Source organism: Pelomonas parva (assembly GCF_043555835.1).
GTDB lineage: Bacteria > Pseudomonadota > Gammaproteobacteria > Burkholderiales > Burkholderiaceae_C > Pelomonas > Pelomonas parva.
This window is the reverse complement of sequence record NZ_JBIGHV010000003.1, coordinates 1-112,773: the sequence shown is the minus strand read 5'-3', so window position 1 is coordinate 112,773 and position 112,773 is coordinate 1. Positions and strand designations below refer to the sequence as shown.

The window sequence follows — 112,773 nt, the reverse complement described above, 5'->3', positions numbered from 1 at the left end:
GTTCACCCAGGCCGGCGACTTCCAGTTCGCTTGCCTCATCCCGGGCCATTTCGAAGCCGGCATGGTCGGCAAGGTGACGGTCAGCGCCGACGATGCAGCGGCGCCGCAAAGCGATGGCGAGGTCCGCAAGGTCGACAAGGCCCAGGGCAAGCTGACCTTGCGCCACGGGCCGCTGAAGCAGTTCGACATGCCCGCCATGACGATGGTCTTCAGGGTGGCTGACCCAAAGATGCTGGACGGCCTCAAGGACGGCGACAAGGTCAAGTTCACTGCCGAGAAGGTGAATGGCGCGTTCACTGTCACGGCCATCCAGCCGGCCAGGTAGCGGCACGCTCAATATCATTGCCCCATGCGCAAGTTGCTTGCCGTCCTCGCCGTCCTGCTCGGTTGCCTGGCCTTCGTCGGGCAGGCCGTCGCGAGTGTGTCGGCCGGCTACAGCGACTGCTGTCTTCAAGGTTGCGAGGGCATGGCGCATTGCGCCACGGCAAGTTGCCAGACCTGCGCGGCACCTCAGCCGGCGCCCGCGCCGCAGCGGCCCGCGGCGCCGGCCGCCGAAGGGTTGCAGTGGTGTTCAACGAAGGTTTCTTTCGATGCCGGCTCTCGCCCCGAGCCCTGGACGCCTCCTGACTAGGGCGATGCCTGCCTCACGCATTCATCAACCCTCGAAAGGACATCCATGAAATCCAAGCTCTTCAAGATCGGTGCGGCCGTTGCGCTGCTGAGCGGCTCCGCCGCTGCCTTTGCCACGCAGGCCTGCTGTGGCGACATCGCCTGCTGCATCCAGCAGTGGCTGTGCTGCCTGTAGGTTCTCTGACCTGAGAACGGGGCCGGCGCCATGCGCCGGCCTTTTGCTTAGTGGGGCCGCCGTCTCGTTTGGCATCACAGAGACTCGCCCACTGCGACTTTGGGGCCGACAGGGCACCCCTAGAATTCCGGCCATGGCCATCCCTTGCCGATCCGCCCTGCTTGCCATGTTCAGCACCCCGCTGACCGGCCTGCCGCTGGGCCGTTTCCGCGCTGCGACTCCGCCTTGACGGTGGGCGGCCCGCAGCCTCGCGGGTCCGTTGTTCGCCTCCCCTTTTCTCCCAATCCCTGTTCTGCACCTTCGTGCAGAACATCGCCGTCTGCACCCCATGTCCACTTCTCTGCGCCAACAATGGTTCGGCAATGTCCGGGGCGATCTGCTCTCGGGGCTCGTCGTTGCCCTGGCCCTGATTCCAGAAGCCATCGCCTTTTCCATCATCGCGGGCGTTGACCCCAAGGTCGGCCTGTACGCCTCGTTCAGCATGGCTGTCGTGATCGCCTTCACCGGCGGCCGGCCGGCGATGATTTCCGCCGCGACCGGCGCCATGGCGCTGGTCATGGTCACGCTGGTCAAGGAGCACGGCCTGCAATACCTGCTCGCCGCCACGTTGCTGACGGGCGTGTTCCAGGTGCTGGCCGGCGTCTTCAAGCTGGGCCTGCTGATGCGCTTCGTGTCGCGCTCGGTGGTCACCGGTTTCGTCAATGCGCTGGCCATCCTGATCTTCCTGGCGCAGCTGCCCGAGCTGACGGGCGTGTCCTGGCATGTCTACGCGATGACCGCAGCGGGCCTGGCCATCATCTACGGCCTGCCTTACGTGACCAAGGCCGTGCCGTCGCCGCTGGTGGCCATCGTCGTGCTGACGCCGCTGGCCATCGTCCTGGGGCTGGACATCCGCACCGTCGGCGACATGGGCAAGCTGCCCGACAGCCTGCCCACCTTCCTGCTGCCCGACGTGCCCTGGACCTGGGACACGCTGCGGCTGATCGCGCCCTACTCGCTGACGCTGGCGGTGGTGGGCCTGCTGGAATCGATGATGACGGCGTCCATCGTCGACGACATGACCGACACGCACAGCAACAAGAGCCGCGAGTGCGTCGGCCAGGGCGTGGCCAACCTGGCCACCGGCTTCATCGGCGGCATGGCGGGCTGCGCCATGATTGGCCAGTCGGTCATCAACGTGAAGTCCGGCGGTCGCGGGCGCCTGTCGACCTTCGTCGCCGGGCTGTTCCTGCTGATCCTCGTCGTGTTCCTGGGGCCGTGGGTCAGCATGATTCCGATGGCGGCGCTGGTCGCCGTGATGATCATGGTCAGCATCGGCACCTTCAACTGGCGCTCCGTGCTGGAGCTGCGCACCATGCCCGTCAGCTCCTCCGTCGTGATGCTGGCCACCGTCATCGTGACGGTGGCGACGCATGACCTGGCACAGGGGGTGGGTGTCGGCGTGCTGCTCAGCGGCATCTTCTTCGCGCACAAGGTCAGCCAGCTGATGTCCGTGCAGGAGAGCCTGGCGGACGACGGCGCGACCCGCGTCTACATCGTTACCGGGCAGGTCTTCTTCGCGTCGGCGGAAGCGTTCGAGGACCAGTTCGAGTTCAAGGAAACCTTGCAGCGCGTGCGCATCGACGTGCGTCAGGCGCACTTCTGGGACATCACCTCGGTGGGCGCGCTGGACAAGGTCGTGCTCAAGCTGCGCGAGAGCGGCGCCATCGTCGACCTGGTCGGCTTGAACGAAGCCAGTGCCGTGCTGATCGACCGCTTCGGGCGCCACGACAAGCAGGGCACGTCGCTGCCCGTGGGGCACTGAGCCGCAGAGGGTCAGGGCTTGATGACGGCCTTGGTCTTTGCCTCCGCCTCGGCCTGCTTCAGCATGAACTCCCGGAAGAATTTGCCCTGCCCGGTGGGCGTGTAGTTCCAGTCCGAGATCATCTGCGGCGGCCAGTCGGGGTCGAAGGCCCAGACGGTGAAGGAGATGCCCTTCTTCGCAAAGTAGTCGCTGATCAGCGGCCCGTAGCTGCCGTCGCTGATGACGGGTCGGTGCGCGCCCTTTTCGTCCGCGCGCATCCAGCCGATCTCGGTCGCCATCAGCGGGTACTTCTCCGACAGATAGCCCCACGCCTTTTCCCAGGCCTCGGGGAAGGGCCCGCTGCTCTTCTGCGGGTAGGGGTGGATGGCGTAGGCCACGCCTTCGCGCGCGATCGGGTGCTGCGCCACCTGGGACAGGTCGTAGGCCCAGTTGAAGCCGGCCACCAGCGGGATGACGCCCTTGTCGTGGGCGTAGATGATGGAGATCAGCTCCTCGTTGAAGGCCTTCCACTCCTGCCAGTCCACCTCGCCGAGCTTGCCGCTGTTGATCGTGGGCTCGTTGAACAGCTCGTAAACGGCGATGGTCGGGATGCCGGCGTAGCGGGCCGCGATCTGGCGCCAGAACTCGCGCGTCTCCTGCTTGGACGTCACGTACATCGGGTGAAAGTACAGCTCCTTGGTCGGGTTGCCCATCGAGTGCCAGTCGACGATCAGGTAAAGGTCCAGCTCGTTGGCCCACACCACCGCCTGGTCGATCAGCTTCAGGTAGTTCTCGCTGCCGCGCGAGCGCCAGGCGATCGGGTGCACGGGCAGCCGCACGATGTTGGAGCCGAAGGACTTGGCGGCCTCGAAGTGCGCCTTGCTCCACTTGCCTTGCTTGACCAGCTTGTCGGGGTCCGCAATGTTGACGCCGCGAAAAACGACGGTGCGGCCGCTGTCGTCCACCAGCAGATTCCCCTTCACCTTCACCTCGCTCTGCTTGCGGGTGAGCTGCTTGGCGTCGAAGGGCAACGCATACGGCACGTTCCACCATTCGCCCGCATCGGTCGGGGCCGGCGCTGCGACCTTGGGCTCGTAGGCGCTGGCGAACAAGGGGAGCAGCGCGAGCAGGGCGGCACCAAGCAAGGGGAGTTTCATGGCTTCAGCAGCGGGTGGTGATCAACAAAAAAACCGCGCCACCAAAGGAGATTCGGTGCGGTTCGGGCGCGCAAAGATACCAAAATCGGCGGCTTGGGACTGCGCTGTCCTAAAACACCTCCGGTCCTTCCCATCGCAAAGGTCATCATGCACTTCACACGCATCGCCCATGTCTGCCTGCACGTGACCGACCTGCCGCGCTCGCTGGCCTACTACGGCAAGCTGGGCTTCACCGAGGTCTTCCACTTCACCCGTCAGGGCCGGGACTTCGGGCGCTACCTGCAGATCGCCGACAAGTGCTATCTGGAGCTGTTCGAGGAGCCCGCGCGCGGCCCGGTGGTGAACAACGGCATCGCCCACTTCTGCCTGGAGACGCAGGACCTGGCCGGCCTGATGGCGCACCTCGACGCGCAAGGCGTGGCCTACACGCAGAAGAAGCTGGGCGGCGACTTCACCTGGCAGATCTGGCTGGAGGACCCGGACGGCAACAAGTTCGAGGTCCACCTGTACACGGACAAGAGCATGCAGCTGCAGGGCGGCACGATGGAGGCGGACTGGTGACGACGGGCGAAGCCCCCGCCGTCGCTCATTCCGCCTTGAACAGGTGCAGGTAGGTCCGGCTGACCGGCAGCACCTCGGCGCGGTGCTTGAAGTGCAGGTCGGCCTTCTCGTTCAGGCCCGGCGTCACGTGGCTGACGGCGTGCAGGTTGACGACGACGGCGCGGTGCACCTGCTGGAACTGCGCCGGGTCCAGTTGTTCCAGCAGCGTTTTCAGCGAGGTGCGGATCAGCGCCTCGGCCGGCTTGCCGCCGTCGCCGCGCCAGGCCACCAGCGTGTACTTCTCGTCGGAGCGCAGGTAGTCGATGTCGTCGACCGGGATCAACCGGACCGTGGGCCCGATGGCCGCGCGTATCCAGCGCAAGGGCGCGGCAACGCTGGGCGGCTTGAGACGCTCGGCCAGTTGCGTGAGCAGGGCTTCGGTGGCGACGGCGGGCTGCTCCAGCCGCAGCCGTTCGCGCAGCCGCTGGGCGGTGTCGGCCAGCCGCGCGGCCTGAACGGGCTTGACGAGGTAGTCGAACACGCCGTGCTCGAAGGCCTGCAGCGCGTAGTGGTCGAAGGCGGTGATGAACACCACATGGGCGCGGCGGCCGATGCGGCGCGCGACCTCGATGCCCGACAGGCCCGGCATGTGCACGTCCAGGAAGCACACGGCCGGTCGCAGCGCCTCGAACTGCTCCACGGCCTCGATGCCGTTGCGTGCCTGGGCGACCACCTGCAGCTCGGGCCACTGCTGCGCGAGCAGGCCGCGCAGCACGTCGCGCAGCAGCGGCTCGTCGTCGGCGATCAGGGCGGTGGTCATGTCTGGCATGGGAACTCAACTTCGACCAGCATGCCATGCGGCTGCACCTCGCTCAGGCGCAACTCGGCCTCACCGTCGAAGGCCAGCCGCAGCCGCTCGCGCAGCGTTGACAGCCCCGTGCCCAGGCCCGCGCTGCCGGGTTGCAGGCCCACGCCGGTGTCGCTCACCGCCACCAGGCAGCGGCCGCTCGCCAGGCGCTGCACGCGCACGTCGATGCGGCCGCCTTCCAGGCTGGGGTCGATGCCATGCCTAACGGCGTTCTCTACAGGCGTCAGCAGCGTCATCGGCGGGCAGCGCAGCAGCTCCAGGCCGGGCTCGACCTGCACGCTGAACTGCAGCCGGTCGGGCAGGCGCAGCTGCATCAGCGCCAGGTAGGCGTTCACCATCTCCAGCTCCTGCCCGAGGCGGCTGCGCGGCTCCGACAGCCGGGGCACGGCCGCGCGCAGATAGGCCACCAGGCTGGCCAGCACCGGCGAGGCCTGCGGCGAGCCGGCGTCCACCAGCGCCTGCACATTGGCCAGCGTGTTGAACAGGAAGTGCGGCTCCACCTGCGCCTGCAGCAGCCGCAGCTGCGCGTCCAGCGCCTGGCGCTCCAGCTCGCTGCGCGCCCGCTCGGCCTGCAGCACGCGCTCGTCGCGCTGGCGCAGCAGCGCCGACATCGCCACCCACGACGACACCAGCATGCCCAGCGAGCCCAGCACCAGCAGCGCGTTGATCATGCCGGGCTCCTCCCAGAACGGCGGCCGGCCCGGCGTGATCGTCGACAGGAAGAAGCCCAGCACGACGGCCGGCGTCACCAGCGTCACGGCCACCACCTGCAGCGCCCAGCGCGCCAGCGGCCGGGGCAGGCGGCGCGGCCAGCGCTCCAGCGCGCTGTAGGCCAGCAGCGCCGCGAGTGCCGGCACGTAGACGTGGGTGGCCAGCTTCAGCAGCCGCCAGTTGGAGTTCAGCGCCAGCAGGACCAACACCAGTGACGCGGCGAGCGCCGTCACCCGCAGGCGCTTCAGGCGCAGGACGGTCAGCAGCGGGCGCAGCGCGGTGGGCATGGCCGGCATTGTGGTGAATGGCGCGCGGGCAGCCAGCGGCATGCGACCGGCGACGGCCCGGCGCGCTCGACACACGCCAGCCGGCGACCAGGCGCGCCGCGCCCCGTCCGCGCCGGCCGTGCCCGGTCACGGCGTGTCGTGGCCCGTCGCAAGGCGCTGGCAGCGCGTGCGGGCGGCTCGCACAGTCGGTGCCCATGACACGCCTTCACCTCCTCCTTTCCGCGCTCGCCCTGGCCGCGTTCGCCGCACCGTCGCAGGCGACCGACGCCGAGTTTCAGCAACTGCACCTGGCCCGGCAGCCGGCCGCGCTCGAAGCGCTGGCGCGCGAGCGGCTGGCGCGCGACGCGCTCGACGAGACGGCGCTCTGGTACTGGAGCCGCCAGGCCTTCGGCGAGCCGCGCCAGCGCGCCGGGCTGATGCCGCGGGTGCAGGCCTGCGTGCGGGACCGGCCGCAGTCGGCCCGCTGCCAGCATGCGCTGGGCCTGCTGATCGGCGCCGAGCTGATGGAGGCCGGCACCTTCACGGCCATGCGCCGCGTCGGCGAGGTGCAGGAGCGCTTCGAGCGCGCCGTGGCGCTGGCGCCGGCCGATTACGCGATGCGTCGCGACCTGCAAGGCCTCTACCTCGCGCTGCCGGCACTGATGGGCGGCGGCGCGCGCAAGGCGCGGCTGCAGGCCGAGGCGGTCGCCCGCATCGACGCGCCGCGCGGCCTGTTGCTGCAGGCTGCGCACGCCATCCACGACAAGCAGTTCGACCTCGCCGAGCAGCGCCTGTCCGCCGTGCAGCCCGCGGCCGACCGGCAGCTGACCGCCGACCTGCAGCAGGTGCAGCTGGACCTCGCGCGGGCGCTGCTGGACATCGGCGCCGCCGAGCGCGGGCGCCAGGTCATCGAGCGCCAGCTGCTGCAGGACGCGGGCCAGGCGGAGCTGCATGTCGAGCTGGGCCGTGCGCTGCTGGCGCTTAAGCAACCGGCTGCGGCGGTGGCCGCCCTGGAGCGTGCGCTGCAGCTCAACCCCAGGCTGCGCCTGCACCACGGCCTGGGCGCGGCCCATGAAGCGGCCGGTGACACCGCGCGTGCCGTCGCTGCCTACCGCCTCGCCCTCAACGACCCTGCCGACAAGGGCGCCGCCGATCAGGCCCGCCAACGCTTGAAGGCGCTGCAGCCATGAACCCGCCCAAGGAGAACAAGCCCATGAACCTCACCCCCCGTGAAGCCCCGCCGGTGTCGCTGCTGCGCCTGAACCTGCTGCGCACGCTCTACCTGGTCATCGTCGTGGGCCTGGGCTTCGTCGTCTGGCCCAACCTCGTCGTGCGCATGCGGCCCTACGAGCTGATGGAAGGCGTGGTGGCCTGCATGCTGGCCGCGTTCTCGTTGACCTGCGCGATCGGCGTGCGCTACCCGCTGCTGATGCTGCCGGTGCTGCTGTGGGAGCTGTTCTGGAAGTCGATCTGGCTGGTTGCCATCGTCGTGCCGCTGTGGCTGGCCGGGCGGCTGGACGAGCAGACCGTGGCGATCGCCGTGACCGTGGTGCCGGTGCTGATCTTCCCGTTCATCCTGCCCTGGCGCTACATGGCCGACCGCTACCTGAAGCAGCCGGCGGACCGCTGGCGTTGAATCTCTATCGCACGCGCAGCGGCGCACCGTCGGCTGCTGCCACGACGCCGCCGATCTCGGCCGCCGCGTCGAAGCCATGGCGGCGGAACACCGCGAGCACGTCGTCCACGGCACCCGCATCGCAGGACACCAGCAGCCCGCCGCTGGTCTGCGGGTCGGTCAGCAGCGCGCGGTCGACGGCCGGGAAGCCGTTGGGCAGCGACACCTCCGCGCCATAGCCCGCCCAGTTGCGCCCCGACGCGCCGGTCACCATGCCCTGCTGCGCCAGTTCGCGCACCTCGGGCAGCAGCGGCACGCGCGCCCAATCGATGTCGACCGTGGCCCCGGCGCCGCGCGCCAGCTCCAGCGCATGGCCGGCCAGGCCGAAGCCGGTCACGTCGGTCATCGCATGCACGCCGTCCAGCGCGGCCAGCTCCGGCCCGGGTGTGTTGAGCTGCGTCGTCGTGGCGATCATGCGGGCGTAGCCGTCGGCAGACAGCGCCTCCTTCTTCAGCGCCGCCGACAGGATGCCCACGCCCAGCGGCTTGCCCAGCACCAGCCGGTCGCCGGGCCGCGCATCCGAGTTGCGCTTGACGCGCTTGGGGTGCACGACGCCCAGCGCGACCAGGCCGTAGATGGGCTCGACCGAATCGATGGTGTGGCCGCCCGCGATCGGGATGCCGGCGGCGGCGCAGACCGACTCGCCGCCCGCCAGGATGCGCGCGATCACCTCGACCGGCAGCACGTTGATCGGCATGCCCACCAGCGCCAGCGCCATGATGGGCTTGCCGCCCATCGCGTAGACATCGCTGATGGCGTTGGTCGCGGCGATGCGGCCGAAGTCGAACGGGTCGTCGACGATGGGCATGAAGAAATCGGTCGTCGCGATCACCGCGATGTCGTCGGTCAGCTGGTAGACGGCCGCGTCGTCGGCCGTCTCTATGCCCACCAGCAGCGCGGGCGGCACGGGCAGCTGGCGCGTGTTCTTCAGGATCTCGCTGAGCACGCCGGGCGCGATCTTGCAGCCGCAGCCGCCGCCGTGGGACAGGGACGTTAGGCGGGGAACGGGCGTGGTGATGGGTGTTTGGGTCATGGCAGTGAAGCAATGTGACGGGCCAGCGCGTGGATGCCGGCGTCCGACAGGTCGTCGCAGGCCACGCGCTGCGCATGGGCCAGCCGCTCCAGGTGGCGGCCCTGCGAGCGGGCGTAGAGCGGGTCGTAGTGCTGCGCCATCAGCGCGGCGAACAGCGGCGGCAGCTCGCGGTGCAGCGCCCAGGCTTGCCACTGCGCCAGCACGTCCTTCGGTAGCAGCTCGCGCAGCGTGCCCAGCTTGTCGGCCAGGCCCTGCGGGTCGTCGGCCAGCCAGGCGTAGTCGCGCAGCAGATAGGCCAGCCGCGCCTCGGGCGTGGCGTCGATCTCGATGACCCGGCTCTCGCGCAGCCGCTGCAGCAGCGGCTCGGGCACGGTGAGGCGGCCGATGCGCCGGCTCTCAGCCTCCACCCACACGCGCCGGCCCAGGTCGAAGCGGGCCAGGTCTTGCATCAGCGCCGTCTCGAAGCCCTTCTGCGACGGCTGCGGCCGGCCCGGCATGCCGCCCAGCACCGAGCCGCGGTGGGCGGCCAGGTCCTCCAGGTCCAGCACCTGCTCGCCGTCGGCGGCCAGTGCCTGCAGCACGCGCGTCTTGGCGCTGCCGGTCGGGCCGCATAGCACGCGCAGGTCCAGCTGCGGCGCGATGAGCGCGATCTGCTCGATGACGTGCGCGCGCCAGGCCTTGTAGCCGCCCTTGAGCTGCTGCGCGTCCCAGCCCACCAGCCGCAGCCAGTTGACGAAGCTGCCGCTGCGCATGCCGCCGCGCCAGCAGTAGACGAGCGGGCGCCAGTCCCGGGGCTTGTCGTGGAACAGATCCTCCAGGTGGCGGGCGATGTTGCGCGCGACCATGGCGCCGCCGATCTTGCGCGCCTCGAAGGCCGAGACCTGCACATAGGTGGTGCCGACGATGCGGCGCTCCTCGTCGTCCAGCACCGGGCAGTTGATGGCGCCGGGCAGGTGGTCGAGCGCGTACTCGGCCGGCGAGCGCGCGTCGATGAGGACGGTGAACTCGCCAAGCTCGTTGACGGTGGTGGGTTTGTGGCTCATCGGCCTCGGCGGACGGCTTTGCCGTGCAACAACATGTTCATGGGGCTGACTCCTGGGCGAAAGCGTACCGCCTTCGGGGCGCCGGCCAAGCCGGCACCCGCGGCACTCGCCGGATGAGGCTTCCGCTGACAGCGGCCCGGGCCGCGCAGCCCTAAGGTGGAACCCTGAAAGGACCACCCCATGGACACCACCACTCACCACGATCTGCCTGACCTGTTTGCGCAGCTCGGGCTGCCCAACTCGACGGACGACATCCAGGTCTTCGTGCTGCAGAACCGGCCCCTGCCGCAGACGCTCAACCTGTCGGAGGCGCCGTGCTGGAACGCCAGCCAGGTGGCCTTCATCCGCGAGCAGTGGCACCAGGACGACGGCGACTGGGTCGGCGTCATCGACCAGCTGAACGCGCTGCTGCGCGAGCACCCGGCCACGGAGGAGCTGGCCCAGGCCGAAGGCACCGATGCGTGCGCGGTCGTGGCCACGCCGGCGGCCAGCCTGCGCTTGTGAAACAGCCCTCCTGGGCGTCGCTGCTGGGCCGCAATGCCCAGCTGCTGCAGCGCGCCGCCCAGCCGCTGCGTGACCGCCGCAAGCCGCCGGCCGGCGCGGGCAGCTGGCTGATGGGCTCGGTGCTGACCGAGGCCGGGCCGCGGCGCTACTGGCTGTACCGCCCCGAGGGCGTGCGCTTCGGCGAAAAGCTGCCGTTGATGGTGATGCTGCACGGCTGCCACCAGGACGCCAAGAGCTTTGCCGAGAGCACGCGCATGAATGCGGTCGCGGCGCGCGAGCGCTTTCTGGTGCTGTACCCCGAGCAGCCGCGCCTGGCGAACGCCCAGGGCTGCTGGAACTGGTTCGACACGCAGTCCGGCCGCGCCTTCAGTGAGGCGGCGTGGATCATGCGGGCCGTCGATCAGGTCTGCGTGCTGTACGCGGCCGACCGCGAGCGCATTGCCGTGGCGGGGCTGTCGGCGGGCGCCAGCATGGCGGCGCTGCTGGCCACACGCTATCCGCAGCGCTTCAAGGCCCTGGCCATGCACTCGGGCGTGCCGCCGGGCGCGGCCACTTCAGCCGTCGGCGCCGTGGGCGCCATGCAGGGCCGCCGCGAGCCGCAGGTGGTGCCGGCCGAAGCCTGGCCGCCGCTGATGGTCATCCACGGCGAGGACGACGGTGTCGTGTCGGCCCGCAACGCGAATGCGGCGGCGCAGATGTGGTCACAGGCGGCCGGTGCCCGCGAGGGCGCGCCGCTGGCGCAGCAGCGCGGCAAGCGCTACCCGATGACGGTGACCCACTTCAAGCGCTCGCGCGAGCTGGTGGCCACGCTCGTGCAGGTGGGCGGTCTGGGCCACGCCTGGAGCGGCGGCGCAGCGCAGAAGCGCTTCAGCGACGCCAACGGTCCGGACGCGTCGCGGATGGTGTGGCGGTTTGCGGAAAAGCAGTTCAGCCCTTGAGCTTGAAGGCGAGTTCGGTCACCCACAGGTCCATGTCAGGCTGCTCGGCGGGATCGGTCTCGTAGATCTCGAGCCGGCAGGCGAAATGGTCGCCATCCGCGCGCTCTTCGACGTCGAGCGGCTGCCCGGTCAGCCGAACCCAGCCGATCAGCATCGCGGTCACCGCCTCCAGCTTGTCGGGGTGCCCATGCCAGCGCAACGTGACGAACCTGCCTGCCGGCAGCGTCCCAAACGCCACGTGCTCTGTCGCCACACCGGGCCGCTCGACGGCAATGCCGGCCTCCACATCCAGCGTCTCGGCCATGTTGATGCGGCGGTAGTTGTAGAAGGCCGCGCCGATGGGCTGGATGCCTTGCTCGGCCAGCGTCTTGAAGACGATAGGAAACCCCTCATCGGCCGGCTTGAGCATCTCGTCCATGCGCACCTTGAAGCGCATGAAGGCATAGGCCTGTGCCGGTCGCGCAATGATCTGGGGCAAGGTCAGCATGGCGTTCTCTCCTCAATGGATTCAGTCGATCTGGCCGCCGCCGGTGGCATTGGCGACCGTCGCGGTCATGGCCGAAGCCAGGTCGCTGGCCAGCAGCACGGCCGCATCGGCGACCTGCGCCAGCCCGGCGATGCGGCGCAGCGGCGTTGCCTTGGCGTAGTCCCGGTGCAGGTCCTCGAAGCTGATGCCGCGTTCGTCGGCCTGCGCCTGCCAGACCTCGCGCACGCCTGGGGCATCGGGCGACCCCGGCGAGCGCACCCAGCAGACCCGCACGCCCGAGGGGCCGTGCTCCATGCCCAGCTGGCGCAGGAAGTGCTCGGCCGCCGCGCAAGCGATGCCGAAGCCGCCGGTCGCCGGTGACGGCCAGCGCGCCACGTTCGCGGTGACGCCCACGATGGCGCCGCCGCCGTGCTGGCCCATGTGGCGGGCCATGAGGGTGCCGGTGTGAAACCAGCTGAGCATGGCCAGCCGGACCGGCTCGAACATGGCCTCAAAGCCCATGTCCGCCATGGACGAGCCCTGCGTGTCCGACCAGGACACCCCGTTGAACATAAGCCGCACCGGCTCAGCGGCGGCCACCACGGCATCGAGATGGGCCTGGATAGCCACGGGGTTTGTCGCATCGACGATCGTCACCTCGGCCCGGCCACCAGCCGCCGCAATCTCTGCGGCGACCCGTTCAAGCGCGGCCCGGTTGCGCGCGGCGAGAAAGACGCGTGCCCCTTCCCGTGCATAGGCCTTTGCCACCGCGCCACCCACGGCGCCACTCCCACCGTACACGACGGCTACCTTGTCCTTGAGCAACATCACGCACCTCCTTGCGCATACCCGACGACGAGCGGTGGTCGCGGGTTTCGACACGGGCCGGTCGAAAAATCTCCGCAGGTGCTGACGGCGCCGGCGCACAAGCTGGCGCGCTCGGCTGCTGGGCTTGAGGCTGGTGCCAGAAACGCAAACGGCCTGAGCGTGCGCCAGGCCGTTGCATCGAGATCAATGAAATCAGCTACTCGGAGGGCGGAGCGCCCCTCTCGACCGCATTGTTGGGTCTATGGCTCACTGCGGAATTTCTTGCTTGACGGGTGAAGTTTCAAGCATTTGTGCTGCCTTTGATTTCTGCTCCACAGTGCATGACTTTGATTGCACAGCAGAATAAACATTGCCCTGCGCCATCCCATGCAGTAGCCCGATAAATGCCACCTGCTTTTCGCTAAATCCCTGTCGGCGTGCTTTGGCTGTAAGGCTTAGAAAATGCGTCTGCCAGTCCATGCCGCACCACTCTGCAATACCCGATAACTCCCCAGCGGAAATTACGTGGTTAGCCGCTGCTGTCGATATAGGGAGGGTGGATCGTTCAGCCGCATTGTCGGGCTGAACGGGATTGCCATTACTGAGCCTCGCCTTACCCCAAAAATTGGCGAAAGCTGCCTGGATAAGCTGTTCTCGATGCTCTGGCGGCAGGATGCCAGCAGCCGCAGGGATCGATATGGAGAGGAACAAAAACAGGATGGTGAGTGTGCGCATTGTTGTGGTCCAATGTTTGAGTTAGCCCGCATTCGGCGCATTGGCTGGAATGAATGGCCCGGTAGGTTGGGGTGCTAACCCCAACATCGATTGACCTGTGGAATGTTGGGGTTCGTGAACTTACCCCAACCTACCGAGCTTCACGGGAAAAATGCCTTAAAAGTAGTGGTTGCCAGAGCCAAAGCAATGGCAGCCATAATCACGACAACCTTATTTAAGGTAAATGAATGAGCAGTATTGGCTCTCTGCTCTCTCTCGGATAGAGGAAGGTGAGAGGCGTCGTACCCAACCACTTTTTCAATTTCTTGTGCTGGAAGTTTCTTCGTCCGACTTAGCCAGCCTATGGAATCAAGTACTCCATAGATGGCAAAGCAAGTTAGCACCAGTAACAGCCACTTAGTCATGTGAGAGCTCTACGTGCGAGCTCAGCGGGCGGCGAAGCCGTCCGCTGCAGTGCAAGGTTAGGCGTCAAATCGACTAGCAATCTTGTCAACTGCCAAGAAGAACACGGTACTTGGGTGGCTTCCCGATGCCGCCCCACTCGACAAGTTGCAGCCCTTCAAAGTAGTGGTGATCTTCTTCAGGTACCGTTGCAGCCCAGGAAACATGTAGTTCCCAAAGCACGTCCGCTCCGGTTAGGCGGCCATGCGCGCTTGCTACTACTCTGACTTCGGCCTCCCTATCGCGCCAGTCTCCGTCGGCGACTTCGAACGCGTAGTCGTATTTGAGCCGCACGTCAGCGAACGGCAGAACACGAGCGAGTTCCGATTCCGGATCTTCAGCCTGGATATCTTCGGCGTATGCACGCACTGCCTCAATGAGCGCGGCGGGCGATTCTGGGACAGGCTCGACGAAGGACCACGGCACGCCGAGGAGAAGAACTTGCGGAAAGTCTGGCATTGCGATCCCTGTGGCTGACGCCTAACGTGAAAGTGAGCGGACGCCGAAGGCGGTCCGCTCCAATGACAGGTTAAAGGGCATCAGCGCTCTCCGCCAAGAACTCATGACACCCTGTTTCGTCGAGAAAGATCCGGAAATGGTGAAGCTGCTTGTAGGGTTTCACAGATGCTTGGTCCGCCTCCAGGTGCTCCGCCAATTCACGGCTGTTGCGAACCACTCCAACCTTGAAGTAGTACCCGGAGATCCATTCAGCCGGGCACGCGTACAGCGACGTGAAGCGATGCCAACGAACACAGGCGAACGCGATTTGAACGGGCTCGCGCCCTGCGATACGCACCCTCAGTACGGCCTTCCCTTCGGACATATGAAGCTCGCTGGCCTCGTACTCGCCGGTATCGAAGGACGGCAGCTCAATATGAGACGCTGAATCCAAGTCGTGCCCTTTAACGTGTTATGAATCGTGGATAAGCGTCGCCTATCACGCCCGCCGTCGCCCTAATCGGCTCTGCGATGGCTCAGCAAGTGCTTGGTTCATAAGAACTTTCTCGCAAACCTGTCGGGCGAAACGGGCATTATTTTCCCGGCAAAAGCGGGGCGTGGTTACAAATTCTCGGCGCGAGCGTGGCTTGCTTCGTGGCCGGATGATGCCAGCGCGGGGTTCGCTTGATCTCGGTGAAAACTGCCGTGCGCACGCCCGCCCAATTGGCGCAGTGGCGGGTGTCTGTGCCACTGCTTCCGGTGATCGGCAGTGAATGACAGCACCGCGGCGGTCGCCGCGTGCCAGGCGGTTGGCTCGGCTGACCCGATCCGCTGCACAGTTGTCGCCACCCGACGCTTGGACATTCCGCGCAGCGTGTGTGGCGAGCCTGGACGTGGCTCTCTCTATTTCACCGCGTTGATCTTCTCAATCAGCGCCCGGTGGCTGGGCAGGTCCACCAACGCCCGGTCCGCAAATCGCTGAATCTTCGCGAACAGCTTGGCCGCCTCGGCGCCCTGCGTGAAGTCGGCGCGGCCCGCGCTGAGGTCGGTGTGGAAGCCCATGCCGTACAGGATGTACTGGTAGTTGAAGAACGCGAACGTCTCCGTGTCCAGCACGAAGTCGAAGCGGCCCGGCGGGCGCAGCCGCCATTGCTCCAGCAGGTCGGCCAGCGGCTCGGGGATGGTGGCCGGGTTGGCGTTGTCGCGCCAGAAGGGCTCGTCGCGTTTGCTCAGGCAGTAGTGCAGCTTCAGGAAGTTGATGATGTTCTCGAAGCGCGCCGTCATCAGCTCGTTGAAGCGCCGCGCCGGTGCCTCCATGGCGCCGCTGTGCGGCAGCATCTCGGCAATCATGCCGACGGCCGCCTCGATGAGCACGAGGCCGGTCGATTCCAGCGGCTCCAGGAAGCCGGCGGACAAGCCCACCGCGACGCAGTTCTTCACCCACTGCTTCTCGCGGTAGCCGGGCGCGAACGGGATGCTGCGCATGGCGACATCTTCATCGCCGCAGTAGGCGCGCAGGATCTCGGCCGCGCGCTCGTCGCTGATGTGGCTGCTGGAGTAGACGCAGCCGATGCCGCGCGCGCCGTTCAGGCCGATCTCCCACAGCCAGCCGGCCTCGTGCGCCGTGGCGATGGTGCAGCTCTCCATCGGCGTGTCGGCCGCGTCGAACGGCAGCTTGCAGGCCAGTGCCCGGTCGGCAAACAGCTGGCTGCGGCAGGACTTGAACGGGCTGCCCAGCGCCTTGCCGATCAGCTCGGCGCGGAAGCCCGAGCAGTCGATGTAGAGGTCGGCCTCGAACCTGCCTTGGGCCGTGTTCAGGTGGCGAATAGCGCCGCGCGCGTCCAGCGCCACATCGGTCACCGTGCCTTCGAAATGCCGCACACCCAGCTCCCGGGCGCGGTCGGCCAGCAGGCCCGCGAGCTTGATGGCGTCGAAGTGATAGGCGTAGTTCAGCGGCGCCGCGTAGGCCGCCTCGCCGAGGCGCTTGGGCGCGCGCTGGGCGTCGGTGATGCGTTGTTGCAGCGTCATGGCCTGCGCGAACGGCGGCCGCGTGGCCTCGTCCTGCAGCAGCCAGTAGGGCACGAGGTTGACGTCCTCGGCGTAGAACGGCGCCTCGAACGGGTGGAAGAACTGCTGGTGCTGGCCGTCACGCGGCGTGCGCGCCCAGTCGACGAAGCGGATGCCCTGCTTCATCGTCGCGGTGGTCGCGCGGATGAAGTGCGCTTCGTCTATGCCGAGGAATTGCAGCGTGCTGCGGATGGTGGGGAAGGTGCCCTCGCCGACGCCGACGCTGCTGATGTCGGGCGACTCCAGCACGGTCACTTCCAGGTGCGGGCGCTCGGCCAGGCGCAGCGCCTTGGCGAGGTAGGCGGCGGTCAGCCAGCCGGCGGTGCCGCCGCCGACGATGAGGATGCGTCGCTTGTTCATGCTCTCACGTAGAGGTTCTTCAGCCACTGATGGCCGGTCTGGGTGCCGTGCGCCCAGTCTTCGTCTTCATCGCTGGGCTGCGCCACGTAGCCGGACGGGTTCAGCAGCTTGACGCGGCCGGCGCGGAAGGCGGAGACGCGGTGGGTCACGAAGGTCAGGCCATGCTCCAGCGCCGTCGCGGCCAGCAGGCCGTCGCGTGTGTTGGCATAGGGTAGCTGGGCACGGCGGCGCACGACGGCCGCGTCCACCGACAGCACGCGCCCTTCGAACGCCGTCATGACGCGCTCGTCAATCCATTCCCGCACCACCAGCCCGGCCGCGCGGTCCTTGCGGCCCAGGCGTGCGGCGGCGTTCTCTATCTCCAACAGCGTGAGCGCCGAGATGAACAGCTTCTGACGCGGGATGCCGGAAGCCCAGGCCATCAGCCCGGCGTCGGACTGTGCGGCCTTGGCCTTGCGGAGTTCCAGCACGATGCCGGTGTCGAGCAGGAACATGGTCAGGCCAGAGGTTCGCGGTGATCCCAAGCGCCGTCCGATGCCGCATCGGCGGCGTCGATGGCGATCACCTCGGGCATGGCCAGCAGCTCCAGGATGCTCTCGCCCTCGCCGGTCAGGCGGCGGTAGTCGCCGATGCTCATCAGCACATGCGTGGGCTGGCCGCGGTCGGTGATCAGCACCGGCTCCACCTGGGCGGCGCGCTTGGCAAGGCTGACATCGCGATTGAACTCGCGGCTGGAGAGGAGCTTCATGAGGCGTGGAATGTAGCTACCTGCCTGCACTTGCGCAATCAGTAGGTAGGTACGTAGGTACGACTCTGTTCAACCCAATGGACACCGAAAAGCCCGCTGGCACAGTGCGCTCCAGCTTGTCGCCTAGCCGCGATGTAGCCGGAGACAACGTTGTCGCAGCGCCGGGCCTGTCACCCGGCATGCGCAGAAACCACTAAAAGATCCAACAAGGCATCCCCATGGATTTCGACCTGATTGCCACCCTGGCCGACGTGTTTGCCAAGCATGGCGGCCCGGCCCCTGCGGTCGCTCAGACCTACTCGCCGACGGACTTCAGCATCCGCTTCTTCCTGCAACTGGCCATCATCATGCTGGCCTGTCGCGTCGTCGGCTGGGTCGGCCGCAAGTTCCTGGGCCAGCCGCAGGTCGTCGGCGAAATGATTGCCGGCGTCATCCTTGGCCCGTCGCTGTTCGGCCTGTTCTTCCCCGACGCCCAGGCGGCCATCTTCCCCAAGGAGATGAAGAACGTGCTCTACACCGGCGCCCAGCTGGGTGTGGGCCTGTACATGTTCCTGGTCGGCACGACGCTGCGGCTGGACCACTTCGCCACCAAGGCCAAGAGCGCCATCGGTGTGTCGATCTCCGGCATCGCGGCGCCGTTCGTCATCGCCTTCCTGATCACGCCGCTGCTGCTCACCGTGCCGGGCCTGTTCGCCGAGGGCATCTCGACGACCAATGCGACGCTGTTCATGGGCGCCTGCATCGCGCTGACCGCCTTCCCCATGCTGGCGCGCATCATCAACGAGCAAGGGCTGCAGAACACCTCGCTGGGCACGCTGGCGCTCACGGCCGGCGCCTTTGACGACGCCGTCTCCTGGTGTGTGCTGGCCATGGTGCTGGCGGCCTTCGGCGCCGGCGCGGGCGTGGCCGTGCTGGCCATCGGCGGCGGCCTCATCTGGGCGGCCTTCATCATGCTGTTCGGCAAGAAGCTGCTGGCGCCGCTGGGCCGCATGGTGGAGCGTGACGGCCACATGAGCCACACGGTGCTGGGCCTGACGCTGATCGCCTTCTGCACGTCCGCCTTCGTGATGGACGCGGTCGGCATCCACGCCATCTTCGGCGGCTTCATCATCGGCGCCGTCATGCCGCGCGGGCTGTTTGCCGCCGAGCTGAAGAAGAAGGTCGAGCCGCTGACGGTCATCCTGCTGCTGCCGATGTTCTTCACCTACTCGGGCCTGAACACGCGCCTGGACATGATCAACTCGCTGGACCTGTTCCTGATCGCGCTGGGCGTGCTGGTGGCCTCGGTGCTGGCCAAGTTCGGTGCCTGCTACCTGGCGGCCCGCATGGCGGGTGAGGACAACCGCACGGCGCTGGGCATCGGCGCGCTGATGAACTCGCGCGGCCTGATGGAACTCATCATCATCAACATCGGCCTGCAGAAGGGCATCATCGGCCCGGCGCTGTTCTCGATGCTGGTGCTGATGGCGGTGGTGACCACCATGATGGCCACACCGCTGTTCGAGCTGTTCTACGGCCGCAAGGCGCGTGAGTCGGGCGAACTGGGCGCCGTGCCCAGCAGTGCGGCCGCCGGCAGCCCGGCCTGAGATCACGCGGCCCGGAACCTGCTAGTCAGTGGCCAGGCGGGTGTCGACTGCGGCACCGGCCATCGAGGAGACCCATGAACGAGCTTGCATCCGGCGTGGCGCCTGCGCCCGACGCGGCGCCTGCCGTGCGGCGCACCGAGGCGGTGCCGGCCATCACGGCGGCGCCGGCCTACACGCTGCGTTTCGGTGCCGTCGCCTGCGCGGGCGTGGCCCTCATCATCGGCGTGCTTGCCTTCAGCTCCTTCAACCTGGGCGTGCTGCTGGCGCTGGGCTCGTTCGGCTCCACGGCGGTGATGATGTTCACCTTCCCGGAGCTGCACTTCTCGCAGCCCCGCAGCGTTGTCGGTGGCCACTTCATCTGCACAGCCGTGGGCCTGGCGGCGCTGGCGCTGTTCGGCCCGGCCTGGTGGTCGCTGGCGCTGGCGGCGGGCGTGTCCTGCGCGCTGATGATGCTGACCCGCTGCATGCACCCGCCGGCCGGGTCCAACCCGGTCATCGTCTTCCTGGTTGGGCCCAAGCTCAGCTTCCTGTTCTTCCCGACGCTGTTCGGCGCGCTGACGATGGTGGCCGTCGCGGTGGTCTACCACCGGGCCTGTCGGCGGACGTATCCGGCTTATTGGTACTGAACGAAAAAGGGGCGCCATCGGCGCCCCTTTTGCTTGGCAGATGCCCGATCAGGCCGCAACCACGCGGACCATCTCCAGCACCTTGTTCGAATAGCCCCACTCGTTGTCGTACCAGGACACCAGCTTGACGAAGGTGGAGTCCAGCGCGATGCCGGCGTCGGCGTCGAAGATGGAGGTGCGCGCATCGCCACGGAAGTCGGTCGCGACGACCTTGTCTTCCGTGTAGCCCAGCACGCCCTTCAGCGCACCTTCGCTCTGAGCCTTGAACTCGGCGCAGATCTCGGCGTAGGTGGCTTCGCTCTTCAGCTCGACGGTCAGGTCGACGACCGACACGTCGCTGGTCGGCACCCGGAAGCTCATGCCCGTGAGCAGCTTGTTCAGCTCGGGGATGACCTTGCCGACGGCCTTGGCGGCGCCTGTAGAGCTGGGGATGATGTTCTCCAGGATGCCGCGGCCGCCGCGCCAGTCCTTGTTGCTCGGGCCGTCCACGGTCTTCTGCGTCGCGGTGGCCGCGTGCACGGTGGTCATCAGGCCGCGCTTGATGCCCCACTTGTCGTTCAGCACCTTGGCCAGCGGGGCCAGGCAGTTGGTCGTGCAGGAGGCGTTGGAGATGATGGCTTCGCCGGCGTACTTGGTGTGGTTCACACCGAAGACGAACATCGGCGTCTCGTCCTTGGACGGGGCCGAGAAGATGACCTTCTTGGCGCCCGCAGCCAGGTGCTTCTCGCCGCCGGCCTTGTCCAGGAAGATGCCCGTGGCTTCGACGACGATGTCGGCGCCGACGGCGGCCCATTGCAGCTCGGACGGGTCCTTCACGGCGGTCAGGCGGATCGGCTTGCCATTGACCACCAGCGTGTTGCCGTCCACGGAGACTTCACCGTCGAACTTGCCGTGCACGCTGTCGTACTTGAGCATGTAGGCCAGGTAGTCGGGCTCCAGCAGGTCGTTGATCGCAACGACCTCGATGTCCTTGAAGTTCGCGACAGCGGCACGGAACACCATGCGTCCGATGCGGCCGAAGCCGTTGATGCCGATCTTGATGGTCATGGGAAGAGTCTCCAGAGGAATGAAAAATTCTCGCGCGGGGCGCCGATTCTCAGCGATCCGCAGGGTGGGGTGGTTTCAGACCGATTTCAGCCAGGCCTCAGCCCAGCTTGATCGTCCCGCAAGGCACGTCGATGAACATCTGCGCGCCCAGCAGGCTCTCGAACTGCTCCGGCTTCAGCGCCAGCTCCAGCTCCTCCATCCAGGCGATGAAGCCGCGCCGGTTCGGGTTGGGCGTGCCGGTTTCGGTGACGCCGTTGGCAATGGCCGGTCGGCCCAGCGAGAAGCGCAGCCGGAACGGGCAACCCATGGTGTCCAGCTCGAAGTTGACCGGCCGGGCGTCGGCGTTCCTGACCATGCCGAGGAAGGTGACGATGCCGACGTCCTTGAATGCATAGCCGCGGTTACCTTCCATGTGAACGCTGAAGGTTTGCTGAGTCGTGTATTTCGCACCTGGGTCCAGACAGGGCACGCGGTACTCGGCCACGTGGTACAGGATGTCGCTGCGATAGCGGGCGTTGAGCGTGTTGTAGACGACCGTGACCACGGGCGGCCGATCGGGCGCAGTGAACGCCATGTTGACGACGAGATTGCCGTTCTTGATTTCGCGCTGAGACCCTGGCGGCGGAGGCGCCGGGCCGAGCCACAGCGACTGGGACGGCGTGCGCAGGCAGGCGCCGTACCGCGCATCGGGCGGCTGTGGCAGGTTCAGTGGGGCGGACGGCTGAACGTCGCCGTCGGCGACGGCCTGGAAGCTAACCTCTTGAATCAGCTCGACCGTGCTGCCCGCTTTCAGGCAAGGCAGGCGGAATTGCTGCGCATAGTGTTCCGCCGCCTCCCGCAACTTGTCCGAACCGGCGGAGAACAGAACTTTCACCTCCGGCTCGCGCTTTGCATCGGTGAAGGTCACCTGCACGCGGTAGAGGCCGTTGTGGCGCAGCGTCATCGCGCCATCGGGGTATTTGGGCGCGGTGGGCCGCTCCAGGCAGGCCAGCGTGGCCTCGCCGCTGCGGTCGTCGAGTGCCGTCTGCGCGTGAGCGCCTAAGGCGCACAGAGCGAGGGCCGATGCGGTGAGGATGCTGCGCATGTCGAACTCCCTGTTCTTTGTGACAGGGCCGCTTTGTAGCGCAGGTTTGCGGCTTACTTTTTCTTCAGCACTGCCTTCACGGTCGCCGCCACGTTCTCCGGTGTGAAGCCGAAGTGCTTGAACAGCACACCGGCCGGTGCCGATTCGCCGAAGGTGTCGATGCCGACGACGGCGTCCACGCCGTACTTCCACCAGAAGTCGCTGACGCCCATCTCCACCGCCACGCGCGGCAGGCCCTTGGGCAGCACGTGCTTCTTGTAGTCCTTGTCCTGGCGGTCGAATACGTTGGTCGACGGCATGGAGACCACGCGCACCTTGATGCCGTCTTCGGCCAGCAGCGCCTTGGCGGCCATGGCCAGCTGCACCTCCGAGCCCGTCGCGATGATGACGGCCTTGGCCTTGCCCTTGGGCGGCTCGGCCAGCACGTAGGCGCCCTTGGCGATTTCGTCGACGTTGGTCTTGGGCGAGTAGGTCAGGTTCTGGCGCGACAGGGCCAGCAGGCTGGGGCGCTGCGCGTTGCCGATGGCCATGGTCCAGGCGACGACGGTCTCGGTCGTGTCGGCCGGGCGCCAGACGTCCAGGCCGGGGATCAGGCGCAGCGAGGCGACATGCTCGATGGACTGGTGCGTCGGGCCGTCTTCGCCCAGGCCGATGGAGTCGTGCGTCATCACGTGGATGACGCGCGTCTTCATCAGCGCGGCCATGCGGATGGCGTTGCGGCTGTAGTCGCTGAAGGTCAGGAAGGTGCCGCCATAGGGGATGAAGCCGCCGTGCAGCGCCACGCCGTTCATGATCGCGGCCATGCCGAATTCGCGCACGCCGTAGTTGATGTGACGGCCGTTGTTGGGCGTGCCGTCGGCACCGATGCGCAGGTTGGGCGTGTGGCTGGTGTTGGTCAGGTTGGAGCCGGTCAGGTCGGCGCTGCCGCCCAGCAGTTCGGGCAGGGCGCCGGTGAAGGCTTCCAGCGCCAGCTGGCTGGCCTTGCGGCTGGCGACGGTCTGGCCTTCCGTGTGGGCCTTGATGACGGCGTCCACGGCGACCTGCGCGAAGTTCTCGGGCAGCACGCCGGCCATGCGGCGCTGGAACTCGGCGGCCAGCTCGGGGTGGGCTTCGGCATAGGCGTCGAAGCGCGTGTCCCAGGCGGCTTCCACCTTGGCGCCGCTGTCCTTGGCGTCCCAGGCGGCGTAGACCTCGGCCGGGATGACGAAGGGCTCGTGCGTCCAGCCCAGGGCCTCGCGCGTCAGCTTGATTTCTTCCGCACCGAGCGGCTCGCCGTGGGCCTTGCTGGTGTTGGCGCGGTTGGGCGAGCCCTTGCCGATGTGGGTCTTGGCGATGACCAGCGTCGGCTTGTCGGTGCTCTGCTTGGCCTTGCCGATGGCGGCGTCCAGCGCGTCGACGTCATGGCCGTCCACCGGGCCGACGACGTTCCAGCCATAGGCCTGGAAGCGCTTGGCGGTGTCGTCGGCGAACCAGGGCGCGACCTGGCCGTCGATGCTGATGCCGTTGTCGTCGTAGATGGCGATCAGCTTGTTCAGCTTCCAGGCGCCGGCCAGCGATGCGGCCTCGTGGCTGATGCCTTCCATCAGGCAGCCGTCGCCCAGGAAGGCGTAGGTGTGGTGGTCGACGATCTCGTGGCCTTCGCGATTGAAGTCGCGCGCCAGCAGCTTCTCGGCCAGCGCCAAGCCCACCGCGTTGGTCACGCCCTGGCCCAGCGGGCCGGTGGTCGTCTCGATGCCGGGGGTGATGCCCACTTCCGGGTGGCCCGGCGTCTTGCTGTGCATCTGGCGGAAGTTGCGCAGCTCGTCGATCGGCAGCTCGTAGCCGGTCAGGTGCAGCAGCGCGTAGATCAGCATGGAGCCGTGACCGTTGGACAGCACGAAGCGGTCGCGGTTGGCCCACAGCGGGTTGGCCGGGTTGTGCTGCAGGTGGCGGCCCCACAGCGCCACAGCGATGTCGGCCATGCCCATGGGCGCGCCCGGGTGGCCGGAGTTGGCCGCCTGCACCGCGTCCATCGCGAGTGCGCGGATCGCGTTGGCCATCAGGGTGGGGGAGGCGGTCGATGCAGTCATGGCCGGGGCTTTCTTGGGATGGAGCAAAACGCGGGATTCTACGGAGGGGGCGTGTCACGGCTTGATCCAGCGCAAGGTTCCGGCGTCGCCCTTGCGCGACGCTCGGCGGCATGCCCGCCTTGACCATGCCACTCGCCGTTCGCGTCATCCGCGCCGAGCACGACGCCCTGGCGGCCATGCTGCGTACCGTGCCGCTGCTGCTGGCCGCGCAGCAGCGCGCCTGCACGCCGCCGGACTTCGGTGCGCTGCGGGCCATGCTGTTCTACGTCGACGAATTTCCTGAACGCTTGCATCACAAAAAGGAAAGCGAGCTGCTGTTCCCGAAGCTGCGCGCGCTGGCGCCCGCGTTGCGCGACACGCTGGACGACCTGGAGGTGGACCACGCCCAGGGCGAACGCGCCATCCGCGAGCTGCAGCACAGCCTGCTGGCCTGGGAGCAGATGGGCGAGGCGCGGCGGGAGAAGTTCGAGCAGCAGCTCAAGGTCTATTCGGCGCGCTACCTGCGCCACATGAAGCGCGAGGAGACGGAGATCCTGCCGCGTGCCGTGCAACTGCTGAGCGCCGACGACTGGGCCGATCTGGACGAGGCCTTCGGCAGCCACCAGGACCCGCTCGCGCCGCGCGCGGGGCAGCCGGTGGACGAGGCCTATGCGCCGCTGCGGCAGCGCATCCTGGCGGCGCTGCCGGCGCCGTTCGGGTGGGGGCCGGCGTTGGGGACTTAGGCGGGTTCGGCTTCCGGGGCTTGAATGGCGCGGACGATGAAGCGAAAGCCCACGTCGTCGCGGCGCTCGTCGCGGGTGATGCGGGCGACGGCGGCCGAGCGGGCCTGTACGAAGCTGCTGCGGAAAGAGCCACCGCGCACGGCGTACAGGCCGGTTGCGGCGCCGGGCAGGCCTTCGGGGTTCATCCAAGCTTCGGAGGTCCTCTCGTTTGCGTCCAGCCAGTCGCGGCAGATTTCAGCCACGTTGCCGTGCATCTCGTAAAGACCCCAGGCGTTCGGCGGCAGAGAAGCAACCGGAACGACAGCATCGTTCTCTGCGTTGACGAGCAGCGAATTCGCCTCGTCGCCGAAGGCATAAAGCGTCCGTGTTCCCGCGCGACATGCTGCCTCCCATTCGGCCTCGCTGGGCAGTCGGACCTCGCAGCCGGGCAGGCGTTGCTGCAACTGCGCCAGCCAATGCTCGACCATCTCGGCGCTGACGCCCGTGACGGGCCGCCGGCCGTCGCCGCCGGCCGAGGCGCTGCCCGTCGCCTGGTGCCAGAAGTCCAGCGTGCAGGCTGTGTCCGCGATCCAGAACCCCCGCATCAGGCTGACCGTGCGCAGCTGCCTTTCTTCTGGATGGCCGTTTGGCGAGCCCATTGCCAGCTTGCCCTGGGGCACCCAGCGCAGGCGCTGCTGGAAGCCGCCGACCTGCAGCTTGGCATAGACGCCGTACTGCTCGTCCGAACCGACGGCGATGCCAACGCCCTGCGTCAGGTCTTCCAGCCGCCGCGACGCGCAGGCCCAGCCCCGGGGGATGTGCCATTGCTCCGCGCCGTGGCTCTGCATGCTGTCCAGCCAGAGGCTGTCGTCGCCGATCAGCGGCGGCGCCAGAAAGGTCAGCCCATCGCCCACCCGCACATCGTGGGCCCAGGGTGGGCGCTTCAGCACTTGCAGCACAGGCCGCCCGAATCCCATCAGCAAGTCGTACACCGCCGCCTGCGACAGATGCGGCCGCAGCTCCTGCAGCAGGAACTGCGTCGCGTCGGCCGGCGCTTCGCGGGCGATCCAGTCTTGCAGCTGCGCAGTCAGCCGGCCAGCGCGCAGCAGGTCCCACAAGGTCTTCGGGAAGACCTTGTTGCGCAGCGCCGCGCCCTCGCGGGACAGCGCCACGCGCACCAGCTCCAGCTCGCCGGAGTCCACCGCCTCCGCCAGCGCGCGCTCGTTCTCCAGCCGTGCCGGCTGGGGTGCGTCGGTCGGTGGCGCAGGCTCAACAACTGCCGACGGGACGTCCATCTTCGGCTCGGGCAAGGTGGCTTCGAAGGCGGCCGGCGTGATCGAAGGCGGGGCCACGTCGGTGGCCGGCGGCTCCGGCGCGACTTCGATCTCGGTGAACACCAGCAAGGCCCCGAGTGCCGTGACCGTCAGCTCGGCCTTGGCGTGCAGACCCCCCACCCGCGCCAGCAGCTCCAGCAGGTCGAAGCCCGAGCGGTTGTGCATGACCGCCTCGCACAGGTCGGGCAGGCGCTGCAGCACCAATTGGTGATGCAGCTTCACCGGCGAGTCGACGCCGCGCGTCTGCGCCTGCAGCGCCTGGCGCAGCCCGGCAAGGTCGCGGAACAGCGCGTCGCCACGCCAGGTGGCCAGCGTGAGCAGGTATTGCGCGCCGTGCAGCCGCAGGAAGCGGTACAGCGCCGGCGCAAACAGCTGCAGCGCGCAGACGATGGCCAGCCATTCGCGCCGGTTCGGCGTCCTGGCATCGCCCTCGCCCAGCGACTCGGCCAGCGCCAGCAGCGCGGCCATGCGGTAGAGCTTGCGCGGCACGCCCGGCGTGATGGCGGCCACCAGGACGGCCAGGTCATTGGGTTGGCCGGCCGGGTCGGCAAACCACGCCGGCCATTTGCCCGCCATGAACTCGCGCGCCGCCGCGCCGGTCGGCCTGGGCAGCCGCACCGGCAGGTGCACCAGCTTCTCCAGATATTCCGCGCCGGTGATGGGCGTCATGCCCTCCTTGCCTTGCAAGGAGTAGTCGCGGTAGCGGTGGGCGATGCCGCGTTCGATGACCTCCTCGTCCAGCGCCAGCACGAAGGCGCAGCCTTCCACCTCCAGGAACAGCTTGATCGCCTCCAGCACCTCCACGGCCTTGTCGGGCAGGCAGCGGTCCAGGTCGTCGACGAGGAAGATCAGGTTGACCTGCACGCTGGGTGCGGCCGCGACCTCGCCGGTGAGGAACCATTCCCAACCCGCGCGCAGCCCGTAGACGAAGTCGGTCAGCCCGCTGGCGCCGCGCCTGAGCAATCGCTGGCGATGTGCGCTGAGCGCCGAAGGGTTGCGCCCCGTCACGGCCTTGAGGTTTTCCAGAAAGTCGTAGTACAGGCTCTGCAGCTGGTTGATGGGCGTGTCCAGCCGCCGCGCATTCGCCCGCAGCTTGCGGCGCGAGGCCAGCACTTCCCAGACGCCTGGGTTGGGCTTGCCGTCGGCCGGCTTGAGTTCCGGCAGCTTGACCGCCGCACCATGCGCGGTCAGCGCCGCCTGCAACAGGTCGCGTCCGCCATGCTGGTAGACGACCTGGGCCAGATCACCAAGCAGCAGCAACTGGTCGGACAGCTGCTCATGGCGCTTGATGTCCGTGCCCAGGCTGTCGTCGATCGCCTTGCGCAAACACTGCTGGGCCACGCGCAGCAGCGGCACCAGCAGGTGCTCCTCGCGCTCGTAACGCCAGGCGTTGAAGGGTACGACAACGGTCAGCGCCTGCTCGCCCTCGCCCTTGCTGCGGTCTTGCAATGCGTCCGCCACGGTCTGCAGCAGGCGGCTCTTGCCAGCGCCCCATTCGCCGAACACACCCACCACCAGGGCCGGCTCGGTGCTGCTGCCGGCGCCGGGCTGCAGGCTGGCGACCAGTTCCGCGACGATGCGCTGCGCCAGCGCGGCGTGGCCGAAGGAGAGCGGGGCGGCGGGCATGGGCGGATGCTAGGCCCGCCGCCCAGGCCTCAGGCGGGGAGCTTCCGCTCGATGGTGGATGACAGCCGCCGCAGCCGCCCCGTCTGCGCCCAGGCCTCCAGGCCGCTGCGGGCGTCTTCGCGCAGCTCGTCGGCGCTCGCGGCCGTGGCGTCCAACAGGCCCACCCAGGCATTGCGGCCCACGTCCTTGGCCTCGTACAGCGCCGCGTCGGCCAGGTCGATGGCGGCATGCCAGTCCAGCGCGCCGGGCAGCGCGGTGCACAGCGGGAAGGCGCAGAAGCCCACCGAGCAGCTCAGCGACAGCCGGTAGCCGCCGTCCAGTTCGAAGGGCTGGGCCGCGACGGCCTGGCGGGCGCGCTCGGCCACCTCGGCGGCGCGGCTGCGCGGCGTTCCGCGGGCGACGATGAGGAACTCCTCGCCACCCCAGCGCACCAGGTAGTCTGTGGCGCGGAAGACCTGCTCCAGCCGGCCGCGCATCTGCGTCAGCACGGCGTCGCCGGCCATGTGGCCGTGGGCGTCGTTGATGCGCTTGAAGTGGTCCATGTCGACCAGAAAGAACAGCAGGTCGTGCTCGCTGCCGCCGGGGCTGGGCATGCTGGCGATGGGCTCGTAGTGCCGCTCGGCCAGCGCCACGTCGGCGGGCAGCTGGCGGTCCAGGAAACGGCGGTTGCGCAGGCCGGTCAGCGGGTCGGTGAGGCTGGCTTCCTCCAGCTCGACGGACTTGGCGCTCAGCTCGGCCGTGGCGGCCTCCAGCGCCTGGGTGCGCTCGTGGACATGGGCCTCCAGCACGCGTTGGCGGCGCAGCAGCCAGCGGGTGCGCATGCGCACGATGCCGAACACGGCGGCGACGGCGGCCAGCACGGCCAGCGCCTGCGCCCAGAGCGTCTGCCACCAGGCGGCGCGCACCTCCACGTCGAAGACCAGCTCGTTGGCGCCCCAGGCGCCGTCGCGGTTGCTGCCCTGCACATGCAGCCGGTAGTGGCCGGGCGACAGGTTGGTGTAGGTGGCCGTGCGGTTCATCGCGTTGGCGTCGGTCCAGCCGTGGTCCAGGCCCTGCAGCCGGTAGCGGTAGCGGTTGCGGCCGGGCTGGCTGTAGTCCAGCGACGTGAAGGCGAGGCTGAAGGCGCGCTCGCCCGGCGCCAGCACCAGGGGGCCGGCGGGCAGCGGTCGCTCCTCGCCCTCCACACGCAGCTCGGCGGCCACCAGCGGCGGCTTGTAGGTCCACGGTGCGAAGCGCTCGGGGTCGATGACCAGCAGCCCGCGCGCGCCGCCGAACAGCAGCCGGCCGTCGTCCAGCGGCGCGTAGGCGCGGAACCAGCCCGTGCCCAGGTCCGCGCCGTCGGCTGCCCCCAGCTCACGGCGCTCGCCGTTCCTGGGGTCGTACATGTTGCGCTGCGACCAGATGCGGCCGCGCTTGTCGAACAGCAGGTTGGCACCGAAAGCGCCGCCCACGTCCGACGCCGCGACCGCCTCGAAGCGCGCCTGGCTGCCCCGGCTTTCCACCAGCCGGTGCAGGCCGGTGCCGGTGTCGACCCAGAGCCGCCCGGTCGAATCCACGGCCATGCCCAGCACGGTCTGGCCGGTCAGGCCCTTGGCGTCCACCCATTCGGCCACGGGCTCGGCGTCACCCGGCTGGGTGATGCGGAACAGCCCCGCCGCGCCGCCGGCCCACAGGCTGCCATCGGGCAGGCTGGCGAAGGCGTTGACCTCGCCGGTGCCGCCCACCAGGCCGGCCGTGGCGACCGGGCGCAACTGCGGCTGCTGCGGCGTCCAGTGCAGGATGCCGTCCAGCGTCGCCACCCACAGCCCGCCGTCGGCGCTGGCATGGAAGCGCCGCGGCACGGCGTTGCCGCTGCGCAGCGTTTCCTTCCAGCGGCCCTGGTCGTCGAAGCGCAGCACCTGCGTGTCGACGGCCACCCAGACCGCGCCGTCGCGCGTCTGGCTGAGTGCATTGACGCGCCCGGCCGGCAGGCCCGCGCTGCCCGGCGCGATGTGGCCGACGGGATGGAGCTGGCGGTCGCGCCGCTCGATGCCGCCGGCCAGCGTGCCCAGCCAGACCTCGCCGTTGGTCAGCTGCAGCACGCTGCGCACGTCCAGCGCGGCCGGGCCGATGGCGTCGCGCACCATCGAGAAGCCCGGCAGCGGCGGCACGTGGCGCATCAGGCCGCCGCCGTAGCTGCCGGCCCAGACGGTGCCGGAGGGGTCGCGCAGCAGCGCGCGCACGTCGCTGCGCGGGGCCGTGTCGGGCATGCGCTCGATGAGGGCGCCGTCACTGGCGCGGCGCCGCGACAGGCCCGAGGCATCGCCGAACCACAGCTCGTCCGGGTCCGGCTGGGCCATGGCCATGACGGGCCAGACGCTGGCGCTGGCGTCCGCCTGGGCGCCGGTGCTGAAGGGCAGGGGCTGGCCGGTGGGCGACAGCGCATGCAGGCGGCCCTGGGCCGTGCCGACGATGATGCGGCCGTCCATCGCCTCGGCCAGCAGCGTGACGAGCTGGTCGCCCATGCCGACGTCCAGTGTCTCGATGGGCCCGTCCACGGCCTTGCGTGCGATGCCGCGCCACGTGCCTATCCACAGCGTGCCCTGGCGGTCCACCAGCAGCGTCTGCACGCGCGTGTCGGGCAGGCCGTCCGGCGGGCCGCGGTGGTGGGTGAAGCGCTCGCGCTTGACGTCGAAACGGTCCAGCCCGCCGCTGCCGCCCAGCCACAGCGTGCCGTCCTTCTCCAGCGCCAGCGTGCGCACGGTGTTGGCGGCGGGGGCGGTCTCGTCGGCGGAGTTGCCGTCGCGCGCCCAGCGGGCCCAGCGGCCGGTGGCCAGGTCCAGCCGCACCAGGCCGCTGTTGCCGGCGGCCACCCACAGCCAGCCGCGCGGGTCGGGCAGCAGCGAGCGCACGAACTGCTCGGGCAGCAACTGGCCGTCGGGGCTGCTGAGCGGGTAGCGGCGGAAGGCGTAGCCGTCGAAGCGCACCAGCCCTTCCGGCGAGCCGGCCCACAGCAGGCCGCGCGCATCCAGCGCCAGCGCCGAGACGACGTTGTCACGCACGGCGCCGGCCTCGCCGATGACCTCGAAGCGCGGCACGACCGCGCCCGCCGCGCCGGCCAGCCCCACGGCAAGCAGCAGGGCTGCGCACCCTTTTGTCATCCAGACCCTCATGGGCCGGCATTCTCAGGCACCAAACGGGCTTGGCTGGGCGGGTCTTGCCCTCAGGCGACGTGAATGATTCCCTGCCTCATGTCATGAGGAGTGCTCTAGCTGCAGCCGCCCGGTGGCGGCCCAGTCGGCCAACGGCAGGCGGGCGTGCTGGCGCAGTTCGGCCTCGTCGGCGGCGGTCGCAGCCAGCAGGCCCACCCAGGCGTCGCGGCCCTCCCGCTTGGCCTGGTAGAGCGCGGTGTCGGCCAGGTCCACGGCGGCACGCCAGTCCAGCGCGCGCGGCAGCTCGCGGCACAGCGGGAAGGCGATGAAGCCGACCGAGCAGGTCAGCGACAGCTGCGCGCCGCCGTCCAGCGCAAAGGGCTGGCCGGCGATGCACTGCCGCGCACGCTCGGCCAGCTCGGCGCCACGGTCGCGCGGCGTGTCGCGGGCGACGACGAGGAACTCCTCGCCGCCCCAGCGCACCACGTGGTCGGACGCGCGGAACACCTGCGCCAGCCGGCCGCGCATCTGCATCAGCACGGCGTCGCCGGCCATGTGGCCGTGCTCGTCGTTGATGCGCTTGAAATGGTCCACGTCGAGCAGGAAGAACACCATCTCGCCGCTGGCGTCCAGCGCCGTGGGCTGCGACGGGTGGCCGTACAGCTCGCCGCCTTCGTGGCGGCGCACGGCCAGCGCGACGTCGCCGGGCAGCTGCTGCTCCAGAAAGCGGCGGTTGCGCAGGCCGGTCAGCGGGTCGGTGAGGCTGGCTTCCTCCAGCTCGGCGGACTTGGCGTTCAGCGCCGCCGTGGCCTCGGCCACGCACGCCTCGAGCACGCGCTGCCGCTTCAGCAGCAGCCGTGTGCGCAGGCGGAAGGCCAGCAGCAGCAGGCCCAGCGCGGCCAAGGCGGCCAGCGCCTGCAGCCAGCGCATCTGCCACCAGGCGGGTTGCACCTGCACGTCCAGCCGCAGCTCGCGCGGGCTCCAGTCGCCCTGGCGGTTGCTGCCCTGCACGCGCATCACGTAGCGGCCGGGGGCGAGGTTGGTGTAGGCCGCCCGGCGCGCCGTGGGGCCGGCTTCCAGCCAGTCGGCGTCCAGGCCTTCGAGGCGGTACCGGTAGCGCAGGTTGGCCGGGCGGCTGAAGTCCAGCGTGGCGAAGCCGATGCTGAAGCTGTGCTGGCCCGGCGCCAGCACCAGCGGCTGGCCCTCTGCCGGCACGGGCACGGCGACGCCGGCCAGGCGCAGCTCGGTCGCGACGACCGGCGGCTGGTAGGCCCACGGCACGAAGCGCTCCGGCTGCAGCACCAGCAGGCCGCGCGCGCCGCCGAACAGGAAGCGGCCGTCCTTCAGCCGCGTGTAGGCGCGGAACCAGCCGGTGCCGATGTCCGCCCCGTCGACGCCGGTCAGCTCCAGGCGCTGGCTGTTCTTCGGGTCGAAAAAGCCGCGATGCGTCCAGATGCGGCCCTGCGCGTCGGCCAGCAGGTTGGCGCCGAACACGCCGATGACGTCGTCGCCCGACGCGGCCGGGAAGCCCTCGAAGCGCATGCCCTGCGCGCCTTCGCCGCTCCCCTTGATCAGGCGGTGCAGGCCGGCGCTGGTGTCCACCCACAGCGCGCCCTGGCCGTCCACGCCCAGGCCCACGACGGTGCGGCCGAGCAGGCCGGGCGTGGCCGGCGCATCCGCCACGAGCGGCGCCGTGCCGGGCTGGGCGACGCGCAGCAGACCGGCCGCGCCGCCGGCCCACAGCACGCCGTCGGGCATCTCCAGGATGGCATTGACCTCGCCGCTGCTGCGCTGGCCGCCCACCATGACGGCCTGCAGCTCGGAGGCGCCTCGCTGCAGCCGCCACAACCCGTCGGTGGTGCCCAGCCACAGCGTGCCGTCGCGCGCGGTCAGCATGCGACGCGGCGTCATGCGGCCGGTGTCCAGCGTCTGCCGCCAACGGCCCTGCGCGTCGATGCGCATCAGCTCGGACTCCGCCGCCAGCCACACGCCGTCGGGCGTCTGCGCCATCGCGCCGATGCGACCCAGCACGCCGCGGCGGCCGGGGGCAGTCAGGATCTCGCCGGCGGGCTGCAGCGCCGCGTCCAGCACCTGCACGCCGGCGGCCTGCGTGCCCAGCCAGACGCGGCCGTCGTCCAGCTGCAGCACGCTGCGCACGTCCAGGTCGCCGAAGCGGCGCCAGCGCTCGCCCACGTTCTGCAGCACGGCCAGGCCGGGCAGCGGCGGCACATGGCGCATCAGGCCGGAGCCGTAGCTGCCGGCCCAGATCAGGCCGGCCGGGTCGCGCATCAGCGCGCGCACCTCGCTGCGCGGCACCGGCGCGGGGCTGGCGCCGTCGGGCGGCAGGCGTTCGATCAGCGCGCCGTCGCTGGCTCGGCGGCGCTCGATGCCGGTGCGCCCGCCGAGCCACAGCTCGTCGTCGGCGGCCTGCACCATGGACAACACCGGCCAGACGCCGTCGTCCGCGCCCGCGTGCGCAGCGAAGGGCAAGGCGCGGCCGTCGTCCGGGGACAGCATGCGCAGGTCGCCCAGGCCGGTGCCCACCAGCACGCGGCCGTCGCGCGTCTGGCTCAGCAGCGTGACCTGCGGGTTGGCCAGGCCCAGGTCCACGGTCTCGATGCGGTCGCTGCCGGCGCGCTTGCGTGCCAGGCCTTGCCAGGTGCCTATCCAGAGCGTGCCCTGGCGGTCCAGCAGCAGCGACGCGATGCGGTTGTCCGGCAGGCCGCCCAGGTGGGTGAAGCCCCGACGCTGCGGGTCCAGCCGCGACAGGCCGCCCTGCGTGCCCACCCACAGGGTGCCGTCCGCCTCCAGCGCCAGCGCGCGCACGGCGTTGGAGGCGGGCGCGGTCGCGTCCGGCGCGCCGCCTTCGGCGCGGGCCCAGCGTGTCCATTGGCCGGACGAGGTGTCCAGCCAGGCTAGGCCGCTGTTGCCGGCGGCCACCCAGAGGCCGCCGCGCGGGTCGGCCAGCAGGCTGCGCACGAACTGGTCGATGGCGGCGTCTTCGCGCGCGTCGCGCAGCAGATAGCGGCGAAAGCGATAACCGTCGAAGCGCTGCAACCCGTCGGGCATGCCCACCCACAGGAAACCGCGGGCGTCCATGGCCAGCGCCGACACCGCGCGGTCGCGCAGCGAGTCGACCTCCCCCACCGGCTCAAAGCGCGGGGTGGTGGCGTGCCCGGCGCCGATCAGGCCCAGGGCGATCAGCAGGACGGCACAACCTCTTCTCATCCAGAGCCTCATGGCGGGCATTCTCTGCCACGCCAGGGCCCCGGCCGGAAAGCAAGCGGCTACTGCGCCAGCGGCTTGGCGATGGCGTCGATGCGCTCCACCACGTCGGCCGTCAGCTTGGGCGTGACGGCCAGTGCGGCGAGGTTGTGCTGCAGCTGCGCCAGCTTGCTCGCGCCCAGGATGACGGTGGACACGCGTGGGTTGCGGTTGACCCAGGCGATGGCCAGTTGCGCCGTGTCGCAGCCCAGCTCGGCGGCAATCTCGGCGAGCTTGCCGACGGCATCGTTCTTGGCCTTGTCCTGCAGTTGCTCGCGCATCCAGGCCATGTTGTCCAGCGCGCCGCGGCTGCCCTCTGGGATGCCGCTGCGGTACTTGCCCGTCAACAGGCCCGAGGCCAGCGGGCTCCAGGTCGTCAGGCCCAGGCCGATGTCGTCATAGAGCCGCGCGAACTCCTGCTCGACCTTGCGGCGGTGGAACAGGTGGTACTGCGGCTGCTCCACGACCGGCTTGTGCAGGTGATGGCGCTCGGCGATCTCCCAGGCCGCACGGATGTCGGCCGCGCTCCACTCGCTGGTGCCCCAGTACAGCGCCTTGCCCTGGCGAATGATGTCGCTCATGGCCCAGACGGTTTCCTCGATGGGCGTGTGCGGGTCGGGGCGGTGGCAGTAGATGAGGTCCAGGTGCTCCAACTGGAAGCGCTTCAGCGACGCGTCCACCGCCTGCATCAGGTATTTGCGGTTCAGCGTGTCCTTGCGGTTGGTCGTCACGCCGTCCCGCGCCAGGCCCCAGAAGAACTTGCTGGAGACGATGTAGTCCAGCCGGTTCCAGCCCAGCGCCTTGAAGGCTTGGCCCATGACCACCTCGCTCTCGCCCTGGGCATAGACCTCGGCGTTGTCGAAGAAGTTGATGCCGGCGTCGAAGGCGGCGGCCAGCATCTCGGTGGCGGCTTTCGTGTCGACCTGGTTGTGATACGTGACCCAGGAGCCGAGCGAGAGTTCGGACACCTGGAGGCCGGCACGGCCGAGGCGGCGGTATTGCATGGTGGGTTCCGCAGCAGGAATGAAAAGGGGCCGCAGCATAAGCGCGGCCCCCAAGCCCTGCCGGAGCAGGGGTTGCAGCCGGTCGAGCCGGCTGCCCAGTTGTCTTCAGTCGCGGCGTGCGCGGCGACGGGCGACGCCACCGACGACGGCCAGGCCGGCGGCCAGCAGGGCGATGCTGGCCGGCTCGGGCACCGGAGCGGCGCTCAGGTGCAGGTTGTCCAGCACCAGCGACTGGCCGGCGCTGACCGTCACGCCGAAGCTGTAGATGTCGGCGTTGGCACGGCTGAAGCCGAGGAACATGCCTTCGTTGTAGCTCTCCCAGCTCGTGTCGACCTTGTAGCTGAACGACTCCAGCACCTGGTTGGCGGCGCTGTAGGCGGTCAGCGTCAGCATCGCGTCCTTGGCGCCTTCCAGCGGCTGGCTCAGGTTGAAGTAGGCGCCGACCTGGGCCTGCGGGCCGCTGAGCAGGAACCCGAACAGCACCGGGCCGGTGGACGAGACGAAGTTGCCCGAGCCGGTGGGCGTCAGGTCGGAGCGCGCGCCCCACAGGCCGTTGCCGCCCAGGTCCTGGTTGTTGGCGCCCAGTGTGGAAACCACGTCGGAGACGAAGAAGGCGTTGCCGTTCAGCAGCTCGGGGCTGCCGGCGGCGACCTGCAGGCCGTCATAGGCGTCGAAGTCGACCAGGATCGAAGGCGCGAAGGTGGCAGTCGGCGACACGATGCTGGCGGCGTGGGCGGCGCCCGCGGCGGCCAGGGTGGCCACGAGGGCCAGGCGTGCAAAAGAGGTCTTCATGAAAGTGTTCCTTGAATTGGGATGGGAGCGGCTCAGCTACCGATGACGCCGCCGTCGTCCTTGGTGATGACGACAACCGAGGAGCGCGGGCGGCCGCCCGGCAGTGCAGTGACGCCATCGGACGCGACCGACCACTGGCCTTGCGGCCAGTTTGAGAACTGCGTCGGGTTGGCGGCTACGGCGTCTTCGCCCGGGTGCTGGATGCCGACGAACATGGTCTTGCCGTCCGGCGTCATGGTCACGCCGGTGACCTCGCACTTGTTCGGGCCGGTCAGGAAGCGGCGCATCTCGCCGGTGTTCGGGTCGGCGCAGACCATGCAGTTGGCGCCTAGGTTGATGAAGTCGCCGGAGCCGTCGCCGACCTGGTCGGTCTGCACCCAGAGGCGGCCGAACTGGTCGAACCACAGGCCGTCCGGCGCACCGAAGTCGGCGCTGCCGTTGGGCGTGTCGACGGTGTTGCCCTTGTAGTCGTTCGTGGGCTTGGCGACCTTGCCGGTGGCCGTGTCGCCGTTCTGTGCGAACAGGTCCCAGTTGAAGCTGGTGGCCAGCACCGACTTGGCCGTCTCGCGCCAGCGGATGATGTGGCCGTGGACGTTGTCTTCACGCGGGTTGGCGGCGTCGACACCGGGGCGGGCGCCACCGGCCGAGGCGCTGCCGTCGGCCGGGTTGCCGGACGCCGGCAGCGTGCCGCGGCGGTTGTTGTTGGTCAGCGTGCAATAGACCTCGACCTCGTCGAAGCCGCCGATGCGCGGGCGCGCGCCGGTCCACTCCGGGCGGTCCATCATCGTGGCGCCGACGGCGTCAGCGGCCATGCGGGTCTTGACCAGGATCTTGGCCAGCACTTCGGCGTCGTTGGCGCCTGAGAAGTTCGGGTTGTCGCGCAGCGCCACGCCGTCCGTCCCGACCGCGCCAGGCAGCAGCGGCAGCCACTGGCCCGACAGGTTGCTGTCGAAGCGGGCGACGTACAGCGTGCCGCTGTCCAGCAGGTTGCGGTTGGCGGCCTTGTTCGCCGCGTTGAACTTGCCGGCGCAGACGAACTTGTAGATGTATTCGTTGCGCTCGTCGTCGCCCATGTAGAAGGCGACGTTGTTGTTCTTGTCGACGACGTACTGCGCGCCTTCGTGCTTGAAGCGGCCCAGGGCGGTGCGCTTGACGGGCACCGACTTCGGGTCGTACGGGTCCACTTCCACGACCCACCCGAACAGGTGCGGCTCGTTGGGGTTGGTGGTCAGGTCGAAGCGCGGGTCGGTGGTGTGCCAGCGGTAGCCGAAGCCGGCGGCGGCCAGGCCATAGCGGCGGTTCAGCTTGCCGATCTCGGTCCCGGCTGAGGTGTCGACGGCGCCGGTGCCACCGAAGTTGCCGTTCCAGTTCTCTTCGCAGGTCAGGTAGGTACCCCAGGGCGTGATGCCGTGGGCGCAGTTGTTGATGGTGCCGTAGCAGACCGTGCCGTCGGTCATGTTGCCGGTCGGGGTGGTGGCCGAGTCGGTGATGACGAATTCCTTGGCCTTCATCAGCGCATGGCCGGCGGCTGGGCCGGAGATGCGCACCGGCGTGTTGGCGGTGATGCGACGGCCATAGGGCGAGGTCTTGGCGACGCGCCACTTGCCGCCCACGCGGCGGGCTTCGACGACGGACATGCCGTGCGCGGCCTGCGACTTGCGGGTCTTGGCCAGCGTGTAGCCGTTGCCGACCTGGCCGTCCGGGAACAGGATCTCTTCGTGCGTGTACTCGTTGTTGATGGCGAGCAGGCCGCGGTCCGACGAGGGCTTGCCGTCAGCGCCGCTGAACGGGAAGAAGTGCATGCCGTCGTTGTGCGCACCGAACTGCTTGAGCTGGTCGGCGGCGGTCTCGCTGGCGTTGCCGCTGAAGGGCTGACCGCCCGGCATGATGGCGTCGCCCCAGGCCACGAACAGGTTGGCCGTGTAGCCGGCCGGCACGGTCACGCGGTCCAGCACGGCGTTGGCCGCGCCGCCATGCACGGCGACATTGCGGGCGCGGGTCTCGGCCGGGATGCTGTCGAAGCCGATGCCGGGGAAGCCCAGGCCGGCCGGCACGGGGGCGGCCTGCACAGTGCCAACCAGGCCGGCCAGGCTCAGGCCACCGGCCGAGGCCAGCGCCACGGAACCGATGGAGCCTTGCACGAAGCGGCGGCGCGAGCTGTCGACCTGGTCGATCACGTCGCGGATGCTGACGTTGCCGGACGGGTTCAGCGACACGTCATTGGTGGGATGCGACTTGCCTTTCATGGCGTCTCCAGTAAAGAGTTGAGCGAGCGGGGACTCGCGGCAACGACGGCCGCGAATTAACAGAATTTGCGCGGCCGGGGTTGTGCGCTCATGTCGGCCCCCCTGCCGAACGGACTACGCCAGGCTCCCGATGCGAGGGGCCGGGCGGTCCCGCCTGCTGTGGGCTTGCGTCCGTTGGGTGGCTGCCGCCCAGGCAGGTATCGTTGCGCCCAGTTGTTCCCTGAGACCTGCCCCATGAACCTCGCCGTCATCGGCGCCGGCCCGGCCGGCCTGGCGCTGGCCCTGCTGGCCGCCGAGCGCCTGCCCCGGGCCAACCTGCATCTGTTCGACACCCGCCCGCTGGACCGCGACGCCAGCGGCGACGCGCGCACGCTGGCGCTCAACCTCGGCAGCATCCGGCTGCTGGAGCGCCTGCACGCCTGGCGGCCCGAGGTGGCCCAGGCCATCCAGACCGTACACGTCAGCCAGGCGCCGCCGTCTCCGATTGCGGGTCCTGCCGGCGAAGTGCGCATCCGCGCGGCCGACCTGGGCGTGCCCCAGCTCGGCGCCGTGCTGCCCTATGGCGCGCTGGTAGCGCCGCTGCAGCAGCGCTGGCTGGACCTCGCCTCACGCCAGCCGCAGCGCCTGTTCACGCGCTTCGGCACCGCCGTGCATGCCATTCGCTCGGAGGCTGACGGCGTGGAGCTGGACAGCGGCGAGTCCCACCTGGCCGAGCGCTTCGACCTGGCCGTCGTCGCCGAGGGCGGCGTGTTCGCGGAGCAGGACCGCAAGTCCATCCGCAGCGACTATCACCAGAACGCCTGGGTCGGCACCGTGCGCCTGGCCGCGCCGGGGCTGCAAGGCCTGGCCATCGAGCGCTTCACGCGCAACGGCCCGCTGGCCCTGCTGCCGCTGCCCGACGACGCGCAAGGCCCGCGCGCGGCGCTGGTGTGGTGCCTGCCTCAGGCCGAGGACGACATCGCCACGCTGGACGACGCCCAGCGCCTGGTCGTCATCCAGCAGCAGCTGCCCGCCGCCGCCGGCCGGCTCACCGGCATCTCGGCGTTGAAGTGCTTTCCGCTGGGCCTGAACGCCGAGACCCGCCTGCTGCACGGCCGCACGCTGCGCATCGGCAACGCGGCGCAGACGCTGCACCCGGTGGCCGGCCAGGGGCTGAACCTGGGCCTGCGCGACGGCCAGGCCTTGGTCGATGCGCTGCGCGAGGCGGCCGAGACGGCGGTCGACCTGGACACCGTGCTGGCCCGCATCGACCGCCAGCGCGCCCCCGACCGCTGGCCCATGATCGCCGCCACCGACTTCCTCGCCCGCAGCTTTGCCTGGCGCCTGCCCGGCCTGCCGGGCCTGCGCGGCTTGGCGCTGGCGGGGCTGGAGCTGGCGACGCCGCTGAAGATGGCGGTCGCCCGCCGCATGATGTTCGGCGGCTGAGAACGACAAGAATTTTTGAGGGAAGGACCACAGATGCGCAAAGCGCTTTGCGTCGCGGCCATGGCCGTGACGATGGGGGCCGCGGCCCAGCCTGCCGCGCCGCTGCTGCCGCCACAGGCCGAGGTGGCCGGCGAATCGCAGGAGGAGTGGACCAAGCACTGGTGGCGCTGGGCCAAGTCCTTCGACGACGGCGTCAGCCCGGTCGCCGACCGCGACGGCCGCCACTGCGGGCTGGGCCAGTCCGGGCCGGTGTGGTTCCTCGCCGGCACCTACGGCACGCAGCGCGCCGTCCGCCACTGCCGCGTCCCGGCCGGCAAGACCTTGTTCTTCCCGCTGATCAACTACGTCACCTACACGGCCGAGGGCCAGCGCCTGTCCTGCGCGTCGCTGATGCAGAGCGCCGCCAGGCTCACCGACACGCTGCACGCGCTGGTGCTGGAGGTGAACGGCCAGCGCTTCGAAGGCCTGGCCGAGCACCGGCAGGCCACGCGGCGGTGCTTCCTGCTGTTCGATGACGACGACACGCTGGCCGCCGGCAACGGCTACTACGCCGCCATCGGGCCGCTCGCGCCGGGCCGCCACACGCTGAACTACGGCGGCATGCTGCCCGGCATGAGCCAGGCGGTGACGTACACGCTGGATGTCGAATAAGCCTGCCTAAGGCCTTCACGAAGCGCCGCCGCGCCACCCGCTGGGACAATCGCCGCCATGAGCCTGACTGCCTACATGGACGACCTCGGCCGCGCCGCCCGCGCCGCCGCCACCTTGATGGCCGCCGCCCCCACGGCTGCCAAGAACAACGCCTTGCTGGCCCTGGCCCGCCGCCTGCGCGAGGCCGGCCCGGCGCTGGCAGCTGCCAACGCCCGCGATCTGGCCAGCGCCGCCGAGCTGAGCGGCCCGCTGCGTGACCGCTTGAAGCTCGACGCCAAGACGCTGGCCACGGTCGCCGAAGGCTGTGAGCAGATCGCCGCCATGCCCGACCCCATCGGCGAGATCACCGGCGTGAAGCGCCGCCCCACCGGCATCAGCGTGGGCCAGATGCGCGTGCCGCTGGGCGTGTTCGGCATGATCTACGAGAGCCGGCCCAACGTGACCATCGAGGCCGCGTCGCTGGCCATCAAGAGCGGCAACGCGTGCATTCTGCGTGGGGGTTCCGAGGCCATTCATTCCAACCTAGCGCTGGCCGAGATCGTGAGCGCATCGCTCGAAGAAGCCGGCCTGCCGCGTGCCGCCGTGCAGCTCGTCAACACGACCGACCGCGCCGCCGTCGGCCTGCTGATCTCGCAGCCGCAGTGGGTGGACGTCATCATCCCGCGCGGCGGCAAGGGGCTGATCGAGCGCATCAGCGCCGAGGCCAAGGTGCCCGTCATCAAGCACCTGGACGGCAACTGCCATAGCTATGTCGATGCCGAGGTCAACCTCGATCAGGCCGTCAAGGTCGTCGACAACGCCAAGACGCAGAAGTACAGCCCCTGCAACGCGACCGAGTCGCTGCTCGTGCATGCGGCCCAGGCACCGGCCTTCCTGCCGCGCATCGCGGCGGTGTTCAAGGCAAAGGGCGTGGAAATGCGCGGCTGCCTGCGCACGCTGGCTCTGGTGCCCGGCGCGGTGGCAGCGACCGAGGAAGACTGGTCCACGGAATACCTGGCGCCCATCATCAGCATCAAGATCGTCGATTCGCTGGACGAGGCTATTGCCCACATCAACCGCTACGGCTCGCATCACACAGATGCGATCCTGACGACGAATCACCCGAATGCGATGCGCTTCCTGCGCGAGGTCGATTCGGCCAGCGTGATGGTCAACGCCAGCACGCGCTTTGCGGACGGTTTCGAGTACGGCCTGGGCGCCGAGATCGGCATCTCCACCGACAAGTTCCACGCCCGCGGCCCGGTGGGCCTGGACGGGCTGACGTCGATGAAGTGGGTGGTGTTGGGGCAGGGTGAGGTGAGGGGTTGAGAGACGGTGCCTGCGAAGTGAGTGCGACTGACCTTGACCAGATCTGCATCCAGGTGCAACTCAGCCGCGCGCCGGGGCTCGACGCGGCTCGTCTTGGGGCTGTCAGCGAAACCATCGCGCGGCGAACCGGGGGCTGTCGTGGCTTTGAGATGGCTCAGGGCGATGACGACGGCGCGTATCTCAACCTGCTTTTCGCCACCGAGAGCCTGCGCGAGACCTGGCACGGACTCCGCGAGGAACTGCTGGGGTCTGACGAGTTTGGTGAGGCGCTGAGAACTGCGTGCATCTGCGTCTGCACCGGGTCGGAAGGCTGGGATGACTACCTGTTGCTCCATCACTTCGACCCGGACGAGCCCTTGGTCGACCTGGCCGATCACTAACCATGAGCGGCCTCGGACAGTTTCTATCTGGCCAGATCAATCGCCGCACTGCGATCAGCGGCTTGTTGGCGGGAACTGCAGCGGCCGGTCGGGCTGCTGCCCGTTATCAACCCCCGCCCGACCTCATCGTCGCCAAGGACGGCTCCGGCCACTTCACCTCCGTCCACGCCGCCCTTCAGTCCATCCCCAAGGACAACCGCGAGCGCCGCATCGTGCTGGTCCGCGACGGCGTTTACGAAGAACATGTCCGCGTCGACGCCGCCTACGTGACGCTGCGCGGCGAGAGCCGCCACGGCACGCGCATTGCGCTCAACCGGCCCGCTAGCGCGCCCAGGGATGACATCGGCACGGCGGTGCTGAACATCTCTTCGACGGCGCATGACTTTGTCGCCGAGAACCTCACCATCCACAACACCGTCGAGGCCGCCGGCCCGCATGCCTTCGCGGTGCTGGGACGGGCGGACCGCACCATCATCCAGAACGCCGACATCCTGAGCCGCGGCGCCGACACGCTGTCGCTGTGGCGCCAGGGCAAGTCGGCCGCGGAAGCCGGCCTGTCGAACGGCCCCGGCGCGACGCCGCTGACCGAGGACGGTGGCCGCTACTACCACCGCGATCTGCGCGTCATCGGCTCGGTGGACTTCATCTGCCCGCGCGGCTGGTGCTACATGACCGACTGCGACATCGCGCAGGTCTACCCCAAGGCCGAGGCGGCCTTCTGGCACGACGGCGGCAACAACAACGCCGACAAGAAGTTCGTCATCCACCGCACGCGCATAGCCGGGCCGCCCGACTTCTTCCTCGCCCGCGCCCACCGCGATGCGCAGTTCTTCTTCATCGACTGCACGTTCTCCGAGCGCCTGCGCGACAAGCCGCCCTACCTCGTGCGTTACCCGCTCGACGGCGGCACGCCGACCGAGAAGGACGTCGCCGCCAACGAGAAGATCGCGCGGGAGACGCGCTTCGGCGTGCGCAGCTACTTCCATGGCAGTCGTCACCAAACAGGCGGCTTCCCCTGGCTGGCCGACAACCTCGCCCAGGCCGTTGGTTCACCGCGAGCTGAAGACATCACGGCCCGGTGGACGTTCGCCGGCACCTGGGACCCCGAGAGCCGCCAGGGGCCACGCGCCATTGCGGTGGGCGTGCGGGGCGACCGCTACGCCGTCACGTTCGACCGCCTCGTCACCGTGAAGGGCGCGCCGGAACTGGCGCTGGCCAATGGCCGTCGTGCACGCTACGTCGGCGGCAGCGGCTCCAACACACTGGAGTTCCAGGTGCAGGCCGGTGACGGCGCCATCGCACCCTTGGCGCTGGTCTTCGAGCGCGGCGTGGTCATTGGCAGCGAGGCGGCGGCGGAGCTTGCGTTTGCCGAAACGATGCTGGGTTCGCGGGCCTCCCTATGAAGCGCTGTGCTCTGTTGCTTTCGATGGTGCTCGCGCTGATCGCATCTGGTTGTGGCGTACCGACCAGCCTTTCCAAGGAAGAGCGAGCCTTTGAAGCGGCGTATGCGAACGACGCCGGCGGCTTGGAGCGCTTGTTCAAGCAGGGCGTCAGTCCCAACGCCACGAACGAGGTGGGTGAGTCACTGCTGCACGTGGCGACCGGACCCAAGGGCGGCATCGCGGTTGTTCGCACCTTGTTGAAAGCCGGTGCCGACGCCAATCGCGGCCAAGGCAGCTACACGCCACTCATGAACGCATCCAGTTGGGTGGACCTTGATTCGGTCACTCTTCTGCTTGCTGCCGGCGCAGATCCGCTTCTGAAGAACGGCGATGGACAAACCGCGCTGGAAACAACGGGCCAAGCTGGCGGGCGCGAGTCGGCAGTGAAGGAACGCATCAGGCTTGCGCAGCACAGTGCTGCCCGCGCCGTCACCGGAGCCCCGCCACCTGTGCCTTCTTCGGCGCACTGATCACATGGTCCGCGGTGAACCGCAGGTTCACCGCCGCCCCAGCAATGGTGACCGCCCGATCTTCTCGGCCTTCGCCGGTTTGCCTGGCTTGGCCGCCGAAAACCCAGCGCCCGCCATCGACACATCCAGCGTCGGCAGGCTCCACGCCTTCTGCAGCCGCAAACTGTTCATGCCGTCATTCCACGCCTGCAGCATGCGCTTGCCCGTCTCCCGAAACGCCGGGTAGCGCTGCGCGGCTGCCACGACCTGCGGCGTGACCTGCACGATGGCTTCGCAGATGCGTTCGACGCGCTCGCGGGTCTGCGCCGGCATGACATGGCAGCGCGTTTGCAGAAAGCGCTCCAGCGCCTTGCCGGGCATCCAGGTGCTGCGCCCGTCGACCGGCATGCCGGGCGGGTTGTTGGCGAAGTCGTCGTAGACCGTGATGGTCAGCATGTCGTAGACAGGGGCCAGTTCGATGTCGTCGCGCGAGCTGTAGAGCAGGGCGATGTTCTTGGTGTGGCAGTCGGCGTTGCGCAGCGCGTAGGTCAGCAGCAGCAGGTCGGCCAGGCGCGAAAGCGCGGCGTTCTGCTGCGCGGCGGGCGTGACGTCCTTGATGCGGGCGGCGACGCGCTCCCAGGTTGATTCGTACTTCTGCTCCGGCCGCAGCGCGAGCAGGCTGCACAGGTCCTCCATGCCCTTGCGCGTCGTGCCGTCGGCCTCGAAGTCGAAGCGGTGCACGACCAGGGCCTGGCCGTCGTCGGAGACCTCGGTGGCCGCCGTCGGGATGCCGGCCTGGCGCGACACTGCCATGCACAGGTGCTCGTTCAGCGCCACGCCGGGCAGCCGCGAGGTGGTGCCCTTGACGATGTAGCGCTCGGTGGCCAGCGTGCCCTTGCCGTGCTGGCCCAGCGTGTTCGGCGACAGGAACTTGGGCACCACGCCCGACACGCCGGAGGCGGCATGGCGGCGCACCAGGTCGACGAAGGCAGCCTCGGAGTTGTCGCCGCGCAGCAGGCCGTTCAGGTCGAACGGCAGCGGTGGCTGGGTCGGGTCCGCGCCCGGCGTGGTGACCTTGACTCGCCCGATGGCATTGCGCCCGACGACCGCCAGCAGGTTCAGCGGGGAGGCGCCGACATGGGGGCCGAGCTGCTCCTGCAGGATGGATAGCAGGAAGCCCTCGGGCAGATTCATGCGGAACAGCGGATGCAGTTCCGGGTAGGCATAAGACTCCGTCCGCACCGGCATCAGCAGCGAGACGAACTGCTCGGCGGCCACGTCGGGGTGGTAGCTCATCACATGCCGGAAGCCGTCGGTCGACTCCAGCGTGGCGACGGGCTGGTCGTGGACGTGGACGTGCAGCTTCATGGCGCCGCGCGGCTATCGCGTGAGGGCGGCGCCAGATGCTTGCCGTTGCCGTTCTGCCAACGCGTCGTCCAGGGTGAAGCTGCTGCTCCTGGGTGTGAACGACAGCTCATGCCCCATGACCTCCAACAGCCGCAGCAGTTTGCGCGAGCCGAACTCCGCCACGCCGCCGGTCTCGAAGCGGGCCAGCGTCGACTGCCCGAGGCCGCAGAGGGCGGCAAGCTGCTTCTGCGTCATGCCGCGCTCCTGCCGGAGGCGCGCCACGGCTTGGCCAAGTGAGTGCAGGCTGTTCATATGCCGTATTTGCTATTGATGGTATGCGATTTATATCCAATGTCATTGTTAATGACAGGATGGATTGTGCTTTCACTATAGCAAATAAGGCAAATTCTCAGGCGGTCGGCGGGTCGCGACCCGCCCTACCGCAACCCCGTCACCTGCGCCTCCTTCGGCGCACTGATCACATAGTCCGCCGTGAACCGCTGGCTGGCGCCTGCCGCCAGCGGCAGCTCCCACAGCACCAGCCCCGGCTGCTTGCGCCAGGCCTGCGTCGTCGGCGCCGGGCTGAACTGGGCTTGCACCTTGATGTCCTCGTGCTGCGCCACCGGCGCGGCTTCGATGAACTGCAACGTGACTGCCAACGTGTGTTTGTTCTCGACGACCCACGCGCGGCCATACCGATGCTCGGCACGCGTGCCGATGAAGCCGGTGTTGGCGGCGTTGCGCTGCTCGGGCTCGGTCTGCACGCGCACGGTGTCGTCGCGGCCGAAGGGCAGCTCCAGCCGCTCCTCGCCGCTGGCGACATTGAGCGTGCTGCTGCCCACCAGCGCGCCGTCGCGCACCAACTGCATGGCGCCACGCGGCCAGGCGCCGGTGGGCTTGGCCACGTCGGCGACGAGATAGGCCGCCGCCTCGCTCTGCGGCTGCACGCGGGCGAGTACCTTGGCCTGCAGCTTCTCGCTGCCCAGCGACAGGCTGGCGCGCTGCGTGCCGCTGTCGATGTTGACGCGCAGCGGCAGCACGAACTCGGTGGCGAAAGCGCCCTGGAAGACGCTGAGGTCAAAGCGCTCCTGCTCGGGCTCGCCAAGCGCGCGTGAGGACTGTATGGCTGGCGCGGGCATTGGCGGCGCGGCGGACATGGCGCGCGCTGCCATCGCCACGCCCCCAGTCACGGGCGGGCGGATGTCCAGCTTCCACGGCCACGGCGGGTTCTGGCCCACCTTCTGCGAGGCCTGCGCCGTCGACAACCGCAGCTTCACGTGCTTCCAGTCCTCGCCGCTCTGCTGCGACACCTGGGCCAGCCGCTCCAGGTTCAGCGCGCCGCTGGCCGTGTCGAGCAGCGCGCGATAGCTCGGCGCCCAGCCGGCTTGTGCCACGCGGTAGTTCAGCCTCAGCTCGGCCTCCTTCGTGGTGGACAGCCGCAGGCGCAGGCTGCGCCACTGCGGGTTGGCGGCGGCCACGCGGTCGCGCTCGCCCTTGAGCGGCGTGATCTGCTGGTCCAGGTCGGCCAGCTGGCGTTGCAGCTGGGCCTGCCGCAGCAGCGCCTCGTGCGCCGTCTTGCGGATGCTGTCCGCCGTGGCGGCGATGCCCGTGGCAGGGGTCGAGCGCGCCTCGCCCGAGCCCAGCGCCTTCAGGTAGCCCAGGCTGGTCTCCAGCGCGGCCGACTCAGCCGCCAGCACGTCGCGCTGACCCTCCAGCTTGCGCAGGCTCTCGTCCAGCGCGCTGTTGGCGCACTCCGGCGCGCGCTCGCGCGGCAGCGTCTCGATCTGCACCGGCCCGAGGTTGACGCCGGCCGGCGCCTCGATCTGCAGCGAGTCGGGGTCGAAGCGGGCCGACAGGCAGGTCAGCACCAGCTCCCGCGCGCCGGCCGCCGCCGTGGCCAGCCGCGTGACCTGGGCACCGCCGGGGTAGACCAGCACTTCGTCGATGCGCGACTGCGCCAGCGCCGCCATTGGCACCAGCAGAGCGGCCAGCGCCACACGTTCGAGGTTCCATTGCTTCATCACCCGCCGCTCCTGTGTCCATGCAACAGGGCGGCAGGCTAGCACCGCCGGCTCAGCTCGCCGCCGGCGGCACGCTGACCACCCACAGCCGGCGGTCGAAGTCGTTGTCCCAGTCGTAGCCCAGCGCGACGAACAGCGCACCAAGGAAGAACTTGTTGTTCCACGGGCCCATGACCCATTGCTGCTGGGACTTGATGTCCTGCGGGAACAGGTAGAAGGGCTGGTTGGGCCCGTCGGTGCGCTGGTTGGCCGTGCTGTTCTCGCCGCGCGGCACGCTGTAGCGCGGGAACAGCTCCAGCGTGCGGTAGGCCACGCCCTTGGACAGCGTCTCCACGGCCGGTGTGCACAGGCGCAGGTTCTCGAAGCTCTTGCTGTCTTTGGCGCTGCGCCACAGCTTGGCGTCGAAGACCATGCAGTCCGCATTGCCCAGGCCGCGCTGGCCCTGGATGCCGAACACGCCCGTGCTGGCGGACTTCACCGTCACGGCCACGCGCGGCCAGCGCTCGGGCTGGTTGGAGTTGGTGATGGGCTTCTTCTGGAAGATCTTGTCCAGCTCCGTGCCGGCCAGCGGGTTGGCGGCCAGCGTGGGGTCGTTCGCGGCGGGTGCGCCGGGTTGGGCGCCGGCCTGCGAGGCGGGCTGGGACGCAGCGGCGGCCGCAGCCGCCCTGAGCCGCTCCAGGAAGGACTGGGCGCTGGCGGTTGTCGAGATACCGACCGCCAGGAACAGGGCGGCTCGGATGGCTGGGCGCAAAGGCATGCGGGGGTTTCCTCGTCGGCGGGTGACGGCCGCCTTAGGTTTAGGGCAGGATGGCTCGCGGTCACTGTGCCCGGGCGCGCGTCGACGATGCCGTCGACTTAAGTGCTTAGGGCGGGGCTTAAGCCGGTCGGCGCACCGCCATGCCGACCTCAAGCAGGGGGAACAACCGTCATGCCTTCGTCCACGCCCGCCACCCCGGCCCGCCGCCGGCGCCGCACGGTGGCCTTCGACGCCGCCCTCGTGCAGCGCCTGCTGGACGATGCCGCGCAGGCCAGTGCCGAGACGCCTGCCGTCGCGCGTGCGCGGCTGCATTGCCTGCTGAAGGCCTTTGTCGACGCCGCGCAGCCGGCCGCCGGGCTGGCCGTGGACGCCGCCGGCTGGCCGCTGCACCTGGCCGCGCTGCAGGCCGAGGCGGCGCGGCTGGGCGAGGCCGGTGCCGCCGCGCCGCGCGTGCTGCGCAAGCTGCGCGCCGGCCAGCCGCTGGACTGGCGGCTGGGCCAGGCGCTGCTGAGCTTCTTCAAGGTCGCGCTGGCACGGCCGGGGCTGCGGCTGGACGACATCGGCGGCGCCGAGACCGGCCGCCTGCATGCCGTCACCGGCGCGCTGCGCGAGGCGCCGGTCGTGCAGTCCCTGCCCGCCATCGAGGCGCTGCTGCTGAAGGCACACGAGAGCGCCGCCCAGCCCTGGGTGTTCGACGCCTTCGAGCGTGAGTACCGCCAGCTGCGCCGTGTGGTGGACGCGCATGGCCGGCCGCGCCTGGCGCTGGAGCGAGTGACGCGCTACGTGCCCGTCAAGACCGTGGCCTACGAGCGAGCGCACCAGCCGGGCTGCGCCTACGAGTGGTACGAATGGGCGCGCTTCGTGTCGGCCGAGCTGACGCTGCGGCAGTTCGACGCGCGCGGCCGCCTGCGCCATGAATGGCCGCTGGCCCTGCAGCGCCGGCTGGACGAGGCGCGCGGCTTCATCATCTGCGAGCTGGCGCCGGAGCAGCCCGTGGAGGTGCAGCGCCTGCTGCTGCAACTGGCCCGCGCCGCACCCGGCCGCCAGCCGCGCTGCCAGTTCGAGTGGCGCGAGCAGATGCTGCTCAACCTGGCCGACCGAGACATCGTCGTCAGCTACTGCCCCATCACCGCGCTGACGCTGCGCGTGCAGGCGAGCGAGGAGGTCATCGTGCAGGTCGGCGACGCACCGGGCCTGACGCGCCACGGCCAGCAGTGGCAGCTCGACCGCGCGCTGCTGCCGCGCGAGGTGCTGGCCGTGCGCCTGCGCTGGGCCGGCCTGACCGCCGCCGACGCGCTGGCGCTGACGGCGGCCGGCGAGCTGCTGGAGAGCCACCCCCAATTGCGCCTGGTCTCGCCCACCTAAACTGCCCGCCGTGAACCCCGCAGCCGTCTCCCGAAAAGCCCTCGTCCTGTTCTCCGGTGGCCAGGACTCCACTACCTGCCTGGCCTGGGCACTGGACCGTTATGCCGAGGTCGAGACGCTGGCCTTCGACTACGGCCAGCGCCACCGCATCGAGCTGGACTGCCGCAACACCGTGCGTGCGGAGATCGCGCAGCAGTTCCCGCACTGGGCCGGCAAGCTCGGCGCCGACCATCTGCTGGACCTGAGCCTGCTGGGCCAGATCAGCGACACGGCGCTGACCAGTGAGCGCGAGATCGAGCTGCAGGCCAACGGCCTGCCCAACACCTTCGTGCCCGGCCGCAACCTGCTGTTCCTGACCTTCGCCGCGACGCTGGCCTACCGCCGTGGCGCGAGCGTGCTGGTGGGCGGCATGTGCGAGACCGACTTCTCCGGCTACCCGGACTGCCGCGACAACACGCTGAAGGCCTTGCAGGTCGCGCTCAGCCTGGGCCTGGACACGCCCATGACGCTGGAGACACCGCTGATGTTCATCGACAAGGCCGCCACCTGGCGCCTGGCCGAGGGCCTGGGTGGCGAGGCGCTGGTGAAGCTGGTCGTTGAAGAGACCCACACCTGCTACCTCGGCGAGCGTGGCGAACTGCACCCGTGGGGGCATGGCTGCGGCCACTGCCCGGCCTGCGAACTGCGCGCGCGTGGGTTTGCGCAGTACCGGGAACAGGCATGACCGCCTGGCAATGGGGTGGCGTCGCGGCGGCGGCGCTGCTGTTCTTCTGGTGCATCGGCGCCTACAACCGCCTGATGTCGCTGCGCAATGCCATCGGCGAGGCCTTCACGCAGCTGGATGCCCATCTGAAGGAACGCGCCGAGGTCTGCGACAAGCTGCTGGCCGCCGTGGCGCCGCGCCTGCCCAGCGAGCAGGCGACGTTCGATGCGCTGACCAGCGCCCAGGCCGAGTCGCAATCGGCGGTGCAGGCGGCGCGCGGCAAGCCCTGGGCGCCCGACCCGGCCGGCGGCCTGGCCGTGGCCAGCGCGTTGCACGCGGCGGCCTTGACGCGCCTGCTGTCGCTGCTGGACCACCAGGCCGAGCTGCGCAGCGAGGCGGAGATTGACGCGCTGGTCAGCGAGCTGAAGCTCATCGAACGTCAGCGCGCCTTCACCCGCCAGGTCTTCAACCAGGCCGTGGGCCAGTACAACGAGGCGCTGCAGCAGTTCCCGACGCGGGTGCTGGCCAACCTGTACGGGTTCCGCGAGGCGCGGTCGCTTTGAGCGCCGAACGGGGATGCTGGCGGCCACCTTGACCGACACCGACCTCGGCGCCCGCATCCTCAAGGTCAACCATGCGGGCGAGAACGGCGCGGTCCACATCTACTTGGCGCAGGCCGCCGTGGCCCGGCTGACAGCGCCGGCTCTCGTCGCGGAGCTCAACGAGTTCAGGTCGCACGAGGAAAGGCATCGTTCCATCTTCTGGGCAGAACTGCAGCGGCGCGGCCGGCCGCGTTGCCGCAGCTATGCGCTGTGCGCGCTCGGTGGCTACGTTCTGGGGTTGGTGACGGGTTTGCTGGGCCATGCGGCCATCGCCGCCACGACGGTGGCGGTCGAGCGCGTGGTTCTGCGTCATCTGAAGGAGCAGATCGCTCGACTCCAGGCCTCGGACCCAGCCGCCGTGCAAGCCATCGAAGCCATCGTGGCCGATGAGCAGCGGCATCACGACGAGCTGGCGGTGCAGGCGGGCGGCGGTTTCTGGGTGCGGCTGCTGGAGCCTGTGGTGGCCGCGTCCACCGAGACAGTCATCTGGCTCGGCATGAAGCTGTAAGGCCAGGGCCGCCGCCGCGACTGAGCGGCATGCGCCCGCTCATCACCGCCCTGCTGCTGTTCGTCACGCTCTCCGCCACCGCCCAGCCCGCGCGGCTGGACGGCAGCACGCTGGATGGCCGCCCCTTCAGCCTGGAGGCGCTGCGCGGCAAGGTGGTCATGCTGTTCTTCTGGAACACCGACTGCGCGCCCTGTCTGCAGAAGATGCCCGAACTGCGCGCCAATGCCGCCGGCTGGCGCGGCAAGCCGTTCGAGCTGGTGCTGGTCAGCACCGACCGCGACCGCGCCGCGGCGCTGGGTTATCTGCAGACCGTCAAGCAGGTCGACCGCAGCGGCATGCCCCTGGCCACGCTGTGGCTGGGCGACTTGCGGCTGGGTGGCGGCCTGGCCGCATTGCCGGCCGGCGTGCCGCTGACGTTGGTGATCGACGCGCAGGGCGCCGTCCAGTCGCGGCACGCGGGCCGCATCAGCGACGAAGCCTGGGACGAGGTGGCCGGCCTGCTGCCCTGAGAGTGCCTCAGCTGACCGCGATGGCGCCCGAGTCGCACATCTCGCGGAACAGCGCGGCCATGGCGTGGCCGCTCATCGTGTACGGGTCCAGCCGCCCGGTCTCGGAATACTTCAGTAGCAGCGCCGGGTTGAGCCGGTGCAGGTTGACCTGGCCCATGGTCCAGCCGGCGAAGCCGCGCTCGGTGATCTCTTCATAGGCGAGCAGGATCACATCCCGGTGACGCGGGTCCTCGACGATGCGCTTGTAGCGTGCGTTGACGGCGTTGCGCCCGCCCTCCAGCACCTGCACGAACACGCCGTCGGTGAAGCACAGCAGGCCCGTGATGCCCTCTGCCGGGTTGTGCTCGCGCGAGGCCTTGAGGATGGCGGCGAGGTCGCTGTCGGTGGGCGCCGCGGTGGCGCGGCTGGCGTACATGAGTCGAACCAGCATGGTCAGCCCTTGGCAATGAGAGAGAGGAATTCGCGGCGCAGGTTGGCGTCCTTCAGGAAGGCGCCGCGCATGACGCTGTTGGTCATCTTGGTCTCGGTGTCCTTGACGCCGCGCCAGTGCATGCAGAAGTGGTCGGCCTCCATCACCAGCGCCAGGCCGTCGGGCTGCACGCGCTCCTGCAGCTCGTTGGCCAGCATGGTCACGGCCTCCTCCTGGATCTGCGGGCGGCTCATGATCCAGTCGCACAGCCGCGCGTACTTGGACAGGCCGATCAGGTTGGAGTGCTCGTTGGGCAGCAGGCCGATCCAGACCTTGCCCATGATGGGGCAGAGGTGGTGCGAGCAGGCGCTGCGCACGGTGATCGGGCCCACGATCATCAGCTCGTTGAGCCGGGTGACGTTGGGGAACTCCGTCACCGCCGGCGGCTGGGCGTAGCGGCCGGCAAACACCTCGCGCACGAACATCTTGGCGACGCGCTTGGCGGTGTCCTGCGTGTTGTGGTCGCTGTCGGTGTCGATGACCAGCGCCTTCAGCACTTCCTGCATCTTGGCCTGCACTTCGGCCTGCAGCGCGTCCAGCTCGCCGGGTTCGACGTAGGCGGCGATGTTGTCATTGGCGTGGTGGCGGCAGCCGGCCGACACGAGGCGGTAGCGGATGCGCTCGGAGACGGGCGCGTCAGAGGCGGGGGTGTTCATGCGCGGCATTCTCTGCTCGGACGCACTCCTACACTGAGGCGATGCTTCAAAGCCCCCAATCTGCCCCCTTGCACCGGCTGCTGTCCCAGGCGGCGGACGCGGTGCAGGGCGTGCGCGAAGGCAAGTCCCTCACCGAGCTGCTGGGCCGTGTGCCCGCCGACCTGCGCCCCGGCACGCAGGCGCTGGCGTTCACCGCGCTGCGCCGGCTGGGCGGCGCCGAGGCTGCCCGCCAGCAGCTCGCGCCCAAGGCGCCGCCGCCGCGCGTCGATGCGCTGCTGCTGACCGCGCTGGCGCTGCTGTGGCCCGACCCCGAGCCCGCTTACACCGACCACACGCTCGTCGACCAGGCCGTGCATGCCGCCAAGCAGCGCGCGCCCGCCAGCGCCGCCTTCATCAACGCCGTGCTGCGCCGCTTTCTGCGCGAGCGCGACGCGATCGTGGCTGCCGCAGAGCGCAGCCCGCTGGGCGCGTTCAATCACCCGGCCTGGTGGATCGAGAAGCTGCGCCAGGACTGGCCCACGCAGTGGCAGGCCATCCTCGCCGCCAGCAACCGCCCGCCGCCGATGACGCTGCGCGTGCATGCGCAGCGCAGCTCGGCCACCGACTACGCCGAGCGCCTGGCCGCCCTAGGCATGGGCTCGCGCAGCCTCGGCGCGCCGACGCCCCAGGCCCTCGTGCTCGACAAGCCCGCGCCTGTCGCGGCGCTGCCCGGCTTTGCCGAAGGCCTGGTCTCCGTGCAGGACGCCGCCGCGCAGCTCGCCGCGCCCCTGCTGATCGGCACGGGCCTGAAACCCGGCGCCCGCGTGCTTGACGCCTGCGCCGCGCCCGGCGGCAAGACGGCCCACCTGCTGGAGCTGCAGCCCGACCTGCAGCTCACCGCGCTGGACGCCGACGCGCAGCGCCTGACCCGCGTGCAGGACACCCTCAACCGCCTGCAGCAAAAAGCCACCCTGAAGGCCGCCGACGCCCGCCAGCCCGCGACGTGGTGGGACGGCCAGCCCTTCGACGCCATCCTGCTCGACGCCCCCTGCAGCGCTTCTGGCATCGTGCGCCGCCACCCCGACGTGCGTTGGCTGCGCCGGCCGGACGACATCACCGCGCTGGCCCGCATCCAGGCCGAGTTGCTGGACGCGCTGTGGCCGCTGCTGGCGCCGGGCGGGCGGCTCGTCTACGCCACCTGCTCGGTGTTCCGCGCCGAGGGCCAGGCCCAGCTCGACGCATTTTTGCAACGCCAGCCCGATGCGAAGTCCCACGCAATGCCCGGGTTCACGGGGCACTTGCTGCCCGTGGCTGACAATGGTTCGCAACAACAGCCGACCCTGGACGGCTTTTTCTACGCCCTGATCACGAAACCCTGATTTGTTCGCCCGGATCGCCATTGCCGTCTTCTTCGCCGCGCTGCTCGCCCTCCTGCCGGGCGGGGCGCGGGCCGAGGGCGTCGAGCTGGCCCAGCTGTCCGCGCGCCGTGTCGACGACGGGCTGGCGCTGAGCTTCACGACCCGCTTCGAGCTGAGCCGCCCCGCCGAGGACGCGCTGCACAAGGGCGTGCCCCTGTACTTTGTCGCCGAGGCCACCGTGCTGCGCAGCCGCTGGTACTGGCGCGATGCCCGCATCGCCCGCAACGACCGCACCTGGCGGCTGTCCTGGCAGCCGCTGACGCGGCAATACCGCGTCTCCAGTGGCGGCCTGCACCAGAGCTTCCCGACGCTGGACGAAGCGCTCGACGTGCTTCGCGGCTACAGCGCCTGGCGCATCGCCGAGGCCAAGGACATCGACGACAGTGGCGGCTACTACCTCGAGTTCAGCTACAAGCTCGACGTCACCCAGCTGCCGCGGCCCATGCAGATCGGCCTGCAGTCCGGCTTCGCGCTGAGCATCGAGCAGACGCGCGCTTTTGCTGCCGATTTCACGTTGAAATGACCAAAGCTGCACGATGGGGCTGGGTCATCACGCTGGTGACCCTCACCGGCGTGGCCGGCGTGCTGGCCTTCGTGCTGACCATCGGCACCACCTCCGAGCGCGGCTTCTTCGAGCGCCACTACCACTGGCTCTACTGGGTCAACGTGGCCGTGGCCGCCGTGCTGACGCTGGTCATCCTGACGGCCGCCGTGCAGCTCGTCGTGCGCGTGCGGCGGGGCCGCTTCGGCAGCCGGCTGTTGCTGAAGCTGGCGGGTATCTTCGCGTTGGTGGGCGTGGTGCCTGGCGTGATGATCTACGCCGTCTCCTACCAGTTCGTGAACCGCAGCATCGAGAGCTGGTTCGACGTGCGTCTGGCCAGCGCGCTGGAGGCCGGCCTCAACCTCGGCCGCGGCACGCTGGACGCGATGGTGGCCGACCTCGGCGCCAAGACGCGCGACGCCGCCGACCAGCTCGCCGGCAGCACCTCTTCCCAGCTGCTGACGATGGAGCGACTGCGTGACAAGCTCGGCGCCCGCACCATCGCCGTCGTCGGCGGCAACGGCCAGATCCTGCTGGAGAGCGGCGGCGACACCCGCCAGCTCACGCCCGACCGCCCCAGCGCCGCGATGCTGCGCCAGGCCCGCAGCGGCGCAGTCGCCAGCCAGCTCGAGGGCCTGGAGGACGAGGCTGCGGCACTACAGGGCGGCGCCCAGATCCGCGCGCTGGCGCTGCTGCCCAACACCGCGCTGCGCCTGGGCCTGGATGAGCGCTACTTGATGGTCATCCAGCGCGTCCCCGGCAGCATGCTCAGCAACGCGCTGGCCGTGCAGGCGGCCAACAACGAGTACCAGCAGCGCGCGCTGGAACGTGTGGGCCTGCGCCGCATGTACCTGGGCACGCTGACGCTGGTGCTCATCCTCGCCGTCTTCGGCGCGCTGCTGCTGGCCGTCACGCTGGGCAACCAGCTCGCGCGCCCGCTGCTGCTGCTGGCCGACGGCGTGCGCCAGGTGGCGCAGGGCGACCTGTCCGTGCGCCCCGTGCTCGGCACGCGTGACGAACTGGGCGGCCTGACGCGCTCCTTCGCCGACATGACCGGCCAGCTCGCCGACGCCCGCGCGCAGGTCTCGCGCACCGTCGTCGAGCTGGACGCCGCGCGCACCCACCTGCAGACCATCCTCGACAACCTGACCGCCGGCGTGCTCGTCTTCGACGCCGACGGCCGGCTGGAGACCGTCAACCCCGGCGCCACGCGCATCCTGCGCCTGCCGCTGCCCGCCTACCTCGGCCGTCCGCTGGCCGACGTGCCAGGTCTTGCCGACTTCGCCGCGTCGCTGGCCCAGCGCTTCGAGCAAAGCGTCGGCGGCGACGGTGACCTGGACAGCGAGCCCTGGCAGGAGTCCTTCGAGCTGCAGCTGGACCCCAAGCAGCATGCGCTGGCCCTGCTGGTGCGCGGCGCGCCGCTGCCCTACGGCGCCCGCCTGGTCGTCTTCGACGACATCTCCGAGGTCGTCTCCGCCCAGCGCTCGGCCGCCTGGAGCGAGGTCGCCCGTCGCCTGGCCCACGAAATCAAGAACCCGCTGACGCCCATCCAGCTGTCCGCCGAGCGCCTGCAGCACAAGCTCGAAGCCAAGCTCGAAGGCGCCGACCAGGCCATGCTCGTGCGCTCGGTCGCCACCATCGTCAACCAGGTGCAGGCGATGAAGCAGCTCGTCAACGAGTTCCGCGACTACGCCCGGCTGCCGTCCGCGCAGTTGAAGCCGCTGGACCTCAACGCCCTCATCCAGGAAGTGCTCAGCCTCTACGCCGAAGCCCAGGAGCGCGGGCACCTCGTCGCCGAGCTGGCGCCGCGCCTGCCGCTGGTCAAGGGCGACGCCAGCCAGCTGCGCCAAGTCATCCACAACCTCGTGCAGAACGCGATGGACGCCGTGCAGGAGCGCGCGGACGGCCGCGTCGTCGTGCGCTCGTCGCTGTCGCTGACCGACACCGGCGCGCCGCGCTCCGTGCGCCTGCATGTCGTCGACAATGGCCCCGGTTTTGCCGAGAAGGTACTCAAGCGCGCCTTCGAGCCCTATGTGACGACCAAGACCAAGGGCACGGGCCTGGGCCTTGCGGTGGTGAAGAAGATCTCCGATGAACATGGCACGCGCATTGCGTTGCGCAACCTGCACCCCGCGCCCGATGCGGGTTCCCCCCCTGATGACGGAACCGAGCTGCCGGTGATCGGCGCGCAAGTTTCGCTATCATTTTCGAATCTTGTGCCCGCCACCGAGCCCGGTGCCGCAAACGCCAAGACCTAAGGATTCATGGCCACGATTCTTGTAGTCGACGACGAGTTGGGCATTCGCGCCCTGTTGTCCGAGATCCTCAGCGACGAGGGACACACCATTGAGGTTGCCGAGAACGCCGCCCAGGCGAGGGCCGCGCGCGAGCGCATGCGGCCTGACCTCGTCCTCCTCGACATCTGGATGCCCGACGTCGACGGCGTCACGCTGCTGAAGGAGTGGGGCGGCGCCGGTCTGCTGACCATGCCCGTCATCATGATGAGCGGCCACGGCACCATCGACACGGCGGTGGAGGCGACCAAGTTCGGCGCCATCGCCTTCCTCGAAAAGCCCATCACGCTGCAGAAGCTGCTGCGCGCCGTCGAGCAGGCGCTGGTCAAGACGTCCCCGCCGCGCCCGGCGCCGGCCATGCCCGGCCTGCCCAGCTACGCCGCCCGCCCGGAACACGCCAGCGGCCTCGGCAACCTCAGCGGCCTGCCGAGCGCGCCGGTTCAGGGCATCAACAGCCAGCCCAGCCATCTACCGAGCAGCGGCAGCAGCATGGGTGGGGCGCCGGCGTCGGAGCAGAGCTTCGAACTCGACCGCCCGCTGCGCGAGGCGCGCGATGCCTTCGAGAAGAGCTACTTCGAATTCCACCTCGCCAAGGAAAACGGCTCCATGACCCGCGTTGCCGAAAAGACTGGCCTGGAGCGCACCCACCTCTACCGCAAGCTCAAGCAACTGGGCGTGGACCTGAGTCGCAACAAACGAGGCACTAGCGGTTGAGGTTCAGCTTGTGCTACAGTCGCGGACTTCGCTGAGCGGCCCTGGCGCTCTCAACGAACAGATCAAGGCCTGGTAGCTCAGTTGGTAGAGCAGCGGATTGAAAATCCGCGTGTCGGTGGTTCGATTCCGCCCCAGGCCACCATCGCTTCATCCCGGACGATCCCAAGAAAGCCAAAAAGCCCTTGTTCATCAAGGACTTAGCCTGAAATAGGCGGCCCAGGAAGTCCCGGACAATCCCACAAGGTCTCGTCGTTGCGTGTACCCACTGGTGTACCCCAGACTGCTTTTCAACCGCAGTCGATTTTGGGTACACCATGGGCCAACTTAACGAGCTCCTGATCAAGGCGGCACAGCCGCGCAACACCGAATACCTGCTCGCCGATGGCGAGGGCCTGTACCTCAGAGTACGGCCTACGGCCAAGGTGTGGGTCTACCGCTACAAGCGCGAGGGCAAGGAAGCCAAGCTGAGTCTTGGGCACTACCCGGCGCTCTCGCTGGCGGCCGCGCGCAAGAAGTCGCGCGCGGAGGCCGAGAAGCTGGCCAGCGGCGCCGACCCCCGGCTCGCACGCCGTGAGGACCGGGAACGCGAGCGGGTGGCCCGACTTTCAACCTTCGAGCTCACAGCTCGCGCCTGGCACGCCCAGGCCTGGAAAGACCGTCAGTGGTCAGCCGGCTACGCCGAGAAGGTGATGCGCCATCTGGAGCTGCATGTTTTCCCGTGGATCGGCGCGCTGACCATGGAAACCGTCGCCCCTACGGAGTTGGTCCGATGCCTCCATCGCATCAAGGACCGGGGTCACCTGGAGACGGCGCAGCGCGTGCGCGAAGCGGTTCTGCATGTCTACCAGTACGCGGTGGACATCGGCACCCTGCCGCCAGCCCAGAACTTCGTCAACAACCGCACCGGTGGCCTCCCGGCGCCTCGGGCGCGGCACTACGCCGCGATCACCGATCCCGCCAAGCTAGGCCAGTTGTTGCGCGATATCGCGGCCTATCAGGGCAATGTCATCACCCGCGCAGCGCTTCGGCTTTCGCCGATGCTGTTCCAGCGCCCAGGCCAACTGCGCCTCGCGCATTGGGAAGACATCGACTTCGAGCAAAAGCTGTGGCGTTGCCCGGCCGAGAACATGAAGATGCGGGAGTGGATGAAGCGTGATCCGCGGACGCCTGCGCATCTTGTCCCACTGCCCCTCCAGGCAATTCAGATCCTGCGTGACCTACAACCGTTGACCGGACCTGTCGGGCCGATCTTCCGCAGCATGGCGAAGCGGTCGGAGGCCACTCGCTACATGAGCGACAACACGATCAACGCCGCACTTCGCACGCTCGGGTACGACACGCGAGAGCAGATCACGGGGCATGGTTTTCGCGCAACGGCCCGGACGCTGGTCCGCGAGCTGCTCGGTTGGGATCGGGAGGTGATCGAACGACACCTCGCTCACGTATCGGATGAAGAGCTGGGCGGCAGCTATGACCGGGCGACACATCTTGAGCAGCGCCGCCGGATGATTCAGGCGTGGGCGGACTTGCTCGACGACCTGACCCTGGGCAAAGAAGTTCGGCCGGCTCAAGGCGAGCATTTCCGATCGGCAAAGCGGGCATAGTCTGCGGGACCGTGGCAGGAGGTCTTCCACTTTTTGTCTTGCGCCTGCACTGCAGAGTTCGCTCGTTGGCTTTGTGGCGAGTGCGCTGTCGCTTGCCAGCCGGCGGTGGCGCGATGGCAGCTTCAGGCTGGACTGAGTCATTCAGGTTCGAATGCCTGAGCGACAGCTTCGGGCATGTATGCTGCCGAAGCGTCGGAGTTACTCAGTAGCTCAGTAGCTCAGTTGCGCGACCCGCTGGCGCATTGCGTTGTCGAGCCTCACCATGGCATTGACCATGGCGTCATGGATTGTCGGCCATAGCTCTGGTGGCGACTTGTATCCGCCGTCGACCACGTACCGGATCCTTGACCCCTCCCCCTGTGGCAATTCCTGCCAGTCCAGCGAGGCGCCGAAGTCGGCCTCGATCGCCGCCTTCTGTGCGGCGAGCGCATTGAATGCCGCTTTGGTCCTAGCGGTCTGGCCGGTTCCGTGCGCGATCCACAGCTCCACGTGGGAATCGGTCCGCCTGGTGACGTAAGTGAGATTGAAGCCTGCTCGATTAATGCCGCCGCTGAGCCATCCATCCGAGGTCGGCTTTCGGTTCGAGTGCACGTCGCATTTGCTCTTGGCCACTTCGAGCAAGGCTTCCCAGAACTTCAGGCGGAGCTCATGCCGAACGGTGCGGTTCTGGCGCTCGGCCTGCTTCTTGACACCGATCTGTGTTTGGAACGCCGTCGCTTCCGGCAGCGGGATCAGCTGCTGCACATCGAGCAGTACCGTGCCATCCGGCATCCGATACGGCTTCATGCGAATGCACCGGATGTCGATGTCGCGGTCGATCAACCACATGACGGCTGTCGTCAGCTCTTTGCTGAAGTCCGCGGCCGCCAAGATGATCCGCGTGTCCTGCGCGAACTGGTCCTCGTACACCTCGTCCCAGCTGAGGAACTCCATGATGGAGGCTTTGGCAGCGTCCGTGTCCGGCGACGCCTTGTTGCGATACCTGGCATTCGTGTCCACCAGCTGCTCGAACGTCATGGCAGACACCATGGCCGCATATCGCAGGGCCTGCAGCTCCATGTGGCCGCCGTCCTCTGTCCTCTTCAGCTCGACCACCACGAGGTTTGCATCAGCGTCGAGACACAGCAGGTCGATGCGCCTGGAGCTGTCGACCCACTCGCCGAACTCTTCCGCGATGACCATCAGCCTCTCGTCGAGCACGCTGATCTGCCCCCGCAACATGCGCTGCAGATCCTTCCGCTCCATGATCCCCTCGGCGCCGAAGGTCGTCTCGGCGACGACCTTCAGTTCTCTCTGATTGACGTGATAGATCGGCATGACGGTGTCTTATTGGTTTGGGGGTGGATTCTGAGGGAACCAGGCAGATGCGGATTCCGGGTTCTCGGCTTTCCAGCGTTCAAGGTCGCGGCCTTGAAGAAGTGTCTGCCCAGGCTTTGTGTCGAGTAGCGGTCGGCCCAGCGCATCCAGCGCGGTCTTGCTCTTGATGAAGGGAGCTGGACGGATCTGAGGAAGATCGACCTTCACGAAGGTGCCGAGTCGCTGATCGAACTTGAGGCGCTCGCTGTATTTCAGCTTTCCGAACGGCTTCGCCAGACCGGCGGCCATCTCCGGGAACAGCTTCGACAAGAGGCGATCAAAAGTCGGATCTCGCAGGTACGTGGTCTCGCCAGTACTGATGCTGTTCCGGACTTCAGCGGCCCAATCGTCGAACCACTCTTGCTGCTCGGGTGACAGCGCCGGCGGATAGGCGCGTGCAGCGATGAAGTAGATCGAGAACGCCGAGCGCTTCACGCCGCGGGTCTGCCGTATGGCATTCAGCACCCCCATGAGGTTCTCATAGCGGTAGCCGACGGGTCGCCCAAGCGTGATGGAGAGCACTCGAGACAGGATGCCGCCAGTCTCAAGGAGGTTCTCGTCACCGGCCTCCGGGAATCCGTGGAGCCGCAACTTGTCGGCTTGGCGGGCGATAAGGGCCTGGGCCTTCCCCACGTCGTCCGGCCGATGGATGACGGCGTCAAGCATCTGCGTCACCGCATCGAGGTACTCAGTGGCAATCGTGGCGATGGGAGTTGCCAGGACCTGCTGGCGTATAGCGGCAGCCAGCTTGTCCTTTGCAGCAAGCTCTGCGCGTTCGCTGGCCACCTGCTTCTCCAGCCTGTCCCGCAGTGACCTGGATTGAAGCGTTTGCTCGGGATGGTGTAGCCAGCGCTTGGTGGCCAGCTCGTCGACAACCAGGCGCCGAAGCTCATCCTGGTTCACCCTGCCGCCAGCCAGGCTTAGGTCGATTTCAAGAGTCGCTTCCCCGGCGGTTCGGATCCGCTCGAGACGTTCAACATTGATGTGGTTGGTGACGGTCACCTCGACCAGCAGAGGCAAGTACCGGACTTGTCCATCGTCGCCAAACGCCTCACACGTGACGTCCGGAACCAGCCGCCCATGCCGTGTCTCCAGTCGAACGCTTTCCAGTCGAAGCTCTTCTTCGACTTGCACCCACCGGTCCTTGCGTGGCTGCCCATCAGCAGCCACGACTTCGGCGTCGGTCGACACCTCTGGGACCCTGAGACGACGCACAGCCTCAAGGATGCGCTTGACCTCGTGATGCAGGACCGTCTCCCGCCGAAGCGCTGGGTCGAGGTCGGGCGGAAGGTACAGCCAGTCGGGGACGGCGTCGAAGTAGTAGAGCGCCTTGGCATGTGCCGCCGCTTGGGCTTGCTCCATCAACTGTGCATCCTGCAGATGGGTGCGCCAGCACACCTCTGTAGGAATTAATCTGGCCCGCCTGCGCAGCTCCTGCAGGTCCATGCCAGCAAGGCGGGCGTCATCGGTGTCGATGTAGATGCTGGGGAGGGGACGGCCGGTGGTGGGCTCCGAGCCCGCAGCGCCGGTGAGTTGGACCAAGACCTGTTCGCCATCGTCGAAGGTGACCACCGCCATCGACCGGTCTCGATAGTCCACCTCGCTGATGCGCCTTCGGACCGGAGGCAGTTCGACCCAGGCCTCATGGAACTTTCCGCTGAGCCCGGCCACCTTCCCGGGCATCCGGCGCCGCGGCAACTCAAGCCAGCCGTCGTCCTGCAGCTGGCGCAGCGCTGCCGCTCGGGCCGCCAACACCAGGCATTCATCACGGTGGCTGCCATCGGGGTGGCGGAAGTGCGGCCGGCGCATGAACTCGGTCTTGGCGTTGTTGACGGCGACGAGCGGCTCTCCGCAGCTTGGGCATTCGCAGCCACTGTGAGCGCCATTCCGGTCCGCGCCCAGTTCAAGAATGTAGCGAGGCTCACCAGTTGCCACCTCTCGCGCCCACGCCATCACCAGGTCCGCCGGCGTCTGCCGCGAGACCAGTTGACCTCCTGGAACGAGATGGGTGGCGTTGTTCATTTCAGAGTCTGGGAGTCCCTTCAACCGAAGCGCTCACCCCTTGAGCGGTCGATGCCCCCTGATGGTACGGGCGGCGACCAAAGTGATATGGCAGGAGGCAAGTGTGCGTGCGGTTGGCGGGCGTGCGGCCGGGTATAAGAACCAGGCGAAGCATCTAGAGCCAACAGGGAGAAGACATGGACTCGCTTGAACAAACCCTCGCCACCGTGCACGACCTGCTTCGGGCCGAGCGTCTCGACGAGGCAGCCGCACTTCTGCGTCGTTGCCCGGCGAGCATGGAGCAAGTGGGATACGACAACTGGAACGGGGGCACGGATCTCTACGAGGTGCGTCTTGAGCTGCCGCCTTCTGAGTTTGCGCGCCTGGGAACGCGCCGCAGTCAACTGGAAGAGCAGATCGCTGCGCGGCTGAAGACCGTCCTCGAGCCGGAGACACAGGACTGGTACTCAGTCCGGTTTGTGCCCGCGAAAGCGACACGGCCCGATTGGCGCAGCGATGTGCAAGTAGATGCACCTCAAAAGGACATCGCGTTGCCGCGCCAGGTTCGACAGAACATCGTCGACGGTCTCAAGCTGGAGAAAGTCGCGTGGTTCGGTACCCTCGACGACGTCGAATTCCTCAGCCGGCTATACGACCTAAAGGGCCTGCCCTCCAATGACTCTCGATACAAGGATGCCGCCGGAGACATCTGGCAGCACCGCTTCAACAACGACGACTGGGAAAACGACTGGGTCTACACCGACGATCGCTTCAAACTGCTCGACGGCCCATCCGAGGCCTTCCTGCGTTTCCTGTGCGAGATCGTGCACCCGGTGGTTCGACCGAGTCGTGACGAGGCCATCAAGCTGGTGAGCCACTTCAACGATCAGCTGCGTCATGCTGGTTGGGAGGTCATTGAAGAAGAGTTCATCGCGGGCCGCCCGCGCTTTTCATACCGCCCGCTGCGAAATCAGACAGCCCGAGCGGTGATGCGGGCCAGAACGGTTGCTGATGCGCTGGATGCGGGGTGGATGGCCAAAGAGATCGAGCGCCTAGAGCAGGCCGTCGATCGAGATCCTGCGCTTGCGATCGGCACCGCTAAGGAGCTGGTCGAGTCCTGCTGCAAGTCGCTGCTGAATAAGCGCGGCGTGCCTTTCACAAAGTCAGAAGACTTGGGTGAGCTCACAAAGAAGGTGACCAAGGAGCTGCAGCTGGTGCCCGAGGGCATCACCGACGAGACCAAGGGGGCCGACAACATCCGATTGATCCTGCGCAACCTAACCCAGCTGACCAACAACTTGGCCCAGCTTCGTGGCTTGTACGGCACCGGGCATGGCCGGGACGGACAGCATCGCGGCCTGCAGCCCCGGCACGCTCGACTGGCGGTAGCGTCTGCCGTTGCCTTCATCGACTTTGTCGCGGAGACCTACGCTCAGCGCGAATCGCTTCGCAGTCCCGGGACTCCCGGCATAGCGGGCTGATCAGGGGCGCAAGCTCGTCGAGGCCACGCTGGCTTGACTTGCCCCCTCAGGACCCTTTCCCCATGGAATTACCTCAGCGATCCGATACCTGAAGGCCTTTGTAAACGTCATCACGCCGGTAGGCGTCCCAAACCGGCGCAATTCCAAGACCCTGGGAAGCATCTCATCCCAGCAGGCGACGATGGGCTGGAGGTACTCCAAAACGGTTGGATTGGTGAGTATTCCTCTGAGAAGGAATCGATTATCGAACTGCCTAGACTCAGTCTTCGTCATCGTCCAGTACAGAGTAGCTGACAGGGCAGCCTTGCCACCAAGCATGACGAGCTCCTTTCGATCCATTTCGTGGCCACAAATCGCCCGCATCAGCTTGCTATCCAAGCTCTCGTGGATCTGAGGCAGGTTGATCTCCAGGCGAGTTAACGGATTCGGATGCGAGCCCTCAACAACCGCACTGGGTGCAAGGAGCTTGGCTCCGTTGAAGCGGAAAAACACGAGTGAGAGGCCGCACAACATGAGGTACACCAGTCCCGCTAAAACCTCTGTTCGAGCCTCAATGCGAACGAACCTCGGATCACTGACATGTCGGATCAGCTCGACAATGTAGAAGTTCATTGCTTCGAAGTCTGCTGCCAGTTCCGTAGCGTGCGAAACAACCGCCTCTCGGCCTGCAAGAACATCGTCACCAGACGCCTCGAAGTCCTGAACGTCTGCAGCAAGCCCGAGGTCTTCGGCAGTCGAGCCGAACTCTGCGCGGATGACCCCATGCTCTTGCATCAGATGACCAAGCTCATGGAAGAAGACCCACGTGATGGCGGCAACGAAAATGTTCTTCACATGCTCGTCTTCGTCAAAACACGTCGGGAGCTTCTCCCGGTCGCCGTAGAAGTCGTAGAGCCTGTCAACGTCCGTACCTTCGGGGATGCTTCGCAAAAACTCGCACAGGCCTTCTGCGTCCCTCCAAACTTGCCGCACGAGCTCGTAGTAAATAGTGATGCTGTGCCGAATGGGTGCGGCGGGATCAGCGGAAGAAGAAGCGTAGGCACCAAACTTCCTACCCTCACGCCAACCGATAGATAGCTCTCCGCCGAGCTCCGCGTAGATGCCGTCGTTCAGCTCCTGAGTGAGGGTTCCCAGGACCTGCCCTGCCAGCTGGTAAATCTGAAAATCTTCCATTCGGTGTCTCGTACTCGCCGTAGACAGTGGCGTAACCAGTGTTGTACCTGCTTGGTCGCCGGCATCGTTCGACCCTGTCGTCAACTTTTTCTGCTGGCGCGCCCGCTAGCTGATTTGGATAAGGCTTAGGAAAGGCGAGGCAGAGCCGGGTGAACGCCACTCGGATCATCGCCGCCCAGGCACGTGGCGCTAGCCTCAACTCCTCCTCTGGAATCAGCCCCTGGCCTAGGTGGATTCGTCGACGCGCGGGTGACCGCTCAGCGCTCCTGACAAGCCGGACGCACGGCGACCGCGACCGACGGCTCCCGCTGCGAAGCGCACTTTGACCTTCTGAGCTTGCCGGATAGCTCACCCGGCCCGCCCAGCGCTATTGCTCCGATGAACCCTGGAGCAGCAGGTCCTTGATCATCGTGGGGCGGGTCGACGAAACGCTCGCAGCCACCTGCGACTTGCCGGCCTTCAACGCCACGCTGTCGGACACGATGTTGACGGCCTCGTTCAGGATGACGTCGTTGGCGTCGTCGCGGGCCTTCTGGGAGGCGAGGTTCCGGGCGAGCTGGCGCTCGTTGAATTGCAGGCCGTCGTCCGCCAGGGTGCCGCCCGCGGCCGACGCGGCGCTGGCGGCGGCGCCGCCCAGCAGGGCGACCAGGCGCTTCTCCTGCGCGGCGCGCTCCTTGCGCCGCACGTCCTCGTTGAGCGAGATCACATTGTTCTTGCGCTGCGCCCGTGCCTTGGCCAGGTCGTCCACCAGGTCCTGGTAGTCGCGGTCTCGCTGCACGCGGCTCTCGTGCCAGGCCTTCAGGCGGGGCAGGTGGGGTTTCAGGTCGCCGACGGGTTGGTGGTCGACCGCCGGGATGCGCGTCCAGGGCAGTGCGTTGCCGAAGCTTGACTCGCCGAACAGGCTGTCGTCGCCCAACGCGGGGACGCGCATGTCCGGCATCACGCCATGCAGTTGCGTCGTCCCGCCGTTCACGCGGAAAAACTGCGCAATGGTCAGCTTCAAGTCGCCGAACGTCGGCTTGGGATTCCTGGCGATCTGGTCGAGCCGGGCGACAGTCTGAACCGTGCCTTTGCCGAAGCTCGGCTCGCCGATGACCAGGCCGCGGCCGTAGTCCTGGACCGCGGCCGCGAAGATCTCCGATGCCGATGCCGAGCCCCGGTTGATCAGCACCGCCAGCGGCCCCTGCCAGGCCACCGCGGTGTCGCTGTTGGTGGCAACGGAGACGTCGCCCTTGGCATTGCGTGTCTGCACCACGGGCACCTTGCCGAGGAACAGGCCCGTCAGCGCCACCGCTTCGCGCAGCGAGCCGCCGCCGTTGTTGCGCAGGTCCATCAGCACGCCATCGACCTGCTGGGCCTTCAGGTCCTGCAACAGCCGGGCCACGTCGCGCGCGGCGCTGCGGTAGTCCTTATCGCCTTTCTGCATGGCCGCGACGTCCTCGTAGAACGAGGGCAGGGTGATCACTCCGACCCGGCGCTTGCCCTCGCCGCTCGTCACCGAGTACACCTTGGCCTTGGCCGCGCTGTCCTGCATCTTGATGGTGTCTCGAACCAAGGCGATGGTCTTGGCCGGCGCGTCGGGCCCGCCGCCCGCCGGCAGGATGTCCAGCCGCACCGTCGACGCCGCCTTGCCGCGGATCAGGGCCACCACGTCGTCCAGGCGCCAGCCGACCACATCCTCCATCGAGCCTGAAGGCCCTTGGCCGACGCCGACGATGCGATCGCCCACCTGGAGCTGGCCCGACACCATGGCCGGCCCGCCCGCCACCAGTTCGCGGACGGTGATGTGGCCGTCGTGCTCGGTCAAGGCGGCGCCGATGCCCACCAGCGACAGGCGCATCGCGATGTCGAAGTTCTCGGCGGCGCGCGGCCCGAGGTAGTTGGTGTGCGGCTCGATCGCCGTGGTGTAGGCGTTCATGAAGGCCTCGAAGGCATCCGCGCTGTTGATCTTGGCCAGCCGTTTGGCGTTGTTGTCGTAGCGCTTGTCCAGCAGCTTTCGGATGGCCGCGTCGTCCCGGCCGGCGAGCCTCAGCCGCAGCCAGTCGTTCTTGACGCGCTTGCGCCAGAGCTCCAGCGCCTCGGTCTCGGTCGCCGGCCAGGGCTGGTCCTTGCGGTCAATCATCAGCGTCTCGTTGCGCTCGAAGTCGAAGCCCCCGGCCAGAAGGCTGCGCGCGAAAGCCATGCGCTCGGCGGCGCGGCGTTCGTAGAGGTTGAAGATCGCGAACGGGGTGCGCAGGTCTTCGTTCAGGATGGCGTCGTCGAGCCTGGTGCGGTCGGCCGCCAGGCGGTCGATGTCGGACCGCAGGAAGTACAGCTTCTCGGGGTCGAGCAGCTTCAGGTACTGGTCGAACACCTGGCTCGACAGGGTGTCGTCCAGCGGCATGGCCTTGTAGTGGTAGCGCGACAGCAGGTCCGCCGCCAGGCGGGCCGCCTTGGCGTCCTGCGCGGCCGGCTCGAGCAGCGGCGGAAAAGCCAGCTCCGTATCAGCGGTGGCGAGCGGCATTGCGCCCGCAACTGCCAGCACCAACCCCAACAGCTTGTATCTCACTCTTGTTCCTTCACGCGGTTCCGCACGCGGACTTGCACGTTTGAATAGTGCCATGTCTGGTGTGAATCCCTGGGGCAGGTCCGGCGTGACCTCACGCGGCGGTCAAGAGATGCGATGGGAGTGGATGGCCCGGGACCAGCTGATTCAGGCGGGCCGGGGCGGCCGTGACGGCCTGCGGCGCCGAGCACAGCTCGGCCGGGAAGCGGCCCATGCCGGCGAACAGGCAATAGCAGGACGGTCGCAGATACATCAGCGCGACGCCGTGACGCGCAACTCGGCCTCGAAATCGCCGCCGCGGTCCCAGACCGCCAGTAGGCTGGCGAGGCAGTCGGAGCGATTGCGCTGGGCGCGGGCGCCAATGGTCGATGTCGCGCCGCATGTTGAGCTTGCAGTGGGCGACATGAGTGGCCGGGCTCTGGTCCATGGCTGACATCGGTACCTTCTCGTCGAAGGACCGCAAATCCTTGCGGACCCGCCGGGCGCCATGGCTATGCCGGCACCAGGCAGGCGTGAGTCGTTCGTAGCCCGGCACGAACGGCTGCTTGGGCTGGAACCAGTCACTGAGCGAAGGCGGCCCGGCCGGCATACGCACGGCCGTACATCGCCCGCTGCAATTGCGCGCGTTCCTGGGCCTTCATGGGAGGCTCAAGTCCATGCCGAGAGTCCTGGCCAGCCCGAAGGTCAAGATCAGCAAGACGAGGAGCAACAGCAAGAAAACGGCGACGAGCTTGGCGCCCATCCCGAGTAGCGCGCGCCGGTCCGCCCACTTCTTCTCCCGGTCGTAGTGCCACTTGATGGCGAAGTACATGCCTGTGGCGAATACCAGACCCTTGAATAGAACGAAGACGATGAGAACCCAATCCACCTGAGCATTCCTGGCTGTTGCTCGACACCGTCCATCTTGACGGTGAATCGGAGCGGCAGCCATTGGGCGTTTTGACTCACGGCCTGCGCGCGCACATGACGCCGCCGTCGAAGGCCTTCCAGATGGAGTGGCCGCCCAACGGCATCTGAACGTCACGAGATCACGCCTGCGGGGCGGCAGGTCTTTGCCGACAACTTTCCAGCTAACCGGAACTATGAAAACGAGGTTCCTTGGCCCGAACGGGCGACAACGTTGCACCCGCTGCCGAACGAGCCAAGGCGCCTTGCCCCTGGGGCTCTATCGAAAGATGGCTTGACGGCCTTCAGCACGCTCACATCTCGCGAAACCGGCACACGAGGTTACTGCCTAAGTTACTCCGCCTCGGTGCCCTCACGGCGTGGACGCCGGCGCATTGCCGAGCGTCGACGAGCCGGGTGAAATTCGTCCCCCCCCCCCAAAAACGGGGGGCGATGGGCGTCCAGCCTGCCGAGAGCCGAGTGCGCCGCGCAAGCCAGGGCGGGCGAACGAGCGCGACCGTGTGTGCGTGGATCTGTGCGGCGTGGGATCAGCTCAACCAATGAGGCGTTGACAGTCTGTGAGACTGTGGCAAGGGCATTTGCTCCTTTCGTCTTGGGCCTGGACGACAGAGTTCCGCTCGGTGGCTTTGAGGGCGAGTGCGCCAGACGCTTGCAAGCCGGCGGTGGCGCGGTGACAGCTTCAGGCTGATCAGCGACATTCGCCGCCGGAGGCTTAACGGCGGCGACAGCGGAGACCGGTCATCCAGCGCCGGCAGCCGCGACCGACAGCTTCACCGGCGATTGCTGTCGCCGATCACATCTGCAAACTCATCAGTCGCGGTCACCCGCTGCACATCGTCTACGGGGCCGGTCGCTGTGGTTGCGTCATCCAGAGTCACGCGGCAAGCACATCTTGTAGACGGTGCGCCGGTGTCCACGAAGATCGCCGGCATAGGTAATGCCGTTGCGCAGCAGCGGCGCCTTGAGGCGGTGGCGGCCGTTGCGCTTACACGCACGGCGTCCTCGCGGGCGCGCACCAGGTCGCGCACGGACTCGTTCAGGCTGTCGGGCACGCGCACCATATGCGGATTGCCCGAACGAGCGAGCCGGGCCAGCAGCATGACGTCGCGCTGGTCGGTCTTGATGCGCTCACCTGGTAGGCGGGAGATGCTGGACGGCGCAACCACGACGCAATGCGGGCCCTGGGCGCAGAGGTGCCTATTCAGCACGAACGTCCCACGCGGATCAGCGGCAACTCTGACAAGCCTCGGCTGGGCACGATTGACTCGATGCGATCTCGATGCTATCCAACTGCATGCGCAGATGCGGTCGCTCCCCGGACCGTTCATCAGTGTTCTCAGGATGCTGCACGCGGAACTCAATACTTCTCGATGTCGACAAAACGGACCGGCCGGCGCGAGTGACGAACGGCCAGCAAGAACAGCACGACATAGCCGGCCAAAGAGGCGCCTACAACAAGGGAAAAGATGGGTTCCTTGGTCATCTGGTTCAAGACGCTCGCAAAACCAAACCACAGGCCAAACAATGAGATTGCAAGGACCAGTAGTTCTTTCTGGATCAGACCGAGGTTGCTGCGACGCAGTCGGAAGGCTTGCAGGTACGCGCTGGGAATCTCATCCGGATAGGAACTGTCCTCATCGTTCTGAAGCAGGTCCGTACGAATGCTTCGATCCAGCATGATGATGGGATGCGCATCAGGAACACCAAGAACATCCTGGGAGCGTACGTAACGGCTCGATAGCCTGTCGCCATAGCCGGGTGACTTCTGTCGCTCCGACATATGTTCGGAGGAGCAGGTCAGCGCTTTGATGCGCTTGGTCTTCAGGACGTACCGGTCCCCGTATTTCACGACGGAGTCGACCACGATGCTGTAGCCCGGCTGGACGCCGAGGATATCCATCATCGAGGGTTGGATCCGGCTAATGCTCTTCTCCATGTCCTCGATGGGCAGCTTTGCAACACGGGCATAGGATTCCTGCCATCCCAGGATAAAACGCCCTAGCCAGTCACTTCTTCGCTTGTAGGGGGGTACGTCTACCCATGCCATCTGGCACATCACGTCTGCATCATCGAAGGCGTAGCCCAGTGCACCCCGGACACTTTGCGGAGCGACACAGATGTGCCCCGCTTCGTAGTCCTTGTCGTAATCGCGCAGCGCAACGTCCGGATGGCGACCCTTGAGAAGTGCCAAACGCGAGTTGTCGCGTGAGGGGCAATCTGCGCGCTTCGCTGTGTCGCGACCGTAGATGCGTACCTCGTCGTTCTCGTACGGGAGAACTTTGAAATGGGCCAGGACGGCGATCTCCTGCCTTGCCAATGGATGAAATGACATCAATACGCAGCTTCCCGAGCTCTCGCCGTCTGGCCGATGCCGCATCCGCTTTGCGCCTTCAGTTGAAATGAACACGGTCAGCTGTCCGAGGTAGAAGGTCTTCTCACCTGAAGGAATGACATTCAGGTCGGTGGCTTGTCTGCGGTCGGCAAGTTGAAGAAACTCTGCATACCCGTTGGATCCCGCCACGATGGTCATCGAGGCGTGGATCTCGTCCCGACTCCTGCGCTTGAGGGCGTTGCTAATCGCTGTGACAGCCGCCCCCTTCTTGAGCAAGGTTTCGATCGCCTGCGTGTCTGACACGGGCGGCTCGTTTGATGGAGACTTTTCCTTCGAGCGGTATTCCTCGATAAGGCTCCGAACCCGGTCGTCTTCGAGCAGCGCTGCTTCTAGGTGCGCCCGCAACTTGACCTGCGTATCGAACTGCAACGTCGTGGCGTCAGCCGGTGAACCAAATGCGTGGATCAGCGGGCGTTTGCCGTCACCGTCAATAAGGAATCCGTGTCTTGAGAGATAGCTGTAGGCCCAGGGAATACTTGTGTCGAAATCCCACTTCACCGCCCTGCCGCCACTGGTGTCGGTCCACTTGGCAAGGCAATAGTTGACCCCAAGACTTTCAGAGCGATTCATCACTGGTATCAGCTCCTCGGCAACGAAGAGCACTGACATGGGAGACCAGGAATCGTCGCCGGAAGGAGCCAAGGTAAGCGGAATTGCCCCATACGGCGCAGCATGGGCGCTGTAAGCCGCGCACATCCCCTTCATGGCTATCGGGATGCACAGGACTGGGGCAAAAGACGTACTCCGCGCTTTGCTCTTCCAGTCTTGGAACTTTCGCTTCAGCTGCGTCGGTGCCGCGTTGGAGCCCGCAGTGATCATTGGCACGACGCGCTCCATCAATAGCTGTTTGCGCTCCACGCCGCCCTTGGGTAGCCATGAGAACTTGATGTCCAGAGTCCCGACAGTGTTCTCGTTGACGTGCTCGTTGATGGGCGATTGGGCCAAGATCTGAAAACTGAAATCGGTTCCCGATGTCAAATCCTCCAGCTCGAAATCTCCATCGAGGAGGAAACACCGCTCAAGTCCTTCGGTGTTCAAGTACGGATAGTCGTTGCATCTGTCCATCAGGAACTCTTGCTGCGGTAAGTAACCCTCTGCGAGGCGCTCATGATGCTTGAGACGCCAGGAGATGGCGATGTGCTACCCGAGAGGGCGGACTCTTGGGGCAGTGTCGCCGCACCACGCTGACACCAGCGCGATATCACAAGCCCTTCATGGACGCTCGCGCGTCCCCTCGGGCATCGGTTGTCACGGCGGCAGCGAATGCCGAGGTAATTTGACGATAGAAATCGAAGATGTGGTGCCCGAGTTCGCTCTGGGCGTCCCGCCAAAAAGGGCGGCTGGATGACTGGCTCTCCCTCGACAGCTGTCATCGCTGTCGACACGGCGCCAAGCGCGGAAACGTCAGCATCGTGACCCAGACCGTGCGTCCGGCTGTTGGCCTCGGATGACGGCACCCGCTGCATTCCGGAACTCGGCCCCCTCAACGCCTCGATCATTGATCGGCTGGGATAGACCATCTCCGGGCCGATCATGCTGCTGAAGCGCTGGCCAAGCTGGCGCTCTGCTGGGCCGGCTAACGGGCGAGATGCTCGCAAAACGCCTTCAGCATGCGCTTAGCGAAGGCTGCGTCCTTGGCGCTCAGGGCGTCCAACCATGTCTGCATCACGAGCGCCTCCGACGCCGGCTCCGGAGCATGCTCATCCAGCAACTCGGCGCAAGTCGAACTCAAGATGGCGGCCAGCCGCTCAAGCGTCAAAAGCGACGGGACATGCTTGCCGCGCTCAAACCTTGACAGCGTTTCCGTATCCACACCAAGCCGCTCAGCTACCCCTGCCTGAGTGAGGCCGAGTGCCTTCCGCCGCGTCGCCAGATTTCGGCCTAACCGAACGGGCAAGTCGGTTTGAGTTGCTTCGTCGAGATGCTGTCGGCTGCGCCGTTGATCAACCATTCGTGTTGGGTTGCTAGTCAACATGCATGGTTGCCTTGGACGCCTTGCTGCGCCAGAATTCAAATCGTTGACTCAAAGGTCAACGATTTGCACCGGGTCGCTGCCCACTAGGCGGCGGCGTCGAAAGGAGAAGTCATGGTCAGCCAGTCATCTGCTGCCGAGTCGAGCGAGTTCGGTACTCCCGAGTGCCTTCAGCGCTCTAGTCATTCCGCGTGGTTTACCAAGCCACTCTGCTGCAGGTACGTCCTTGCAGAGTTCAAGACCCTCGCCTTGCCCGTCCAACGGGACGGCGTGGTCGAGCAACCCCGCTGGCGCTGGGCTCTGGGTCTGTTCAAGGGAGACCAGTACGAGCTACTGGGCGCCTGGTCTGCGCAAGTGCCCGCGCTGAGCGTTGCCCAGGAACTCCACGACCGCGGTATCGAGCACATCAAGGCGATTTCCGCTGAAGACGGCGTGGACTGCACATCGACCTATCCCGATGCGGTCGCCTGGTCGGCGTCTGGCGATGCTCATGCCGCAAGCACCTTCGGCCCACGGCGCCGTGCCGCGCTTCAGTCGGCCGCTGCGACTGCTGAACGCTTGCAGGCCAGCCTCAGCCGCGCGATCAAGCGCCAGGCCCCGTTCGCGGACGAGGGTGCCGCTGCTGCCTTCCTGATGCACGCCCTCGAAAACGCCGACCGCCAGCTCCATGGGCTCCCCAAGCTGAGATTCAAGACGGCCCTGCGCCGTTCTGGCGCTGTGGGGGCGCTTGCCTCTCAGCCAGCCGCATGACCTGCCCATGACGGCAGCCTTGGTCAAGAACTTGCGCGAGACGCTGGCGCGCGTGCGCGGCGCCCTGATGCGCCGTGGCCGCAACGCGCACGAAGCCGATGACCTGGTCCAGGAAGCCTGGGTCCGGCTGGCCTGCTACGAGCGCGACCAGCACGTCGAGCGGCCCGAAGCCTTCCTGATGCGCACCGCGCTCAACCTGTCCGTTGACGCCCATCGCGCGCAGACGACCCGAGGTGACGAGGTGCTGGTCGAGGATGTCGTCCTCATCGACATCGCGCCGACGGCCGAGGCCACGCTGCTCGCCAAGGAGCGGCTCGAACGCTTGAGCCTGGGCGTCAGCCGCATGAGCGAGACCACGCGGAGCATCTTCTTGGCCCACCGACTGGACGGGCTGACCATCGTCGAGCTCGCACGGCTGCACGGCCTGAGCACCACGACGGTCCACAAACACATCGCCAAGGCCACGCTGCAGCTCACGACCTGGATGGAAGGCTGGTAGCGATGGATCGCCGTCAGGCGTCCGCCGGGGCGGCGGTGCCCGAGAGACCGGCGCTTGTGCCGAAGGACGTAGCCGCCGAGGCCGCCGTGTGGATCACCCGCCTGCATGGCGGCCACCGCACCCCGCAGATGGAGCAAGAGTGCCGCGCCTGGCAGGCCCGCTCCGCCGCACACCGCCTGGCGTTTGAGCGCTGCACCGACACCTGGCAGGACGTGGCCAGCCTCACGCTGGCGGACTACGCCAGCGCGACGGCGGCCCGTGAGCTGCCAGGCAGCCGCAGGGCAGCGCGGTCCTTGCCCTGGCGCTCAAGCCTGGCCATTGCCTTGGCGCTGGTCGCGAGCGTGATGGCGCTTCGCCCCTGGAGCGCCGGGGATGCGTACGACACCGGCGTCGGCGAACAGCGCGTCGTGGTGCTTCAGGACGGCACGCGCCTGTCGATGAACACGTCTACCCGAATCCGCGTGGACTTTGCTGAGTCCCAGCGCACCGTCAAAGTCGAGCGCGGCGAAGCCATGTTCGAGGTCGCCAAGGATGCCAGCCGTCCGTTCGTCGTCCGCGCCGCAGGCACTGAGGTCGTCGCCACCGGCACGGCGTTCATGCTTCAGACGTCGCCCACAGCCAAGCCAGGTGACCAAGCGCTCGCCGTCACGCTGGTTGAAGGCCAGGTCGTGGTGCGAAGCGCTGCTGGAGAGGGACGCCTGCTGGAAACGCCGTTGGTGATGGTGCCCGGCCAGCGGTTGCGCCTCAGCCGTTCCGATGAAGCTCAGCGCCCTGCCACGGCGACCCGTGTGGATCGGCCTCTCATGGACCAGGTGCTGGCCTGGCGGCGGGGAGAGGCCCGCTTTGACAACGTGTCGCTGCTCGAAGCGGTGGATGAGATGAACCGCTACGACCGCGTGCCGATCGTCGTGTCCGGCACGGCGGGCGAGAGGCGCGTTAGCGGCGTGGTCAAGACCGGCGACAACGCCAGCTTCGCCGAAGCCATGGCAAGTTTGCATGGCCTAGTCGTGCGCAACCATGGTGATCGGCTGGAACTCGTCCAGCCGTAGGCCGCGTGCTCAACCCAGCGCGCAGGCTGATGCGGGCCTGGCGCTGCAGAGTTGCTACGAATGGTGACCACCAAGCTAACCTCCCGGGAAGGCATGGGACGTCGTCAGACATGCATGGCGCTTCTGGGACGGACAACCCGCCGGCCTTCGGGACCTATCGCATCGGGGAGGCTGGTCGCACGATAGGGCTCATGGTCTCCACAGGGCGCGAGAGCGAGCATCAGCAGCTTGACCTGCTGGGTGCTGTCGCGACGCCGCTCACAGGGCGCCGGGCCAGTGCACCATGGAAGCCAGGGCGAGGGAACGCACGCGACCGTGTGTGCGTAGATCTGCGCGGCCTGGGTGATCGACTCCGTGCGCAGGCTCAGCGACAGCACACGACACCCGCCTTCCTGACGAGGCGCGCTGTTCTGCTGCTGCTCGATGACTACCCAAGCGGGGAGGACCCCGCCGTCGCGACGCCTGCTGAAGCCCCTGCCAGCGCAGTCGTCAAAGTCACGCTGCGCGTCTCGCGCGCTCATGCAACGTCGCTGGCCACGCGAGCGCGCGCCACCGACATGTCGCAGGGCGACTATGTGTCTTCGCTCCTTGACGGCATGGTTCCTGCCGCCATGCCTGCAGACCATTCATCGACAGTGAGGGCGCTCATGGCGTCCACGGATCGCATGGCCGCACTGTCCGCCGATCTCAACGCGTTCCTGCGGGTGCTGGGCCGAGCCTCTGTCCCTCAGCTGGAGCCGTATCGCGCCAGCATCACTTCCTTGACGAAGGATGTACGGCAGCACCTTGCGGTTGCGGCCTCGTTGGTTGCCGAACTCCGGTCAGCCAGGAGGTCAAGGAGATGACCAGTGGCCAGCAGATCGACGGCGTTCTGGTTCAGTGGGGCGAGCGGCTGTTTTACCCCGGCAATCGGATTGTCAAGTCGGCGCCGCTGCCTCGACTGGACGCGATGCTGCGGCGCAAGGCTGCCGTGATCCGAAAGCGCATCGAGTCGACGGTGCGCAGGGCGCCCCAGGTGATGGTCAAGGTGACGGGCGGTGGCCGAGGGATGGCGGCCATCGCAGCGCATTTCCGGTACATCAGCAAGAACGGCCAGCTGGAGATCGAGGACGACCGCGAGGTGGTTCGCACCGGCAAGGAAGCCGTGCGAGACCTGGCGGATCAGTGGCGCTACGGCGGTTCACTGATTCCAGAAGAAGGCCACCGGCGGGAAGCCTTCAACATCATGTTGTCGATGCCGGCCGGCACGAACGCGACGCTCTTGCAGAAGGCAGCGCGTGAGTTCGCACAGACCGAGCTCGCGGGGCATCGCTACGTCATGGTCCTGCACGAGCACCAGGCCAATCCGCATGTGCACCTGAGCGTGCGTGCGGAGGCGGCGTCTGGCAAGCGACTGAATCCTCGCAAGGCGGACCTGCAGCGATGGCGGGAGACGTTCGCCGAGAAGCTGCGAGGTTGGGGTATCGAGGCTGAAGCGACGCGGCAGGCGTCGCGCGGGGAAAGCCGGAACTTTGAGCCGCTGTGGCGGATCAAGGCGAAGGAGGAGGGGCGCCTTCGCACTGCTTCGGTCGCCATGAAGACCGGTCGAGCAGGCACGCTGAGTCGCGCCGACGCGATGGTGAGCTGGGCGCACATCATGAGGGCCCTGGCGGCGTCCGAGGTCGCAGGTGACCACGAGCTGGCAGAGCGTATTGCGTCCTTTGTGCGCGGCACGACATTCGTTCGCGAGCAACTGGGCCAAAGATCGCGGGTTCCGTCCCAGCCGGGTCTGTCGCCAAACCAGCGGCCGCTTCCTGGGGTTGACAGAAGCCGGCCGTCACGCGAAGTCAGTCGTTGACCGGCGGCCCGAGCGGCAAGATGCCCAGCCACATCGCGGCCTGCCGGAATCGGCTCTGGCAGTTTGGCGGGGCTCTGACCGCACGAAGTCACCCAGCCTGAGCGGCAGCTTTACCCCGCCAGGCCGCCGAGCGGTGATGCGGCAGTGCGGTGGGCGAAGGTGTCATTCGGTTGCCTGGAATTGCGGACAATCTGGTGATGCGAACCTATTGCGTCGTGATCCTCATTGCCGCAGGACTGTCTGGCGCGGCCAATGCCCAGCGCCTTCCCGCGACCAGCCGGACGGTTTTCAAGTGCGAAGCAGCAGGCAAGGTTGTCTACAGCGACGAGCCTTGCCCTGCGGCCAAGAGACTCGAGATCGAGCCTACCCGAGGACTGACGACGACAGGAAAAGAGGGGAAAGGGGCTGATGTCCGCCATGAGATTCACCGGGAGCAGCTCGCCGAGGCGGTTCGTCCAATCACCGGGATGAACGCAACGCAATACGAGGTGGCGAGAAAGCGCGTGTACTTGGCGCCTGAGGTTCGACGTGAGTGCGCCAGGTTAGACGCGAGCATGGCCAGCAGTGAAGCCCGCGAGCGCGCGGCAAACGGAAGAGAACTGGCCGAAGTTCAGTCCGATTTGCTGAGACAGCGGAACAGGTTCAAAGAGCTGAAGTGCTGAGTACAGCGGCGAGATGGAAAGCGACGGCAGTGCTTGCGACAAAAGAAACCGACGCGCACGTCCGGCCCTATCTCGCCATGGGAGCGGGGGAGGCTTCTGCGAATGACCAGTGACAGCGATGAAGGGAAAGATGGCGAGGCCTTGCGACTTCAGGACGCGGTAGGGCGTATTGAAGCTGTCATGGACAACGCAGCGGAAGCAAGGTTTCGCAGTACTGCGCGGCAGGCCCGCACCTCCGCAAAGCGGCTCATTTGGCTGCAGCGAGCGGCGGATATCGTCCAAGACGTCGTGCTGGCCAGCAAGGCCGTACCGTGCGGTTCCGGATGCTCCCACTGCTGCGCGATCCCCGTCGCCATCACTCAGGCCGAGGCGTTTGCAATCGCTGACTTTGCAAAGCTGCCCAGGCCAAGTCAGCCAGCCGCTGCCATCACGGGTCGAGGCGTGCTTGCACAGGAGCAGGTGGTCGAGGACGCGCGCGACGAGGCTGCCCTGGCTCACATGGGTGAGCCGTGTACTTTCCTCGTTGATGGGGGGCGCTGTTCCGTCTATCCGGCGAGGCCTTTGGCGTGTCGTCTGCATTTCAGCTTGTCCACGAACAGCGACGACTGCAGGCCCGACTACTTCGGCCAGTCGCCTCGGTTGGATGTGTTCGACCGGAACCTGGACAACATCCTCACGTTGGGGCTGTCCCAGCCGGTTGCGGATATTCGAGATTGGTTCGCACAGCGCAAGCAGGTCTGACCTGCTGCTCGTGTCGCTGACCGGCTTACCTCCCCGGGCTGTGCGCTGTATCTCGCCGTTGGCGTGTGAGGGTCAGTAATGTGCCCAGAGCCGTCATACGGGGGCTGGTCTGCAGGCCCCCTCGTCAGTTGCTCCACTGTGTCTGGGCTCCGCTTCAAGCAGCAAGAGCAGACTGGTGGCAGAGGCACAGAGGCGGTCGTCCACCCTACGACAACTTCGTACCCGAACCACAGCATCGGCGCCCCGCTTGGTACAGCTGTCGCCATCACGAACTTCCCCACAGCCGTTGAACACGGCTATTTGTCGTTACGGTTCTTTGCAAATATTCACGATTGTGATTGTTTTTGGCGGAGACGGAGGAAAACAGATAAAAATAGTAAGAGATCGACATTAACTACTAAAGGCTTAACGCCGATGAGGGATAGGCTATGAGATCCTGGTCACGATTGACCACCAAGGGGCTATTTGGCACGGCACTTTCAGCCAGTCTGGTGGCAGTACTTGCTATATCCGGGAAACACGCCGCCGCGTCCAACCAAAGCACACGCCAGGAATGCACCCCTGAAAACGGGGTTGATGACTACCGACCGGCAACCACGCCTGGCGCACAGCAACTTAACTGCGTTCTTGTCAGTGGCTCTTCGACTAAGCCCCCTACGCCGCCACAAGCGATCCGCAGAAGCGGTGAAGAGGTCGGGGTCGGTCTTGGAGACGACGCAGATTCAGGCGGAAACGCTGCTGGGCCGGCTGCGATCGATTCGATTACAGGAAGGAACGCGGCCACTCGAGGTCCTTCCTGTGGAAATCCCGTCCTTTTAGCTAGCGGGAACAAAGTCGAGTTCGAGACGGATATTGCGATTCCGGGAAGATATCCGTTGATGTTGACCCGCACATATAACGCGAATGCCAGTGTAAACGGCATGTTTGGCCGTAGCTGGAGTACGCCATTTGATCGTCGCGCAACGTTCGGTAGTTACGTTAGCGGAGTCCCAACCTTAATCACACTCATTCGCGCAGACGGTTCGCCAATGCGTTTCTCCCATGATGCACCAGGTAAATGGGTGGAGCGACCGGATCGCGTAGGAACGCAGGGACAGGTTCGCACCATAGTCCAGGTTGGCTCGCAGTACATATTTACTGATACCGGGGGAAGCGTCGAGACCTACGCTGGCGGCGGATCGATTCTGTCCAGCGTAAGCGCAGATGGTATTGGATGGTATTTCTCGTATGAAAACCAAAATTACGATTCGTCTACGAGGACGAATCCAACACTAATTCGAGTTACTCATACAAGCGGAAGATACTTTTCATTCTTTTGGGATTATTTCCCTGTCTCCTCGTGGGCCGGTGTGTATAGCGACTATAAGCTGGTTACCAAGGTAACCGATTCCGCCAGTAACACGTTTCTCTATAGCTACTCCCGAGATGGATCCGGCAACCTTCACTCCGTCACTTATCCAGGTAATGACGTCGTAAGCTACCACTATAGAATAAGCAATTATTTAAGTTACTTATATCTTGGTAAATCCATCAATAATGTGCGGTATTCAACTTTTGATTACGACGAGTTTGATCGAGCAAAGTTGTCCGAACATGCGGGCGGCGTGGAGCGGCACACATTTACTTACGGCACTGACGGTTTAACTACCGTCACAACTCCTTCGGGCCGGACGGTGCAATACAAGTTTGATTCTGCCGCTCAAACGCAAAGAGTAGAGGCTGCTGCGACCAGCACGTGTCCGCTTTCGATTACTTCGATTGCCCGACCAAGCTCCCAGGTAGTTACTACGACGTCACCGAACGGTGTGGTTCTTGAAACAGTTCTAGATACTGCCGGCTACGTGCGTCAAGAGGTGCGCGGGAAAGGGACGCCTTTAGCACAAACCACCGACTACACATGGGAGGGATCGCCGCTCCGACTTACGCGCGTAACAACGCCCTTAACGCTCACAGAGTATGCGTACGACCCCAAAGGTCGGGAACGCCGACGCTCGGTTGCATCGCGGTCCGCTGCTGCCACAGCACCGCTTGTAACCACCACTGATTACGTTGACCATGCGAATGGATTTGTCGCCACGATGGTTGTGGACGGCCCAATCAGCGGCCCCGGCGATTCAGCGACATACAGTTATAACACCTCAGGCGACCTAGTCAGCATTAGTGATTCTATAGGCACCACCACATACTCTAACTTCACTTCCAACGGACTCCCTCAAAACATCACCGATACCAACAACGTCGTTACAACACTGACCTATGACGGACGCAATCGGCTCATTTCAAGTTCCACGGCGGGGATCCTGAAGAGTTGGAGTTACAACGTGAACGGGGACATTACATCAAGCGTTGGGCCGGATGGTACTCAGATCATTTGGCGTTATGACGCAGCACTTCGTCTAGTCCGAATGGAAATGCGAGATAACTTTGATCAGTCATATTATAACGATGCTCAGGCTTCAAAGCATTACCTTGATTTCACGCTAGATAATCGAAGCGATGTAACGCGGGTAGAAACCAGCCTTGACCGGTACACACGGCCTCCCAACTGCACTAGCCCCTATGGCTGCCAAGGCTATATACAGCAATCCAGCCTTTCCAGTAGAAGGTACATTGATCGAGACAGCGATGGGCGTGTCTCGGCCCTAAGGGGAAACAACGGGGAGAAGACTGCCTTTAATTACGACGCAGAAGGGCGCCAGGAGAATGTGCAAGAGCTGTCCGAGACGGGGGCGCTGCTAACCACAGATTTTTTCAAAGACGCCTTGCGGCGGCCTTATAGAATCCAAAATCCGGCGGGCGGAGTCACTATCGTTGGATATGACGCAGAAGATCAAGTTATTTCGGTTGCCGACCCGAAGGGGGGCGTAACGACTTATACAAAGGACGGTTTGGGTTTTGTCACCCAGACTTCCAGTCCGGACACCGGCATCACTACAACGAGCTATTTTCCAGATGGCCGCGTTGAGCGAATCACACGCGCCGACGGGACGATAACAACGCCAGGCTATTATCCCGATGGACGCCTGTCCAACTTAACGTCAAGCCGAAGCGGCTCATCGATAAATCGTAGCTTTACTTACGACAACTGTGCTTACGGCAAAGGGCGTTTGTGTAAAGTCGTTGAGGGTTCGGAAGAATTAAGTTATGCCTATACTCCTTGGGGTGCGCTTGCCACCCAGACGGCAACCATACAGGGCCAAAGCTTCACAACTACCTGGTCTTATGACGGCAGGGGCCAGCTCGCTAGCCTCACATATCCAAATGGATTTCGGCTTCAGTATTCTTGGCGAGACGGGAGGGTAAGAAGCATAACGGCGTACACAACCGGAGGTGTAGCTGCCTCTGCGTTATATGGTACTCCGTACCAGCCGTTTGGCCCTCCAATCTTCGGAGGAATAAATTATGATCTTGATGGGCGCATCAGCCAAACAGCGAATACTAACGGCACCGCGACAGTCAGTTATAATCGACGCAACCTGATTCAAGACACGGGAAACCTAGGGCTAAGCAGCCTTACCTATGATGAACTTGGTCAGTTGCGAACAGCGAGCGATGGCACCGGCTTAAACGCCACATTTAACTATGACGCCAATGGCAACCGACAAAGTGTTATCTACACACCGGGCGGCAGTGTCACCTACGCAGTCGCGCCAAACACGAACAGGTTGACTGCCGTGACCTCTTCCTCCGGCGTCCGTAATTTCATTTACGATGGCTCGGGCAATCTCACGCAGGATCAGCGCAATGGAATTACTGACTGCCATCGGTATGACGCCTTTGCGCGACTATCGCAGTTCGAACGCTATAGCGGCACTATCAACTGTGCGAATCCCGGCGTGAGCGCAGCTACCACGGCGAGTTACTTATTCAACGGATTGAACCAACGTAGCTATAAGCAAGTGGGCGGTGTCGGGACACGCTTTGTATACGCGCCGAACGGTGAACTGCTCTACGAAATATCCACTAACGGATCACAACGAAGCTATGTATGGTTCGAGGGTCGGCTGCTTCAGGTAAATACTAATCCTGTAAGTCACAATAATACACATACCGTCTACAGCGACCATCTCGGGAGGCCAACGCAGGCAGTCAATTGGTCGTCGGGCATGACAGTCAAGTGGGCAGCAACGCTGCGTCCGTTTGATCGCACGGTTACCACGGACTCCATCGGAGGACTCAATATTGGGTTCCCGGGGCAATACTTCGACACAGAATCTGGGCTGTGGCAGAACTGGCACCGGACATATGATGCAAGCCTTGGGCGGTACACGCAATCCGACCCCATCGGCCTTGCTGGCGGCCTCAACACGTACGCATATGTTGGTGGCAATCCAATTAGCCTATTTGATCGGACTGGACTTAGGCCAGATGTAGATTGTTATGCGACCATCGAAGACGCTGGGGTGACCGCAGTCCAAGACATTAATCCCACCTCAATTAAGTCAGGCAAAGAGTACGCCGGACGCATTTATCAAAACGCCAACGGAACGTATTCTTATACCAAGCCAAACCCGGGTGGTGAAACTTGGTCTAGAGCAGGCCCCATGAATGCCAATACAGTCGGGGATTACCATACGCATGGCGCTAGATTGAGCGAAAGCGACAATTACTTCTCGACTGGCCTCAATTCAGACATAAGTAATATTGCTTTTAACGCACGTGGCCGGCCTGGATATATGGGGTTTTTGGGTGCGCCAAATGGGTCTATAAGGGCATATGATCCCTGGAAGGCAAGGGAATATAAGGTAACGAAGAAGCCGGGTGGGCCTATTGCTTGTGGTTGCGGCAAGTAGGACGCAGCTATGAAGGCAATCCTGGCCATGGCATTGGCGATTTTGCTAACTACGTCTGCATTGGCTCAGACTTCAGAGCAAAAGACTAGAATCCAGGAGATTCAACGAGCGTCCTCCATTGCCTATTTGGACTTTTGCAATCATTTGGCAAAGGAAGATCCAACGAGGTCGGAGGAAGCGAGGTTTATTTCCAATATTTCCAACTACGAAATGACCATTTCTTTTGAGGGTAAGGGAAAATATGTTGTGGTCTTCTCACCAAAGATCTTCCGGGGAGAGCGTTTTTTCGGCGGTGTCGCAAGGTATGAAATTGACGCGAACACCGGAAGTATTTTAAAGTTTGCAATGATGAAATAGAATCATGCGGCGATTATGCGCCCAGTAAGTTGGGGCTATTGAGCCTAACGCCAATCCTGTCGAAGGTGGCAAGTCGTGCTTCCAGCCTTACCGGTGAGCAAAATCCAGGGTTATCTAATAGCCGTCCCCGTCAAGCGGAAACAAGCGCTCCTGTACTGCAAGAGCGGTCCTTGTCCCCTCCAAGACATATAGCTGGACACCAACGGTGCTTTCGAGGTCCGACAGCATCTTCGACGCGGTTGACTGTGTCAGGCCGGTGGCCTAGGCGGCGTGAAGGATGGGCACATGCCTGCCACGTTCCAGCAGCAGGATCATGTGTCGAGTCTTGAGGTAAGACCGAAGAAAATTGTCGACATTTAAATCGGTCATGGTGCTCTGCTATTTGGATGCAAAGATTCGCCAGTTGGACGAGGACCTCGGAACGCGCTCAATGAAACTCAGGCACTCGCGTTTTACCAACGCTGGCGGAGAACTGCTCTAACATGCTCGCATCATCCAGACGCAGGCTACAGTTTCAGACGGCGCGCTAGGAACATTTGATGGGTAGTTGGCTTTAAGCCCAGCAAGCATGGCAGTCCTCGGCCATCTCTGTTCGATGTACGGACTTGCGAGGTGATACCGAACAGCATTGCAGCTGCGGCAAGAGAGATTCAGCCAGTCATCTATCCCGTCACGGCAGGCGCAATGCTGACGGGTCTACTGCCTCGAAGGGGCTGGCTAGCAAGGCGATTGCGAGTGGCAAGACTACGCGGCATGGAACCGGCAACGCAACGGCGCGCATCCTGCCGCTCGGGGGGAGGGGCGAAAAAGCCTGCCGCCGGCCATGCTTTGGCAACCCATGGGTTATGGCGAGCCTCCTGCTGCTTCCCGACCAATTTCGGCTCTGGGCACATGGCCGCCGCTCGCTGGCTCGCCGTCGACGGCTGCATCTTGAGCGGTCTCAGATCTCTGCGGGTCACGCAGCGGGCAGTCGGTCCAAACGTTCCCGTCCTGGGCAGCCTAATCAAGGCGCGGCCCTCCCGCGCTCGGGGACCGCAGGCAATCTCCTTCACGCTGCGCATGAAAGGCCTGCTTGGCGAACTGCCCGGTCCTGATCAACTGCGCTGCGCGCTGACCCGGCCAGATCGCCACCCCGAGCGCCCGCCAAGCCCGAGGCCGGGCCGCTCTTGAAGTGTTCGCCACGGCTCGACCGTCGCGCCAGTCGCTTCGCTTCGTGTCACGCCGGTCGCAGAGCCGCCGTGGCTCGTGGTCTTTGGGCTCCTCTGCTGCACGCGCTGCGCCAGGCAAGCTGTCACATCGCCCGCTGGGCTGCGTCGCCCGTGATGGGGCAGCCTGTGCGCAGGTCGTCCCACCGCGCTCCCCCCACAACCCCCGTCCCCTTGTGAGGGGGACTTGTGGGGGGATCTTCTAGCGGTGGGCCGGGAAACCGGCGCACTGCTTCGGCTGCAGTTCTGAACATCCATCCCCAACCCCTTCCCGCCGGAAGGGGCCATGCCCACCCCCCGCCCGCCCGTGGGCGGGAGCGAGGAGTCCGAGCAAGAGGATCAGCATTCAGGACTTCAATCCGGAGCCCGGCTGGCCTCTCCCAGGATATCTCGCCATGCATTCGACCCATCCGACCCTGGCCACCCGTTTTGCTGGCCGCACCACCCAGGTCATCCGCAGCGCCGAGCCGCTCAGCGAAGACCAAATGCGCGCGGCGGCGCCGTCCATCTTTGCGCTGGGCAAGCACGTCAGCCGATCCGACCGGTACACCTACATCCCGGACCATCGATGTCCTGCGCGGCCTGCGCAAGGAGGGCTTCGAGCCCTTCATGGTGGCTCAGGGCGCCAGCCGGATCGAGGGCAAGGCCGAGTTCACCAAACACATGATCCGCATGCGCCACGCTGGCCAGGTCCAGGCCAAGCCGGAGGCCAACGAGATCATCCTCATCAACAGCCATGACGGTGCCAGCTCGTACCAGATGCTCGCTGGGATGCTGAGGTTCGTTTGCTGTAACGGTCTGGTCGTCGGCGACGTGGTCGAAGACATCCGCATCCCTCACCTATGGATAGACATCAACTACGAGTAGCTGGTGATCGCGCACCCGCGGTGCTCGTTGCTCATCGCCTGTCCTGTCAATCATCTGGCATGAGCAGCTATACGTAGTTCCTGACTTCGCATGCACTGGCGGCTCCACTAACTGGAGATCGTCATGGTTGTCAAACCTGTCCCTTTCGACACCGTTGTCCCGACCAGCAGCGCCTCACTGCTGACCGAACATAGGCCTACCTACCGGAGGTATTTGGTCGACCGCGGCTACGCGGCTTCCTACATCGAGCACTGCGAGGCCGTGGTCACGCGCCTCGATCTATGGATGATCCAGGCATGCAGGCGCATGGGTGATCTCAACGAGACCTTGATCGCAGAGTTCCTGTACCAGCGTGTTCCGCGTCGGCGCGCTGCTATGCCTGGGGGGCGGCGACCCGATGATCACCATGCTCCGCTGGTTCATCTGCTGGTCGTTCTTCGCACGGCTCTCGCTGTGCCGCCGAAGGCGCTTGACACGACTCCCGTAGGGGAGGAACTGCGCCGGTTTGATCACTACCTGTCCCACGCGCGCGGCCTGGCGCGTAGCACTCGCGAGAACACCCTGCGCATCATCGGCCGACTCCTGCGCGAGAGATTTGCTGGTGACGCCATCAATTTCGATGCGGTGACCGCATTGCACGTTCGCGGCTTCATTGCCGAGCAGGCCAAGACGCATACGACGCCCCTGAGCCTGAGCAGCGTCGTATCCAGTCTGCGTGGCTACTTCCGTTGGCGCTCGACGCAAGGGGACAGTCTTCACTCCCTGGCCGGTGCGCTGTCAACGCCGGCGAACTGGCAGCAGGCCTCGTTGCCGACTTCGCTCAAGCCAGCGGAGGTCGAACAGCTTATCGCTTCACTTGGCCAGTCGGGGGCGTCGATACGTCGTGCCGACGCCATGGTGCGTTGCGCCCTGGACCTGGGCCTGCGCATCGGCGAAGTCGCTCGCCTGAGCCTGGACGACATCGACTGGGCTGCCGGCACGATCACATTGCGCCGGACCAAGTGCCGACGCGAACACGTGATGCCCCTGCCCGTTGCCACCGGTGACGCCATCGTCGCCTACCTGCGCAGCGAGAGGCCCAAGACCCTGCACCGCATGGTCTTCGCCAGTCACAAGACACCTCATGAGCGTTGTATCGGATCGGCTGTCGTCGGCAAGACCATCCGCGAGGCCTACGCGCGGGCGGGCCTGCCCCACACACGACCACACCTGCTGCGCCACACCATGGCCAGCAGACTGCTCGCCACGGGCTCGTCGATCAAGGAAGTCGCCGATGTCCTGCGGCACCGTTCACTGAACGCCACGCGCGTCTACGCCAAGCTCGACAGTCGTCACCTGTTCGAAGTGGCGCTGCCATGGCCTGGTTCAGTGGCCCCCAACACCACCGGGAGCCAAGCATGACGAACGACGTGATCACCCTCGTCGAACGCTACCTTGCTGAACGGCAGCGTCTCGGTTTTGACCTCAGGCACTCCGGCTACTGCTTGCGCAGTCTTGCGCGGCATGTCCAGCGCAGCAACCATCTCGGCCCGTTGACGCTCGAAGTCATGACCCAGTGGGCGGCGCAAGGGCGGTCTTCGATGCCAGGATCCTTGCACATGGCTCGGCGAATGAGGCGCCTGCGTCCCTTCGCGCGTTGGCTGCTGCAGTTCGAGCCGGACACCGAGGTGCCGGACGAGGCGGTCTGCGGGCATCGGCCCGTACGGGGAACGCCACACATCTACAGCGATCAGGAGATAGAGGAACTGCTGGCTGCCGCGCGGCGCCTGGGGCCGCCGTCCAGCATCCGAGGCTTGCTGTACGAGACGCTCTTCGGCTTGCTCGCGAGCACAGGGTTGCGGATTTCAGAGGCGCTGGCACTGCGCCTGGCCGACGTGGATCTGCAGCAAGGGGTACTCACCATCCGGCGAACGAAGTTCGGCAAGTCGCGTGCAGTGCCGCTGCATCCAAGCACGACCCAGGCACTGCGCGCATATCGCGCCGGTCGCGACCTGACCGGTGCTGCCTCGGGCGAGGACGAGTACCTGTTCATCGGTCTGCGAGCCGACATCCTGGGCACGCCATTGGCAGGGCACCAGGCCAGGTTGGTATTCGCCGGTCTGCGCCGCGAACTGGGCTGGGTCAATCGTGGCACCCACCATGCGGCACGCATCCACGATCTCCGGCACACGTTCGTCGTCAGGCGCGTGTTGCTGTGGCAGCAGCAAGGGGTCGACGTCGACCAGACGATGCTGTCGCTGTCGACATACCTCGGACACGCGGGCGTCGCCGACACGTACTGGTACCTGCAGGCGGTGCCCGATCTCATGGCGGTTGCCGCGCAGCGGTTTGAGGCTTGCATGCCGGAGGTGTGCGATGCGTGAGGCCACCATCAAACCGCCAAGCTTTCCGGCGATCGTCCAGCAGTTCTTCACCGAGTACCTGGTTGCACAACGGGCGCTCAGTCCGCAGACGGTCTCGTGCTATCGGGACGCCATCAAGCTGTTCCTCGGGTTCGCGGCCGCGCGACTGCGCAAGTCGCCCGCAACCATGCTGCTGGCGGACATCACGCCGGAGTTGATCCTGAGCTTCCTGGACAACCTGGAGGCGGAGCGACAGAACTCGGTGCGAAGCCGCAATCTGCGGCTGACGGCGCTGCGCACATTCCTGAAGTTCGCCGGCCGGCGCGACGTGTCCGCGTTGCACTCGATCGAGCGTGCGCTGGGGGTGCCGATGAAGCGCTTCGACCGGCCGATGCTCGGCTACCTGAGCCGGCCCGAGATCGTCGCGGTGCTGGGTCAGCCTGGCGGCGAGTGGACATCACAGCGCGACCACCTGTTGCTCACGCTGCTCTACAACACCGGCGCTCGCGTGTCCGAGATCATCGGCGTGCGGGTTGACGACGTTGTGCTGGACGGTGCGGCCTGCGTCCATCTGATGGGCAAGGGCCGCAAGCAGCGATCGGTGCCACTGTGGAAATCCACGGTGGCAGCGGCACGGGCCTGGTTGCGTGGCAATCCGCAACTGCGCGGTGACTCAGCCCTGCTTCCCAATCGATCGGGCCAGGCGATGACGCGCTGCAACGTGACGCAGCGATTGACTCTGGCGGTCGGTCGCGCCACGGCCGAGGTCCCCGGCCTGAAGGGCAAGCGGGTTTCTCCCCACACCTTGAGGCACACGACAGCCATGCATCTGTTGCAGAGCGGTGTGCCCTTCAACGTCATCGCGCTGTGGCTCGGTCACGAGAGCACGAACACGACCCACCGCTACGTTGAAGCCAACCTGGAAATGAAGGAGAAGGCCCTGGCTCGGCTCGAGGCCCCGGACATCAAGCTCACGCGTTTCCGTGCCACCGACGAGCTGATGAAGTTCTTGGAAACGCTGTAACTATGGCAAGACCCACACGCCCGAAATCGGCAGCCAACCCAGGTGGGCAGAGGCGGGCGTGTGTTCGAACTATTCGTAGTTGATGTCTATTCATAGGTGCGGCCATGGATAGCTACTCATAGCCCCACAAGGGCAACATTCAAGGCGAAGTCATCGAAGGCGCGTTCCGCGTGCTGGAGGAGTTCAGCACCGTCGAGGAACACACCGAGGGCATGAAGGCGCTGCAGCTGGAGCCCGGCGAGCAGACGGCATTCGCCACGGCAGCCCTGGCCTTGCGTTTCGGCGAGCGGACCGAGGGCCAGCCGCCCGCGCCGGTGACGGCCGAGCAGCTGATCCATGCGCGGCGGTTCGAGGACACCGGCCACAGCCTGTGGACCACCTTCCAGCGGGTGCAGGAGAACGTCATCCAGGGCGGGCAGCCTGGCCGCAGCGCCCATGGCAAGCGCATGCAGACCCGACCCGTGCAAAGCATCGACCGGGGCGTGAGCCTCAACCGGGCGCTGTGGATGCTTGCCGAGGAGATGCGCAAGCTGAAGGCTTGAGCCTCTCCGTCTGCCACCCTGCGCTGGATTCACCCCTCGAATCCAGCGTGAGCACAACCGGCGCGCGGCCCGAGCATGCAGCCAGGCCGGCGCCAACCTCCAGCCAGGAGATCCTCATGGCCACCTCGACACTGGACATCATGGCCCGCTGCGCGGCCCGGTCGCAGAAGGCGAGCTCGCAGGCCGAACGGGCATTCGCACGACTCCTGAAGATCGCCGAGCAAGGCGACTCGGGACAGACGCGCCGCGTGGCGGCATTCATTGCCGGCACGTTCAATGGGCGGACGTTCCCGTTCAATCTGTTCGAGTTGCGCGCGGTGGACGTCGGCATCAGCGACGACATGCTGTGCTGCCTTGATGCGCTGCGATGGGCGCGGGCCGATCTCTACACGTTGGTGCCCAACGGCGAAGCACGGGTGCGCGAGATCGTCCGGCGCCTGCGTCAGGCGAGCTGACCAGATCGCAGCCGGCCGCACAAAAGAAAAGCCCCGGGCATTGCCACGGGGCTGCAACCGGCAGGGCCGGCCTGCTCAGGGAGGAAAAGCAGGGGCTCACTGAAGAGCCGCCTGCAGTGTGCCAGCCCTTGCTAAAGCTGAGCTGGGGCGGCCCTGGTGGCCGCTGTGCTCGTTAGGACTCTGCAGTAGTAGCCGCTGCTGCGTCAGTCGCCTTCTTGCGCGCCGGACGCTTGGCGGCGGCCTTCTTGGGCGCTGCCGCAGGGGCAGCCTTGTTGGCTGCGGGCTTGCGACCTGGCTTGGCTGCCTTCACCGCCTTTGCTGCCTTAGGCGCGGCGCCGACAAGGAACTCTTCGAGAGACTTGCCAGCGTCCAACGCCTCTCGGATCCATGCCGGGCGCTTGCCCATGCCGCCCCAGGTGTTGCCCGAGCCGTCGGCGTACTTCGGCGGCCTGTCGGCCTTGGTCCTGACCTTGGCCTTGGTCGCACGGCCACTGCCAGTCGAGGTGCTGCTCGCCGGGCCGAACAGGTCGTCGGCGGTCAGGCCGTGTTGCGCCATTTCCTTGCGAATACGGACGACGGCGGCCGAGCGAACGGCGTCGACCTGTTTCTGGAGTTTTTCAATCTGGCTTTGGATCTGCGTCAGGGACTTGGCCACGTAATGCTCCGGGTGAATAACGCGAGCAGTCTAGCCAGGAATGCTGAAAGCGTTGAATTTCAGAGTACCAACTGCGGCGACGCGTCACTCACCAAACCCTCGAACAGCAGCGACTGCAAGTCCAGGGCATCAAAGCACGCATCGAGTTCTGGCAGCACGCCGCGAGCCAGGCGATTCATTGCGAGTGTTTGGGCCAGTGCAACCTTTTCGCCGGTGCTGCCGGCCTGCGCAATGAGTTTCTTGTAGTCGGTCGTATCGGCCGCCAGCGCTTTGAGGGACTTGTCGGTGGCCCGAAGGAGCGCGTAGATCTCGTTGTAGCGGAGGCAAGCCGCGAGCCGTGGCTCGACGGCCTTGGAGGCGTTGCAATATGCGAGCAGGGTCTCAAACACCCGTTCCACAGGTCCGTCGTCGTTGACCTGGTTGAAGACCAGCCGCACACGACTGGCAGGAACGCCAATGCGGGCCAGCTCGGCCAGCGTGGCCGCAGAGTCCTGCTGCTGTTTGCGTGCCGGCACCGTCGGCACGATGTAGCCGTCGAAGTCCAGGTGGCTGCCTTGGTAGCGTTGCATGAGCAGGAGCAGCTCTTCGACGTTGCTGGCGCCGATGTCGACCACGACATTGGAGGCGGTCTGCAGAAACTCCTGCAGTTCGGCGAACTGTCGGCCGCGCACGGTTTTGCCTTGCGCGTCGTCGGCATTGATGCTCTCCACCGCGATGACCTCGCAGCGGGGGATGCGTGGCGCCAACAGGTGGCGGGCGATGGTGCTCTTGCCGACGTTGCCGGAGAAGTTGATGACAGCGAGTTTCATGGGATCTCCTGGGACTTGAGTAGAGGATTGCTGGGGTTGGCGCTGAAGAAGGCCTCAGCGACGTCTCGGCCGCGCAAACCGCCTGGCAGGTCGTGCGGTGCTGGGCGGGGCCCGGGCGCGAGTGACTGCCGCGACGCTGCAGGTGTCGGAGGTGCGGGTGGCGGTCCTGGCGCTGAATGCAGTGCGCTGCCGACCTGACGAGTGCGCAGTCGCTGCACTTCCCGGCGCAGCGCGCTCGTGCTGGCCACGACGCCGACATCAAGCAGCGCTTCTCGGATGGCTTCGTAGGTGTAGCCGGCGCCGCGCAGCGTTGCAATGTCGGCGGCGTACGCCGCAGCCTTGCGGTCGATGCGGCCGGGCGGGCGTTTAGGGTGCAGCTTCATGCAGCGCTCTGGACTGGTGAACTACCAATCTAGGTGCGCTGAACGTCGGCGAGCGAGCTGGATTCGGGGCAGAAAACCAGCGCGTTCGCGGCAGAACGACGGCGCCTGGCTGCCGGATCGGTGTCATCGGCGGCGGCTGCGCGGCGGCTTTGCGTCGGCTACCAGTCACAAGCGGCGCCTGTGCGGCGAATGGGCAGCGGGTCCGGCCGCCAGCGCGTCGTCTTCGGCGCGGGTGGGCGCCGCTTTGCGTCGTCACGCGTGCGGATCGCCGCCGGCTGCGTCCTGCACCTGCGGGCTGAAAGCTCGTGGTGAGGACAGAAATCCTTTAGTGCAGGATAGGCTGAGCGCTGGCATTTGGACGCCACCTGGGGCGTTGAACCCGCGGGAGAAGGTTGCCTTGAAGACGCTTCCCGCGCGGGCCATCCTTCGAACTGGCGCGCATAGCCCTGTCTATATCGGCGGTTCGATTGGGTGCCTACGATGGCCCAGATGAAGACAGCGCGTTTGTCACCATGCCGAAGCCGATCTCACCGACTCACAGCGCAGACGACGCCTTGAATGCAGCTGGCGTCGAGCCACCTCCACCAGTTGCTGGCTGAACGGGTGCTAGATACCTTCCAGCTTGCCGATTGCTTGGAGGGCGGCGACACCGACCTCTTTGTCGTCCGCCAGTCCGCGAAGCAGGCCGAGGTCTGAGCGGTCTCCGAAGCGCTCCAGGATCGACACCGCCATGGCGCGATGCGGTAGCCCCGCTCCTCTATCGCCGAAGTAGTTGGTGGGCTGCACCATCTCCCGGAGGCTTCGTCGCGCCGCATCGACACACACCTCGCGAAACCGCGCGACAAACCGATTGTTTGGGTTGACTTCGCCGAAATGCGACCACTCGACGAGCGAGATCGCTGTGATAGCCTGCGTCGCGCCCGCCGACATTAGGAGTGAGACGGCATCGTTGTTTTGGGGCTGGGCGCCGGCTCCAGTCCGCGGATCCGGATGAAAGTAGGCCAGTTGTGCGCAGCCCAGGAGTGCAACTCGCTCGGGTCTGCCCTCAAGGCCATAGAACGCTTGATCCGGCAGAGCAGCGCCGAGCCTTGCAAGGGTCTCATGGGCGCGCATGAACGTATCGACAGCATCCTGGGGGCCGTGATTCTGGAGAGGCGGGAGCGCAAGGCGTGGCTGGATCGATTCCAGTGCGAATGCGTCGCCCAGTGCCACCGACCTGGACATCTCTCGCATCAAGAAGGACGTATTCCACACGTACTTCGAAGTCGTGCGGCAGGCCATCGCAAGGAATTGCGCACGCTCGACGTCGCTCAACGAGCGGACCGCTTCGCAGTAGGCGTTGCCATAGGGATGACCGGTCTGCCTTTCGTAGAAAACGTAGGCCTCGTCCCAGGCTTCGGGTGCCAGCTTGCGCTCCAGGATCCCTCGGAGTTCAGCGACGATTCCGTCGTACTGCTCCCACATCTCATCACGCAGCGCGCCAAGGCTTTCCAGCGCATCGACGATGGGGGTATCCACCCAGGCGTTCGTTGATGGCAAGGACTGAAGCGCCTCGACAAGCATCTGTTTCTGAGCTTCGGAGACCTCACCACCCATACGAGCTAGGTGAAGGACAGCCAACCGCAGGTGATAAGGAAATCCTCGCAGCCGGTTGTTGATCAGGTCTGCGGTCTTCTCCGCGAACAGGCTACGGTTTCCATACTGCTGGCTGGCGAGCTGCACAAGCACGTAGAGCTGCATCAGCGAGGAATCCTCGTTCCAGTGCAGGTCAATCTGCTCCGCAACTTCTCTGCCGACGCACGCTCTGTAAGCGCCAGTCGACACGTCTTTCAGCGCGCTGGTCAGCGCGACGTCATGGCTTCCAAAGAGAACCAGAAACTGAAATGCCTCGCTGTAGGCACGGCCGCGACTCATGCCTTCATCCACGAGCGCTTTGCAAGCTCGAGCGAACGCATCATCCAGCGAGGTGATGGCCTCGAGGAACGCTTCCAGCAAAGGTCCTGTACAGACAAGGTGAACTACCCCTGCCAGCACAGCGAGCTCTTCCTTCGACCACGACTGCCGCGTCGCCGGGTCTATCTGGACGTGAACAAGGTCACCGTCCTTGCCCTTGAAGTACAAGCGGTTTGCCTCCTCGACAGCCATCTCAAGCAGCGTGTCGAAGCGGGCCTTTGCCCAGCTCCTTGCCGTTTCGCCGCACATGCCGGCGTGCGCGGCCAGAAGGATCTCCGTATCAGTGAGACGCTCAAGCACCGCCTGCTGAAGATCTGGATTGTCCAGCGCTCCGAGGATATGGTTCTTGCTGCGACTGAATCGTGGCGACGCCAGGGTGGTCAAGATGGCTTCGATACTGCCTGCAGCTTCTCTCACCGCCCACTCGGCGGAGAACGCCTGCATGAAGAGCTCGTGGCCGAAGCTCACGCGGTCCACTCGCTCGGCCAGAACTTTTGCTGCGATCAGCCGTCGCCGCATCTCGGCGGGGATCCGAGTACGGTGGGCCAACCGATCCACTTGGCTGGTCGTCGTCGAGAACGTCGCACCCTCGACCAGTGATCCCGCCAGTGCCGCCAGGAACCCAATGCCCTCGGCATCCTGGTCGCCAAGTTTCCTGCGCACGAACCGGTCGAACACGGCAAACGTGCCCGCATGCGGCCCCAGTTCGGCGCCGACCTGGCCGATGAGGTCCGCCTCCAGGCCGGTTTGGACGACGTCCAAAAGGGCTGAGGCAGTGGAAGCCAGGGCTGCGCTACCCGCAGCGGCAGCCGCGATGGCGCGCTTCAGCTCGCTCGATGGCGGTGTCACCATCAAGGTGCGCTCGCCTCCAGCGGCAACCCCCTCCAAGTCGATCTGGGAGCTTACGACGCATGCGGCGCCATACCGCCGTGAGAAGGCTCTAATGCTTCGGCTCAGCGTGAGTTGCTCCCCTGAGGAGCATTCGTTGTAGCCATCGATGACAAGGAGGCAGGTTCTACCAAGTCTTCGAATGGACGCGAGCAGCTGGGCCACGGAAGCAGCTCCGAGAAGCGCAACCTCTCTGTTCAAGGATTCCCGGAGTTCGCCCTGGAAATACTTGGCCTGGATGATGATTGGTATGACGCCGCGCCTCGCCGCGACCAGCGCGGCGTATTTGCCAAGCAGTGACTTGCCGCAGCCCGATGGCCCCTTCACGAGCGTGATGGAAGCGTCGCTGAAGATCAGATCGACGGCCGCGTCTCTTGCCAGCGATGTTCCTATTGACCGGTAGCTGTCAGGTCTGAGGAGCACATCGACATCACCGTACGTGCGAGCGAATTCATCGAGGTACGCATCGAGCTGTCGGCTCGCCACGTTCAAGGATTCGTCGAACGCCATCTCCAAGTCGCCAATCGGTTCCAGCGAAAGCGACTGCGCCAGGGTCAGCCAATCCTGTTCCTGCAGCCTCAAGCTGGATTGCTGCTGCAGCACCTGCTCCAACCCGGGGAGGCCGCAGACGGTGACCTTTGAGTCCGATGGCACAACGGAGCACGCCGGCAATGAAGGAATGGCGACCACGCAGGCATGTGGATACCCCGCCTCGTTCGGCCGGCCGATTTGATCTCGCAGCAGGTGCTTAGCGTCTAGCGCTTGTCGATAGGCGTTCCGAATCGTTCTCGTATTCCCCGCGCTAAAACGCATCGACCATTGGCCGTTTTCTGCACCCTCGACGGGCCAAAGGTACTGCTTTGCCTCGATCAGAAGCGTGCACCGATCGGAGCCAACGACGAAGTCGATCTGACGACCACCACAGTGAAAGTTGGCCAGCACGACGGACCAAGCCATGTGTCGACCCAGGAGGTCATACAGCTCGCGTAACAAGAGTCGCTCGGACTCGACATCGATAGGGGCGCCGATGAACACGCGCGGGTGTCGCGACAGCATTGATTCCTCTTGCATGGCGACGGATTCTCCATGAGGGCTTTGCGCGCGCGATGCCTAGATCCGAACCAAAAGACGCGAAGCAAGCGAGCAAGGTTTGTCCGGATGCGCCGAACTACCGTACTGCTAGGCTAGATCGCGACGGCACTCGCCTTAGAAGGGAGCGCCAAGTCCCACCACTTCAAAGCTGCTGCCGCCGTGGACCGTATACCGTGCTTTGACCCGTCCGTCTTGGAAGCCGCCTGCAGGGTTCTCGGAGAGACGACGGATGCCGATCTGATCAACCAGGCGTTCTCAACAAAGGCTCCGGTAATCGCCATCAACAGTCTGGCGACCGATACCGAGATCAGCGAGCAAAAGGGCATCAGCAACCTGCTAGTGGGCCTCTTTGGTGCCATGCGGAATCCAGCCGCCCATGCTCCCAAGGTCGTATGGCCGATGAGCGAGCAGGACGCGCTCGACATTTTCGCAACGGTGTCCGACGCGCCGTGTGGCCGCCGACCAATTCGGCGCCCTGCGCATGACTCACCCGATCGCCTGACACGCTCATGCGTGCGTGAGGGCCGGGGACCTTGCTGGTCAGATTCAGTGGCTACGAAACCCAGCCCAGAGTCTCGCCAGCGCCTTCGTGATGCAGCGGCCGTTTGTAGCGTCGCTTGGCGTCGGCCGAACGATTCACAACCTTGCCGGCTTTCACTAGGCGTACGAGCGATGCCTGCAGATCGCCTTCGAACCAGTCCTTCTCTTCCAGTATGTCGGCAAACGCGGCGGTATTGATCATTCTGTCCCCACCCCTGAGGTAATCGCGCCAGAAGCTGTCCACCTCGGAGCCTGCAGCATGCGTAACGTCAAGTTCGGCAAATTCGGCGGTAGACCACAGCAATCCCGTGCCGGTCTGACCGGCTTGCTTCTTGTCTCGCTTCTCAGCTCGAACCTGCGACTGAACGCGATCCGTACCCTCGGAGATCTCCATGAATTTCACGATGCCCAGGGGATGCGTGGTTAGGTAGACCAGGTGGTACTTTGCACGGTCACGCTCCGGATTCATCACCCGTGCGTGTCCTGCTCGCGCGGGCCGTGACGTCGACGCGGGGACGCATTGCTTGAGGCTCTCCCTGTACGTGTGAACGAAGGCATGCTCGCGTTCCTGCGGGTTCATTCCGGTCACATCGAGGTCCTTACCGAGCACGGTGATCATCGTCGTCTTCATGCTCTCCATCGACATCGCGCGATTGGCATGGTCGTACATCAGGTTGATTAGGAACTCTGACCGAGGCCGTCGCACCATTGGAGCCAGTATGGGCACAGCGATCGGCGTGTAGCCCTTCGGATCAATGAAGAAGAACGTGAAAGCGTCGGGCCCGACCCAGTTGAGGATCTCCTGACGCAACGACACGAAGTCACCCTGCATGCCGTGGGATTGAATGCTGCGCGGCGTGTGGTCGGTGAGGTGTGCCTGGAGCCGCTTGAACGACGACGGCTTCTTCTCGACGTACAGCGCCTTGATCTTGACGAAGACCTTCAGGCTTGCGAGCTTCTGGCGACAATTATCTAGCGTCCTGAGTGAGATGGCGATCGACGTGGCCTGCATGTCTTCCGAAGGATCGCCCCAAGGGCCGGCAAAGCAGTCGACGTAGCAAAGCTCCTTACTGCCGCCGGACTTGGTTCCCATGCCGATGATCAGGAACAGCTTCTCGAGGTAGTCCTCAAGCAGTCGATGCTTCACGAGCGCTTGCTCGCGGCCGTCATAGGCCGCAGGGATCAGCGCTGTCTCGGTGCCGACCATCTCGGTGAATTCGCTAGAGCTATGCCAGCGACCAATATGCGAGGAACGACTGAATCAGGCAATGGGTTGTTTTCCTGAGTTTCGCGGATAAGGAAAACCTCAACCCGCCGAGCGGACTGTCAACGACATGAAAAAGGCGGTGCCTTTTGGCGCTCTCGCGCTGTCCTACATCGACCCGTACAACCTGGAGTACCTGTCTTTCTCGGTGATTGAGCGCCTGGCAAAATTGCAGCACGTCGACTTCGCTGTGCACTTCAGCATCATGGACTTGCACCGCAACATCGACATGGAGCTGGATCCCAAGCGAGACCTATTCAAGGACGCGCTGCCGGGATGGCGGGACCGGGTACCCGCTGAAGCCCTGTCCAAGAAGAGCCTGCCGAACTGATTCTTTGAGGAATGGTGCTCGATAGTCAAGGACCTGGGGTTCATGGTGAGTTCGCAGATGCCGCGCATCACCTACGGCGAGGGGAGAGCGATCTACCGCTTGGTGTTCTTCAACCGGCACGCCTTGCCTGATCGCATCTGGGGTGACATCGCACGCGACCAGAACCGGTCCTTGTTCTAGGCATGTCCCACGAATGGAGGTGGCGCCGAAAGGCGCAGTGGGTATGCTCCGCACCATTAGTGAACGTTCGTACACCGATGGCCCGCCCGAACAATGACAGGCTGCACCTGCATCGCCTGCGCGATCTCTACGCGCGCGAGCTGTGTCTGCCGTCGTATGACGGGATCGCCGGGGCGCTGGGATTTCGGACGAAGGCCGCGGCCTTCAAACTCATGGACCGGCTCACCGCCTCTGGCCATGTGAACAGGGTGGCGGGTGGGCGCCTGGCGCCGGGACCGAATTTCTTCCGATTCGAGTTCAGTGATGACGAGGTGCGAGCGGGCATTGATTTGGACCGGGCAGGGTCGGGATTGCTGCAGGAGCAGAGCTTGTCCGAGTTGTTGGGTGCCCGCCCTTCCAGGACGATTCTGGTACGGGTGCGCGGCGAGTCGATGGTGAGCGCCGGCATCCTCAGTGGGGACGTCGCGGTCGTCGAGACCGGCGCTCAGGCCGTCAACGGCGACTTCGTGGTGGCCGAGATCGACGGTGCACACACGATCAAGGAATTCCGACGTACGGGTGGTCGGGATCAACTGGCCTCTCACGGGACAGAGCCGGGCGTCATCTCGCCACGCCAGTCGCTGGAGATCGTCGGCGTGGTGAGGGGAATCGTCCGCACGTATGCGCCAAAGCCCAAGGCGGCGACTAAGCTTGCAAAGCAGGGAGCAACGCGATGACAACGACCAGCAAGATAGAGTGGACCGAGCAGACATGGAACCCCACAGTGGGTTGCACAAAGATCTCGCCGGGCTGCAAACATTGCTATGCCGAGACGATGGCCAAGCGGCTCAACGCCATGGGCACGCCTGGCTACGAGAACGGCTTTGCGTTGACTCTGCTGCCGGATCGCCTGGGTGACCCGCTCAAGCGCAAGAAGCCAACGGTCTACTTCGTGAACTCGATGTCGGATCTGTTCCATGACCGCGTGCCTGAGGCCTACATCGAGAAGGTGTTCGCGGTCATCGAGCAGACGCCGCACCACACGTACCAGATCCTAACCAAGCGGGCGGCGCGCATGGCGCGCTTCTTCCGCACACGTTCCGTGCCGGACAACGCCTGGCTTGGCGCGTCAGTCGAGGACCGCAAGTACGGAGTTCCACGCATCGATCACCTGCGCAACGTGCCAGCGCGGATCCGTTTCCTTTCCGTCGAACCGCTGCTGTCCGACGTGGGCGAACTGGATCTGACAGACATCCATTGGGTCATCGTGGGCGGTGAGTCAGGCCCGAAGGCCAGGCCGATGAAGACGGAGTGGGTGGAGTCGGTGCGCGTCCAATGCCAGGAGCAAGAGGTCGCCTTCTTCTTCAAGCAATGGGGCGGTTGGGGCGCGGACGGCAAGCGGCGAGCAAAGGCCGCCAACGGTCGCGAGCTCAATGGCCGCACGTGGGACGAAATGCCAGCAAGAGCGGTCATCGAGATACGCGCTGTCTGAGCGGCGCCACAACGATCTTGCTGTGCCCGCAGCGCGCGTGCACATTCCCGGGCAGGGATGGAAAGAGCGCGTTCAGCGCGTCGTTCAATGTCGCATTACGCCTGGAGATGGGGTAGCCCGCCCCCGCCGGTCAAACGGCACAGCGAGGTCAAGCATGCGCTGCTGCGCAATTACCTGATCCAGTACTTCCTGACTCTGGTGTCGATGCCGAGCCAGGACCGGATCAAGCTGACCATCGTGGATGGCTTCTGCGGCGGAGGCCTCTACATCAACGAGTCCGGACAGGAGGTGCCGGGCTCTCCGCTGGTGATCCTTGATGCGATCCGAGAGGCCGCCTTCCTGATCCAGACGAAGCAGGACAGGCGCAAACCCATCGATCTCGATGTGGAGCTCATCTGCATCGACAAGAGCAAGTCAGCGCTCGACTATCTGAAACGCCTCCTCGAAGATCGGAACTACGGTGCCGCGCTGGCGGCAGGCAAGATCCAGTTGGTCCGCGGGGACTTCGCCGACCACTGCGGCGCCGCGATCCAGCGCGCCAAGGACCGCAGCAAGATCGCCGGACGCGCGATCTTCGTGCTTGACCAGTACGGCTACGCGCGCGTGCCGGTGACGTGCCTGCGGGACATCTTCGCCACGCTCGGCCATGCGGAGGTCATCCTGACCTTCTACATCGACGCCCTGATCAGCTACCTCAACGAGGCCAACCTGGCCGGATTCGAGCAGGCGACGGGCATCCGGGGCGGCATGACGGCGGCCGAGATCGACGACATGAAGAAGTCGCCGAAGTGGCGCGTACATCTTCAGTCCTCGCTTTACCAGAGCTTGACCAGCCAGTGCTCAGCCAAGTTCTACACACCGTTCTTTGTCAGGCCAGAACGCGGCCACGGTGACTTCTGGTTGCTGCACCTGTCCCAGCATTGGAAGGCCCGCGACGTCATGGCCACGACTCACTGGGAGCACTCGAACCACTTCGCGCACTACGGCCGCGCGGGGTTCCACATGTTCAGTACGGGCTACATCACCAAGATCGACAGCACAGATCAGCTGCAGAGCGGGTTCGATTTCAGCGATGTCGCGGCCACGGTGAGCCAGGACACGATGCTGGAGCAGATTCCAGCCATGCTGTTCGAGGCCACGGATGGCCTGACCTTCGAGCAGTTCTTCATGCAGCTGATCAACACGACGCCGGCGACGCGGACGATGGTGGAGGAGGCGCTGTTGGCCCTGAACGAGCGCAAGGAGATTCAGGTGCTAGGTCTGGACGGCGAGGAGTCGCGGGCCCGGGTGCACCTCAAGGCAGATCACGTCTTGAGACTTCCCAAGCAGGGCAGGTTCAATTTCTAGGCGGGTGCCATGCGGACCAATTACGTGCTCATCGACTACGAGAACCTGCAGCCGGAGCTGCTGGCGGCAATCGATCTGCCGCACTTCAGGGTGATCGTCTTCATGGGCGCAAACCAGACCAAGGTGCCGGTGGAGTTCGCGGCGCGCCTCCAGCAGTTGGGACCGAGAGCGCAGTACCTGTCCATCACCGGGACGGGGCGCAACGCGCTGGACTTCCACATTGCCTTCTACCTGGGCGAGCTGTTGGCCAAGGATGGTGAGGCGTTCTTTCATGTCATTGCCGCGGACAAGGGCTATGACCCCTTGCTGCAACACCTGCGTGACCGGAAGGTGTTCGTTCGCCGGTACCCCCCGCGTCAGAATAGTTGTCGTCCCTCCAGACCCAGCGGGTGACCCGCTTCGGAACGACAAGAACAATGCAGAGATTGAGAAGACCGCCTGAATTCATAGAACAGGCACTGAGCAAAGCCAGGCATCGCGGGACGCGTACCTTGGACGACGTGGCGACCGAGCTGAATGTGCCCGTGCACACCCTCAAAACCTGGCTCAAGCGCCCGCCCGCCGGCGTCGCCCCGAGCGCTGCGGCAAGCGGCCTCCCACCCAGCCTGCCGGCACGCCAGTGGAGCGGCGCAGAGCGGTTGCTGGCCCTCCACGAGAGTCATGGGCTCAGCGGTGAGGCGTTGCATGCCTGGTGCCGTGAGAAGGGCCTATTCGAGCATCAGCTGACGGCGTGGCGAGAAGCGTTCGTCAGCAGTGCGGCCCCGGAGACAGCGCAAGAAAGGCGCGAGACCAAAGCCGAGCTCAAGACGTTGCAAGGTAAGCATGAAGTGCTGCAACGCGAGCTGCGGAGAAAGGAGCGCGCGCTGGCGGAGGCGGCGGCGCTACTGGTGCTGCAAAAAAAATTCCAGGCGCTGTTGGGGGACGAGGATTGATGACCTGCACCCAACAGCGCCAGACCTTGCTGACGTTGATTCTCGAAGCCCGCACCGCCGGCGCGAGGCTGGTGGCGGCGTGCGCGCAGATTGGCCTATCGGCGCGGACTGTGCAGCGCTGGCGGCATCCTGACCAATGCAGCGGAGATCGTCGCGTGGCCGGGCTGCACGAGCAATGGGCGCCCACCAACAAGCTGAGCGAAGCCGAGTGCGAGACCGCCATGGCGGTACTCAACGGCGACGAATTCAAGAACCTCCCGCCTAGCCAGATCGTGCCCCGCCTGGCCGATCAAGGGCGCTACGTCGGCAGCGAATCGACGCTGTACCGGCTGCTGCATCGGGCCGGGCAGATGCGTCATCGCCGCCTGGAGCGAGCGCCGCAAAAGCGCACCAAGCCGCGTGCGCTGACGGCGACGCAGCCCAATCAAATCTTCTGCTGGGACATCACCTATCTGCCCACGTGCGTACGCGGCGTGCACTTCTACCTGTACCTTTTCGTTGATCTGTTCAGCCGCAAGATCGTGGGCTGGCAGGTGTTTGACTGCGAGAGCGCGGAGCTGGGCGCTGGGCTGCTGCAAGACATCTGCGCCAGGCAGGGCATTGCCGCAGGACAGCTCGTCGTGCACTCGGACAACGGCTCGCCGATGAAGGGCGAGACGATGCTGGCGACCATGCAGAAATTGGGCGTAGCGCCCAGTCGAAGCCGCCCCAGCGTGTCCAACGACAACCCATACTCTGAGGCCCTGTTCCGCACCCTGAAATATCGTCCGGAGCTGCCTGTCAAACCATTCGAGAACTTGCTGCAGGCGCGCCGCTGGGCTACCGAGTTAGCGCGTTGGTACAACGAAGAGCACCGTCACAGCGCCATCGGCTTCGTGACGCCCAGCCAACGTCATGAAGGGCAAGACGTCGCCCTACTTGCCAACCGCGCCGCCGTGTACGAAGTGGCCAGGCGGGCCAACCCGCACCGCTGGTCAAGGCAGACGCGCGACTGGAGCTACGTTGACCAGGTCCACCTGAATCCCGAGAAGCCGAATATCCAGGAGGCCAACGCCTACAAAGAAGCCGCTTGATTTAACACCTTCACGCGACAACTACCTTGACGGCCGCCGGGTACAAGAGCATTGCCGACATTCCTCACGTGAAGGCGGCCAACTCGACGACGCTAGCGGCCAAGGTCGCGTTCGTGCGCGAGTCGCTGGTCGAGCGGCACACGGGGCGGCCGGCGACGATGAAGACACTGAGCTCGTCCATCGATGCGATCTTCCCTGGTGGCCTGGCGGAGGATGTCCGCTCTTCGATCATCCAGGCGCTGGTCGACCAGCAGCTGCTCACGGTGACGGGAAGCAAAGTCGGCTATCTGCCTGCTGCGGGCTGATGGGCTCGCGAACGGTGGCTACCAGTTCAGGCGCATCACCGAGAAGCCCGTCTTCCCCTGCGGCTCCAAGACGACCATGACCTTCTTGAGGTTTCCGCCAGAGTAGCCGAGCCAGGACGTGATGATCTCGGTCTTCCGGCTGAACTCGCCTGGAAACTCGATGGCGACTTTCGTTGGAATGTGCCCCGCGTACTTCGCGAGCTCGGTGAGCATGTCGGCTGCACTGCCCGCCGCGAGGTCGGCGAGTGCGACATGGTCTTCTTCGTAGCGATCGCCTTCATCGATGGCTGTCGTGCCGAGGCCGATCTGCTTAAAGGGATGGTTCGCATAAACGCTAGTGAACATCGTGAACAGGTTCCCGACGTCATTGGAAGCCGTCGGATTGGCGAAGAGCTCATCCTCGTCTGAGAACCAGAAGACCTCTTGGCCAGGATTGGATAGACCACCCACCATAAGGCCCGCCAAATGTGACACATGCAGCGCTCGCTCGAAGGTTCGAGGACTCCATTTGTGCCTCATTGCCCGGTCCGAAGGCCAGTCCGGGCGCACGTCTTTACTCCAACAGAGGTTCTTGATCGACTTGTGCACTGCGGCGACCAACAAGACACCTGGAATCGAGTCGCTTGCCTGCAGGAAAGGAATCAGCGCTTGCTGCTTCTTGACGTCGTTTAGTCCTTTGAAGGACATGCGGCGGCCGTCTGGCAGGAAGTGCTGGCGAACGCGCAACCGCTCGACCTGCCATGGCATGGAGTTGTCGACATCCATGTACAGGACTGCCGTCGTCTCGTAGAGGCTCTCTTTGTGCGCGCCGCCGTAGTCGGAGAAGAGATGAACCAGCGGGCCCGGCATGTTGCCGAGGCGTTCGTGGCGCATGATCCGATCCACGGTGACCACCCATGGATACAAGGGCTGCTGGATTTGCTTCCAGCGGCTGGCAGTGATGAGGAGCGGTCGAAGCTTCAAGATGGCACGTCGGCCACTCAAGTCTCGGGCGGGTCGGTGGCGCCGAAGCCGTCCAGCATCTTGAGCAAATCGCCCAGGTCGGAAGGCATTGAAGCTCGGTTGAATTGACTCGCGATCTGTGTGTCCGTGATCGTGACTCCGACTGCGTCTTGAAGCTTCGAGTTCAGTCTGGCCAGAACCTCCTTGCCAGGCGCTAACGCCTCCGGGCCGCCGGTTTCATTCCACCGTTGCTCGAACTCCTTCAAGAGGGTGGCGTTGACCGTTGCAGGGTCTAGATGGCTGGAGGTGCGCTTCTTGAAGTCTTGGAAGCGCGCCAAACGCTGCGCGAAGACATCGAGCCTGAAATGCTCCATGGCCTCAAGCAGCATCGGCTCAATGGCGGGCGCGGTGGCTGGGACTTTTCCGCCCCGGCGTGCGCGTTCCTTCAACCGACCCTCCAACGCGGCCTGCATGCAGTTCGGAACCAGGAGGTAGTTTTCGATCTCCTTGCGGCCGTGGATGTGCACCTTGAATCCGTTCCTCTCCAGCTCGGCCTTCACGTCGGCGACCTCGGCGTCACCGCGGTAGTCGCGATCAAGGATCACAGCTCTGAGGATCTTGGAACCGACGGTCTTTTCGATGCCAGCTGCGAGGTCGATGGCACGACGCGGGTTGAACCCTTCCGTCTGCACAACCGCGAAATCAGAGCGATTCGCCAAGCGCTGCATGCCCTGAGTTCTGGCGAAGACCGACAGGAGTTGGAAATCCAACCCTTCCACGAACACGACGCGCCTCGTCTTCGCGAGCTGGGTGAGGGTAGGGTTCAGGTTAGAGCCCAGTGCCGTGAAGACTCGCTTGAGCTGTGAGACGTCTCTAACCCGGCTGGCAACCGTCTTGCGCTTGTTGATGTTCAGCAAGCTCGTCGGCTCGCACTCGGCAATGATCTCGGTAGAGTGGGTCGCGATGAGGATGTCGGGCCCGAGCTCGCGCAGCAGCGCAACGAGCTGTCGCTGGAGATCTGAGTGCAGGTAGATGTCAGGCTCGTCGATCACAAGCAGGCTTGCCTTCGCTGCCTTGACGATGAAGGTGAGCATCTGGCACCAAACCTGGAATCCGTAGCCAGACCAGCAGATCTCTCTGGGATACCTTTCCTCAGGGCAGAACATGTGAAGCTGACGCCCATCTCGTTCCGGCATCTGAATATCCATGCCTGGCCAGCTGCTCTGCACCATGTCGCGGAACTTGTCGAAGTCATCTGGATAGTGGTACCAGATGTTCCTAAAGTTGCGCGAAGCCCCGTTGGTCATCAGCGCGCGGCGGGCCGCTTCCTTCTCGAACAGCGGTTCTCGCTGATCGACAGGCCCGAGGATGGGGACAAAGGCAACTTCAAGATCAAACTTCGTGCGGAAGTCCTTCGGCGTTCTCACATCTCCTGACTTGGGCTCTGGCACCATGATGCAGACCCCGCGCTCGGGAAAGTGGAGCTTCAGCGTGCTGTCGTTTGATAGCTTGAAGGTCACTGACGCCGAGCGGCTTTCGTCGTAGTTGTGGAAGATGTTTTCCGACGCGACGGGCAGGTCTTCAATATTCAGCTTGTAGCCCTGCGTGATTAGACCGTCGACTTCGACGCGCTCAGGGCTCTTCGCCTTCGCCTTTCTGATCCCCTCGTTCAGGATTCGGAAGGCGCCCACCACTGTCGATTTGCCAGAGTTGTTCGGGCCGACCAGAACGTTGAACTCTTGCAGGTGAATCGTGTAAGAGCTGAACGCCTTGTAGTGGCTGAACTTCACGCTGGTGATGTGCAAGCTAGCCATGGACGCGGTCCATTCGAAGCGTTGTGATTCTTGTGCTCATGCTCGTTTCCAGCGCCGCGCTCTTGGGCTTCGGCTGACCTGGCCTCCTTGTGTCTATTGCCTGCGCAGCCTCTTTGGGCGCGCGACCCCATTCTGCTGCTGGGGCGGCTCGCATCGCCATAGGGATGCACCCGACGACGTGGCGACGTGACCGCTGGATCCAGGGCGCTCATTCACCGAAGGCGAGTGGAAACTGGTGCGCGTCATCGCAGACGGGCTGGAGTGGTCGTACGGCTGGGACAAGGCCACCGCCATCCGGCTGCGCTTCCTGCTCGACTTCAGCTACTCCACTGGGTTGCGCAACAGCGAGTTCGTGAGCGCGACGCTTCGCCAAATCTCGGATGGGGACGACGGCAGGCGCTGGTTGCAGGTGGTGGGCAAAGGCTCGAAGCGAGGTCGCGTTGCATTGCCGCCGTTGGCGACCGGAGCGCTGGACCGGTACCTGGTGGCCAGAGGCTTGCCCACGACACCATCGCACTGGCGCCCCGACACGCCGATCGTAGGTCGGGTGGCCGTGGACGAGCACGGGGCGATTTCGACAGCGCGGCTGTGGGCCATCTGTAGGCGATTCTTCCGCCTGGCACGCGACCGTGCTGGACGAGACGAGTCCCGGCGTGGCTACAAAGCTGCGCGCGGCATCACCGCACTGGATGAGATACACCCACGCATCGCATGCGCTTCCCCATACGCGGTGCGGCGCCGCTGGCACGGGCACCATTCACCCCAGGTTTGACGGCGCGCGCCGCGCGCTGCTTGCTGACATGCAACGCGCTGCGCTGTTCTCTGCGCGAAGCCGCGGAATTTGCTGGCGACTCACTTTGACGGACATGAGTCCGGCTTCAACGGATATGTCGTGCGCCGATTGCTGCATTGAAGGCCGTAGATGAGCCCGTCGCGCGATCTATCAGAGCTCAAGAGCGCGGCGCGTCAGCCCAAGCAAGACCCCAGTCGATCGCCAGACTTGTGCGTCGCTTGAAGCATTGCCACGAGGCTCCGGGCAACATCAACATCCACTTTCTGGAGAAGAGCTCAATGAGCAGCTATACAGGCCTCTATGTCCAGCGCACGGGCAGCGGCAAGATTCATTCGGTTCAGGTTGTCGATACGGCGGGAATGGAGCTGCCACTCGATCCTGAGCAGTACGTCGGCGGGGATGTAAAGCCGCCGATGGAAGAACTTCTCGATATAGACCTGTATGTGGCCGCAAAGCGGGGGACCTCACATGTCCTCATCACCCTTGTGCGATGGATTCGGGGCCAGAAGGTCACGATCAACCAGACCGAGACTCTTCAGCGTTTCGGTTAACTGCACCCGGATACACATGGCAAGCTGCAGATCACCGGATCCGCGGAGCACGACTTGGGAGAGTCGGGTCTTCGCATTCGGTAGAACGGCGTCGTCCATGTTTGTCGAGACCGATGCCGTCCGTGGCGATGCCAGGTCTTGCCACCGGCTGGTAAGGGGCGCTTGGAAATCGAGGGCTGGAGCATCGTTCTACTGACAGTTGGTGGTCAGTGCCGCACCTAGCATCGTTCCCGAGCGCTTTCGCCATGCTTCTTGCTGCCTGAGAATGAGCTGACGCCCCGGCATAGGAGGCATTCAACCCTCAGCTACGCCGAGGGGTCTTGAACACCTTGGCGATCCTGCAGCAGGAGGATATGAATGTCTGATTCGCTGGACTTGAGCCTTCAGATCGAGGAGGCCAGGCGATACCACCGCGAGTCGGTGTGCAACGTGAAAACCGAGCGGCTTGGAGTTAGGCGGCGCACCTTCGGAAACGGCGGAAAGCACTTCGTGTGGCAGTGCCTGCGTTGCGGGGAGCAGCGCGGCGGGCCACTGAGCGCCGCTGCAGCCAAGGCCCAACTAGCCGGCGAGGAAGCCGCGGAGTTTGATCTGGGGCTTGAAGGCCAATATCGAGCCGAGGAAGCCAGGCGGCTGGCACTACTGTCGGAACTGCTGAGGCGGGAGCGTCAGCTCCTGAATCCGGTGGGCACTGCATGGGTCGCCGCAGCGGCAGCGGAAAGAGAAGAACGAGCAGCCAGGATTCAAACGGCTGTGGATGGTTGTGCCGAGCAGATTGCTGCCGAGACGAGCGACGTGGTTGCCGCTGATGCGCTGGGTCAGAAGGCTGTTGCGATGCGCCGTGAAATCTGGGCCCGAAGGTTGGCGGCAGCCGATCGGTTTAAAGACGAAGACGCGCTGAAGCTTTGGCTGGCGACACATCTCAGCGAAGACTTCGAGCTGCATCCCGAGGTGCCGGGATCGCATGTCGCCACAGGCGTGCGGGTCCAGATCGATTTCCTGGCCTATCCGAAGCAGCATCTCATCGACCAAGGATTCCTGGCGGACTTCTTCGGGATCGAGGTCAAGCACCTTCCCACTGACAACGGCTTCTCGGAAAAGGCAGCCAAGGCGTTCTGGCAGACGGTGAGCTACACGGATTCCAAGTTTTTCGTGAAGGGCACGGCGGTGCGGCTGAAGTACGCCGTCCTTTTCAGCAGCATGTCATTCGAGAAAGAACGGGACCTCCTGCGCTCGTTTGGCCACACCGTCGAGAACGACAAGGCCTCGTGGCACGCCCTCCGGCAACTCGCCAACCATGCCAACGTGGGCACGCTGGAAATCAGAGGCGATGCAGCCGCCTGGAAAGGATGGCTCATTGCCTTTTCCGGCGGGCGTTATTTCGGCCGCCGGACTGGCGATGTCGGACCAATCTTTCACATATACAACAACCGAATGGTTCTCAAGAACCGTATCGGTAGCTTCTGAGGACTGATCAATGAAGGCCAGACTTCTTCCCCCAAGCGGCGACTTCACCGGCAACCTCTTGTGGTCTGTCGCTCAGTTGGCCGGCAAGGAAGCTCTCTTGGAAGCGTCGCTCGCTTCGATCAGGGCGGTTGGCTACAGGGCGAGTCCGTACCCGGAGGGTGATGGCGTCACGTTCGATAAAAAGCCACGTACCCAAACCGCTGAGCAGATCTTGGTCGATTTCCAATCTGCGTTTCCCTGGCTGGCCATCAGCCTGGGGACGACAGGCAGCGCCAATGCCGAGCTCGCGGAGCTGGAGTCTGGGGTGGACGCTGAGCGCACGATGCCATGCACGGTCATCGTTCCGGTCGAGAAGCTGCATTTTGAGGAGTCGTTTGTCCTAGGGCCGTTCCGTTTCGTGTGCGCCATCGACTTCGATCCGGAGCCTCACGAACGACTGGGCGACTGGAAGGGGAGCTACCTTGAGTTCGACATTGACTTGCCTTACGTGGATCTCTTGCGGGTGAACCAACGCGTGAGCGATAACGACGTTGTCATCTTGCAATGCCTCTCGAAGGCCGAGCAGGCCATGGATGTGATCCGGTTTGACTACAGCTCATTCAAGCGCCCGGAGTTCACGCCCAACCCGGCCGGCCAGCTAGAGAGTGGGATGTACTCAGTGGAGATCATTCCGCTCGGCCAGACACACCTGAAACCGGTCAACCTCAGCGGGATCTCGCGGCCGATGTCATCGTCCAATAATTGGCTGGGTCCCCAGATCGAGGGTGGCCATTTCCAGGGGCGCGAGTACCTGGAGGAAGTTCTCCATGGCCGATCTGATGAACTGGCCGGCGCTGTGAAAGCCGCGTTGCGTTTCATTCGCCAGGCCTTCTACTCACTGGGCGGCGAGTCCAAGTTCCTTACGCTTGTCTTCGCTCTTGATGGCTTGGCTCATCCCGACAAGTCCTGGGCGGGGATGAAACATCATGCCTACATTGCCGCCCTGACGTCATGTGGAGAGATCGACGCCTTCAAGGCTGATCTGGAGCGCTACGAAGAGCTCTATACGCTTGTGCGGAATCCTCTGGTTCATGGCGGCAAGGATTTCTACGAGCTGCCGTACGACGCCATGGCGTGCTGCGAGGACATGCTGAACTATGTGGGGTGCGTGGTGGAGCTCATTGGTGAGCTTGATCTCTCCGCCGCAGCGGACCTCAAGGCACAGGCCATCCATTGGCTCCAGAGCTCCGCCTTTGCGAGTCACATCGAAGCCGAGGTTGACCGGCTGAATGCTCGAGACGGCAAGACTCGTAAGAACAGACCTGTTCCTACCTGGTGAGTCCGGACCAGACCTTCAACGCGCATCCGGTTGTGGCTCCCTGACGGTGCAAGCCGTTGAGGCTCTTTCAAGCCAAGTGGTGGGCTACGTCGAACAGCTCGGCGCCGCTCCATCGCGGACCGGGCAGAGTGTTGGCCGCGCCGATGACCCGACTGGAGATGTCGACCGGCAGTCGGGACAACACCCTAGGGAACGCCCTGCAATAGGCGTTGGCCACTCCGGCCATCTCCGCCAGCTGTCGGTAGACGATGTAGTGGCCAGCTGGCACCGCGCGAGCGACGCCGAGCACGCGGGTTTGCCAGTCATCGCTCATGGCGGGTAACGAGGCGCGCGCCAGCGAGATCTCGTCACCCACGCTGAAACTTCCACCGCGTAGAACTCGGGCCAGCATGCCGCGGTGCGTGCCGATGCGCTTGACTACGCCTGGGTGGCGGCGCTCCAGCAGGCTGCAAGGTTCACAGTGGAAGGTGAGCCACAGCACCACTTCGGCGCCGAGACGCAGAAGGTCGCCGGATCGAAGATCCGCCGTCGAAAAGTCGATGCGAACGTTTTCGCGCAGCGTCGTGTCAGCCAGCCAGAAGCGCTCGTAGCCTGGGTCGCCAGCGATCAGCAGCTGCCTCGGCGAATGCGGGCAGGCATGTCGATCGCCGACGATGCCGTAGTTGGCCATCGTTTCAACGCGCGTCAGATGTCTGGGCTCAGCCTCTTTGGCGACGCGGCTGTAGGCGGCCTGCACTGAGCCGATGGGCTGCCAACTCTGGCTGCCCTGCGGCGGTTCGCTTCTTGTGCTGTGAGAGGTGTTGAGCAGCAGGCCTTGGATCATGGGTCTGGCTTGGGGGTTTCGCGGGTCGAAGTGACGTTGTCCTAGGTCACGCGGGCCGCATTCTCACCGGAACGGCGCCAGCTCCGGCGGACCCTTTGGCAACTGGCGGGGCGAGCGGCAGCACCCCGGCCTCCCGGGTACCCCACGTCGCGGCTTCCATGCGGGCGGTCGGGATAATTGGCGCTTACGTCGAAGACACCGGGTGGGCAGGCGCAGCGCGCCAGGACCACCTGCAGGAGGACGATGGATGGAAATCGAACGCAGGGTCGGCGCTGCCGGCCGGATCGAGCTTTGGGGCTATGAGTGGGATCTCACCGAGAAGCCCGCGAAGAAGACTGGCCGCAAGTTCCTGGGCTACGAAAAGCCGGTGCAAGACCAGGCGCCGGTCGTGCGCGAGGCCATCTGCTGGTCTTATGGCCGCACGCTGGGAAACATCGCTGTCTCGAGCGAGGACCTGCTGGGCCTCTTTCCGGGCAAGGAGGGTGACGACGCGCAGCTGGACTGCGACATCGTCGAGGCTGGCAAGTGGCGCAACGGGGCCAACCGGTGGTGGTGCCGGACGCATCAGCGTCACTGGGGAACGAAGGGCGACGTTGCCGGGGCCGAGGCCAGCGGCAGGGTGCAGTGCACGAACCACGACCAGGAGATGTCGTACGTCGTCGATCCTGAGCACGTCAACATCCAGGAGTTCGCCGAGGTCGGGATCTGGTGCTCGATGCCGCCTGCCCTGACCCACCTGGGGCCGTCCAAGCCGCGGCGGCCGAAGATTCACGTCCACATCCGCCAGAAGCCGGGTGAAGAGAAGGTGGTGGATCGCGACTTCAAGGCGCTGTCCCTGCACTACAACGCGAACGACAACCTCTTTGGCAACGCGGAGATCACCAAGGTACACCTGACGCCGCCGTCGGCCCTGGAGTTCGTGCTGGCTCTGGAGAGCGGCAAGACGATGGGTTGCATCAACTGCCGCGATTGCGGCTACCCGCACTTGGACCTCGGGGATTTCGCGCGCAAGCCTCACGCCAAGCACCTGTGTGGCAACTGCGGCCGCGACAACACCTGGAGCAAGGAGCCCATCGCGTCCACGCCGCTCAAGCCGCTGCACGACCAGTTCAGCCGGGCCAACAACTACGTGGACGTGGAGAAGGAAATCAACCTGGACGATTACCCCGGCCAGGCCTTCCAGGTCTGGGCATCCACGCCGGCGGTGTTGTGGACGGCCGAGCGTCCTCAGGAACGCGGCATCCACGTGCATGTCTACAAGGACAAGGCCTACGACGTCGATGACACCTTCGGCGTGGTGCGCTACCAGGGCAAGGTCCTTGATCGCGCGCAGCTCCTTGAGGCCATGGTCGCGGCCACGATCAACTGATCACGCTTTCGAACGCGCGCAGGCTGCTGCCGACGATCCTGGCAGCTTGAACCACAGGAGCCTTACGTGAGCCCCGCGCGACGGTATCTGAGCGCTTGGCAACCGCGTCACCGCATCAATCGATGGCTCAACTAGGGCCGTTCCGTGACCCAGCATTCGACCTGACGAATCCGTCCATCGTGAGCTATGCCGCAAACGTAACCGCGCTTGTCGGCTGGAGGGCATACGACGACTACCACCGCGATATGTACAAGATGCTCAACATCTGGCCTTTCCCGCTTACCAGTACGTCTGGGAATCGCACCTCGATCTCAGCCTAGCGAACGGCGCGAGGTCGTATCTGCCAGCGCCTTCGCAAAGAACGGCTCTGTTGAATTTCAAGTGGGTTGCTGGGCGTGCGGGTTGATCGAGTGGAAGTCGAGCTTGCCCGCGATCAGGAAGATGACCGTCTTGATGGTCGACAGCCGTGTGAAGCCACGCGCGCGTCGCT

The 112,773-nt window shown here is 65.6% G+C and carries 101 protein-coding genes, 1 tRNA gene and 3 pseudogenes (1 of these 105 only partly in view); 60 read left to right on the top strand and 45 right to left on the bottom strand.

The window, feature by feature from the left end:
- The 4 genes from ACG00Y_RS08125 to ACG00Y_RS08110 form a co-directional block, all read left to right on the top strand.
- Positions 1-325: the final stretch of a copper-binding protein gene (locus tag ACG00Y_RS08125; protein WP_394477683.1), read on the top strand. Its footprint begins 404 nt before the window's first position; 325 of the gene's 729 nt are visible here — the last part of the coding sequence; the start codon falls outside the window, past its left edge; it ends in the stop codon at positions 323-325.
- A gap of 24 nt (positions 326-349) precedes the next feature.
- Entirely contained in the window at positions 350-631 is a 282-nt protein-coding gene (locus ACG00Y_RS08120; protein WP_394477681.1) for a hypothetical protein, read from the top strand.
- 45 nt (positions 632-676) lie between these two features.
- A complete protein-coding gene (locus ACG00Y_RS08115) occupies positions 677-805 on the top strand; it encodes a hypothetical protein (RefSeq protein ID WP_394477680.1) in 129 nt (42 codons plus the stop codon).
- A gap of 328 nt (positions 806-1,133) precedes the next feature.
- Complete coding sequence (locus ACG00Y_RS08110) at positions 1,134-2,609, top strand: SulP family inorganic anion transporter (RefSeq protein ID WP_394477678.1); 1,476 nt, start codon at positions 1,134-1,136, stop codon at positions 2,607-2,609.
- 11 nt (positions 2,610-2,620) lie between these two features.
- Here ACG00Y_RS08110 and ACG00Y_RS08105 read toward each other — a convergent pair whose 3' ends face one another.
- Positions 2,621-3,745 (bottom strand): glycoside hydrolase family 5 protein, encoded by a 1,125-nt coding sequence (locus ACG00Y_RS08105; protein ID WP_394477677.1) that lies wholly within the window; start codon positions 3,743-3,745, stop codon positions 2,621-2,623.
- Between the two features lie 147 nt (positions 3,746-3,892).
- On the opposite strand from ACG00Y_RS08105, the gene ACG00Y_RS08100 reads away from it, so the two are divergent.
- Complete coding sequence (locus ACG00Y_RS08100) at positions 3,893-4,306, top strand: VOC family protein (RefSeq protein WP_394477675.1); 414 nt, start codon at positions 3,893-3,895, stop codon at positions 4,304-4,306.
- Between the two features lie 25 nt (positions 4,307-4,331).
- Here the strand turns inward: ACG00Y_RS08100 and ACG00Y_RS08095 are convergent, their stop codons facing one another.
- Entirely contained in the window at positions 4,332-5,105 is a 774-nt protein-coding gene (locus ACG00Y_RS08095; RefSeq protein WP_394477674.1) for a LytR/AlgR family response regulator transcription factor, read from the bottom strand.
- Positions 5,102-6,151 carry a sensor histidine kinase gene (locus tag ACG00Y_RS08090; protein ID WP_394477671.1) on the bottom strand — a complete coding sequence of 350 codons (1,050 nt, stop codon included), beginning with the start codon at positions 6,149-6,151 and terminating at the stop codon, positions 5,102-5,104. The genes ACG00Y_RS08095 and ACG00Y_RS08090 overlap by 4 nt, the downstream gene beginning before the upstream one ends.
- Positions 6,152-6,345: 194 nt before the next feature.
- Here ACG00Y_RS08090 and ACG00Y_RS08085 point away from each other — a divergent pair, with 194 nt between their 5' ends.
- Both ACG00Y_RS08085 and ACG00Y_RS08080 read left to right on the top strand, forming a co-directional pair.
- On the top strand, positions 6,346-7,320 hold the full coding sequence (locus ACG00Y_RS08085; protein ID WP_394477669.1) for a tetratricopeptide repeat protein: 975 nt from the start codon (positions 6,346-6,348) through the stop codon (positions 7,318-7,320).
- Between the two features lie 23 nt (positions 7,321-7,343).
- Complete coding sequence (locus ACG00Y_RS08080; RefSeq protein ID WP_394477668.1) at positions 7,344-7,766, top strand: hypothetical protein; 423 nt, start codon at positions 7,344-7,346, stop codon at positions 7,764-7,766.
- Between the two features lie 4 nt (positions 7,767-7,770).
- Here the strand turns inward: ACG00Y_RS08080 and selD are convergent, their stop codons facing one another.
- Entirely contained in the window at positions 7,771-8,838 is a 1,068-nt protein-coding gene (selD, locus tag ACG00Y_RS08075; RefSeq protein ID WP_394477666.1) for a selenide, water dikinase SelD, read from the bottom strand.
- A complete protein-coding gene (gene mnmH, locus ACG00Y_RS08070; RefSeq protein ID WP_394477665.1) occupies positions 8,835-9,881 on the bottom strand; it encodes a tRNA 2-selenouridine(34) synthase MnmH in 1,047 nt (348 codons plus the stop codon). The genes selD and mnmH overlap by 4 nt, the downstream gene beginning before the upstream one ends.
- A gap of 180 nt (positions 9,882-10,061) precedes the next feature.
- Between mnmH and ACG00Y_RS08065 the strand changes: the two genes are divergently transcribed.
- Both ACG00Y_RS08065 and ACG00Y_RS08060 read left to right on the top strand, forming a co-directional pair.
- Positions 10,062-10,385 (top strand): DUF2789 family protein, encoded by a 324-nt coding sequence (locus ACG00Y_RS08065; RefSeq protein ID WP_394477663.1) that lies wholly within the window; start codon positions 10,062-10,064, stop codon positions 10,383-10,385.
- Positions 10,382-11,323 carry an extracellular catalytic domain type 1 short-chain-length polyhydroxyalkanoate depolymerase gene (locus tag ACG00Y_RS08060; protein ID WP_394477662.1) on the top strand — a complete coding sequence of 314 codons (942 nt, stop codon included), beginning with the start codon at positions 10,382-10,384 and terminating at the stop codon, positions 11,321-11,323. The genes ACG00Y_RS08065 and ACG00Y_RS08060 overlap by 4 nt, the downstream gene beginning before the upstream one ends.
- Here ACG00Y_RS08060 and ACG00Y_RS08055 read toward each other — a convergent pair.
- From ACG00Y_RS08055 to ACG00Y_RS08015, 9 genes are all read right to left on the bottom strand, one after another.
- Positions 11,313-11,810 carry a GyrI-like domain-containing protein gene (locus ACG00Y_RS08055; RefSeq protein ID WP_394477660.1) on the bottom strand — a complete coding sequence of 166 codons (498 nt, stop codon included), beginning with the start codon at positions 11,808-11,810 and terminating at the stop codon, positions 11,313-11,315. The two genes, ACG00Y_RS08060 and ACG00Y_RS08055, sit on opposite strands and share 11 nt — an antisense overlap.
- Before the next feature lie 21 nt (positions 11,811-11,831).
- Positions 11,832-12,617 (bottom strand): SDR family NAD(P)-dependent oxidoreductase, encoded by a 786-nt coding sequence (locus ACG00Y_RS08050; RefSeq protein ID WP_394477658.1) that lies wholly within the window; start codon positions 12,615-12,617, stop codon positions 11,832-11,834.
- 246 nt (positions 12,618-12,863) lie between these two features.
- Positions 12,864-13,331, bottom strand: coding sequence for a hypothetical protein (locus ACG00Y_RS08045; RefSeq protein WP_394477656.1), 468 nt, complete (start codon positions 13,329-13,331; stop codon positions 12,864-12,866).
- A gap of 140 nt (positions 13,332-13,471) precedes the next feature.
- Positions 13,472-13,735, bottom strand: coding sequence for a hypothetical protein (locus ACG00Y_RS08040; protein ID WP_394477654.1), 264 nt, complete (start codon positions 13,733-13,735; stop codon positions 13,472-13,474).
- A gap of 85 nt (positions 13,736-13,820) precedes the next feature.
- Positions 13,821-14,231, bottom strand: coding sequence for a hypothetical protein (locus tag ACG00Y_RS08035; protein ID WP_394477653.1), 411 nt, complete (start codon positions 14,229-14,231; stop codon positions 13,821-13,823).
- A gap of 70 nt (positions 14,232-14,301) precedes the next feature.
- On the bottom strand, positions 14,302-14,664 hold the full coding sequence (locus ACG00Y_RS08030) for a hypothetical protein (protein WP_394477651.1): 363 nt from the start codon (positions 14,662-14,664) through the stop codon (positions 14,302-14,304).
- Between the two features lie 449 nt (positions 14,665-15,113).
- The gene (locus tag ACG00Y_RS08025) at positions 15,114-16,637 is read right to left on the bottom strand and encodes a tryptophan halogenase family protein (protein ID WP_394477650.1); all 1,524 of its coding nucleotides are present in this window, start codon (positions 16,635-16,637) and stop codon (positions 15,114-15,116) included.
- Positions 16,634-17,131: a PIN domain-containing protein gene (locus tag ACG00Y_RS08020; protein WP_394477649.1), complete on the bottom strand. Its 498-nt coding sequence runs from the start codon at positions 17,129-17,131 to the stop codon at positions 16,634-16,636. Before ACG00Y_RS08020 ends, ACG00Y_RS08025 begins: the two co-directional genes overlap by 4 nt.
- Positions 17,132-17,133: 2 nt before the next feature.
- Positions 17,134-17,385 (bottom strand): type II toxin-antitoxin system Phd/YefM family antitoxin, encoded by a 252-nt coding sequence (locus tag ACG00Y_RS08015; protein WP_394477646.1) that lies wholly within the window; start codon positions 17,383-17,385, stop codon positions 17,134-17,136.
- A gap of 218 nt (positions 17,386-17,603) precedes the next feature.
- Here ACG00Y_RS08015 and ACG00Y_RS08010 point away from each other — a divergent pair, with 218 nt between their 5' ends.
- Complete coding sequence (locus ACG00Y_RS08010; protein WP_394477644.1) at positions 17,604-18,971, top strand: cation:proton antiporter; 1,368 nt, start codon at positions 17,604-17,606, stop codon at positions 18,969-18,971.
- Positions 18,972-19,045: 74 nt separating this feature from the next.
- Complete coding sequence (locus ACG00Y_RS08005) at positions 19,046-19,597, top strand: HPP family protein (RefSeq protein ID WP_394477642.1); 552 nt, start codon at positions 19,046-19,048, stop codon at positions 19,595-19,597.
- A 48-nt stretch (positions 19,598-19,645) separates the two neighbouring features.
- Here the strand turns inward: ACG00Y_RS08005 and gap are convergent, their stop codons facing one another.
- From gap to tkt, 3 genes are all read right to left on the bottom strand, one after another.
- Positions 19,646-20,644: a type I glyceraldehyde-3-phosphate dehydrogenase gene (gene gap / locus ACG00Y_RS08000; RefSeq protein ID WP_394477641.1), complete on the bottom strand. Its 999-nt coding sequence runs from the start codon at positions 20,642-20,644 to the stop codon at positions 19,646-19,648.
- 97 nt (positions 20,645-20,741) lie between these two features.
- Positions 20,742-21,728: an energy transducer TonB gene (locus ACG00Y_RS07995; RefSeq protein ID WP_394477640.1), complete on the bottom strand. Its 987-nt coding sequence runs from the start codon at positions 21,726-21,728 to the stop codon at positions 20,742-20,744.
- A 53-nt stretch (positions 21,729-21,781) separates the two neighbouring features.
- Positions 21,782-23,797: a transketolase gene (tkt, locus tag ACG00Y_RS07990; RefSeq protein WP_394477639.1), complete on the bottom strand. Its 2,016-nt coding sequence runs from the start codon at positions 23,795-23,797 to the stop codon at positions 21,782-21,784.
- Positions 23,798-23,922: 125 nt separating this feature from the next.
- Here tkt and ACG00Y_RS07985 point away from each other — a divergent pair, with 125 nt between their 5' ends.
- Entirely contained in the window at positions 23,923-24,519 is a 597-nt protein-coding gene (locus tag ACG00Y_RS07985) for a hemerythrin domain-containing protein (RefSeq protein ID WP_394477637.1), read from the top strand.
- Here the strand turns inward: ACG00Y_RS07985 and ACG00Y_RS07980 are convergent.
- The 6 genes from ACG00Y_RS07980 to ACG00Y_RS07955 all read right to left on the bottom strand — a co-directional run bounded on the left by ACG00Y_RS07980 (position 24,516) and on the right by ACG00Y_RS07955 (position 37,895).
- Positions 24,516-27,458, bottom strand: coding sequence for an SUMF1/EgtB/PvdO family nonheme iron enzyme (locus ACG00Y_RS07980; RefSeq protein ID WP_394477636.1), 2,943 nt, complete (start codon positions 27,456-27,458; stop codon positions 24,516-24,518). The two genes, ACG00Y_RS07985 and ACG00Y_RS07980, sit on opposite strands and share 4 nt — an antisense overlap.
- A 29-nt stretch (positions 27,459-27,487) precedes the next feature.
- The gene (locus tag ACG00Y_RS07975; protein WP_394477634.1) at positions 27,488-30,598 is read right to left on the bottom strand and encodes a ligand-binding sensor domain-containing diguanylate cyclase; all 3,111 of its coding nucleotides are present in this window, start codon (positions 30,596-30,598) and stop codon (positions 27,488-27,490) included.
- A gap of 93 nt (positions 30,599-30,691) precedes the next feature.
- A complete protein-coding gene (locus ACG00Y_RS07970; protein ID WP_394477632.1) occupies positions 30,692-33,829 on the bottom strand; it encodes a two-component regulator propeller domain-containing protein in 3,138 nt (1,045 codons plus the stop codon).
- A 47-nt stretch (positions 33,830-33,876) separates the two neighbouring features.
- Entirely contained in the window at positions 33,877-34,857 is a 981-nt protein-coding gene (locus ACG00Y_RS07965) for a potassium channel beta subunit family protein (RefSeq protein WP_394477631.1), read from the bottom strand.
- Positions 34,858-34,962: 105 nt separating this feature from the next.
- Positions 34,963-35,649: a PEP-CTERM sorting domain-containing protein gene (locus ACG00Y_RS07960; protein WP_394477629.1), complete on the bottom strand. Its 687-nt coding sequence runs from the start codon at positions 35,647-35,649 to the stop codon at positions 34,963-34,965.
- A 32-nt stretch (positions 35,650-35,681) separates the two neighbouring features.
- Positions 35,682-37,895: a PhoX family protein gene (locus ACG00Y_RS07955; protein ID WP_394477628.1), complete on the bottom strand. Its 2,214-nt coding sequence runs from the start codon at positions 37,893-37,895 to the stop codon at positions 35,682-35,684.
- 234 nt (positions 37,896-38,129) lie between these two features.
- Between ACG00Y_RS07955 and ACG00Y_RS07950 the strand changes: the two genes are divergently transcribed.
- The 6 genes from ACG00Y_RS07950 to ACG00Y_RS07925 are packed head-to-tail and all read left to right on the top strand — an operon-like array spanning position 38,130 to position 43,571.
- On the top strand, positions 38,130-39,320 hold the full coding sequence (locus ACG00Y_RS07950) for an FAD-dependent monooxygenase (RefSeq protein WP_394477626.1): 1,191 nt from the start codon (positions 38,130-38,132) through the stop codon (positions 39,318-39,320).
- A 33-nt stretch (positions 39,321-39,353) separates the two neighbouring features.
- Entirely contained in the window at positions 39,354-39,971 is a 618-nt protein-coding gene (locus ACG00Y_RS07945; RefSeq protein WP_394477624.1) for a hypothetical protein, read from the top strand.
- 57 nt (positions 39,972-40,028) lie between these two features.
- Positions 40,029-41,279 carry a glutamate-5-semialdehyde dehydrogenase gene (locus ACG00Y_RS07940; protein ID WP_394477622.1) on the top strand — a complete coding sequence of 417 codons (1,251 nt, stop codon included), beginning with the start codon at positions 40,029-40,031 and terminating at the stop codon, positions 41,277-41,279.
- A 17-nt stretch (positions 41,280-41,296) separates the two neighbouring features.
- The gene (locus tag ACG00Y_RS07935; RefSeq protein ID WP_394477620.1) at positions 41,297-41,659 is read left to right on the top strand and encodes a hypothetical protein; all 363 of its coding nucleotides are present in this window, start codon (positions 41,297-41,299) and stop codon (positions 41,657-41,659) included.
- A 2-nt stretch (positions 41,660-41,661) separates the two neighbouring features.
- Positions 41,662-43,062 carry a pectinesterase family protein gene (locus ACG00Y_RS07930; RefSeq protein ID WP_394477618.1) on the top strand — a complete coding sequence of 467 codons (1,401 nt, stop codon included), beginning with the start codon at positions 41,662-41,664 and terminating at the stop codon, positions 43,060-43,062.
- The gene (locus tag ACG00Y_RS07925; protein WP_394477616.1) at positions 43,059-43,571 is read left to right on the top strand and encodes an ankyrin repeat domain-containing protein; all 513 of its coding nucleotides are present in this window, start codon (positions 43,059-43,061) and stop codon (positions 43,569-43,571) included. The genes ACG00Y_RS07930 and ACG00Y_RS07925 overlap by 4 nt, the downstream gene beginning before the upstream one ends.
- A gap of 27 nt (positions 43,572-43,598) precedes the next feature.
- On the opposite strand, the gene ACG00Y_RS07920 is transcribed toward ACG00Y_RS07925, so the two are convergent.
- The 4 genes from ACG00Y_RS07920 to ACG00Y_RS07905 form a co-directional block, all read right to left on the bottom strand.
- Entirely contained in the window at positions 43,599-44,918 is a 1,320-nt protein-coding gene (locus ACG00Y_RS07920) for a type II toxin-antitoxin system HipA family toxin (protein WP_394477615.1), read from the bottom strand.
- Between the two features lie 12 nt (positions 44,919-44,930).
- Positions 44,931-45,209 (bottom strand): helix-turn-helix domain-containing protein, encoded by a 279-nt coding sequence (locus ACG00Y_RS07915; RefSeq protein WP_394477612.1) that lies wholly within the window; start codon positions 45,207-45,209, stop codon positions 44,931-44,933.
- 125 nt (positions 45,210-45,334) lie between these two features.
- Positions 45,335-46,918 carry a DUF4139 domain-containing protein gene (locus tag ACG00Y_RS07910; protein WP_394477611.1) on the bottom strand — a complete coding sequence of 528 codons (1,584 nt, stop codon included), beginning with the start codon at positions 46,916-46,918 and terminating at the stop codon, positions 45,335-45,337.
- A gap of 52 nt (positions 46,919-46,970) precedes the next feature.
- A complete protein-coding gene (locus ACG00Y_RS07905; protein WP_394477609.1) occupies positions 46,971-47,675 on the bottom strand; it encodes a hypothetical protein in 705 nt (234 codons plus the stop codon).
- Between the two features lie 171 nt (positions 47,676-47,846).
- Here ACG00Y_RS07905 and ACG00Y_RS07900 point away from each other — a divergent pair, with 171 nt between their 5' ends.
- The 5 genes from ACG00Y_RS07900 to ACG00Y_RS07880 are packed head-to-tail and all read left to right on the top strand — an operon-like array spanning position 47,847 to position 51,362.
- Complete coding sequence (locus ACG00Y_RS07900) at positions 47,847-49,040, top strand: hypothetical protein (protein WP_394477608.1); 1,194 nt, start codon at positions 47,847-47,849, stop codon at positions 49,038-49,040.
- A gap of 10 nt (positions 49,041-49,050) precedes the next feature.
- Positions 49,051-49,764, top strand: a complete 714-nt coding sequence (gene queC / locus ACG00Y_RS07895) for a 7-cyano-7-deazaguanine synthase QueC (RefSeq protein ID WP_394477606.1) — start codon at positions 49,051-49,053, stop codon at positions 49,762-49,764.
- The gene (locus tag ACG00Y_RS07890; RefSeq protein WP_394477604.1) at positions 49,761-50,306 is read left to right on the top strand and encodes a LemA family protein; all 546 of its coding nucleotides are present in this window, start codon (positions 49,761-49,763) and stop codon (positions 50,304-50,306) included. Before queC ends, ACG00Y_RS07890 begins: the two co-directional genes overlap by 4 nt.
- Before the next feature lie 28 nt (positions 50,307-50,334).
- A complete protein-coding gene (locus tag ACG00Y_RS07885; protein WP_394477602.1) occupies positions 50,335-50,853 on the top strand; it encodes a demethoxyubiquinone hydroxylase family protein in 519 nt (172 codons plus the stop codon).
- Positions 50,854-50,882: 29 nt separating this feature from the next.
- Positions 50,883-51,362: a TlpA family protein disulfide reductase gene (locus ACG00Y_RS07880; protein ID WP_394477600.1), complete on the top strand. Its 480-nt coding sequence runs from the start codon at positions 50,883-50,885 to the stop codon at positions 51,360-51,362.
- 7 nt (positions 51,363-51,369) lie between these two features.
- On the opposite strand, the gene ACG00Y_RS07875 is transcribed toward ACG00Y_RS07880, so the two are convergent.
- Positions 51,370-51,792 carry a BLUF domain-containing protein gene (locus ACG00Y_RS07875; protein ID WP_394477598.1) on the bottom strand — a complete coding sequence of 141 codons (423 nt, stop codon included), beginning with the start codon at positions 51,790-51,792 and terminating at the stop codon, positions 51,370-51,372.
- Between the two features lie 2 nt (positions 51,793-51,794).
- Positions 51,795-52,487 (bottom strand): GTP cyclohydrolase I, encoded by a 693-nt coding sequence (folE, locus tag ACG00Y_RS07870; RefSeq protein ID WP_394477597.1) that lies wholly within the window; start codon positions 52,485-52,487, stop codon positions 51,795-51,797.
- Between the two features lie 41 nt (positions 52,488-52,528).
- On the opposite strand from folE, the gene rsmB reads away from it, so the two are divergent.
- The 6 genes from rsmB to ACG00Y_RS07840 all read left to right on the top strand — a co-directional run bounded on the left by rsmB (position 52,529) and on the right by ACG00Y_RS07840 (position 59,037).
- Positions 52,529-53,845 (top strand): 16S rRNA (cytosine(967)-C(5))-methyltransferase RsmB, encoded by a 1,317-nt coding sequence (gene rsmB, locus ACG00Y_RS07865; RefSeq protein WP_394477596.1) that lies wholly within the window; start codon positions 52,529-52,531, stop codon positions 53,843-53,845.
- Position 53,846: 1 nt separating this feature from the next.
- The gene (locus ACG00Y_RS07860; protein WP_394477594.1) at positions 53,847-54,407 is read left to right on the top strand and encodes a DUF4390 domain-containing protein; all 561 of its coding nucleotides are present in this window, start codon (positions 53,847-53,849) and stop codon (positions 54,405-54,407) included.
- Positions 54,404-56,683: an ATP-binding protein gene (locus tag ACG00Y_RS07855; protein WP_394477593.1), complete on the top strand. Its 2,280-nt coding sequence runs from the start codon at positions 54,404-54,406 to the stop codon at positions 56,681-56,683. Before ACG00Y_RS07860 ends, ACG00Y_RS07855 begins: the two co-directional genes overlap by 4 nt.
- Positions 56,684-56,689: 6 nt before the next feature.
- The gene (locus tag ACG00Y_RS07850; RefSeq protein ID WP_394477591.1) at positions 56,690-57,433 is read left to right on the top strand and encodes a response regulator; all 744 of its coding nucleotides are present in this window, start codon (positions 56,690-56,692) and stop codon (positions 57,431-57,433) included.
- A gap of 66 nt (positions 57,434-57,499) precedes the next feature.
- Positions 57,500-57,575: transfer RNA gene (locus tag ACG00Y_RS07845), tRNA-Phe, on the top strand.
- 172 nt (positions 57,576-57,747) lie between these two features.
- Positions 57,748-59,037, top strand: coding sequence for a tyrosine-type recombinase/integrase (locus ACG00Y_RS07840; protein ID WP_394477590.1), 1,290 nt, complete (start codon positions 57,748-57,750; stop codon positions 59,035-59,037).
- 210 nt (positions 59,038-59,247) lie between these two features.
- Here ACG00Y_RS07840 and ACG00Y_RS07835 read toward each other — a convergent pair whose 3' ends face one another.
- Positions 59,248-60,354, bottom strand: a complete 1,107-nt coding sequence (locus ACG00Y_RS07835) for a DUF4268 domain-containing protein (RefSeq protein ID WP_394477588.1) — start codon at positions 60,352-60,354, stop codon at positions 59,248-59,250.
- Between the two features lie 9 nt (positions 60,355-60,363).
- Positions 60,364-62,415 (bottom strand): hypothetical protein, encoded by a 2,052-nt coding sequence (locus ACG00Y_RS07830; protein WP_394477586.1) that lies wholly within the window; start codon positions 62,413-62,415, stop codon positions 60,364-60,366.
- A gap of 176 nt (positions 62,416-62,591) precedes the next feature.
- On the opposite strand from ACG00Y_RS07830, the gene ACG00Y_RS07825 reads away from it, so the two are divergent.
- Complete coding sequence (locus tag ACG00Y_RS07825; protein ID WP_394477584.1) at positions 62,592-63,875, top strand: abortive infection family protein; 1,284 nt, start codon at positions 62,592-62,594, stop codon at positions 63,873-63,875.
- Here ACG00Y_RS07825 and ACG00Y_RS07820 read toward each other — a convergent pair whose 3' ends face one another.
- The 3 genes from ACG00Y_RS07820 to ACG00Y_RS07810 all read right to left on the bottom strand — a co-directional run bounded on the left by ACG00Y_RS07820 (position 63,876) and on the right by ACG00Y_RS07810 (position 68,461).
- The gene (locus ACG00Y_RS07820) at positions 63,876-65,048 is read right to left on the bottom strand and encodes a hypothetical protein (protein WP_394477582.1); all 1,173 of its coding nucleotides are present in this window, start codon (positions 65,046-65,048) and stop codon (positions 63,876-63,878) included.
- A 367-nt stretch (positions 65,049-65,415) separates the two neighbouring features.
- Complete coding sequence (locus ACG00Y_RS07815) at positions 65,416-67,596, bottom strand: carboxy terminal-processing peptidase (protein WP_394477580.1); 2,181 nt, start codon at positions 67,594-67,596, stop codon at positions 65,416-65,418.
- A gap of 634 nt (positions 67,597-68,230) precedes the next feature.
- A complete protein-coding gene (locus tag ACG00Y_RS07810) occupies positions 68,231-68,461 on the bottom strand; it encodes a hypothetical protein (RefSeq protein WP_394478607.1) in 231 nt (76 codons plus the stop codon).
- A gap of 17 nt (positions 68,462-68,478) precedes the next feature.
- Here ACG00Y_RS07810 and ACG00Y_RS07805 point away from each other — a divergent pair, with 17 nt between their 5' ends.
- Positions 68,479-68,610 (top strand): hypothetical protein, encoded by a 132-nt coding sequence (locus ACG00Y_RS07805; protein ID WP_394477578.1) that lies wholly within the window; start codon positions 68,479-68,481, stop codon positions 68,608-68,610.
- 659 nt (positions 68,611-69,269) lie between these two features.
- Here ACG00Y_RS07805 and ACG00Y_RS07800 read toward each other — a convergent pair.
- The 3 genes from ACG00Y_RS07800 to ACG00Y_RS07790 all read right to left on the bottom strand — a co-directional run bounded on the left by ACG00Y_RS07800 (position 69,270) and on the right by ACG00Y_RS07790 (position 72,842).
- Entirely contained in the window at positions 69,270-69,827 is a 558-nt protein-coding gene (locus ACG00Y_RS07800) for an IS110 family transposase (RefSeq protein ID WP_394477577.1), read from the bottom strand.
- 29 nt (positions 69,828-69,856) lie between these two features.
- Positions 69,857-71,956, bottom strand: coding sequence for a hypothetical protein (locus ACG00Y_RS07795; protein ID WP_394477575.1), 2,100 nt, complete (start codon positions 71,954-71,956; stop codon positions 69,857-69,859).
- Between the two features lie 511 nt (positions 71,957-72,467).
- Positions 72,468-72,842, bottom strand: coding sequence for a helix-turn-helix domain-containing protein (locus tag ACG00Y_RS07790; RefSeq protein ID WP_394477573.1), 375 nt, complete (start codon positions 72,840-72,842; stop codon positions 72,468-72,470).
- A gap of 135 nt (positions 72,843-72,977) precedes the next feature.
- Here ACG00Y_RS07790 and ACG00Y_RS07785 point away from each other — a divergent pair, with 135 nt between their 5' ends.
- The 14 genes and pseudogenes from ACG00Y_RS07785 (at position 72,978) to ACG00Y_RS07720 (ending at position 89,986) form a co-directional block, all read left to right on the top strand.
- On the top strand, positions 72,978-73,613 hold the full coding sequence (locus tag ACG00Y_RS07785; protein WP_394477572.1) for a hypothetical protein: 636 nt from the start codon (positions 72,978-72,980) through the stop codon (positions 73,611-73,613).
- A 7-nt stretch (positions 73,614-73,620) separates the two neighbouring features.
- Complete coding sequence (locus tag ACG00Y_RS07780) at positions 73,621-74,112, top strand: RNA polymerase sigma factor (protein ID WP_394477570.1); 492 nt, start codon at positions 73,621-73,623, stop codon at positions 74,110-74,112.
- 2 nt (positions 74,113-74,114) lie between these two features.
- Entirely contained in the window at positions 74,115-75,161 is a 1,047-nt protein-coding gene (locus tag ACG00Y_RS07775) for a FecR family protein (protein ID WP_394477569.1), read from the top strand.
- An 841-nt stretch (positions 75,162-76,002) separates the two neighbouring features.
- On the top strand, positions 76,003-76,998 hold the full coding sequence (locus ACG00Y_RS07770; protein WP_394477567.1) for a relaxase/mobilization nuclease domain-containing protein: 996 nt from the start codon (positions 76,003-76,005) through the stop codon (positions 76,996-76,998).
- A 215-nt stretch (positions 76,999-77,213) separates the two neighbouring features.
- The gene (locus ACG00Y_RS07765; protein ID WP_394477565.1) at positions 77,214-77,660 is read left to right on the top strand and encodes a DUF4124 domain-containing protein; all 447 of its coding nucleotides are present in this window, start codon (positions 77,214-77,216) and stop codon (positions 77,658-77,660) included.
- Between the two features lie 102 nt (positions 77,661-77,762).
- Positions 77,763-78,401, top strand: coding sequence for a YkgJ family cysteine cluster protein (locus ACG00Y_RS07760; RefSeq protein WP_394477563.1), 639 nt, complete (start codon positions 77,763-77,765; stop codon positions 78,399-78,401).
- A 428-nt stretch (positions 78,402-78,829) separates the two neighbouring features.
- Positions 78,830-83,194: an RHS repeat-associated core domain-containing protein gene (locus ACG00Y_RS07755; protein WP_394477562.1), complete on the top strand. Its 4,365-nt coding sequence runs from the start codon at positions 78,830-78,832 to the stop codon at positions 83,192-83,194.
- A gap of 9 nt (positions 83,195-83,203) precedes the next feature.
- The gene (locus ACG00Y_RS07750) at positions 83,204-83,551 is read left to right on the top strand and encodes a hypothetical protein (RefSeq protein ID WP_394477560.1); all 348 of its coding nucleotides are present in this window, start codon (positions 83,204-83,206) and stop codon (positions 83,549-83,551) included.
- Between the two features lie 1,600 nt (positions 83,552-85,151).
- A pseudogene (locus ACG00Y_RS07745) lies at positions 85,152-85,596 on the top strand (DUF932 domain-containing protein); the annotation flags it as partial.
- Positions 85,597-85,746: 150 nt separating this feature from the next.
- Positions 85,747-87,024, top strand: coding sequence for a site-specific integrase (locus tag ACG00Y_RS07740; protein WP_394477558.1), 1,278 nt, complete (start codon positions 85,747-85,749; stop codon positions 87,022-87,024).
- Entirely contained in the window at positions 87,021-87,986 is a 966-nt protein-coding gene (locus ACG00Y_RS07735; protein WP_394477556.1) for a tyrosine-type recombinase/integrase, read from the top strand. The genes ACG00Y_RS07740 and ACG00Y_RS07735 overlap by 4 nt, the downstream gene beginning before the upstream one ends.
- Positions 87,979-88,989 carry a tyrosine-type recombinase/integrase gene (locus ACG00Y_RS07730; protein ID WP_394477554.1) on the top strand — a complete coding sequence of 337 codons (1,011 nt, stop codon included), beginning with the start codon at positions 87,979-87,981 and terminating at the stop codon, positions 88,987-88,989. Before ACG00Y_RS07735 ends, ACG00Y_RS07730 begins: the two co-directional genes overlap by 8 nt.
- Positions 88,990-89,123: 134 nt before the next feature.
- Positions 89,124-89,531: pseudogene (locus tag ACG00Y_RS07725) on the top strand (DUF932 domain-containing protein); the annotation flags it as partial.
- Positions 89,532-89,647: 116 nt separating this feature from the next.
- Positions 89,648-89,986 carry a DUF7673 family protein gene (locus ACG00Y_RS07720; protein WP_394477553.1) on the top strand — a complete coding sequence of 113 codons (339 nt, stop codon included), beginning with the start codon at positions 89,648-89,650 and terminating at the stop codon, positions 89,984-89,986.
- A 172-nt stretch (positions 89,987-90,158) separates the two neighbouring features.
- On the opposite strand, the gene ACG00Y_RS07715 is transcribed toward ACG00Y_RS07720, so the two are convergent.
- The 4 genes from ACG00Y_RS07715 to ACG00Y_RS07700 form a co-directional block, all read right to left on the bottom strand.
- Positions 90,159-90,641 (bottom strand): H-NS histone family protein, encoded by a 483-nt coding sequence (locus tag ACG00Y_RS07715; RefSeq protein WP_394477550.1) that lies wholly within the window; start codon positions 90,639-90,641, stop codon positions 90,159-90,161.
- A 59-nt stretch (positions 90,642-90,700) separates the two neighbouring features.
- Positions 90,701-91,450, bottom strand: a complete 750-nt coding sequence (gene stbB / locus ACG00Y_RS07710; protein WP_394477548.1) for a StbB family protein — start codon at positions 91,448-91,450, stop codon at positions 90,701-90,703.
- Positions 91,447-91,833 (bottom strand): hypothetical protein, encoded by a 387-nt coding sequence (locus ACG00Y_RS07705; RefSeq protein WP_394477546.1) that lies wholly within the window; start codon positions 91,831-91,833, stop codon positions 91,447-91,449. The genes stbB and ACG00Y_RS07705 overlap by 4 nt, the downstream gene beginning before the upstream one ends.
- Positions 91,834-92,439: 606 nt before the next feature.
- Positions 92,440-95,745, bottom strand: coding sequence for a nuclease-related domain-containing protein (locus tag ACG00Y_RS07700; RefSeq protein ID WP_394477544.1), 3,306 nt, complete (start codon positions 95,743-95,745; stop codon positions 92,440-92,442).
- Positions 95,746-95,925: 180 nt separating this feature from the next.
- Here ACG00Y_RS07700 and ACG00Y_RS07695 point away from each other — a divergent pair.
- Positions 95,926-96,195 (top strand): annotated as a pseudogene (locus tag ACG00Y_RS07695) (TIGR02391 family protein); the annotation flags it as partial.
- A gap of 124 nt (positions 96,196-96,319) precedes the next feature.
- On the opposite strand, the gene tcmP reads toward ACG00Y_RS07695, so the two are convergent.
- Complete coding sequence (gene tcmP, locus ACG00Y_RS07690; protein ID WP_394477542.1) at positions 96,320-97,513, bottom strand: three-Cys-motif partner protein TcmP; 1,194 nt, start codon at positions 97,511-97,513, stop codon at positions 96,320-96,322.
- A gap of 127 nt (positions 97,514-97,640) precedes the next feature.
- Between tcmP and ACG00Y_RS07685 the strand changes: the two genes are divergently transcribed.
- From ACG00Y_RS07685 to ACG00Y_RS07645, 9 genes are all read left to right on the top strand, one after another.
- Positions 97,641-97,901 carry a class I SAM-dependent methyltransferase gene (locus ACG00Y_RS07685; protein ID WP_394477540.1) on the top strand — a complete coding sequence of 87 codons (261 nt, stop codon included), beginning with the start codon at positions 97,641-97,643 and terminating at the stop codon, positions 97,899-97,901.
- 57 nt (positions 97,902-97,958) lie between these two features.
- Positions 97,959-98,081 (top strand): hypothetical protein, encoded by a 123-nt coding sequence (locus tag ACG00Y_RS07680; RefSeq protein WP_394477539.1) that lies wholly within the window; start codon positions 97,959-97,961, stop codon positions 98,079-98,081.
- Positions 98,082-98,158: 77 nt separating this feature from the next.
- Positions 98,159-98,797 (top strand): LexA family protein, encoded by a 639-nt coding sequence (locus ACG00Y_RS07675; RefSeq protein ID WP_394477537.1) that lies wholly within the window; start codon positions 98,159-98,161, stop codon positions 98,795-98,797.
- A complete protein-coding gene (locus tag ACG00Y_RS07670; RefSeq protein WP_394477535.1) occupies positions 98,794-99,552 on the top strand; it encodes a DUF5131 family protein in 759 nt (252 codons plus the stop codon). The genes ACG00Y_RS07675 and ACG00Y_RS07670 overlap by 4 nt, the downstream gene beginning before the upstream one ends.
- Before the next feature lie 87 nt (positions 99,553-99,639).
- Positions 99,640-100,899, top strand: coding sequence for a three-Cys-motif partner protein TcmP (locus ACG00Y_RS07665; protein ID WP_394477532.1), 1,260 nt, complete (start codon positions 99,640-99,642; stop codon positions 100,897-100,899).
- Positions 100,900-100,908: 9 nt separating this feature from the next.
- On the top strand, positions 100,909-101,292 hold the full coding sequence (locus tag ACG00Y_RS07660) for a PIN domain-containing protein (protein WP_394477531.1): 384 nt from the start codon (positions 100,909-100,911) through the stop codon (positions 101,290-101,292).
- Positions 101,293-101,399: 107 nt separating this feature from the next.
- Complete coding sequence (locus tag ACG00Y_RS07655) at positions 101,400-101,831, top strand: transposase (protein ID WP_394477530.1); 432 nt, start codon at positions 101,400-101,402, stop codon at positions 101,829-101,831.
- Positions 101,831-102,904: an IS3 family transposase gene (locus ACG00Y_RS07650; RefSeq protein ID WP_394477528.1), complete on the top strand. Its 1,074-nt coding sequence runs from the start codon at positions 101,831-101,833 to the stop codon at positions 102,902-102,904. Before ACG00Y_RS07655 ends, ACG00Y_RS07650 begins: the two co-directional genes overlap by 1 nt.
- Before the next feature lie 26 nt (positions 102,905-102,930).
- Positions 102,931-103,209, top strand: coding sequence for a hypothetical protein (locus ACG00Y_RS07645; protein ID WP_394477526.1), 279 nt, complete (start codon positions 102,931-102,933; stop codon positions 103,207-103,209).
- Between the two features lie 18 nt (positions 103,210-103,227).
- Here ACG00Y_RS07645 and ACG00Y_RS07640 read toward each other — a convergent pair whose 3' ends face one another.
- Together ACG00Y_RS07640 and ACG00Y_RS07635 are read right to left on the bottom strand one after the other, a co-directional pair.
- Positions 103,228-104,172 (bottom strand): hypothetical protein, encoded by a 945-nt coding sequence (locus ACG00Y_RS07640; RefSeq protein WP_394477523.1) that lies wholly within the window; start codon positions 104,170-104,172, stop codon positions 103,228-103,230.
- Between the two features lie 17 nt (positions 104,173-104,189).
- Entirely contained in the window at positions 104,190-105,965 is a 1,776-nt protein-coding gene (locus ACG00Y_RS07635) for an ATP-dependent nuclease (protein WP_394477521.1), read from the bottom strand.
- A gap of 235 nt (positions 105,966-106,200) precedes the next feature.
- Here ACG00Y_RS07635 and ACG00Y_RS07630 point away from each other — a divergent pair, with 235 nt between their 5' ends.
- The 4 genes from ACG00Y_RS07630 to ACG00Y_RS07615 all read left to right on the top strand — a co-directional run bounded on the left by ACG00Y_RS07630 (position 106,201) and on the right by ACG00Y_RS07615 (position 110,091).
- Positions 106,201-106,737 (top strand): site-specific integrase, encoded by a 537-nt coding sequence (locus ACG00Y_RS07630; RefSeq protein ID WP_394477519.1) that lies wholly within the window; start codon positions 106,201-106,203, stop codon positions 106,735-106,737.
- A 299-nt stretch (positions 106,738-107,036) separates the two neighbouring features.
- Positions 107,037-107,309 carry a hypothetical protein gene (locus ACG00Y_RS07625; protein WP_394477518.1) on the top strand — a complete coding sequence of 91 codons (273 nt, stop codon included), beginning with the start codon at positions 107,037-107,039 and terminating at the stop codon, positions 107,307-107,309.
- 357 nt (positions 107,310-107,666) lie between these two features.
- Entirely contained in the window at positions 107,667-108,773 is a 1,107-nt protein-coding gene (locus tag ACG00Y_RS07620; protein WP_394477516.1) for a hypothetical protein, read from the top strand.
- A gap of 10 nt (positions 108,774-108,783) precedes the next feature.
- Positions 108,784-110,091 carry a hypothetical protein gene (locus tag ACG00Y_RS07615; protein ID WP_394477514.1) on the top strand — a complete coding sequence of 436 codons (1,308 nt, stop codon included), beginning with the start codon at positions 108,784-108,786 and terminating at the stop codon, positions 110,089-110,091.
- Between the two features lie 67 nt (positions 110,092-110,158).
- Here ACG00Y_RS07615 and ACG00Y_RS07610 read toward each other — a convergent pair whose 3' ends face one another.
- The gene (locus ACG00Y_RS07610; RefSeq protein WP_394477513.1) at positions 110,159-110,914 is read right to left on the bottom strand and encodes an MOSC domain-containing protein; all 756 of its coding nucleotides are present in this window, start codon (positions 110,912-110,914) and stop codon (positions 110,159-110,161) included.
- Positions 110,915-111,161: 247 nt separating this feature from the next.
- On the opposite strand from ACG00Y_RS07610, the gene ACG00Y_RS07605 reads away from it, so the two are divergent.
- A complete protein-coding gene (locus ACG00Y_RS07605) occupies positions 111,162-112,283 on the top strand; it encodes a hypothetical protein (protein WP_394477512.1) in 1,122 nt (373 codons plus the stop codon).
- The last annotated feature ends 490 nt before the right edge of the window (positions 112,284-112,773 follow it).

What these genes read in the sequence shown, in the direction of transcription:
- ACG00Y_RS07685 (WP_394477540.1), top strand. Translation starts at nt 97,641, where the DNA reads ATGAAAAAGGCGGTGCCTTTTGGCGCTCTCGCGCTGTCCTACATCGAC.
- ACG00Y_RS08090 (WP_394477671.1), bottom strand. Translation starts at nt 6,151, where the DNA reads ATGCCCACCGCGCTGCGCCCGCTGCTGACCGTCCTGCGCCTGAAGCGC.
- ACG00Y_RS07880 (WP_394477600.1), top strand. Translation starts at nt 50,883, where the DNA reads ATGCGCCCGCTCATCACCGCCCTGCTGCTGTTCGTCACGCTCTCCGCC.
- ACG00Y_RS08080 (WP_394477668.1), top strand. Translation starts at nt 7,344, where the DNA reads ATGAACCTCACCCCCCGTGAAGCCCCGCCGGTGTCGCTGCTGCGCCTG.
- ACG00Y_RS07790 (WP_394477573.1), bottom strand. Translation starts at nt 72,842, where the DNA reads ATGGTTGATCAACGGCGCAGCCGACAGCATCTCGACGAAGCAACTCAA.
- ACG00Y_RS07675 (WP_394477537.1), top strand. Translation starts at nt 98,159, where the DNA reads ATGGCCCGCCCGAACAATGACAGGCTGCACCTGCATCGCCTGCGCGAT.
- ACG00Y_RS07620 (WP_394477516.1), top strand. Translation starts at nt 107,667, where the DNA reads ATGTCTGATTCGCTGGACTTGAGCCTTCAGATCGAGGAGGCCAGGCGA.
- ACG00Y_RS07670 (WP_394477535.1), top strand. Translation starts at nt 98,794, where the DNA reads ATGACAACGACCAGCAAGATAGAGTGGACCGAGCAGACATGGAACCCC.
- ACG00Y_RS08005 (WP_394477642.1), top strand. Translation starts at nt 19,046, where the DNA reads ATGAACGAGCTTGCATCCGGCGTGGCGCCTGCGCCCGACGCGGCGCCT.
- ACG00Y_RS08110 (WP_394477678.1), top strand. Translation starts at nt 1,134, where the DNA reads ATGTCCACTTCTCTGCGCCAACAATGGTTCGGCAATGTCCGGGGCGAT.
- ACG00Y_RS07635 (WP_394477521.1), bottom strand. Translation starts at nt 105,965, where the DNA reads ATGGCTAGCTTGCACATCACCAGCGTGAAGTTCAGCCACTACAAGGCG.
- folE (WP_394477597.1), bottom strand. Translation starts at nt 52,487, where the DNA reads ATGAACACCCCCGCCTCTGACGCGCCCGTCTCCGAGCGCATCCGCTAC.
- ACG00Y_RS08010 (WP_394477644.1), top strand. Translation starts at nt 17,604, where the DNA reads ATGGATTTCGACCTGATTGCCACCCTGGCCGACGTGTTTGCCAAGCAT.
- ACG00Y_RS07785 (WP_394477572.1), top strand. Translation starts at nt 72,978, where the DNA reads ATGGTCAGCCAGTCATCTGCTGCCGAGTCGAGCGAGTTCGGTACTCCC.
- ACG00Y_RS08065 (WP_394477663.1), top strand. Translation starts at nt 10,062, where the DNA reads ATGGACACCACCACTCACCACGATCTGCCTGACCTGTTTGCGCAGCTC.
- ACG00Y_RS07975 (WP_394477634.1), bottom strand. Translation starts at nt 30,598, where the DNA reads ATGACAAAAGGGTGCGCAGCCCTGCTGCTTGCCGTGGGGCTGGCCGGC.
- ACG00Y_RS08015 (WP_394477646.1), bottom strand. Translation starts at nt 17,385, where the DNA reads ATGAAGCTCCTCTCCAGCCGCGAGTTCAATCGCGATGTCAGCCTTGCC.
- ACG00Y_RS07780 (WP_394477570.1), top strand. Translation starts at nt 73,621, where the DNA reads ATGACGGCAGCCTTGGTCAAGAACTTGCGCGAGACGCTGGCGCGCGTG.
- ACG00Y_RS07830 (WP_394477586.1), bottom strand. Translation starts at nt 62,415, where the DNA reads ATGAACAACGCCACCCATCTCGTTCCAGGAGGTCAACTGGTCTCGCGG.
- ACG00Y_RS07945 (WP_394477624.1), top strand. Translation starts at nt 39,354, where the DNA reads ATGCGCAAAGCGCTTTGCGTCGCGGCCATGGCCGTGACGATGGGGGCC.
- ACG00Y_RS08095 (WP_394477674.1), bottom strand. Translation starts at nt 5,105, where the DNA reads ATGACCACCGCCCTGATCGCCGACGACGAGCCGCTGCTGCGCGACGTG.
- ACG00Y_RS07730 (WP_394477554.1), top strand. Translation starts at nt 87,979, where the DNA reads ATGCGTGAGGCCACCATCAAACCGCCAAGCTTTCCGGCGATCGTCCAG.
- ACG00Y_RS07680 (WP_394477539.1), top strand. Translation starts at nt 97,959, where the DNA reads ATGCCGCGCATCACCTACGGCGAGGGGAGAGCGATCTACCGCTTGGTG.
- ACG00Y_RS08120 (WP_394477681.1), top strand. Translation starts at nt 350, where the DNA reads ATGCGCAAGTTGCTTGCCGTCCTCGCCGTCCTGCTCGGTTGCCTGGCC.
- ACG00Y_RS07875 (WP_394477598.1), bottom strand. Translation starts at nt 51,792, where the DNA reads ATGCTGGTTCGACTCATGTACGCCAGCCGCGCCACCGCGGCGCCCACC.
- ACG00Y_RS07940 (WP_394477622.1), top strand. Translation starts at nt 40,029, where the DNA reads ATGAGCCTGACTGCCTACATGGACGACCTCGGCCGCGCCGCCCGCGCC.
- ACG00Y_RS07740 (WP_394477558.1), top strand. Translation starts at nt 85,747, where the DNA reads ATGGTTGTCAAACCTGTCCCTTTCGACACCGTTGTCCCGACCAGCAGC.
- stbB (WP_394477548.1), bottom strand. Translation starts at nt 91,450, where the DNA reads ATGAAACTCGCTGTCATCAACTTCTCCGGCAACGTCGGCAAGAGCACC.
- ACG00Y_RS07910 (WP_394477611.1), bottom strand. Translation starts at nt 46,918, where the DNA reads ATGAAGCAATGGAACCTCGAACGTGTGGCGCTGGCCGCTCTGCTGGTG.
- ACG00Y_RS07775 (WP_394477569.1), top strand. Translation starts at nt 74,115, where the DNA reads ATGGATCGCCGTCAGGCGTCCGCCGGGGCGGCGGTGCCCGAGAGACCG.
- tcmP (WP_394477542.1), bottom strand. Translation starts at nt 97,513, where the DNA reads ATGGTCGGCACCGAGACAGCGCTGATCCCTGCGGCCTATGACGGCCGC.
- ACG00Y_RS07735 (WP_394477556.1), top strand. Translation starts at nt 87,021, where the DNA reads ATGACGAACGACGTGATCACCCTCGTCGAACGCTACCTTGCTGAACGG.
- ACG00Y_RS07970 (WP_394477632.1), bottom strand. Translation starts at nt 33,829, where the DNA reads ATGAGGCTCTGGATGAGAAGAGGTTGTGCCGTCCTGCTGATCGCCCTG.
- ACG00Y_RS07960 (WP_394477629.1), bottom strand. Translation starts at nt 35,649, where the DNA reads ATGAAGACCTCTTTTGCACGCCTGGCCCTCGTGGCCACCCTGGCCGCC.
- ACG00Y_RS07980 (WP_394477636.1), bottom strand. Translation starts at nt 27,458, where the DNA reads ATGCCCGCCGCCCCGCTCTCCTTCGGCCACGCCGCGCTGGCGCAGCGC.
- ACG00Y_RS08100 (WP_394477675.1), top strand. Translation starts at nt 3,893, where the DNA reads ATGCACTTCACACGCATCGCCCATGTCTGCCTGCACGTGACCGACCTG.
- ACG00Y_RS08045 (WP_394477656.1), bottom strand. Translation starts at nt 13,331, where the DNA reads ATGCGCACACTCACCATCCTGTTTTTGTTCCTCTCCATATCGATCCCT.
- ACG00Y_RS07660 (WP_394477531.1), top strand. Translation starts at nt 100,909, where the DNA reads ATGCGGACCAATTACGTGCTCATCGACTACGAGAACCTGCAGCCGGAG.
- ACG00Y_RS07900 (WP_394477608.1), top strand. Translation starts at nt 47,847, where the DNA reads ATGCCTTCGTCCACGCCCGCCACCCCGGCCCGCCGCCGGCGCCGCACG.
- ACG00Y_RS08085 (WP_394477669.1), top strand. Translation starts at nt 6,346, where the DNA reads ATGACACGCCTTCACCTCCTCCTTTCCGCGCTCGCCCTGGCCGCGTTC.
- ACG00Y_RS07650 (WP_394477528.1), top strand. Translation starts at nt 101,831, where the DNA reads ATGACCTGCACCCAACAGCGCCAGACCTTGCTGACGTTGATTCTCGAA.
- ACG00Y_RS07985 (WP_394477637.1), top strand. Translation starts at nt 23,923, where the DNA reads ATGCCACTCGCCGTTCGCGTCATCCGCGCCGAGCACGACGCCCTGGCG.
- ACG00Y_RS07925 (WP_394477616.1), top strand. Translation starts at nt 43,059, where the DNA reads ATGAAGCGCTGTGCTCTGTTGCTTTCGATGGTGCTCGCGCTGATCGCA.
- ACG00Y_RS07795 (WP_394477575.1), bottom strand. Translation starts at nt 71,956, where the DNA reads ATGGACAGATGCAACGACTATCCGTACTTGAACACCGAAGGACTTGAG.
- ACG00Y_RS08020 (WP_394477649.1), bottom strand. Translation starts at nt 17,131, where the DNA reads ATGTTCCTGCTCGACACCGGCATCGTGCTGGAACTCCGCAAGGCCAAG.
- ACG00Y_RS07840 (WP_394477590.1), top strand. Translation starts at nt 57,748, where the DNA reads ATGGGCCAACTTAACGAGCTCCTGATCAAGGCGGCACAGCCGCGCAAC.
- ACG00Y_RS07750 (WP_394477560.1), top strand. Translation starts at nt 83,204, where the DNA reads ATGAAGGCAATCCTGGCCATGGCATTGGCGATTTTGCTAACTACGTCT.
- ACG00Y_RS07995 (WP_394477640.1), bottom strand. Translation starts at nt 21,728, where the DNA reads ATGCGCAGCATCCTCACCGCATCGGCCCTCGCTCTGTGCGCCTTAGGC.
- ACG00Y_RS07930 (WP_394477618.1), top strand. Translation starts at nt 41,662, where the DNA reads ATGAGCGGCCTCGGACAGTTTCTATCTGGCCAGATCAATCGCCGCACT.
- ACG00Y_RS07915 (WP_394477612.1), bottom strand. Translation starts at nt 45,209, where the DNA reads ATGAACAGCCTGCACTCACTTGGCCAAGCCGTGGCGCGCCTCCGGCAG.
- ACG00Y_RS07905 (WP_394477609.1), bottom strand. Translation starts at nt 47,675, where the DNA reads ATGCCTTTGCGCCCAGCCATCCGAGCCGCCCTGTTCCTGGCGGTCGGT.
- rsmB (WP_394477596.1), top strand. Translation starts at nt 52,529, where the DNA reads ATGCTTCAAAGCCCCCAATCTGCCCCCTTGCACCGGCTGCTGTCCCAG.
- ACG00Y_RS07950 (WP_394477626.1), top strand. Translation starts at nt 38,130, where the DNA reads ATGAACCTCGCCGTCATCGGCGCCGGCCCGGCCGGCCTGGCGCTGGCC.
- mnmH (WP_394477665.1), bottom strand. Translation starts at nt 9,881, where the DNA reads ATGAGCCACAAACCCACCACCGTCAACGAGCTTGGCGAGTTCACCGTC.
- ACG00Y_RS07955 (WP_394477628.1), bottom strand. Translation starts at nt 37,895, where the DNA reads ATGAAAGGCAAGTCGCATCCCACCAATGACGTGTCGCTGAACCCGTCC.
- ACG00Y_RS07965 (WP_394477631.1), bottom strand. Translation starts at nt 34,857, where the DNA reads ATGCAATACCGCCGCCTCGGCCGTGCCGGCCTCCAGGTGTCCGAACTC.
- selD (WP_394477666.1), bottom strand. Translation starts at nt 8,838, where the DNA reads ATGACCCAAACACCCATCACCACGCCCGTTCCCCGCCTAACGTCCCTG.
- gap (WP_394477641.1), bottom strand. Translation starts at nt 20,644, where the DNA reads ATGACCATCAAGATCGGCATCAACGGCTTCGGCCGCATCGGACGCATG.
- tkt (WP_394477639.1), bottom strand. Translation starts at nt 23,797, where the DNA reads ATGACTGCATCGACCGCCTCCCCCACCCTGATGGCCAACGCGATCCGC.
- ACG00Y_RS07825 (WP_394477584.1), top strand. Translation starts at nt 62,592, where the DNA reads ATGGACTCGCTTGAACAAACCCTCGCCACCGTGCACGACCTGCTTCGG.
- ACG00Y_RS07820 (WP_394477582.1), bottom strand. Translation starts at nt 65,048, where the DNA reads ATGGAAGATTTTCAGATTTACCAGCTGGCAGGGCAGGTCCTGGGAACC.
- ACG00Y_RS07665 (WP_394477532.1), top strand. Translation starts at nt 99,640, where the DNA reads ATGTCGCATTACGCCTGGAGATGGGGTAGCCCGCCCCCGCCGGTCAAA.
- ACG00Y_RS07855 (WP_394477593.1), top strand. Translation starts at nt 54,404, where the DNA reads ATGACCAAAGCTGCACGATGGGGCTGGGTCATCACGCTGGTGACCCTC.
- ACG00Y_RS07770 (WP_394477567.1), top strand. Translation starts at nt 76,003, where the DNA reads ATGACCAGTGGCCAGCAGATCGACGGCGTTCTGGTTCAGTGGGGCGAG.
- ACG00Y_RS08055 (WP_394477660.1), bottom strand. Translation starts at nt 11,810, where the DNA reads ATGCTGACCTTGCCCCAGATCATTGCGCGACCGGCACAGGCCTATGCC.
- ACG00Y_RS08105 (WP_394477677.1), bottom strand. Translation starts at nt 3,745, where the DNA reads ATGAAACTCCCCTTGCTTGGTGCCGCCCTGCTCGCGCTGCTCCCCTTG.
- ACG00Y_RS07705 (WP_394477546.1), bottom strand. Translation starts at nt 91,833, where the DNA reads ATGAAGCTGCACCCTAAACGCCCGCCCGGCCGCATCGACCGCAAGGCT.
- ACG00Y_RS07890 (WP_394477604.1), top strand. Translation starts at nt 49,761, where the DNA reads ATGACCGCCTGGCAATGGGGTGGCGTCGCGGCGGCGGCGCTGCTGTTC.
- ACG00Y_RS07760 (WP_394477563.1), top strand. Translation starts at nt 77,763, where the DNA reads ATGACCAGTGACAGCGATGAAGGGAAAGATGGCGAGGCCTTGCGACTT.
- ACG00Y_RS08040 (WP_394477654.1), bottom strand. Translation starts at nt 13,735, where the DNA reads ATGACTAAGTGGCTGTTACTGGTGCTAACTTGCTTTGCCATCTATGGA.
- ACG00Y_RS08025 (WP_394477650.1), bottom strand. Translation starts at nt 16,637, where the DNA reads ATGAACAAGCGACGCATCCTCATCGTCGGCGGCGGCACCGCCGGCTGG.
- ACG00Y_RS07700 (WP_394477544.1), bottom strand. Translation starts at nt 95,745, where the DNA reads ATGCAAGAGGAATCAATGCTGTCGCGACACCCGCGCGTGTTCATCGGC.
- ACG00Y_RS07920 (WP_394477615.1), bottom strand. Translation starts at nt 44,918, where the DNA reads ATGAAGCTGCACGTCCACGTCCACGACCAGCCCGTCGCCACGCTGGAG.
- ACG00Y_RS08115 (WP_394477680.1), top strand. Translation starts at nt 677, where the DNA reads ATGAAATCCAAGCTCTTCAAGATCGGTGCGGCCGTTGCGCTGCTGAGC.
- ACG00Y_RS07605 (WP_394477512.1), top strand. Translation starts at nt 111,162, where the DNA reads ATGGAAATCGAACGCAGGGTCGGCGCTGCCGGCCGGATCGAGCTTTGG.
- ACG00Y_RS08035 (WP_394477653.1), bottom strand. Translation starts at nt 14,231, where the DNA reads ATGCCAGACTTTCCGCAAGTTCTTCTCCTCGGCGTGCCGTGGTCCTTC.
- ACG00Y_RS07800 (WP_394477577.1), bottom strand. Translation starts at nt 69,827, where the DNA reads ATGAACGGTCCGGGGAGCGACCGCATCTGCGCATGCAGTTGGATAGCA.
- ACG00Y_RS07720 (WP_394477553.1), top strand. Translation starts at nt 89,648, where the DNA reads ATGGCCACCTCGACACTGGACATCATGGCCCGCTGCGCGGCCCGGTCG.
- ACG00Y_RS07625 (WP_394477518.1), top strand. Translation starts at nt 107,037, where the DNA reads ATGAGCAGCTATACAGGCCTCTATGTCCAGCGCACGGGCAGCGGCAAG.
- ACG00Y_RS07755 (WP_394477562.1), top strand. Translation starts at nt 78,830, where the DNA reads ATGAGATCCTGGTCACGATTGACCACCAAGGGGCTATTTGGCACGGCA.
- ACG00Y_RS07850 (WP_394477591.1), top strand. Translation starts at nt 56,690, where the DNA reads ATGGCCACGATTCTTGTAGTCGACGACGAGTTGGGCATTCGCGCCCTG.
- ACG00Y_RS07835 (WP_394477588.1), bottom strand. Translation starts at nt 60,354, where the DNA reads ATGCCGATCTATCACGTCAATCAGAGAGAACTGAAGGTCGTCGCCGAG.
- ACG00Y_RS07615 (WP_394477514.1), top strand. Translation starts at nt 108,784, where the DNA reads ATGAAGGCCAGACTTCTTCCCCCAAGCGGCGACTTCACCGGCAACCTC.
- ACG00Y_RS08050 (WP_394477658.1), bottom strand. Translation starts at nt 12,617, where the DNA reads ATGTTGCTCAAGGACAAGGTAGCCGTCGTGTACGGTGGGAGTGGCGCC.
- ACG00Y_RS07610 (WP_394477513.1), bottom strand. Translation starts at nt 110,914, where the DNA reads ATGATCCAAGGCCTGCTGCTCAACACCTCTCACAGCACAAGAAGCGAA.